The following is a 115,343-nucleotide window of genomic DNA, read 5'->3' as shown; positions in this document are numbered from 1 at the left end:
AGGTGATAAGGTGAAAGCCCTGCACGATGCGCTGAACCCACAGCCGTTTGCGTACAAAGAGGCTAATCTGCCAAACTACGAAAAACGCCCTGGTGCGCAAATGCAGCAATTACCGCTGTCACCCGAAGAGTCGTTGAAGCACATTCAGGTACCAGCCGACTTTACGCTGGAACTGTTTGCACACGAGCCAAACGTGATGCACCCCATTGCCATGACGTGGGATGAGCGCGGTCGGTTGTACATTCTGATTACGAAAGATTATCCGAACGAACGCAAAGAAACAGGCGGTAGCGATTACATTGTGCTTTGCGAAGATACCAATGGCGATGGCAAGGCCGATAAGTTTACTAACTACGCTGAAGGCTTAAGCATCCCGACGGGTATGGTAGCCTACAACGGTGGATTGATCGTTTCGCAGGCACCGCACGTGCTTTATCTGAAAGATACTAACGGCGACGACAAAGCTGACGAGAAGAAGATTCTGTTCACTGGCTTCGGAACGTTTGATACGCACGCGGGACCATCGAACCTGCATTATGGTTTCGATAACTGGATCTGGGGCTCGGTTGGTTATTCAGGCTTCAATGGTAAAGTTGGCGCCGATTCGCTAAAATTTGGTCAGGGACTTTTCCGCTTTAAGCCGGATGGCTCGAAACTGGAATACGTAACCAGCACGTCGAACAACACCTGGGGTATGGCCTTCAACGAAACGGGCGACGTATTTGGCTCAACCGCTAACAACTCGCACGGCTGGTACATGGCCATTCCGCACCGGAATTTCATCTCTATGCCGGGTTTTGACAACGGAAGCCGGAGCACGGATACGCACAAAGACATGCAGCCAATCACGAAAAAAGTACGTCAGGTTGACGTATTTGGCGGATTTACGGCGGCAGCGGGTCATAACTTCTATACCGCACGTTCGTTCCCGAAAGAATACTGGAACAAAGTAGCTTTCGTCTCTGAACCGACGGGGCACATTGTCCACCAGAACGTGATGGAGAAAAAAGGCACGAACTTCGAGGATGCCATGGGCTTCAACTTGTTGGCGGGTGCCGACGAATGGGTTGCTCCGGTTTTTGCCGAAGTTGGCCCAGACGGAGCCGTTTGGATTGCCGACTGGTATAGCTACATCATTCAGCACAACCCAACACCTAGAGGCGCTACGAACGGCTCTGGAAACGCCTACGAAACGCCGCTGCGCGATTTCACGCACGGACGAATCTACCGGGTGGCATACAACAAGGCACCGGCTTACAAGCCAATGAGCCTGAGCAAAGATCGCCCGCAGGAACTGGTAGCTGCTTTGAAAAGCAATAACATGTTCTGGCGTCAGGCTGGCCAGCGTCTACTGGTAGAGCGTGGTCAGAAAGATGTGGTTCCTCAGCTAATTGAACTGGTAAAAAATCAGTCACTGGACGAAATCGGAATCAATCCTGCTGCGATTCATGCGCTATGGACGTTGAAGGGCATTGGTGCCTTGGATGGCGCTGATGCGTCGGCCCTGGAGGCGGCAACGTCGGCCCTGAAACATGCCTGTCCGGGTGTTCGGAAAACGGCTGTGCAGGTACTGCCACGCAACGAAGCCGCAGTTGCTTCGTTATTGCAAGCCAATGTAATGGAAGACAAAGAGCCTTTAGTCGTGCTGAACTCACTGCTGGCGTTCTCGGAAATGCCATTGACGCCTGCGTCGGAGAAAGCCATTCTGGCCCGTTTCGAAAATGCAAAAGAGGTACAGGATCGCTGGATGCCGGAAGCCTTCGCCGTGGTTTTGAACAGCCATGACGGAAAATTGCGGAAAGAATACCTGGCGCAAATACTGAAAAAAGCACCGGCGGTTAAATCCGCAGAATCGATGACTGGTCATGATCACAGCAAAATGACAACAGGATCGGGTTCAATGGCTTCAACAGCGAACACAGCAAGCGTTGCTGCCAGCGGTGACAAACCGGATCTGGTCATTACTGGAATCCGCATGGATCCTGCCCAGCCGTCGCTACGGGAAAACGTTCGGTTCTTCTTCGATATTGAAAACCGGGGAGGTGTTGCTGTTCCAAAAGGAACGATTACTCCGTTGAACATCCGGATTCAGGGTGGTGGCCGGTTGATCAACCTGACCAGCCAGGTGTTTGCCAACGAAATTCCGGCTGGTGGAAAAGTAACCATCGAGCAGGGAAACAACGGTCCGTGGGTAGGAGCCATTACGTTCAATTCCGATCAACCGGGTACGTTCAACGTGGTCGCGGTTGTTGACCGGGACAATGTAATCCCCGAGATGAACGAGAACAACAACACGGCGATGACAAAAGTAACGTACAAAGCACCGGATAATCTGACTGCTTATGCGGTAGAACGGGCTATTCGTACGTTTGTTTCGGTCGCTCCGGTTGATTCGGCTATTGCCATTCTGCGCACAGCCCAGCAGTTAAGCCCTACTTACAGCCAGGCACTGGTGAAAGGGGTGGCCGACGGCTGGAACCCACGCCGGAAAGCAACTGTGAACGAAGCGGATAAGAAATTCCTGGCTAGCCTGAACAATGCAACAATGGCCGATGATACGCGCGAGCGTTTAGGTCGTGTATTGCAGGCCTGGGGCGCTAAGTCTGCGGAGGCAGATGATCCAAATGCCATCGTAATTCGCATCAAAGCGGTTCGGGAAGCCATGCAATTCGACAAGAAAGAATTCACGGTTCTGGCGGGTAAAACAGTTGAGATCGTATTTGAAAACCCGGATGCGATGCAGCATAACCTCGTCATTGGAAAGCCAAAAACAATGGAGGTAATCGGTGCGGCAGCAGATAAGATGATTACGGCAAAAGATGGTGCGGAGAAAAACTACGTGCCTTCCATTCCGCAAATATTGGCGGCTACGCCGCTGGTTAACCCCGACCAGACGTACCGACTTAAATTCACAGCTCCGGCCCAAACGGGTGATTATCCATTCGTTTGTACCTTCCCAGGCCACTGGCGCCTAATGAATGGGGTGATGAAAGTACAGTCTGAAACAGCGAAGAAGGCAGATTCTAAATAAACCCTTCATCGACTCACCTAATGAGCAACCTCTGGAAACGGGGGTTGCTTTTTTATTGCCATAAACCGAATGCGCGCAACATCATATTGGTTTTTCTTAAAAAAGACCCGTATTGTATTATTAATGGTAAAATAATATTAGAACCTGCTAATTTTTAAGGAGCATAAAATAACGCTTTTGGAGATATTTGATAAGCGTCAATAGCGCAGTAAATAACGCTTTTAGTACCTGTAACGCCCGTTACAAACTAGCTCTCGCTGAGCCTGAAACCTGCTTTTCAATAAAGCAGTGTACGGAGCGATAGTGCCTATACTATTCCAAACTCTAACTACGTCAATCTGTGAAAGAACCCTGCCTTCCGTTAAGAGTGCCTTAATTCTGGTAAGCCAGAATAGACGATTTATTCAGTTCTGAAAACTCCCTGTTTTTCAGCAGGCATCTTTTTGCCCAAAATTTGACCATAGCCTCGATCGCATTAACCTTTATCTTTACTTAATCACCATGAGAAAACTACTACGAAAGCACCTGTTCGGCAAGCAAGTTTGCCTGATCGCAGGCTTGCTAATGGTGGATACGTGTTTACCTGGGCACTTAAACAGCGTAATTGCAAAACCCATCCGGTCCGATGTGCGGGTAAGCGGAAAAGTAACCTCCGATGATGGCGAAGCTTTGCCAGGTGTGAGCATTATCATTAAAGGCACAACTACCGGAACGGTAACCGGCAGCGACGGCTCTTACCAATTGTCGGTGCCCGACGGCGGTGTGCTGAAATTTAGCTTTATTGGGTATACAACGCAGGAAATCACCGTTGGCCGTCAGACACTTGTGAATGTGGTGCTGGCCCGTGACCAGAAGCAGCTGGACGAAGTCGTAGTAGTTGGATACGGTACACAACGGCGGGGCGACGTAACCAGCTCCATTGCCAGCGTTAAATCCGAAGACTTTATCAAAGGCTTCGCCCGCGACCCGGCTCAGCTCATTCAGGGTAAAGTGGCGGGGCTATCCATTTCGACGCCCAGCGGTAACCCAACGGCCAATACCCAAATCAGTTTGCGCGGCATTACTTCCCTAAAAGGCTCGACCACACCGCTGATTCTGATCGATGGTATTCCCGGTAACCTCAACACCGTTGCGCCTGAAGATATTGAATCCATTGATATTCTGAAAGATGGGTCGGCAGCAGCCATTTACGGAACGCGGGGAACAAACGGGGTTATTCTGATTACCACGAAAAAGAATCGCGGCGCTTCCCGGTCAACCATTGACTACAATGGGTATCTGAGCGTACAAAGCATTGCCCGCCGACCTGAATTCCTGACGGGTGACGATTACCGCCGCCTGATCGGTGAAGGCGTTAATTTCGTAAACTACGGAGGGTCAACCGACTGGTTCAAGGAAATTACCCGGACGCCGGTTAGCCATGTGCATAACCTGACCTTCCAGGGTGGCAATTCAACAACGAATTTTACGGCTTCGCTCAACTACCGCGATTTGCAGGGAATTTTCCTGAAGTCAGATAACAAGCAGGTAACGGGTCGCGTCGATGTAAACCACTCCATGTTCGACGGTCGGTTGCGGGCTAACCTGAGCGCCATCAGCCGATCGCGAAACTACTGGACAGGCGGCGACGGCAGCAGTTTTAATAACTACGTATATAGACAAGCGGTAATTCGTAATCCAACGGATAGCGTGCGAAATGCACGGGGCTGGATTGAGCGCGATGGTTATTTTTACGACAATCCGGTGGCCTATATCAATGAGTCTTCGGGGGAGAACAAAGACCGCGAATTGCGTTTAAACGGAAGCCTGACCTGGTCGCCGATTGATAACCTGAACATCAAACTACTCGTTTCGGGCAACAAATTCACGCAAATCAGAGGGTACGCCGAATCGAAGCGGCACGTATCGACGGTAAAAAATGGCCGTAATGGCTACGCCTCACGCGGCACGGATGCCTGGAACGACAACCTGACGGAATTTACAACAGACTATTCCAAAACCTTTGGTAATCACCGAATTTCGGCCCTTGGCGGGTATAGCTACCAGGATTATGACGTGGAAAGCTTCTACATGCAAAACTGGGATTTTCCGACGGATTTGTACTCGTATAACCGGATGCAAAGCGGCAATGCGCTGTCCAGAGGGGAAGCGGTGATGAACAGCGGCAAAAGCTCCTGGAAACTGATCGGTTTCTTCGGTCGGGTCAATTACAACTGGGCCAATAAGTACATGCTGATGGCCAGCGTACGACGCGAAGGCTCTTCGAAATTCGGGGCAAACCACAAATGGGGCTGGTTCCCGGCCATATCGGCGGGCTGGCGCATCAACCAGGAAGAGTTTATGAAAGGGGTAACGCTGTTCAACGATTTGAAACTGCGGGGTGGTTTCGGGATAACGGGTGTCATTCCTGACAACTCGTACCAGTCGCTGACGAGCCTTAACTACGGCTCACGTTTCCTGTCGAATGGCGTCTGGATTCAGGGTCTATCACCCGTGCGGAACCCCAATCCGGATCTGCGCTGGGAGCGGAAAGAAGAGTTTAACGTCGGTCTTGATTTTGCGTTGCTCGACAGCCGGATCAGCGGTAGCATCGATGTATACCAACGCACCACCAAAGATGCACTTTGGGACTACCAGGTTCCCGTACCGCCTTATCTGTTCAACTCCATCCAGGCCAACGTGGGTGTGATTCAGAACAAAGGATTTGAGGCTTTGGTAAACATCGTACCGTTCAAAAATAGCGCCATACAGTGGAATACAAACGTAACGTACTCCACAAACAGCAACCGGCTGGTATCGCTCTCGAACGACCAGTTCAGAACAACCAACAACTTCTTCCTGACGGGTGGGACAGGCGAGCCCGTGCAGGAATCGACCCACCGCGTGGAGATTGGCGGACCTATCGGTAATTTCTTTGGGTATAAAGTGGTAGACATCGACGCGGATGGCCGCTGGCTGGTTGAAAGTGCCAAAGGCGAAATTATTCCGATTAAAAATGCCAAACCCGACGACAAGAAAATTCTGGGAAATGGCTTGCCAAAGCACATTCTGGCCTGGAACAACTCGGTTCAGTATAAGAGCTTCGATTTGAACGTGACGATGCGGGGCGCTTTTGGCTTCCAGATTCTGAACTTCCAACGCATGTTCTACGAAAACCCGAAAGTGGTGCAATACAACATGCTCAAATCGGCTTTCGATCCTGTCTTCGGCAAAACCCGCCTGAACAATGACTTGGCGTACGTGGACTACTACGTTGAGAATGGCGATTACTGGAAAATTGACAACGTGACGCTGGGCTACACACCAAAAATAGCCAAAACGAAATGGTTGCGCGGTGCTCGCTTTTACGTATCTGGATTGAACTTGCTGACCATAACGGGTTACAAAGGTATTGACCCCGAAGGAGTTAACCGCTCAGGTTTGAGTCCGGGTAATGACGAACGCGATAAATACCCGACAACCCGTACGTTCACGGCGGGGGTTAATCTCGGTTTCTAAGCATACTCATCTAGTTTTTAAAACGGTCATGGTTAAACAAATGCACTCCAGCCATGAACATTCCCCGCTTCTTGCGAAGCGGGGCCAGGGGTGAGCCATTTTAGATGAAAACAATCATTAAACCCTATATTTTCGCGGCTACGTTGAGTGTCGCAGCATTGGTAAGTTCCTGTACGGATTTGGGCGAAGAAGTGTTTTCCGAGGTAGTTGAGTCAAACTTCCTTCCGACAGCGAACGACTTGCCATCGGTTATTGCGCCGGTTTATTCAAATTTACGGCCCATGATGGCGGGCTGGCAGGGCTATTTTGACGTGCAGGAAGAACCGGCGGATATCATTGTAACCCCTGCCCGGCCCAACGGCTGGTACGATGGCGGAACCTACCAGCGGATGCACCGCCACGAGTGGACCTCCCTGCAAAGCCAGCCGAATGTCCTTTGGGGGAATTGCTATACCGGCATCAATACCGTTAACCGGGTTATCTTTCAGATTGAATCCGGCAATATTCCGGTGACGGTTGGCAAAGAAGCGATCCTGGCTGAGCTGAAAGTGGCCCGGGCTTTCTATTACTCCATCCTGCTCGACAACCACGGAAATGTTCCGATTGTCACCGACTTCAAAGCGACGGAGTTACCCAAGCAGAGCAGCCGGAAAGAAGTGTATGATTTCGTGATCAAGGAGGTGACCGAAAACATGGGTCTGCTCAGCGAAAACGTTGATAAAACGACTTATGGCCGGTTCAACAAGTGGGCGGCGGGAGCCATACTAGCCCGTACCTATCTCAATGCCGAGGTATACGTAGGAACGCCGGAATGGGACAAATGCATCGCCGCCTGCAACGCCATCATCAACAAAGGCGTTTATGTCCTTGAACCCAAATACCGGGACATCTTCAAAACAGCTAATGAGGCTTCTAAAGAACTAATCTTTGCGGTTCCTTACGACGAAATTCTCGCGGCAGAAAACACAATTCACATGAAAACGCTGGACCCTAGCCACCAGCGCGTACTGAGCATGATTGCGCAACCGTGGGGCGGAAATTGCGCCGTGCCGCAGTTTATCGATACATACGATGCGGCAGATACGCGCCTGAAAGATACCTGGATTGCCGGGAAGCAATATGACCCCGCCGGTGCTCTGGTGATCGACTACGTTAATTTTGTGCAGGGAATTGAGAAAACGGAGAAAAACGAAGGTTACCGCATCGGAAAATACGAAATCAAGCAAGGGGCCAGAAGTGCTCTCGGCAACGATTTTCCAATTTTCCGGTATGCCGATATTTTGATGATGAAAGCCGAATGTCTGTTGCGCAAAGGACAGGCCGACGAGGCCGCCAAACTGGTGACGCAGGTTCGGCAGCGGGCTTTCGAAACGACGACTCCGGCTAAAGCAGCAGTAACGGGCGCTGATTTAACCAAAGGCAGCGTTTATAAGTACGGCTATGTGCAGGCCGGGAAAGTAACGGAGCCACAAGGCGGGGATGACATTAAATACGGTCGTTTTCTGGATGAACTGGGCTGGGAGTTTGCTGCCGAAGCGCACCGTCGGATGGATCTGATCCGGTTCGGGGTGTTTGATACCAAAACCTGGTTCCAGCACCGACCTAATGGTAGCTTCCGCAAGTTGTTCCCCATTCCGGATGCGGAGATGAATAAAAATTCAAACCTAAAGCAAAATACAGGTTATTAAGTCCTATCTTGGACAAGCTGCTTAGACAGTTATAGCCTGAAAAAGCGTATTTACAGACCGAGTAGCTTGCTGGGGTTAATCGCTCCGCCCTGGCAGGCTACTCTACTTCATAAATCAAACCGGAGCAAATTCAGTATTACTCAAGGTAGATCTATATACCCTAAAAGAGTCATTAAGAAAACGAATAACCTATGAAATCAATCCGTTGGCTGGAATTGAAACAGCAGCAGACCAAAGCACAGTTTGGCCGAAAAGTTGCTGTTGCGGGGCTGGTAATGGCCGCTTTACTACCCATCGCTGAACCACTTCTGGCTCAGGGCAAGCTGGAAGATTACCAGCGGTCGGCGGCCTTGAAAGACAAGCTGAAAGACAAAATCTACAACACACCGGGAACCATAAACTGGACGCCCAGCAGCCAACGTTGCTGGTATACGGTGCAAACGAGTCGGGGGAAAGAATTTGTGGTGGTTGATCCCAAAAACAAGACCCGGAAGCTGGCTTTCGATCACGAGCAATTGGCCAATAAACTCGGTGAAGCAACAGGCAAAAAGATACAGCCGTACAGTCTGCCTTTCACGACGCTTACGTTTGGGAAAGACGACCAGGAGGTGGAGTTTGAAGCCGAAGGCTCTGTTTGGCAGTATGTGCTAGGAACGTTTGCATTTAGTAAAAAAGGACCCTTCCGGGCGGAGCCAACCGACCGGCGTTATTGGGGCGCGGGCCGGGATGAACGCAGTGGCAAACCCGTCGCTTCGCCCGATAGCAACTGGACGGCTTTCGTGAAAAACAACAACGTTTACCTGCATTCGCGGAAGACGGGCGAAGACACGCAACTTAGTTTTGATGGCTCTGAAGGGGATTATTATTCGGGTTATATCCAATGGTCGCCCGATTCTAAAAAGTTAATTACCAACAAAGTTCGTCCCAACGAAAAACACCTGATTTACTTTGTTCGCTCGTCGCCGGATGATCAGTTGCAACCTAAACTGGAAAATAGAGAGTATCTGAAACCCGGTGATGCCCTGCCCGTTCGTCGCCCGCAGCTCTTTCTGGTGGATACGAAGCAGCAGATTCCGGTAGACGATGCGTTGTTTAATCACCAGTTTAGCCTGTCGCGCATCGAGTGGCGGAAAGACAGCCGCGCGGCCACCTTTGAATACAACCAGCGGGGTCATCAGGTTTACCGGATTCTGGAAATAAACGCCACCAACGGGGCGGTGCGGCCACTGGTCGATGAGCAGAACAAAACCTTCATCGACTACAGCGGAAAGCGCTACCGTTACGACGTGGCCGACGGGAAAGAAATCATCTGGGCCTCGGAGCGGGACGGCTGGAATCACCTGTATCTGTACGATGGTGTAACCGGAAAAGTTAAAAAGCAAATTACTAAAGGCGACTGGGTTGTTCGGAATGTGGTGAAGGTGGACGAAGAAAAACGGACCATTCTCTTTGCCGCCAGTGGTAAAAATCCCGGACAGGACCCCTATTTGATTCACTATTACAAAGTCGGCTTTGATGGCAACAACTTAACGGCGCTCACTACGGAAGACGCCAACCACACCGCTACGTTTTCGCCCGATTATCAGTACTTTGTCGATACCTACTCCCGCGTTGATCTGCCGCCGGTAACGGTGCTGCGCAATACGTCAACGGGCGCGGTGATCATGGACCTGGAAAAAGCCGACATTACGGAATGGAACAAAGCAGGCTGGAAAACGCCCGAAGTGTTTACGGCCAAAGGGCGCGATGGAAAAACGGATATTTGGGGCGTTATCATTCGCCCGACCAATTACGATCCGACTAAAAAATACCCGGTTATTGAAAATATCTACGCAGGTCCGCAAGGCTCATTTACGCCTAAAACGTTCCTGACGAACAACCGTTCTATGCACGAACTGGCCGAACTGGGCTTTATTGTGGTGCAAATGGATGGTATGGGTACTTCGAACCGCTCGAAGGCGTTCCACGATGTCTGCTGGAAAAACCTGAAAGACGCGGGCTTCCCCGACCGGATTCTGTGGATGCAGGCGGCGGCCAAAAAATACCCTGCGCTGGATATTAGCCGGGTGGGCGTTTACGGTACCTCGGCGGGTGGACAAAGCTCGGCGGGCGCGCTGCTTTTTTACCCGGAATTCTACAAAGTGGCCGTGTCATCCTGTGGTTGCCACGACAACCGCATGGACAAAATGTGGTGGAACGAGCAATGGATGGGCTATCCGATTGGACCGCAGTACGCCGAATGTTCTAACGTAACCAATGCGCACAAACTGGAAGGCAAGCTCATGCTGATGGTGGGCGAGGTTGACGATAACGTGGACCCGGCTTCGACCTATCAGGTGGCGGATGCGTTGATCAAGGCCAACAAAGATTTTGAACTGGTGACGTTGCCCGGCGTTGGGCATTCGTCTGGTGGCGATTTCGGCGAACGCAAGCGGCGGGATTTCTTTGTCCGTCATTTGCTCAATACCGAGCCGCCGTCCTGGACCGCGCTGCTCAAAGAAACAAAAGGAACGATCAGCGCCAAATAAGTACCGAGTGCAAGGCCCTTAACCTGAGTCAGAATGTGAAATGGACCACCTAACATTGTGAAAAAACACTTCATCAACATGTCTTATTTAAAAACGTCGGCCTTTGGTCTGCTTGTCTTTTTGGCAGGAACAACGTCGGAAGTGGCGGCCCAGCCCGCTTCGATTAGCCCGCTGTATCTGCAAACCAGCGAAGTACACAACCTCATGACGCAGTACAACGCGGACCGGGGAAGCCTCACGCGTTTCTACACCGTCGAGAATTCGCCCGAACGTCGCGAACGGTTCAAGAAGCTGGACAACGAGTACATGCAGCAGTTGAAAAGCGTGGATTTCGACAAGTTGCCAGTAGACAGTCAGGTGGATTACGTGCTGTTTCAGCGGACACTCCAGATGGACTTACGCGAGTTGGATATCGAAGCGGCGGAGGTGGCCAAAACCCAAGCCTGGTTTCCCTTTGCGGAACGTATGTACGCTCTCGAAAAGCAGCGTCGGCGCGGCATTGCCATGAACGGCGAGCAGGTAGCTGCCGACCTAGCCAAGCTGACCAAAGAAGTTGCCGAGGCCCAGAAAACCGTTGAAAAGTTAGAAAAAATAGATCCGATTATTGCCCAGCGCGCCGAAGGGACCGCCAATGGACTCAAGTCGGCCTTGAAAAGTGTCTATGAATTTTACAATGGCTACGACCCAATGTTTACGTGGTGGGTGCCGGAGCCGTACCGAAAACTGGACGAAGCCTTGGGCGCTTATGCGGCGTTATTTGCAAAAAAAGGAAAGCCAGCGGCACCCGCTAAAGATGATGGCAGCGGCATTGTAGGCGTTTCAGTAGGGCGGGATGAATTAATTCGGCAGCTAGAATTCGAGTACATTTCGTATACGCCCGAAGAGCTCATCGACATTGCCAACCGCGAATTTGCCTGGTGCGACCGCGAATTGCTGAAAGCAACGCGGGAAATGGGTTTTGGCGATAACTGGAAAGCAGCTCAGGAAAAAGTCAAAAATACGATTGTCCCCGCCGGCAAGCAGCCCGAACTGATTCTGCGTTTGTACAATGAATCTGTGGCGTTTCTGAAAGAAAAAGACCTGATCACGATTCCGCCGATTGCCGAAGAAACCTGGCGGATGATTATGATGACGCCCGAGCGCCAGTTGGTCAATCCGTTCTTTACGGGTGGCGAAGCCATCAGTATTTCGTATCCGACCAACACCATGTCGGCAGAGGACAAGCTGATGAGTATGCGCGGAAATAACCCGCATTTTTCGCGGGCAACGGTGCACCACGAACTGATTGCGGGGCACCACCTGCAAGGCTACATGAACAACCGGTACAAAACCTACCGCCGCTTCCGAACCCCGTTCTGGACTGAAGGCTGGTCGTTGTATTGGGAAATGATTTTGTGGGACATGAAATTTCCCCAATCGCCCGAAGATCGGATTGGAATGCTGTTCTGGCGGATGCACCGCTGCGCGCGAATTATCTTTTCCCTGAACTATCACCTCGGCAAGTGGACGCCTCAGCAATGCATTGATTTTCTGGTGGATCGGGTAGGACACGAACGAGCCAATGCCGAAGGCGAGGTGCGTCGTTCGTTCGCGGGGCGGTACGAGCCGCTCTACCAGCTGGCGTACATGACCGGCGGGTTTCAGTTTTATTCGCTAAAAAAAGAGCTGGTTGACAGTGGAAAAATGACCTACAAGCAATTCCACGATAGCATCATGCAGCAGAATTCCCTGCCGGTAGAAATGATTCGGGCGGTGATGACGAACCAAAAACTAAAGCGCGATTACAAGGCGAACTGGCGGTTTTACGTACCGTCGGGAACGGCATCGCGTTAAGGGCTAAAAGGGGAAGGCTGGGGTAAATGGATTACTTCAGCCTTCTTAAAACAGCCTACCTAAAGAGTAGAAGATAAATTATAAGTTGCTCGTTTTCAGGTATTCTTTGGGTGTCATACCCGTGATGACTTTAAACTGCCGGTTGAAGTTGGACAAGTTCGTATAGCCACAGGCAAAAGCAATCTGGCTAATGCTCTGGCCGGATTGGTGCAGGAGCCGACAGGCGTGTTCTACCCGAACTTCGTTCAGCAAATGCGAGAATGTTTTGCGGGTGTGAATCTTGAAAAAGCGACAGAAAGCGCTGGGAGTCAGGTTGGCAACGTCGGCTACATCCTCGAGCGTAATGGGTGAATCGTAATGTTGCAGGATATAATTGAAAATCTGGTCGAGGCGCTGGTGGTCGTCCGGGCGGCGGGGCTGCTCGTAGGCCATCGTAGACAAAATTTCGCGGGAAGAATTCGAGGCTAACTCGTCGAGCACGAGTAAAAAGCTGACAATCTGTTCGAAAGGGCGCAGGTGCGGCAAACTCTCGAAGCGTTCGGTCAGGGATGTTGAGCCGCCGCAGCGCAGGCGAACACCGTGGCGGGCTTCGCGAAGCAAGTGGTTGAGCGGAGCCAGTTCGGGCAGGCTAAAAAGGCTGTTGCTGAGCGTCTCGGCCCGAAAAAAGATTGACCACGAAACCGAACGAAGATGGCTATTGGGCTGAAAGTATTCCGGGTCGCTCCGAAAGACGTGCGGAAGGTTATCGCCCAACAGCAACATGTCGTAAGGGCGAAAGCGGTCAATTTTGTCACCAACAACCTGCGTTCCCTGTCCTTCAAGGATAAGCGTTAACTGAATCTCAGGATGAAAATGAAGGCGGTCATAAAAGTGAAATTCATTATCTTCCTGGACGCGAAAGGAGCGGTCATCGACGGTCGGCACTCGAAACAACAGTGGTTTCATTAATACATTATTGTTGGATGTTGATGATGTTTGAGGGAATTTAGGTAAAAATAGTATTAAAATGCATCAATAGTTGATGAAAATTTCTGGGGTTTATTTCTGAATTTTGATTCCGAGACAATTAATAAAAAATAAAATGGCAACTACCGTAAATTGGGAGGGCGTCTATCCAGCTCTTCTGACTCCTTTCACCGCTGACGACCAGCTTGATCTATCACTATTTAAACTCAACTTACAGGCGCAAATAGACGCTGGCGTGCAGGGTGTAATCCTGGGCGGATCGTTGGGAGAGGCGAGTACAATTACGCCAGAAGAAAAACTTCAGTTACTGCAAGCTGCCCTTGATGTTACCGACGGACAGATTCCAGTAATCGTAAACATCGCCGAGGCCGTAACCAGCGTCGCTGTCAAAGCGGCTCAGGATGCCGAAAAAGCGGGTGCTGATGGCTTGATGTTGCTGCCTCCCATGCGGTATTACTCAGATCCGCGCGAAACCGTCGAGTTTTTCACGACGGTGGCCAAGGCAACCTCATTGCCAATCATGATTTACAACAATCCGGTGGATTACAAAATCATGACGAGCATCGCCATGTTTGAAGAATTAGCGAAGTACCCCAATATTCAATCCGTTAAAGAATCAACCCGTGATTTGACGAACATTATCCGCATGCGCAACGCGTTTGGCGATCGTTTCAAAATCATGGGCGGTGTCGATACGCTGATCATGGAATCGGTGGTTCTTGGTGCCGATGGTCTGGTGGGTGGTCTGGTCGATGCATTCCCGGAAGAAACAATGGCCGTTTACAACCTGACGAAAGCGGGACAAATTGCCGAAGCCCGGGAAATTTACCAGTGGTTTATGCCGTTATTAGAACTGGACATCCATCCTAAACTGGTGCAATACATCAAGCTGGCGGCTACGGCCACCGGAATTGGCTCAGAATACGTGCGTGCGCCGCGTCTGGCCGTCATTGGCGAAGAGCGGGAACGCGTTCTAAACATTATCCAAACTGCGCTGGCAAAGCGCCCTGAATTAACTTCTGTTCGTTAATTGATGTCAGCTTACCACTTTTTTTGTATCGATGCTCACACCTGCGGCAATCCGGTTCGGGTGGTAACAGGTGGGAGCATTCCGTTCCTGCACGGGACGTCAATGAGCGAAAAACGGCAGCATTTCCTGCGCGAATACGACTGGATTCGGAAAGGGCTGATGTTTGAGCCGCGCGGCCACGACATGATGTCGGGCAGCATTCTGTATCCGCCCATCGACCCGGCCAACGACGCCGGGGTGCTGTTCATCGAAACATCGGGCTGTTTGCCGATGTGCGGTCACGGCACCATCGGGACGGTTACGGTGGCTATCGAACAAAATCTGATTCGGCCCAAAACGCCGGGTGTGCTGAATCTGGAAGTGCCCGCCGGACTGGTTCGGGCGGAGTATGTGCAGGAAGGCCAGAAAGTAAAATCGGTCAAGATCACCAACATAAAATCGTATCTCGCCGCCGAAAAGCTGACGGTTGAGTGTCCTGATTTGGGTGAACTAACCGTGGATGTCGCCTACGGCGGTAATTTTTACGCCATCGTCGATCCGCAAGCCAATTTTCCGGGTTTGCAGCATTACAAAGCCGAGCAGCTCATTGGCTGGGCGCGGGAGATGCGGCAACGGATGAACGAAAAATACACGTTTGTGCATCCCGAAAATCCGACCATCAACGGACTGAGCCACATCCTCTGGACGGGCGAACCCCTGAAAGAAACGTCTACGGCGCGTAACGCGGTGTTCTACGGCGACAAAGCCATTGACCGCTCGCCCTGCGGCACCGGCACGTCGGCGCGGCTGGCCCAGTGGTACACCAAAGGCTGGCTGAAACCGGGCGAGGATTTTGTTCACGAAAGCATCATCGGCTCGATTTTTACGGGACGAATCGAAGCTGAAACCGAATTAGCCGGAAAACCAGCTATTGTTCCCAGCATTGAAGGCTGGGCGAGAATTCACGGTTACAATCACATCATTCTTGACGAAGATGATCCGTACGTACACGGATTCCAGGTAATATGACACACGTTGGTATCGTTGGCGGAGGAATTAGCGGACTTAGTTCGGCCTACTATCTGCACAAGGCGGGACACCGCGTTACCGTTTTCGATCGCGCTCCGATTACGGATGGTTGCTCGTTCGGCAATGCAGGCATGATCGTTCCCAGCCACATCATTCCGTTGGCGCAACCCGGGATGATGGCGAAAGGAATGCGCTGGATGCTGCGCTCGACCAGCCCATTTTACGTGAAGCCGCGTCTGAACATCGATCTGATGCGCTGGGGTTGGCTGTTCTACCGCCATTCCACGGAGGCGCACGTCCAGCGGTCTATTCCAGCCTTGCGGGATATTAGTTTGCTGAGTAAAAAGCTGTATCAGGATATGGCCTCAAATGGCGATCTGGATTTTGGCTGGCAGGAACTCGGTTTACTAATGCTCTATAAAACCCCTTCCGCTGAGCATGAAATGGCCGAAGAAGCGGACGTGGCCAACAAGTCGGGCATCGAAGCACAGGTATTGAATGGTCAGCAGGTGCAGGACTTAGAGCCAAAGACGCAGGTTGATGTACGCGGAGCCGTTTATTATCCCGGTGATGCGCACCTGAATCCGGGACAGTTGATTCGTTCGATGGTGGCTTATCTGCGTAAAGAAGGCGTGGAGATTCTGGAAAACCACGAAGTAACCGGCTTTACGACCTCCGGCTCGCGGATTACGGCGGTACAGACGGCGCAGGGCGCTCACCCCGTCGATGAGCTGGTTATTGCCGGCGGTGCGTGGTCGCCCCAACTAACGCAGCAATTGGGTTTTTCTCTGTCGTTGCAGGGTGGCAAAGGCTATAGCTTCATGGTGCGTAACGTAACGAACAACGTTCGGGTGCCGGCCATCATGCTCGAAGCGCGGGCTACGGCTACACCCATCGGGCAGGATTTACGCTTTGCCGGGACACTCGAAGTTGCCGGGGTTGATTTGAGCGTCAACATGAACCGCGTAAAAGGAATTGTGCAATCGATTAATCAGTATTACCCTGATATTCAGGTCGATTTACCGCAGGTCGATAAAGTGTGGAGTGGGTTGCGGCCCTGTTCGCCGGATGGCTTGCCGTACATTGGCCGAACTCAACGTTATGAAAACCTGATTCTTGCCACCGGGCACGGCATGATGGGCGTTAGCCTGGGACCTGCTACGGGTAAATTAGTGGCCGAAGTAGTGGCTAATCAGTCATCCAGCATGGATATCAGCGCCTTCCGTTCAGAACGCTTTTCCTGAAAAAGCATGTAGCGTTACTAGCTTATTAACAAATTGAAGTAAAAAGTCCGGACAAGGGAGAAGATAAGCCCTGGTTCGGACTTTCTTCTTATATTTACGCGATATAATACAAGCCTTTTTTTAACCTATTTTACCTTATGAATACTCGTCGAGTGCGTGTATTTCCGCGTATGTCACGGCGGGCTGTTATCCTTTCGGCAGCCGGTTTGCTTGCTGGTAGCACGTTGATTAGCGCTTACCAAAATACAGATCTCAACCGGGCCTCAAAATCCTACCTGACCAGTCTTTTTTCGCAACTAAACGAAGACGATAAGCATGATCCGAAATATGCCGTAGCGGCTTTGGACGTGGCGCCGGGTCTGGAAGCAACGCTTTTTGCCGCCGAGCCCATGCTGATCAATCCAACCAACATCGATGTAGACGCGCGGGGGCGGGTTTGGGTTTGTGAAGCGTATAACTACCGTCCGGCGATCAACGGAAACCCAACGCACGCAGAGGGGGATCGAATTGTCATTCTGGAAGATACAAGCGGCGATGGCAAGGCGGATGTCAATAAAGTTTTTTACCAGGGGCCTGAACTCGAATCGCCGCTTGGCGTTTGGGTACAGGGCAATAAAGTAATTGTCTCAAATAGTCCCCACATCTACGTATTTACGGATGAGAATGGGGATGATAAAGCCGACAAAAAAGAAATTCTGTTCACGGGCGTAAGTGGCGAACAGCACGACCACGGCATGCACACATTTGTGTTTGGACCGGACGGCAAGTGGTATTTCAATTTTGGAAACGAAGGCAAGCAGATTCGGGATAAAGACGGAAAACCAATCTTCGACCGAACCACAGGCTTAGCGATTGACGCCAAAAGCTACCGCCAGGGCATGATTTTTCGCTGCAATCCCGACGGCAGTGAGATGGAAGTAATGGGCGATAATTTCCGGAATAATTACGAAGTCGCGCTCGATTCGTACGGGACCATGTGGCAGTCGGATAATGACGACGATGGCAACAAAGGCGTGCGGATTAACTACGTAATGGAGTACGGCAATTACGGCTATACGGATGAGATGACGGGCGCTGGCTGGCAGGTCAGCCGAACCAATATGGAGCCGGATGTTCCGAGTCGCCACTGGCATTTGAATGATCCCGGCGTTGTGCCCAACCTGCTGCAAACGGGTGCGGGTTCGCCAACCGGCATCATTGTGTACGAGGGCAAGCTGTTGCCGGCTCAGTTCCAAAATCAGGTGATTCACTGCGATGCGGGACCCAATGTTGTTCGGGCATACCCGGTGCAGCCAGACGGGGCGGGCTACAAAGCCGAAATTGTGAATATTGTGCACGGTGCGCGTGATCAATGGTTCCGGCCTTCGGATGTCTGCGTGGCGCCGGATGGCTCGCTGATTGTATCTGATTGGTACGACCCGGGCGTTGGCGGTCACCAGGCGGGCGATCAGGCGCGGGGACGGATTTTCCGCATTGCCCCGCCAAATACCCCTTACAAAATGCCCAAAGTGGACGTAACCACGACCGCCGGGGCAATCGAAGCGTTGCAAAGTCCCAATATGGGCGTTCGCTATGCGGGATGGAACGCCTTAAGAGCGTTGGGTGACAAAGCCGAAAAAGACCTGGCGAAGTTCTACAAAACGTCGGCGGAACCCCGCATGAAAGCCCGGGCGCTCTGGCTCCTGAGTAAATTGGACGGTAAAAAAGGAAAGAAATACGTAGAACAAGGGCTCAAAGAAACCGATCCTAATCTGCGCATAACCGCCCTGCGTGCCGCCCGCGAGATGAAGATGGATCTTATCCCTTATCTGAAAAAGCTCGTTAATGACCCAAGTGCGCAGGTGCGTCGCGAGTGTGCTATTGCGCTGCGCCGGAATACGTCTTCTCAGGCTCCTGAACTTTGGGCGCAGTTAGCCATGCAGCACGATGGCAAAGATCGCTGGTATCTGGAAGCCCTCGGCATTGGCGCTGATGGACAATGGGACTCGTTTTATACGGCCTGGCTCAAGCGGGCGGGCGTTAATCCAATCGGTACGGCAGCCGGAAAAGACATTGTGTGGCGTTCGAGAACGAAAGAAGCTGTTCCGATGCTGGCGCGTTTGGCCGCCGATCAACAAACGGACATGAGCCAGCGGCTGCGCTATTTCCGGGCATTCGATTTTAATCCCGGTGGTACGGAAAAATCCAATGCTCTGCTGACAATCATTAAGAATAATCCGGGTAATACCGAAATCAATAAGCTGGCACTCCGCCATTTAGATCCTTCTTTTGTTAAGCAGTCTCCTGACGCAGGAGCGGCCTTAGCCAAACTGATGGATGAGGTGTACGGCACGAAAGAATACATGGATCTGGTTTCCCGGTATGAGCCGAAAGCCGAAAACAAACGCCTGTTGCAACTAGCAACCCAAAATGCCATGACGGGCATGGGCCGGGATGCTTCGCGGCAACTGCTGAAACAGGAGGGTAGCCCCCTGATCTGGGAAGTGGTTAACGGCAGCAATACAGACGCGGTAACGCAGATGCTACTGGCGCTTCGCATGGTTGGTACGAAAGAATCCATCGATATTCTGAAAACAGTAGCTCTGGATGAGAAACGTCCGGCGAGCTTGCGCATGGATGCCACGCGGGCATTAGGTGGTAGCATGAACGGAGCCGATGAGGTGCTGGTGTTGCTAAAAGGCAAACAGATCAAAGGAGATTACAAAAAAGCCGCCGTGCAGGGCGTAAGCAATGATTGGCGGAAGGGCGTTCGGCAGGAAGTGGCTTCGTACCTGGATGGGGCGACTGGAGCTGAAGGGAAAAAACTACCCGGTATTCCCGAACTACTGGCCATGAACGGCGATGCAAGCCGGGGCGGAATGATCTTCAAAAACAATTGCTCCGTGTGCCACCAGGTCAACAGCGAGGGCATGGATTTTGGTCCCAAGCTGTCGGAAATTGGCAGTAAGCTAGCCAAGGAAGGACAATATCTGGCCATTTTGTACCCAGATGCCGGTATTAGCTTCGGCTTTGAAGGTTGGGAAGTAAAGTTTAAAGATGGGAGTACCATGGCCGGTATTGTTTCCAGCAAAACCGAAACCGATCTGCAAATGAAATTTCCTGGCGGCATCGTAACCAACTACAAAATGAGCGACGTGGTTTCCATGAAGAAAATGGATAGTTCCATGATGCCCAGCGGCTTGCAGGAAGCTATGTCTACGCAGGAATTAGTAGATCTAGTGGAATATCTGGCCAGTCTAAAGAAAAAGTAAACCCTCAATTGATACCATGCTACAACGACGTGACTTTGTAAAATCTACCTTAGGCCTTGCTGCCGCAGCGATGACAGGAAGTGTTGCCAACGCCGAGAACTGGCATTCTCAACCTGCTTTCGTGGCTAAAAATAAATTTAAGTTAATGTACGCGCCGCACTTCGGCATGTTTTCAAACAGCGCGGGAAAAGACCCGATTGATCAGTTAAAATTCATGGCTGACCAGGGTTTTACGGCTCTGGAAGACAATGGCATGATGGGTCGCTCGCCCGAAGAACAGGAAAAAATCGGGAAAGAGCTGAACCGCCTGGGCATGAAAATGGGCGTATTTGTAGTGGATAAAGGAGGTAATTCTCAAAATTCGCTGGCGGCGGGTAAGAAAGAATACATCGATATTTTCCTGAATGGTTGCAAGCGGGCGGTTGAGGTGGCAAAACGGTGCAATGCCAAATTCATGACGGTGGTGCCGGGCGATTTCGAACGGAACTTGCCGATTGGGATTCAAACGGGCCACGTCATTGATGCGTTGCGTCGGGGCTCCGATATTCTCGCGCCGCACAATCTCACGATGGTATTGGAGCCGTTGAGCGATACGCCTAATCTGTTTTTACGCACGTCCGACCAGACGTACGAAATCTGCCGGGGCGTCAATAGCCCAGCTTGTAAGATTCTGTTTGATGTTTACCACATGCAGAAAAACGAAGGCCACATCATTCCGCACATTGACTGGTGTTGGAGCGAAATCGGTTATTTTCAGATTGGTGATAATCCGGGCCGGAAAGAGCCAACAACGGGCGAAATCAATTACAAGAAAGTTTTCGAGCACGTCTATAAAAAGGCCAAGGCTGAAAACAAGGAGTTTATTTTTGGGATGGAACACGGCAACTCCAAACCGGGCAAAGAAGGGGAAGAAGCCTTGATTAAAGCTTATATAGAATCAGATAGCTTTGTGGTCTAATTAGCTAAAAGACAAAATTTATCAAAAGCCCGGCCATTTGGCTGGGCTTTTGCCTGTAAAAGGCGTAAAAATGTTACAATACAACCACTGAATTTTCGTCTAAAGAGACACCACTGGCTATATATTTGTCCGCTTCCGGATCGTTAATCCAGGTTTCGTCATCCACCAAATAGCGGAATGCATACTCCTGACCGAGTGGCAATTCGAGGGTTATTTTGTATGAGCCATCTTTCTGTGACTTTAGCGGAGAAGCTTCTGGTTTCCAGTCATTAAACGAACCGACAAGAGCAACTTTTTTTGCGCCGTTTACCGCTTCGGCAGGCAACGAAAAGGTTACTTTAGAAATGGTTGGTTTACTTTTGACAGACTTTTTTTCAATAGCCATAAAAGGAAATAGTATTTGGTTTCGATTACGAAGTTATATATTGATTTAATACAATGCAATGTGTATCAGTTTCTTGTAAAGAGTAACTGTAATAAAAGTCCTATTCGCTTACAGGTTTAACTTAAAATATAACAAAAATTACCTCATTTCTTTATGCAAAAAATGAGGTAATGGCTTCATCAGAAAGCCCCTTAAAGTTTTCCTTCAAAGGGAATTACTAACCGGATACTTACGTTTCGTCCCATGCTGTAAACACCCTGACGACCTGTTACCGGATTTGCATCCAGGTATTTCAGGCGGCTCTGGTGACTTTGGTAAGCAACGTCAAACAGGTTGGTAGCGGCCAGATAAATAGAAAATAAGGTATGTTTACTGTTCGACACAATATCTCCGCCAACGCCAAGATTGACAAGTGTATAGCCGGGCGTTTCCGTTTCCGTATTGTAAGCGAGCAGCACTCGATCCTGCCGCTGCGTGATTTCCATATCGGCCGAAAGGTAGATATTGCGCAATCTGTTTTTCCAACTGTCTCGGGTTAATTTGACCTGCGTAATCCAGCGCGGGGCGGGCATAAATGGCAAATAACGGGCAGCAGGCTCTTTGGCCGCTAAATTTCGGGTAAAGACCGATGAATAGCTCTGGGTGAAATTTAACCAGCGGGCACCAACCGGATTCCACGTAAATGTAGCTTCCAGACCCCGCAGGCGGGCATTGCCCTGCGCGTACCGGAAAACAGGAACTCCATTGATGATCGAATCCTGACCGGCAGGACTCAGCACGCGCTCTGAATACGTATAGTTCTGAATGGAATTCTGGAAAATACTGACATCCAGGTAAACGCTTTTTGCCTCGAAGGTAGCCCCTAAATCACCCTGATAAGCCACCTCGGGAAGGGCTTTCAGATTACCAATTTCGTATCGGAACGTACCGGCGTGTTCGCCGTTGGAAGATAGTTCGGGAACGGTTGGCGCGCGAAAACCACGGGAGGCATTGGCGCGGACGGCTAACCTGGAAGTGAGGTTGTAAACGCCACCGGCACTGGCGGAAATATTCTGGTAGGTTCTTTGAAAACCAGGGAAGCGTTCGATGGCACCGGGAACGGGTTGCGCCTGAAAAAGACCTTCGGGATCAATGTATAATTTGTTGATATCCAGATTGCGAATGTCATACCGAACGCCGCCGCTGAGTTTCAAACGGTCGTAACTTTTCTTCGTAAAAACAAAAATACCGTTATCAAACAGGTTGTAGTTTGGATAAAGAGTCTGGCTGCCCCGGTTGTCCAGATTCTGGCGCATTCCATTAGTTCCCAGCGTTGTTTCCCAGCCTTTTCGGGCGGGCAGATTATAACGGGCGTCGTAATACATGGTTTGCAGAAACAGGTACAAATCGGCAACACCAGGCGCAAAAACGTTTCCAAATTCGACCCGGCGATTCTGAGCGTACGACAGATTAACCGATAAAGAAGACTCGCCCAGTTGGAAATAATTGTTGAGTGAAACTTTGTAGTTGCCGAGTCGCTGCGAATTCGAGGGATCGAAGGTGCGGCCATTTAGTTCATTGGCGGGAGCTGGAATAAAGCCGTCGGTGCTGTCGTTCAGCGCAACCGCTTTGGTGAATTGCCCCCGCTCGTTCCGGGTTCCGGTAACGATGCTATAGCGCTGAAATGACCGGACAAAATACAGGCGAGAATAGCCCCATTTCTTATTCAGACCCAGGAATCCGTTAAAGTTAAGTGGCTCCTGAAAATTTGAATTATACACGCGACCATCTACCGGATTGCGGTAATTTTTCGCATCTTTCCGACTCGTCTGAAGGTGCCAGACAAAGCCATTTTTATTACCGGCAACCTGCGCCGACAAGCCAACCATGTTATTGTTCGTCATGTAGTTGGTTAACACGCGACCAACAATTTTACCTTCTTCAACGGGGCGGGGCGACAAAATGGACATGACCCCGCCAAGGCCGTCGGAACCGTACATGAGGCTGCCAGCGCCCCGGATGATTTCGTAGCGGTCAATGGAATATTCGTCGACCTGGATGCTGTGTTCTTCGCCCCATTGGTTGTCTTCCTGCCGCACGCCATCGTGCATGGTAATGACGCGGTTGAATCCCAACCCCCGAATAATGGGCTTGGATAATCCAACACCCGTTGAAATCTGAGACATGCCGGGGAGTTTCGCAACTGCATCGATCAGGTTAGTCGAAGGTGTTTGCAGCCATTGAATTCGAGAGAGCGCCGCAATAGGAATGGGACTTTCCTTGATGATTGTTTTGGTCGATGAACCCGACACAATGACTTCTTCCAGGGAATTGACCGAGTTTTCCATTGTGAAATCCAGCGTCTGAACGCCCGGAAGCGTCACTTTCTGCACAATGGTTTTGTGCGAAATAAAGGACACCTGAATGGTAAAGGTGCCGTTGGGCAGGTTAGCCAGGCGATAGGATCCATTGACATCGGTGGTAGCGCCCGTACGGAGTTCAGGGATGAAAATAGTTGCCCCGATAACGGCCTCGTTGTTTTCCTGGTGCTTTACCTGACCGGATAAGGTATGTTGTGCAAGGGCAGAAGAAAGGGCAAAAAAATACAGGCAGAAGGAAATAATCTTTCGCATAGAAAAGGAAAAATACAATTGAACAACATAGATGTACCTCACTTACCCCAGAAAAGGAGCAAGGAAACGACGGAACTAGTTGCTAATTGCGGGTGGCCCCCGGTGCGAAAAGTGGTAAAAGGAGTAAGAGAGAAGCGTTCGTTTGTATGCAACAAAACGCGCGGATTGGATCAACAGCAGGGCCGCAAAGACAAAAATGGCCACGGCTGGACCTTCGAAGACCAGGTTAGAAACTGTATCAAGCCAGAACAACTCCTGCGTGGTGTGGGTATTAGGCTGATAAGGACTTTTATTGATCGGCCAGTAGGGGTGAGCGTGGATGATTACCCGCCCGCTTGGAAGCTTGTGCGCGTGCCGGAATACAATGCCATTGACCATCATCATGCTGAAGATAATCAGCAGAATGCGGGCAATAAGGCGTCGGTATGCCAGCAGAAGAGTCATTTAGGGGGATGAAGTTTAAGCAACTATTGATCTGTTGCCACTTGCTAAGCCACAAATGTAGGCGAAAATTTAGACGAACCTAAATTTTCCTATATTACGTTATTAAAACTTTATTTTGTACCATTATATACTTCAAAACTTCCAGCGCAAAGCAGTTGGGAGTGACCTAGTTTGCAAGTAAGAGCTCATTAAAAGTGATGTAGAATATTGTCGGGTTGTAAATAGATTTATCCTATATTCACTGACTGACTTCTAAACCACACCATGAAAAAGCTGCTTATTCTCTTCCTATTGACGCATACACTTTACGCGCAAACACCATCGTTTAAAATACAGGTGGTTGACAACCAGATCGATATTGGCTATGGCCTGGCGATTGGCGATGTCGATGGAGATAAAAAGCCGGACATCCTGCTGGCTGATCAGAAAGAAATTGTCTGGTACCAAAATCCTGGGAATCAAACCGGAAACTGGACGCGCCATGTGATGGCTGCCAACCTTACACCACAGGATAATGTTTGCATTGCTGCCCGTGACATTGACGGCGACGGGCGGGTAGAGGTGGCCGTGGGGGCTGGCTGGAACCCCTCCGAAACAGCGGACTCAACGAAATCGGGTGGCGTATTTTACCTAATCCGGCCCCAGGACCCAACGAAAAACTGGGAGCCGGTGCGCCTGCACCACGAAGTAACGACCCACCGCATGCGCTGGGCTAAAGTGGGTCCTAATCGGTATCAGCTTATTGTTGTTCCGCTGCATGGGCTGGGCAATCGAAACGGGGAAGGGCGCGGCGTTCGGATACTGGCTTACGAAAAACCAACTGATCCGCGCAGCCGCTGGACAACGCAACTGGTGGATTCGACGCTGCACATGACGCATAATTTTGAAATCTGGGAAGATGGCGCCGAAACACGGATGCTTCTGGGTGGCAAAGAAGGCAGCAAATTGGTGCGTTTTCTGGCTGGGAAATGGGAGCAGACGGAGCAATGGATCGGTCAGGGCAACGGCATGGGCGAGGTGCGTCGGGGCTTTCAAAACGGCAAGCAAGCGTTGGTGACTTCAATCGAACCCATGCACGGCAACCGGCTGGTGGTATACCGACCCAATCAGAAAGACGGCCAGACCCTGACGGACCGCATGAACCAGGGCCACGCGCTGCTCTGTGGCGACTTTTTAAAAATGGGAAGCGACCAGATTGTGATGGGTTGGCGTAATCCCAATGCGGACAAAAAAGTGGGCGTTCGGCTCTTTGTGCCCGACAAAACCCTGACGACCTGGCAGGAATTTCCGCTCGACGATAGCGTGATGATGGCCTGCGAAGATTTACAGGCTGCCGACCTCGATCAGGATGGCGATTTAGACATTATCGCTTCGGGCCGCGCCACCCTGAACGTGCTGATTTACTGGAATAATACGCCAGCAGGTAAGCGCTAAATCACTGTGGAACAGAAGTATACTTGATGGCCATACCGCCCAGCTTGTATCCATTTACATCGGCTGAAATGTAATATTGGTAGCGAACGTCCATTAACGCATCCGCACCAATCTTCTTAGCTTCCAGCGTTAGTTTAGCCAGCAAAATTTCCTTTTGTTCCTGATTGGTGCCTTTGGACAAGAGCCGTCCGCCCCGCTTCGGTCGTTGTTTATCCGTTAAAGGTGTTTCTTCCGTAAATTCCAGCCATTTTAAATCCGTGTAATGCGCTTCGGGGCGTGTCTGATTGGCATAGAAAACGTCAACCGGGTAGTTTGGCTGTGTATTTAGCGAAATCGCCGGTCGGAAGCAGCCCATTAGCAGACCACCTAAAAAAAGCAGTAGCAATAGAGATTTTTTCATTCGCATTGGGGTAAACGAGCTAAAAAGCCCACTTCATCAATTAATTACGGGTTCAATAAAAGATCAGCAATGACTTTGGGAAAATGCTGATGCTCTAAAACTTGTATTTTTTTGGCCACATCTTCCGGCGTGTCAGTTGGTTCAACAACGCACTTTGCCTGGAAAATAACATCACCTTCGTCGTATTTTTCATTGACGTAATGAATGGTAATGCCGGATTCAGTTTCGCCACCCGCTACCACCGCTTCGTGAACAAAATGGCCATACATGCCTTTACCACCAAATTTAGGTAATAATGCCGGATGAATGTTAATGATGCGACGCTCGAAAGCCTTCACCAGAGAGGGAGGGAGCAACCACAAGAAACCGGCCAGCACAATCAGGTCAATCTGTTGATTTTGGAGCAGTTCCGTGATTTCGTCGGTTTGGTAAAAGGTATGTCGGTCAAACAAAAGAACGGGTATATGCAAGCGCCGGGCCCGGTCGATGACACCCGCTTTTGGGTTGTTTGACAGAATTAATGAGACTTTTACTTCATCATTATTCGTAAAGTATTCCGCAATTTTTTCGGCGTTGGAGCCGGAGCCAGAGGCAAATAAAGCAATTCGTTTCATGCAGTGCGATAACAGACTTTGACAAAGTTCTGAAACTTTACTAAAATGAAATGGCTTTTTTCAGGAATCCTGCTTCTTTTCTTGGCTTGGCATAAATTGATTGCCATCTTGCAGCCAAGAAATGATTATTTTTGGGCTTGCCGATCTGGTACTTATGCTTACTTCTCATCAACTCACGTTTTCGTATTCTCCCGATAAACGCTTCTCATTTCCCGATTTGCACTGCAACGACCGGGAAGCGCTGCTGATACTTGGTCAATCCGGGCGGGGGAAAACAACATTGCTGCATCTTCTGGCCTTGCTGCTCAAACCTGAAAGTGGTTCTATTCAAATCAACAGAACAGATTTAACGCAGCTTAGCCCAGCCGAAACGGCGGCTTTTCGGGCGGCCCACGTAGGAATCGTTTACCAGAAGCCTCACTTTGTTAGTTCGTTGTCGGTGCTCGATAATTTGTTGCTAGCGAATTATTTAGCTGGGAAATCACAGGATAAAAATCGTGCCCGTAAGTTGGCGGAGCAACTGGGTTTTGCGGATCATCTGGCTAAAAAAACGCACCAGTTAAGCCAGGGTGAACAGCAACGGGTAAGCATTGCCCGGGCTATGATGAACCACACAGGTTCGGAAGGATCGGTGATTCTGGCCGATGAACCCACGTCCAGTCTGGACGACGATAACTGCGCCCGCGTGGTAGCGCTGCTGCGGCAACAATCCGAGCAGATTGGCGCGAGTCTCATTGTCGTCACGCACGACCAGCGGCTCAAAGATGAATTCGCCAATCAGGTTCTTCTATAACCTGGGACTATCCTAACAAAGTAACGCTTCGCGACAGAACCGTTTTAAACGTACGACAATGAATCTCCTGAAAATAAGTTGGGCTAACCTGAAAGATAAGCCGCTGAGCAGTTTCTTGAGCGGCTTGCTAATGACCCTGGGTATCAGCATCATCTCGCTGCTTTTATTACTGAATAAACAACTGGAAGAGCAATTTAGCCGGAATATCAAGGGCGTCGATATGGTGGTGGGCGCAAAAGGCAGTCCGTTGCAGTTAATTCTATCGAGCATTTACCAGATCGATGCGCCGACGGGTAATATTCCGTTGGAGGAGGCGGAGAGACTGGCTAAAAACCCAATGGTAAAAACGGCCATTCCGCTGTCAATGGGCGACAATTACCAATCGTTTCGCATTGTTGGAACGGATAAACGATACGTCGATCATTATGGGGCATCGGTTGAGGAAGGAAAGCTATTTAAGAAGGCGCTGGAAGTAACAGTCGGTGCGCGGGTGGCCCAGATTACTGGTTTAAAAATTGGCGATGAGTTTGCCAGCTCCCACGGACTGGATGCGGAAGGGGAAGAGCACGGGGATTCGAAATACAAAGTGGTGGGCATTTTCAAGCCGAGTAATAGCGTAGTTGATCAACTGATTTTGACGGATATTTCGAGTGTGTGGGCCATTCACGACCACCACGAAGAAGGGGAGAAACACGAGGACGAACCCGCCGGGGAAGCAAAGGCTAGCCCTGCTCCGGTAGCAGAACAGCCAGCCGTGGCTAAACGAAGTGGCCGAATGCCGATGTTGGCCGTACCAGGACCGCCGCCTCAGGAAGAAGAGCATCACGAAGAAGGGGAAGAGCACGGCGACCACCGTGAAATCACGAGTATGCTGATTAAATTCCGCAATCCGCTGGGAATGATGCTAATGCGTAGCGTCAATATGAATTCAAAGATGCAGGCTGCTTTGCCCGCTATCGAAATTGATCGGTTGTTTTCCTTGTTAGGTGTAGGCGTAGAGACCCTGCGCGGACTGGCTATTGCCATCATGATCATCTCGGGAATCAGTGTATTTGTGTCGCTTTATAACTCCCTGAAAGAACGCAAGTACGAAATGGCATTGATGCTGTCGATGGGGGCTACCCGGACGCAACTCTTCGGGATGCTCTTACTGGAAGGCTTGGTGCTAGCCTTAATTGGCTTTGTACTGGGACTCGTTGTTAGTCGGGCAGGACTCCTTTTATTCTCGGCGCGGGTAGAGAGCAGTTATCATTATACGTTGGCCAATCTGGCTATTTTGCCCGAAGAGTGGCTGGTGTTGGGCGTGGCGGTAACGGTTGGCATTGTGGCAGCGGCTCTACCGGCCCTAGGTATCTATCGGATGAACATTTCGAGAACCCTCGCAGAAGAATAACTTTAGTGGAGAAATAAATAAAAGCCCCGTAATCAGAGAGTTTACGGGGCTTTTGCTATCTACATTAACGACCAATTGGCCGAATGCCTGATCTTCGCTCATCCGAAAGAGCGATAAAGCGGTAGTGCTGCTCTTTATTCGACACCAAGACTTCTTTCGACTCATTAAATTGACGCTGGGCGCGGGAACGGGCCGTAGCAAACAATTGCCGGGAAGCTTTTATGCGTTTCACTTGCGGTATCTTTTTCAAATCCAGTTCACCAACCATGGAGGTTTCCAGACACGCAAAATCTTTGCGTGCGCCGTCGCGGTAGTACCCTAGAAAACAGTGGTCAGGAAATAAAATAATAACCGGCTCGATGTGAATGGAACGCAATACCGAAGCAAATAAAACCATCGCATCGGCGCAATTGGCCTGACGTAGATCCCAGGTTTGGTCGACCAGCCGAATGCGCTGGCTGTATAAAGTTGGGGAAGTGCCTGTGCTGGAGTTCGTTGAAATCGAGCTGTAGCGAATTCCGTGTTTTTGCATTGCGTACCAGATGGCAAATACCTGATCGTCCACTGCTTTGACATCATCAGACTGGTAGCCATCGAAAGCGGGGACAATGCCTGTTTGCAAGGCCTCGGACAGAATTTTATCCACCACTGGATCGTCTTCGTTGACGTAAGCGGTATACATATAATTCATGTCAATATTTCCTTTTGGATGGCCTTTTTCTTCCCAAAAATACGGGCAGTCATTGATAGAGCGGAGCGTGGCAACCACCGTTTTGTGCCCTACTTTTACTTCATCAACAAAAGTAGTGATGGTAAAATTAATGGGTGTAGGTTGGTTAAGTCGGCGCAGTTTCTCGTAATCCCAGGCGAGTTGCGGCGTAACTTGGTATTGGCGTCCAGCTTCTAGCAGGATGCCTTCGTACGAAGCGGCTTCACTAAATGGCGTTGAGCTAACCTCTACCCGAACGTGGGTATCAGGCGTTGGATTTTGCACAAACACCGCCACCAAACCATCCCCCTCACCAAGCGTATATGCATCATTTTTTTCGGCCAGAGCTGCTGTTGCCAGAATATACGAGGCAAACAGGTGGTTTTCCATGCCGACCTTGACAGACACCTGCGCTGTTGCTCGGTGAATTGGACGATGAGTGGCTACGTGAGCAATGGATTCTGTGGCTACTTCCAGGGGCGCTAATTGAGCATCAATACTGCCACTCAAAAAGCAAAGGCTAGTAAGAAATACAATATCCCGAAAAAAATGCATTTATCGCTAAGAAGTTACGGTACGATCTTCGGTCCTCTATGCGAATAAACGAATTTTTGCCTATGAATACAACAGAATAGGGGGGTTAAATTCTGATTAATAAGGGAATGAAGCATGCTTTACAGGCAAACTTCTCTATGGTTTTAGTGGCTGTGCTTTAGGCGGCAATACCGAATATTGGCAAAATGCGTCACCACCAAGCCCGCTGAGGCCGTATAAGCCAGGTATTCAAAAATAGGAGAAACTTCTTCAAGCACTAGCGCCACGACAAACAGGGATAGAAAACCCCACAGTGCTTTTTTAATCAGCGGAGACGTATTGTGGCGGGTCGCCGAATAAACGGCTATGATATTGATCCCGATAAAAACATAATCCAGACTTAGGTAGCCATCGCGTAAGGCATGGTCATTGGCCAGGGCCGTTGTCATCAATAATACAGGCGTAATCAAACAGTGAATAACGCACAGAACAGAGCCTGTAATACCAACGTAATCTGCTTTTTTCGATAAAAGATCAATCTTCATAATTCTTGAGGCAGTAACCGAATGCAAAAATAGGCGTTACCTTGAAAATATGCAACGCTGTTGCAAGGGATATTTTGACATAAAATGCAGCGTGGCTGCTTTCGGAGTAGTAAACCAGCAATGATGCAATAAAGTTGCATTTATTTTTGCAACAATATTGCAATATGTCTAGTTTTACAGCTAGAAATAGTGTTAACTACCTGATTTAAGAAGCAAGCACATGAACAAATTAAAATCGTCTTGGCTGGGTTTTTTCCTATTGGGAACGGTCCTGGTAACAAGTTGTGACAAAGCAGATAACCCTGAGCCACAGGATGAAAACGAACTGATTACAACGCTCAATTTAAAATTCACAGAGTCGGGAACGTCCAATCAACAAACGTTTACGTTTCGGGATGCCGATGGTGAAGGCGGACAGGCCCCTTCTAAATTTGACAACATTACGCTAAAAGCCAATACGACCTACCGGCTGGATGTTGAGGTACTGGACGAAAGTAAAAACCCGTCGGAAAATATTACGAGCGAGATAGAGGAGAAAAAGGATGAGCACCTTTTTGTCTACACCATTACACCCGCAGGTTTAGGGACGTATACGTACGGGGATAAAGATTCAAAAAATTTGAACGTAGGACTGACTGGCTCCCTGCGAACTGCGGCGGCAGGTACAGGTAAATTCCGGGTGCAGCTGCGCCACCAGTCAGGAACCAAAGATGGAACACCCGCGCCCGGGTCCAACGATATTGAAGTTGAGTTCAATCTGACGGTTAACTAAATAAGTGAAAGCGTGAATGAGCGAAAGAGTAATGAGCTAGTTGCTCGCTCTTTCACTCATTTACTCTTGCGCTCACTCTACGTTAGAGAATTTTGTTCAAAACGGTATAACCGATCAATTTCCCGTTGCGGTAGGTTTCGGATTTCAGGTCAAATAAAACATCGTTAGAACGATAGCTGACGACTTTCATATTCGACCGGATCGGAATGCCCATTGCCCGGTTGTCCATGTTCATATCCGAATTGACTTTGTAGGCTGTATACGTCCCGGCGGGCACCGTCAGGCTTTCCTTCCCTTCGACCTGCCGATTAACAAAGCTCATACTGATTTCCATCATCTTTGTTTCTTTGCTGTACATATCAGCCTCCAGTTTACCATCGGGCAGCTTTAAACCCGGACTAAGGTTGTGGGGATAGATAATCGCGTTCGTCTTCATCCGTAATTCCATATCGCGCATGTTCTGGTTGGCCATTTGCGTCATGCCGGACAAGTCAGCAATAATTTCGTTGCCGTTACAGACGTACTTTATAAGCATCTCCGTACCGCCTTTGTCTTTTTCGTCAAAGGACTGCATACCAATCTCGACGACCGTGGCACCTGCTTCTTTGCGAACGTCTTTGAATTTGTAAACAAGCCGTCCGTTGGGTTTCCCTTTGGCATTGTAGGAGAGCACTTCATAACCCGTTCCAGATTTTAGGTTCATTCCTGCGCACTCCTGCGCCTGTGTTTTAATGCTCAGAACGAGGAGAAAAAAGAAAATTAACTTTTTCATGGTGTTCGGAAATTTGAGAGTCAACTGGCAAGGTAAGTGGTTTTGCAGGGATGCAACGGCCTGATTTAGCCAACGGTTAATTGGTTAATAAATAATTCGTTACGAGTGCAAGCTTACACCCAGGCCATGCTCACTACACCAACCAGCATAATGAGTTTGCAGAGCGAGCTGAGGTACGAAAAATCCCGCTTGGTGTCGGCCATGACAAGCCGATAAATTAACCAGGTAATGGGAATGAGCAAAATAATGAAAATCCAGCCTAGCTGGGGATTGGCCAGCGAATGAGCCATGAGAAACAGCGTCGCAATAAACGTGGCAATAATGCCGTAAAGGAACTGTTTGGTGCGGCGAATGCCCCAGACAATGGGCAATGTCCGGCATCCAAACCGGGCATCACCGCGCACGTCTTCCATGTCTTTGATGATCTCGCGAACCAACGAAATACAAAAGGAAAAAAGAGCGTAAATCAAAAGAAGATCAACCTGTTGGCGGTAGTAAACAGCCAGCACAACGAGCGACATCGCCGTCAGAAAAGAAACGACAAAATTGCCGATAAACGGTTGCCGCTTCAGATTCGCCGAATAAAACCACAGCAATGTTACCGACACGACATCCGCGACAAACACCCATTTATTGAGGTAAAGCCCGATGCCAACCCCAATAATGTTTAGGGCCTGGTGAGCACCCATAGCCACCCGGCGGCGTAAAAAACGACCAATGATTACCCGGTCCGGCTTGTTGATTATATCAATCTTGATGTCAAAATAATCATTGATGATGTAACCGGCAGCAGCAATGCAAACGGTTGACAACGAAAGCAGAAATAAACGGGAGTCCAGAAAGAGGCGCATCCACTGCTCGCGCGGCCCAATGAGGGCTATCCGCGCCAGGTATTGCGTCGCGACAATGATAAGCAGGTTTTGAACCCGTATCAAGCGCAGAAAACCAAGAACAAAAGCTGATTTTGGAAATTTTCGGGTCATAACCGAAAAGTATTTTAGCAACCAAAGATACGCTTTTGGGCTGACAGATGCATATGACTCGTTAATTCATAAATTCTTCATCTGTTTCTGAATTAAATTTTGAACAGAAAGTGTAGGTTTTGCTGTTAATGGGTGAAGAATTTTATTGTACATGAAAATCGGAATCGTTTGCTATCCAACTTTTGGTGGGAGTGGCGTTGTCGCTACCGAACTGGGCAAAGCACTGGCAAAAGCTGGTCACCAAGTTCATTTTATCACCTACCAACAACCTACCCGCCTCGATTTTTTCAACGAAAACGTTTACTATCACGAAGTTAAGATACCAACCTACCCGCTGTTCCAATTCCCGCCTTACGAGACGGCGCTGGCCAGTGAAATGGTAAATGTGGTCCAATACGAAAACCTGGATTTACTGCATGTTCATTACGCCATTCCGCACGCTTCGGCGGCTTACATGGCAAAGATGATCTTAAGGTCCCAGGGTCGTTATATCCCCGTGGTTACGACGTTACACGGAACGGACATTACATTGGTCGGTAAAGATGCTTCTTACGAACCTGTCGTAACGTTTAGCATCAATGAGTCGGACGGCGTGACAGCCGTATCGCATGATTTGCGCAAGGATACGTATCGCCATTTCAAGATAAAGCGGGACATTGAAGTGATTCCCAACTTTGTCGATCTGGACCGGTTTAAGCGCCAGAAAAAAGATCATTTCAAAATGGCCATCTGCCCCAATGGCGAAAAATTAATCGTGCACACGTCGAATTTCCGGCGGGTGAAACGAATTGATGATGCGGTTGCGGTTTTTTACAAGATTCAGCAGGAGATTCCAGCCAAGTTGTTGCTTGTTGGCGATGGCCCGGAGCGGGCGCGCATTGAAAAAATGTGTCGGGATTACGGCATCTACGAAGGGGTGCGGTTTTTGGGCAAACTGGATGCCGTCGAAGAAGTTCTGTCGGTAGCTGACCTTTTCCTGATGCCTTCCGAGAACGAAAGCTTCGGCCTGGCTGCCCTGGAAGCACTGGCCTGCGAAGTGCCGCTTATTACGTCAAATGCGGGTGGTTTGCCCGAACTGAATGTGCAGGGTGTAACGGGTTTCATGAGTGATGTCGGCGATGTGGACGACATGGTGAAAAACGCACTTCATGTTCTTCACGACGATAACCTGCCTACTTTCAAACACAACGCGCTGGAACGGGCGAAGGAATTTGAGCTTTCCAAAATACTGCCTTTGTACGAAGCCCACTACGAGCGCGTGGTTTCTGAAACGCGATTGCAGACGAGTCCGACGCTCATTTCCTGAAAAAGTAGAAACAAATAGGGCGGCTTTGCGCGTTACTATACTAAGAGTCTATGGTTTTTAGCGACTAGCGGCGGTTTAGAGTTGTTCAGGTTGAAGGCTATAGATTTAGTTACTACTTCAACACAACGAGTATGAATCCAAATATTCCACGGACGGATCGTAAGAGGGTTGTTATCGTCGGGGCGGGATTCGGAGGGCTGCAATTGGCCCGTAAGCTGTCGCACCGAAAAGAATTCCAAGTTGTACTGATCAATAAACACAACTACCACGAATTTCAGCCGCTTTATTATCAGGTAGCTACATCCGGCCTGGATGCTAGCTCTATTCTTTTTCCGCTGCGTGCCGTTTTTGGCGGCTGTAAGAGCGTTCATATCCGGGTAACCAATGTTCAGAAAATTAACGTCAACACCAAAACGGTCGAAACGGATTTAGGGCCGATTGATTATGACTATGTAGTCATTGCAACGGGCGCTGATACGAATTATTTCGGCATGCAGAATATCATCGAACGGGCGCTTCCCATGAAGTCGGTTTCGGAGGCTATTGCCTTGAGGAACCGGTTGTTGCAAAATTTCGAAGACGCACTGGCTGTTACCAATGATGATGAGAAACAGGGGTTGATGAACGTTGTCGTTGTAGGTGGTGGACCTACGGGCGTTGAATTATGCGGTACCTTTGCCGAGATGAGACGCACGGTTTTGCCCCGTGATTATCCAGAGCTGGACTTCAACATCATGCAGATTTATCTGATTGAAGGCGGAGCCGAATTGCTGGGCCCAATGTCCGTTGAATCGCAGCAGAAGTCGCAGAAATACTTGGAAGAGCTAGGCGTTAAATTAATTTTTAACACCCGCGTAGTGGATTTTGACGGGCAGACTGTCTTCACAAAAGAAGGAACAACCATTCGAACCAATAACCTGGTCTGGACAGCTGGGGTTAAAGCCAGTCCGTTGAACGGATTACCGACGGAAGCCCTCGGGCGTGGTGGTCGTATTCTAGTCAACCGTTACAGCCAGGTGGAAGGCTTAGCGGATGTGTTTGCCATTGGTGATGTTGCCTTGATGACCGAGGAGGCCTGGCCAAACGGACACCCGCAGATTGCCCAACCAGCGATACAGCAGGGTAAGCATTTGGCTAAAAATATGGTCCACTTGGTCAAAAATGAGCCATTAAAAGAATTTAAATACAAAGATTTGGGTTCAATGGCTACGGTTGGGCGCGGATTGGCCGTGGTAGATTTGCCATTCTGGAAGTTTCAGGGCTTCTTTGCGTGGCTGGTCTGGCTCTTCGTGCACCTAATGGCTATCGTTGGTGTTAAGAATCGATTGCTGATTTTGATCAACTGGATGTGGGGTTATATGACGTATGATCAATCGCTGCGACTCATCATCAAGCCTAAAATACCCAAAGGGAATTTTGACGCCGTGAAGCACAAGGTGGAAGATCAACTTGTGACGCGTTAGTTAATTTTAAGGCGCTGGATAGTCGCCTGATATTCGAATACAACAACTATACACACTTTTATTACAACATGGAAGCAAACGTTGAAAAAGTCCGGCCTAAAAATACCGGCACCCGCCCTCTATTTGACAACCCCATTCTGGAAGCGCTTTCCCGGACCCATATTGCCGTTCCAATTACGATTTATTTAGTGACTGCCACCATTTTAGGTTGGTACGCGTTTACGTATACCGACATGACAGCGGGCTGGATTGGAACCTTATTCCTTTCTGGGATTCTCGTCTTTTCGCTAATTGAGTATGCAACGCACCGGGGTGTTTTCCACATGGAAACCAATACATCGCTGAAAGCTAAGATTCAGTATACTTTCCACGGCATTCACCACGAATATCCGAAAGATAAAACGCGTCTGGCTATGCCTCCTGCTATGGCGGTTTTTGTTGGTTTGGCGCTGTTTAGCGTTACTTTCCTGTTATTAGGGGAGGCTTCCTACGCCTTCTTTCCCGGCTTTTTGGTAGGGTATTCAGGCTACTTGTTTGTTCATTTCATTGTGCACGCTTACAAGCCACCGAAGAATTTTTTCAAGTGGTTGTGGATTAACCACGCCGTGCATCACTACAAAAGCCACGAAAAAAACTACGGCGTTTCGTCGCCACTTTGGGATTACGTTTTTGGCACCTATATGAAATAAATTATTCTCAATCATGAAAAGCCCCGGCCTTAGTTGGGGCTTTTTTTATGGCTGATTTTCAGGTATTTTTTCTTCTTTCGCAGCGAAATAGCTATTTGTCTAAGCCGGAGGGCAATCTTTTCAAACAAACCGATCGGGAAGGTATTTGCTTGAATATAAACGCTGTCTGTCGCGTCTTTGTACCAGATTTCGTACTTATTGTTTTTCATCCAGGCTTCGATTTCTGCCATGAACGGATTGGTGTAAAATTTACCGTGCGTTTCGAGGGAAATCACTTTAGGGCGACTGGTCAGGTATTTAAGCACATACCACTCGCTGCCTTCAATGTCAACGCTCAGTAAATCAATGGTTCCGTCGTCAATTTCTGAAAAGCGTTGGCAGGGGACTTCAACTGTTGTCTCCTGTTTGATCTGGTAGCGATCATTCTCAAGTGCGGGACTGGATTTTAAGGCCGAAACAAACGTCGAGGCGGATGCTTTTGAGAGTGTTAGTAAACCATTATAATCCCAGACGGCTACCGCGTGAACCGTTATGGGATAATTTTTGAAAGATTGCTTGATCTTTTCAACTACCTCCGGATCTGCCTCGACAAGCGTTGCCGGGATACCATCCTGAATAAAGTCGATTATATTAGACGTTTGCGGCAGATAAACACCCACTTCACAAACGTGATAAAAAGAAAGTTGCTTTGCTTTTAGCCTTTTATACAGTTCTGTCATTCCAAACGAACTAGTGACTTCAAATCTAAAAACGGCAATCTATCTTTTTTCTCGAATAAGTCGTTGAATTTCGTCTACTTTGTCGGGTAATGGAGCCTGGCGTTTGATAAATTTGCCATCGCGGCCAAGCAACGCCGCTGAAGGCATATCCAGCGTACGCAGAGCAAGCATAATCTCCGATGCGTTTTCATCGGGTGCAAACACATGTAATCCCCTTGGCTTGTTGCGGGCTACCCATTCCTGCCAAAAAGATTTATTGAGGTCACCGGCACATAGATAAACTACCAGTAAATCATTGCGGAATTGTTCGGCCAGGCTTTGGGCTTGCAGCGCCATATCCTGGGTTTGTTCAATCTGATCCGACCAGGTAATGACGTAAATCAGGCGACCACGTCCCTGCTCCCGAATTTTGTTTGCTACGTCGCGGCCACTCGGAAAAGAGCCATTTGGCAAGGCACTGGCATCCAGTAGAGCAACGCCGGGCATTACCGAAATCGGATTTCCCGGACTAGCCTGTTTTTTAACAAGCTGGTTAACCCCCCGGATGGCAGCACTGTCTTTGATCTGAAGGTTATACAACTCCGAGAAAGAAAGCTTATAGTTCCGGCTACTAACTCGGGGTGTAAAGTGGGCGTATGTCAGGCGAGTTTCGTTGAGAGTCGATTGCAACCAGCTCTGCGCAATAAGCTGACCCGTCAGAAATTCTCCTTCCGTGCTATCAGACGATTTGTCGATTTGAGCGAGCAAGGCTTCGTACGGCACCAGTTTGGACAGCGTATCCGCATTGCGTTCATATACCCGATTGATCAACGGTAAATCTTTGTTCTGAGCGCCCCCTTTCGAGATAATTTCGTTCAGCTTACTTTTCTCCGTGTTCGTTAATCCAGAACCATAACGAAGTAATAATTCTGCCAATCTTTGGATGGCAAGACCATTTTGCGTCGATCGATTGGATGCCTGAACAGGGCGGCGATTCACTTTTTGAACCAGATAGACAGACAGCCGGTCGTAAGCCGTTGCGCGGGCTATCGACATAAACGGATCCTTTGCGGGCCGTAAGCTATCCAAGACAGAAGCGGGCAGGGTTAACTCTTCTGCGGTGTATTTATCAAACAGGTAAGTCGCAGCTTCGTAGCGAATGGTTGACGTTAAAAAATCATTGAGCAGCGGCTGAAGCGTATTTTGGGCTTTGTATTCATTCGAAAGCTTGGAAAACTCTTCTACTAACGTTAGAAAAGTACCGTCGGCTGATTTGCGTTCCAGTCGTTGCTGCAAGCGTCGGTTGTCGGCGGGTTTTCTATTTTTGGCTTCGTAGGCCTTGAAACGGGCCAATTGGTTGTTGACATTAGCCAGATTACCGCCAAAGCGGAAGGGTAATTCTGTCACGTATAACGAATCGGCATCTAGCCCGATCTCAATCGTGCCAGAACTGGCCAGAAAGACACTGGAGACATTGCTGAACCGGAAATACATCTCTTCGTAGGGATAGATCTTAGGCAGCGTCAATTGGAAAGAACCATCAGGTTCAAGCTGCGCCGTGCGGGTCATCTCGCGGCTGGCTTGCAGGATGTTGCTTCGTGAAACCGAAACGGTAGGACTTTGGCGGTAGAGGTCAACGGTCAGGTTCTTGATGCGTCCCTTGATGGTAACCGAGTCCATTTTCTGGGCCAGCGCACAGGAAACCGTAAGAAAGAAGCAAAAAGTTAGTAGCAGGTAACGGGTAAGAGGCATAGCAACGGCAACTTATTTTACGCTAAGATAATGGTTCCGGGTGACACCCACTATAACGCTCAGAACAGGTTTCTGTTTACTTCACGACAATGCCGTGGTAACGCTCCTGTTCCACATAATCTTTACGAAGGGGGTAACCTTCCCAGTCGGCAGGAAGAAGAATCCGGCGCAAATCTGGATGGCCTTCAAAGGAAATGCCAAGCAAATCGTAAGCTTCCCGTTCGTGCCAATCGGCGGTGCGCCAGACCGGAGTAACCGACGGGACCGTAGGAAGCGGTTCTCCTTCGGCATTGCGTGGCACGACAATCTTCAGCATTAAATTTTCCTCGTAAGGAATAGACGTCAGGTTGTAAACGACTTCCATCGTGCCCGTTTTGGGGCCGTTATCGATGGCTGTCATGCAAGCCAAAAAATCAAAGAATAGGCGTTCGTCCTGCTTGAGGAAGTGACAAACCTCAGCAATCTGCGCCGTTTGAATCACCAGAAAAGGTTGCGTATTCTGAGTATTGGCTTGCAAAATGGCTTCCGCACCAAAATGTTCGGTCAGCAGGTCGGTTATTTCAGCGAATGTCATGCGGCAAATTCTGGTTTTTGTTCGCGGGCCAGCGCATTTTCCTGAGCCATTTCCAGCAAAGCGGTTGGTGCGGGCTCATCCGTCAAGCGTTCCCCCCGAATCTTTTCCTGTAATTTAAGAAAACCGCCAATCAAGGCTTCGGGGCGAGGTGGGCAACCAGGGACGTAGACATCAACCGGAATAATCCGATCAACACCTTTGACGACGTGGTAGCCGTGTTGCCAGTAAGGGCCACCGCAGTTGGAGCAGGAGCCCATCGAAACCACGTAGCGCGGCTCAGGCATTTGTTCGTAAAGCCGCCGGATTCGATCGGCCATTTTGAACGTGACAGTACCGGCCACAATCATCACATCCGACTGGCGGGGCGAAGGGCGGGGAAACGTACCAAAACGTTCCATATCGTACCCTGATGCCATGGTTTGCATCATTTCAATGGCGCAGCAGGCAATTCCAAACCCGACTGGCCACAGGGAAGATAGCCGGGCCCAGTTCAGTAAATCTTCGGCCGTAGTGAGCAACATGCCTCCTTCGCCGCTTTTAAATCGTTGATCTAACAGGCCACTCATATAATATTGGCATACAAACAACCAGAAGAGATTAAGTTTTCCGGGCGTTTGTGTTGGCGTATTTCTGGTTAATTTTCTCGTACATAGAGGCCGGAACATTCGAATGAACCACCGGCTTGGCGGGCTGTGGCTTGACCCAATCGAGGTAGCCTTTTACCCAGGCGTAAGCCAGCCCCAGCGATAGCAGTCCGACGAAGATCAGCATCTCTACTAAAGAGAACCAACCCCAGAGCCCATTCGTTTCCTCAATCAGCGTTTCCTGCCCAAAAACAATTGCCCACGGAAAAAGGAACACCAGCTCTACATCAAACAAGACAAAAATCAGCGCAACGACGTAAAACCGGATGTTGAATTGGATATTCGCATTCCCAATGGGCTCTTCGCCCGATTCGTAGGTGCTGAGCTTTTCGATGTTGGGGCGGTCGGGGCGGAGGAGTTTGGCCGCAAACAACATGGCACTTACAAGAACAAGTCCCGTAAGGATGAAAAGCAGGATAATTCCGAAGTCAGAAAGCATTTTTATCTACCTAAATCGGCTCAAGTCGCTATAAATGGAAATTTAAGCCTATCGAGAACCAGATTAAATAAGCCTTTCGGGCAAAATACCTAAATTTAACCTTTAAAACCTATAGTTTCATCCAAACGTAACCTCATGAACTTTATTTGTAGACACGTTTTACTACTGACGGCTCTACTGCCTGGAATTGCTTTGGCCCAGGACAATCAGTCGTACCAAACGCCGCCCAAGGCTATTACAGACCTGGCAACGGCCCCGCCAACGCCTTCGGTTAGTATTTCGCCTAAAAATGACTGGATGCTGATTCTGGAGCGTTCGGACATGCCAACCATTGCTGAATTGGCCGCTCCTGAACTACGAATTGGCGGATTGCGCATTAATCCACTCAATAACGGACAAAGCCGGGCACTTACCTACGTTGGAATGAAAGCAAAAAGCATTGCCAGCCAGCAGGAAAAAGCCATCACAGGGTTGCCCGCCGAGGTGCGAATTGCCGACGTAAGCTGGTCGCCGGATGGCAAGCAAATTGCCTTTACGGTACCCAAACAAAATACCATTGAATTATGGACCGTTGAGGTAGCTGCCGGAACGGCAAAAAAGCTGCTGGAAGGAGTGAACGATGCGATTCCGGGCATACCATATGAGTGGGGAAAAGACAGCCAGTCGCTCATTGTTAAGCTAATTGATGAGGCGCGCCAGCAACCTCCGCAGGCGCCGAGCGTACCAACCGGCCCAACCACGCAGGAAAACCGGGGCGGTAAAGCGCCTTCGCGTACCTACCAGGATTTGCTGAAAAATGTTACCGACGAAGCCTTGTTTGACTACCACATTGCCGGAAAGCTGGTTAAGGTAAGTCTGGCTGGGCAGCAGACGCCTTTGCTATCGGCTCGCATCGTGACCGATTTTAACCTTTCTCCCAATGGGCAGTATTTGCTGACGACTACCGTTAAAAAGCCTTATTCTTACCTGGTGCCCTACTCGTTTTTTCCAAAGACGATAGAAGTGCTGGATCAGGGTGGAAAATCGGTGAAGGTGCTGGCGGAAGTGCCTTTGGCCGAAAACCTGCCGACAGGCTTCGATGCGGTGCCAACGAGCATGCGTTCGGTGAACTGGCGGGCTGATGCACCGGCAACCGTTTACTACGTGCAGGCGCAGGACGGTGGCGATCCGAATAAAGAGGCGGCCATTCGGGATAAAGTATTTCTGATGCCCGCTCCGTTTACCGCCGAAGCGACTGAACTGGCTGCTCTTCCTCTGCGCTATCGGGGTGTTGTCTGGGGAAATGACGAGGTCGCGATGGTGTCGGATGGCTGGTGGAAAACCCGCAAAATTCGGACGCACCAGATTAGCCCGGCCAAACCCGGAAGTCTGAAAACTCTTTTCGACCGCAATACGGAAGATGGGTATGCTAATCCCGGTAGCCCTGCTACGAAAACCAACGAGGCGGGTCGCTCCGTGCTAGTGCTGGCCGACAAAGGCAAGTCCATTTTTCTGATCGGAGCGGGGGCGTCGCCGGAAGGCAACCGGCCATTCGTGCGGAAAATGAACCTGGATACGAAGACAACGAAAGAAGTATTCCGCTCGCAGGCTCCTTACTACGAAGTGCCCGTCGAAATTCTGGACGAAACGAAAAACATCATCATCACGCGTCGGGAATCGGTGGAGATGCCGCCTAATTATTTTGTGCGGAACCTAAGCAAAAAAGGCGACCAGCAACTGACGCAATTAACGTCTTTTCCGCATCCGTATCCGGCGCTGAAGAACATCAAGAAAGAATTGATTCAGTATACGCGTAAAGATGGCGTGAAGCTAACCGCTAAGCTGTACTTGCCCGAAGGTTATACCAAAGAAAAAGGCACGTTGCCGTTGCTGATGTGGGCGTATCCACGGGAGTTTAAGAGCGCTGATGCCGCCGGACAGGTGAAAGATTCGCCTTATGAATTTGTGCGTCTGAGCTGGGGTGGACCGCTGTTCTGGTTAACGCAAGGTTACGCCGTTCTGGACGACCCAGATTTGCCAATTATTGGCGAAGGAACCAACCAACCCAACGATACGTATATCGAGCAATTGGTTTCGGGCGCTGAGGCGGCGGTTGCCGAAGTGGTGCGTCGCGGAGTTGCTGATCCGAAGCGAATTGGGGTTGGTGGGCATTCATACGGTGCTTTTATGACGGCTAACTTACTGGCTCATAGTGATATTTTTGCGGCGGGTATTGCGCGCAGCGGTGCTTACAACCGGACATTAACCCCGTTTGGCTTCCAGTCCGAAGAGCGTACGTTCTGGGAGGCACCGGAAGTATACAGCCGCATGTCGCCCTTCAACCACGCGAATAAGCTAAAAGAACCGATTTTGCTGGTTCACGGCGAAGCCGACAACAACCAGGGCACATTCCCCATCCAGAGCGAACGGTTTTACAACGCACTGAAGGGCCACGGTGGAACGGCCCGACTGGTGATGCTACCGTACGAAAGCCACGGCTACGCCGCTAAAGAGTCCATCCTGCACACACTAGCAGAAATGAATCAGTGGCTTGATAAATACGTAAAAAATCGTCCGACTACGGGGCCACAGGCCAGCAAAGTGAGTACGGGTAAATAGGAATTAGTCGGAACCGCAGCGGATTAATCCGCTGCGGTTCCGTAATTTTGCAGCATGATCACCAAACCATTCATCGTTGGCATTACGGGCGGAAGCGCGTCCGGGAAGACCTCTTTTTTGAAAGGCTTACTTGACGCATTTAGTGAAGATGAAGTTTGCCTTATTTCACAGGATAATTACTACCGGCCACTTAGTGAGATTCCGCTTGATCCCAACGGCATCGAGAATTTTGATTTGCCCGAAACAATTGATCATCATCGGTATGCCCAACACATTGAGCAGCTTCGGGCCGGGCATTTTGTGGAGCAATTAGAATATACATTTAACAATCCGGCGGCTACTCCGCAAATCATTACGCTTAAACCGGCACCCATTATTGTTGTTGAAGGCATTTTTGTCTTTCACTTTAAAGAAATCGCGGACCAGCTGGATCTGAAAGTCTTTGTGGCGGCCAAGAACAAAATCAAGCTTGATCGCCGGATCAGGCGGGATACGGAAGAGCGGGGATATGATCTGGAGCTCATTAAATACCAATGGGAAAACCACGTTCGCCCATCATACCAGAAGTACATCAAGCCCTACAAGGCTGAAGCCGATGTCGTTATTCCCAATAATCAACATTATCAGAAAGGACTGGATGTGGTAATTGGGTATCTGAAAAGCAAGTTATAAAGCTTGCGCACGGAAGCGTAGCTATTTTCTATTCTTTTCGGCGTTCATCTTTTGGTGAACGCCTTTTTTGTGCGCTTAAACTGGGCTTTTCCAGCCGAAAATAGATGTGATTTTGCGCTCTTGGAAAAAGATAAAGCCCGCTCGCAAGGCGAACGGGCTTTAATGTTCATTTACTCAAATGTAGCTATCCCTTTACACACCATTAGTGTATGGCATCAAAGTAACAACATCTATTTCAAACAAAAAATAACTAAGCAATAACACCTAGTTATTTTTAATCTTGTTATTTTAATTGGGATTGATAATCAATCATTTAAAAGAGTAATATTTTTATTTTTTAATTTCGCTAATAAAAAAATCCCAGATTTCTCCGGGATTTATACGTGAATTAAAATGGGTACTTATTATAGCAAGTACTTAAGTCTTACTACTTCCTTTTCGGTAAGGTACCGCCAGTTTCCACGGGGTAAATCTTTCTTATTCAAGCCAGCATAAACCGTACGATCTAATTTGGTAACCTCATACCCGAAATGCTCAAAAATGCGGCGAACAATCCGGTTGCGACCACTGTGAATTTCAATACCAATCACCTGCGCGTCCGGCGTTACCAGACCCAGGTCATCGGGCTTGATCAAACCATCTTCCAGCTCAACGCCTTCCTTGATTTGTTCAAAATGCTCGCTCGTAATAGGCTTGTCAATTTCAACCTGGTATACTTTTTTGATATTATTGGACGGGTGCGTCAGCTTTTCGGCCAATTCACCATCGTTCGTTATCAGCAAAAGCCCGGTTGTGTTGCGGTCAAGACGGCCAACGGGGTAGATGCGGTACGGGGTTGCACTGCTAACCAGATCCATTACCGTATTGCGCTCCTTAGGGTCTTCCGTTGTGGTGATGTAGTCTTTGGGCTTATTCAGCAACACATACATCATTTTTTCTGGATTCAGTGCCTTCGTGCCGTATTTTACCGTATCGCTAGGCTTTACTTTATAGCCCATTTCGGTAACTACGTTTCCATTCACCTTAATCTCACCATTGGCAATAAGGCCATCGGCGTCCCGGCGTGAGCAGATTCCTGAATTAGCGATGTAGCGGTTCAGGCGGATGGTACCGTCGTTCTCTTCTTCGGATTCCGAATTACGGGTTGTTTTCCGGTTGGTAGGAACCTTAGCCTTCAGGCGATCCAGGTCGTAATTGGGGACTTTGCGATTGGAGTCAGCGCGGCGGTCCTCAGACGCAAACCGACGTTCCCGATCAGACGCATCGCTTGAAGGGCGACGTTCCCGGTTATCGCGGCGGTCATCCTTGTTATCATCCCAGCGGAATATTTTACGTTCTGGTTCTTTCCAGGCTGGTTCATCCTGCTTCGTGTTCCGGCGGTCACCGAAAGGGCGACGCTCAGGCCGACTTGGACGGTCGGACGAAGGGCCCCGGCGCTCATCGAATTTACGTTCGTTGCCATACCGGTTGTTGTCATCGCGGCGGAATGGGCGCTCATCTTTTGGCCGCTCGTTCCGGTCGGACGAAGGACCCCGCCGTTCGCCAAAGCTACGTTCGTTGCCATTCCGGTTGTTTTCTTCCCGACGGAACGGACGTTCGCCTCTAGGGCGTTCGTTGCGATCGGAGCTGCGGCGCTCATCGAATGGGCGGCTATTGCCCGTATCCCGACGGTTAAAAGTAGGACGGTCATTGTCATCCCGGCGGAATGGACGCTCACCGCGCTCCGAAGAGCGACGTTCACCGGAAGGCCGGCTATCATTATCGCGGCGGAACGGACGTTCGGGCCGATCAGACGAAGGGCTCCGGCGCTCATTGCGGTCGCCAAAAGGGGGACGTTCGCCTCTAGGGCGTTCGTCGCGGTTCCCAAAAGAAGGACGTTCACCTCTAGGGCGTTCGTTGCGGTCGCCAAAAGATGGCCGTTCACCTCTGGGACGTTCGTTGCGGTCGCCAAAAGCGGGGCGGTCACCTCGGGGGCGTTCATCGCGGTTGCCAAAAGATGGGCGGCTGTCATCACGGCGTTTAAAGTCGCGCCGTTCCGTATTCTCTTTCCGGAATGGTTGTTCACTGCGGGATGAACGATTGCCTTTGGGGCGGTCGTCCTCCCGATTGGATGAGCGGCGTTCAAAACTTGGACGTGAATCGCCAGCTTCATCGGCACGGTTACCGTCGTTTTGACGGGCTACGTTCTTATAAAAAGGAGCTTTGTCACTGTTGGAACGGGTGTCGTTTGTCCTGCCATCACGGCGGTCATTTGCACCGCGGCCATCAAAATTTTCCTCTCTGGAGTCTCTCTTCATGAAGTTGCAGTATCGCTACTGTAGTGTATTTTATTTTTTCTGATTTTCAAGGTTTTTTAATCAGCCTCTAAAAGTGGGCTTCAAAGTTAGCTTATTTTGGGACAACAAATAAAATAGGATTAATGATTAGGGATTCCTGACTAATTTTTCCTGATTTTTGTCCTAGACTGAGAACACATTAGTCTGCTGAATAATTCGTGGATTGCTTGACAAATTTGATTATGACTTCTACACCAACATCGCTGAAACCACTCTGGAAACCTGATCGGAAACTGATTGACCAATCGAATATGAAACGCTATTTCGACTGGCTTTTTGTGAAGAAAGGCTTGTATTTCCGGGATTATCACGATTTATGGGATTGGTCGACCACGGATCTGGAAGTTTTTTGGGAAAGCATCTGGCAATTTTTTGATGTACAGAGCCTTGAAGAATACTACGACGTCATCCAGAAACCGAAAAGTGGCATGATTGGAACGCGCTGGTTTGAAGGCGCCCGAATCAATTATGCTGAACATATTTTCCGCAACAAAACCTACGATTACCCGGCTCTCTTGTTTCAGTCAGAGCGGCAGCCGCTCACGGAAATGTCGTGGGCTGAACTGGAACGGCAGGTAGCGGCGCTGGCCGCTCACTTACGCGCAAAAGGAATTACTCCCGGCGATCGGGTTGTGTCGGTTTTACCGAATATTCCGCAGGCGGTAGTTGCTTTTCTGGCTACCAATGCGGTGGGCGGTGTTTGGTCGAGCTGCTCCCCCGACTTCGGAACGGCTAGTATTATTGATCGTTTTCAACAGGTCGAGGCAAAAATTCTGATCGCCGCTGATGGCTATACGTATAATGGTAAAGCCATTGATAAAACAGAAACCATTCATGAGTTGCGGGCTGCCTTGCCAACCGTCCAACAAATTATCTGGGTGCCTTATCTGAACCGGAATACCAGCCTGCACGAGCTAGACGTAAGGGGTAAACTAGGTGATGTAATTCTTTGGGAGACCATTCTGCGTGCCCCCGTAAGTGAGTTGGTGTTCGAAGCCGTTCCATTTGAGCACCCGATCTGGATCCTGTATTCATCGGGTACCACGGGAAAGCCCAAAGCCATTACGCACAGCGTGGGCGGTTGCCTCCTTGAGCATCTCAAAGCGTTGGCGCTGCACCAGGATGTAAAGCCGGGTGAGCGTTATTTCTGGTATTCGACAACGGGCTGGATGATGTGGAATTATTCCGTGGCGTCTTTGCTGGTCGGTGCGACGTTGGTTATTTACGACGGATCGGCGGCTTACCCTACTCTGGATGTGTTGTGGAACCTGGCCGAAAAAGCTAAAGTCAATCACTTCGGCAGCGGAGCGGCTTATTTTCTGGCTTGCATGCGCTCCGGGAAAAGTGAAGGCGAGGAGGAGACCAGACCGAATAGCAAATGGAAGCTGGACCAGTTACGAACCATTGGTTCTACGGGCTCGCCGCTGCCTGATGAAGGGTTTCGGTGGATTTATGAAGCGGTAAAAAAAGATGTCTGGCTTATATCACTCAGTGGGGGCACCGACGTATGCAGTGGCTTTGTGGGTGGCTCACCAACGCTGCCGGTTTACGAGGGCGAAATCCAGTGCCGAATGCTGGGCTGCAAGCTGGAAGCCTACAGCGAGCAAGGGAAACCTGTACGGAATGAATTAGGCGAAATGGTAATCCTGGAACCCATGCCGTCAATGCCTATTTATTTCTGGAATGATCCCGATAACGAACGCTACCAAAGCAGCTACTTTGAGCATTATGCAGGGGCCTGGCGGCACGGCGACTGGATCAAAATTACGGATCGCAACAGCATTGTTATTTACGGACGTTCGGACGCTACCCTAAACCGCGATGGCGTGCGAATTGGAACCAGTGAAGTGTACAGTGCTGTCGAAAGCTTACCCGAGGTATCTGACAGTTTGGTGGTTTGTCTGGAATTGCCACATGGACGCTTTTTCATGCCTTTATTTGTGGTATTAAGCAACAATAATGGGGAGCCAGAGCAACTAACTGAGGAAATAACGCAACGCATTCGACAGACCTTGCGCACCAAATACAGTCCGCGCCACGTCCCGGACGCTATTTATCAGGTAGCCGAAATTCCGTATACAATTAGTGGTAAAAAAGTGGAAGCTCCTGTCAAAAAGCTGCTGATGGGTGCCTTACCCCAAAATGTAACCAATCCTGATACATTTCGTAATCCGGCGGCCCTGAATGAGTTTGTGCGATTTGCCGAACTCTTTGAGCCGGAAAATTTACCATAAAAAACAGTTTTTGAAAGACTACGTTTTCGGCAAACATTTTGACTGGTTTCAAGCGTTTACTGGTCGTAGTGATACATACCTGAAACAGAACCTAAACCGGCCTTGTCACTAGAAAAAGGATGGTCTTTTAAGCAGTACAATTGTATGGAGGAAAACAGCAAAGATCGGCCAGGACCGAACACGTCAAAACACACGACAACTCCTAAAGCAGGTCAAACAATTCGAAATGACAAAGCAACGGTTCGATTACCTATTCTGTTGGGGTTAACCATGGCTGCGGGTATGCTGATCGGGGCCAATTTCTTCGGTAGTTCAAAAAGCATTGCCAACATCGGTCGGGGGTATTCAAAATTCAAGGAAGTTTTGCAACTGATTGAAAACAACTACGTTGATACGGTAAATACGGAAGAGTTGGTGGATTATTCCATCCAAAAAATGCTTGAGAAGTTAGATCCGCACACATCCTACCTGAATCAAAACGAGGCTGTTGCCGCACGGACCCAACTCGAAGGCGGGTTTGATGGAATCGGGATCGAATACAATATTTATAAAGATACGGTCTACGTAGTTACGCCACTGGCAGGAGGCCCTTCGGAAACGGCGGGGATTCAAAGCGGTGACAAACTGATTAAAGTAGACGAAACGCCTTTAACCGGGACTAAACTAGATAATGGACTGGTTTTTCAGACGTTACGCGGCCAGCGTGGAACGCCCGTTAAACTGGTAATACTACGCAAGGGCGAAAAGAAACCCCTTTCATTCACGGTGACGCGCGACCGAATTCCGACTTATTCGGTGGATGCTGCCTACATGATTGATGACAAAACGGGCTATATCAAAGTAAACCGTTTTTCTGAGACGACTTACGATGAGTTCAAAGCCTCCATGAATACCCTGAAACAGCAGGGGATGACCCAGATGGTGCTAGACTTGCGCAACAATCCAGGTGGTTACATGGATCGCGCAACCAGCCTCGCCGACGAGTTTATTGACGGTGATAAATTGCTGGTGTACACCGACGGAAAAGACAATCGGTATGACCGGCAGGTAAAAGCGCGCATTGCCGGACAGTTTGAAGAAGGGCCGGTAGTGGTTCTGATTGACGAAGGCAGCGCCTCGGCCTCTGAAATTGTAGCGGGGGCTTTGCAGGACCAAGATCGGGCATTGATTGTAGGCCGCCGGTCGTTCGGAAAAGGGCTGGTTCAGATGCCGATTATGCTGGCCGATGGATCAGAGCTGCGTCTGACAATCTCCCGGTATTACACACCAAGCGGCCGTAGTATTCAGAAGCCTTACACCCTGGGTAAGAGCAACGAAGAATATGAGCATGAACTGGAAGCACGGGCTAAGAACGGGGAATACTACATTGCAGACAGCATCAAAAACGATCCTAAATACAAATTCCAGACTTCAGGCGGACGGACCGTCTACGGGGCGGGTGGGATCACGCCTGATGTTTTCGTACCGCGTGATACGCTGTACATGACGGAATATCTGCTGAAGTTATACAACAAAAATATCATTCGCGAAACTGCGCTGGAGTACGCTAACACCAATAAAAAGCGCCTGGAGAAAGACGGATTTACGGCGTTCAGAAAAGATTTTGCGATCTCGGAGCCGATGATGAAAGCCATGATCGACGACGCAACGTCGCAAGGCGTGAAATTCAACGAGAAGGAGTTTAACCGCTCAAAGGATTACATTCGCACGCAACTGAAAGCCTACATTGCCCAGTATGTCTGGAAAGCGGGCAAAAAAGACGGTTTGAACAATGAGTTTTTTCAGGTAATGGCGGAGTCGGATGATACCTTCAAACAGGCAATGACGTTGTTCGACCGGGCACGAATGCTAGCTAAAGGAAACTATACAACCAAGAAATAAGGCCCAAGATGTAGCTGCCTGTCTGACTCATTTCTGAGTTGGACAGGCAGTTTCATTTAAAGCTCCGCTTTCTTTTTTCTGAAGACGTAGGCTACGCCCAGGCGCGAGTAAAAAACGCCGCTCTTAAAGTTGCTTTCCACGGACGGTGACATTTCGAAGGCCGCCTGCAAATTTGGAATGGATTGAATGGGAGACACCCGAACACCAATTTGTAACGAATAACCCTGCAAAAAATCATCGCCCAGAGCTGCATCGACGGGGCTAAAACGAATGCCAGGACCTACATAAAACTGGTAGGTTTCCGTACGCTTGACGTTAATTAACGGGGTAATGGTTGTGTTCAGTTGCCCGAATAACGTATTGGTCTGGAACCGGGCGTCCAGCCAAAGTAGCCGTTGCGGATTGGTGCTAACGGTAAAAAGATTTGCCCAGGGGTAATAAGCAACTGACGCCTGACCAAAGGCGGAAATACTACAGGGAAGAAGGAAAAGTACAAGCCATTTTTTCATTCCGCAAAGGTAGGAACGGTTTTGGCTTTTCCTTTGGCGTAATTTATTAACTTGTTCGTACACTAATCCACAAATTGCCATGAGTTCTACAACCGATAAACCGGCCCATCTGCTGAAAACCCTTGACGGTGTGCTGGACGGACTAATGAGCCGGTACCGTGAGCTTGTCCCAGCCGTTTCAGGAATTATAGATGCGCTACTGGATGAAGGCGTGATCAAAAATGTGGAGGATATTGAAAACGATCACATTGCTTTCCGGACGATGGGTGTTCCTAGTTTAGGAATCAAATCGTTTGAGAAGATCTTTCTGCATTATGGTTACCAAAAGCAGGATCATTACGACTTCAGCGAAAAAAAGCTAAATGCTTACTGGTATAGTCCACCGGAGCCGAAATATCCCCGCATTTTTGTGAGTGAACTACGCGTTCGGGAGTTATCCGATGAGGCGCAGCACATTATTTATAAATACACCGACAACATTGTTTTTGATCCCGTTGATGCGCTGGATCTGGATGACGCCAAAGCCGTAGACGCGTTTTTGCACGAGCCGCTCTGGGACACGCCGACCCGCGAGGAGTACCTGACTTTGCTGAAAGAAAGTGAATATGCCGCCTGGGTAATCTACAACCGATATTACCTGAACCATTTTACTATTAGTGTTCATAATCTCAAAAAAGGCTACAATACCATCCAGGATTTTGTGGCTTTTCTGGAAAAGCGGGGCTTCAAGCTGAACGATGCCGGCGGAAAAATAAAGATCAGCCCGGATGAAGCGTTGTTGCAGGCGTCGACGGTTGCCCAGATGATTGAGGCTGATTTTGCGGAAGGAGAGAAGCAGCGCATTGCCGGTTCATACGTAGAATTTGCCGAGCGGCGCGTTCTGCCCCAGTTTCAGCACCTACCTGCCAGCGAGATTCGGCGGGAGCACCGGCGCGACGGCTTCGAAGCGGGAAATGCCGATAAGATTTTTGAAAGCACGTTTACGTCGCAGACCAACAAATAAATTGCCTGCTCCCGTTATCCCTAACGGGAGCAGAATTTCTACCCTACGTCTGAATAACACCCACGTTGAAAGGCTTCGTGATAGGAGCCTGATTGGCCGCTTCAATTCCCATCGAAATCCAGCGGCGGGTCTCCAGCGGATCAATGATGGCATCGACCCAAAGGTTGGCGGCGGCATAATAAGGCGATAATTGTTGGTTATACTGGTTGGTAATGCGTTGTAAAAGCGCCTGCTCATCTTCGGGCGTGATGGTTTGTCCTTTGGCCTTCAATGAAGCAACCTGAATCTGCAACAGCGTTTTGGCCGCCGAAGCGCCGCTCATGACGGCCATCTGCGCCGTCGGCCAGGCAACAATCAACCGGGGGTCGTAGGCTTTGCCGCACATGGCGTAATTCCCGGCTCCGTACGAATTGCCGACAACAACCGTAAATTTCGGAACGACTGAGTTGGCCATCGCGTTGACCATCTTTGCACCGTCTTTAATAATGCCCCCTTGTTCTGACCGGCTACCTACCATAAAACCCGTTACATCTTGCAAAAAAAGAAGCGGTATTTTCTTCTGGTTGCAATTCATGATAAAACGGGCCGCTTTATCGGCAGAATCCGAATAAATAACGCCACCCATCTGCATTTCGCCCGGTAAGGATTGGCCATTGCTGCCCGTACGGCCCTTCGATTTGACCACTTTGCGCTGGTTAGCAACAATGCCGACCGCCCAGCCGTCGATGCGAGCGTGGCCGCAAAGAATGGTCTGGCCGTAGAGTTCTTTGTATTCCTCGAATTCAGAATTATCCACGAGGCGAGCAATGATTTCCCGCATGTCGTAGGGTTTCACCCGATCGATGGGAAGTATCTGGTAGATTTCCTGCGGATCTTTTGCCGGTGAAGCGGCTTCGACACGGTCGAATCCTGCCTTTTCGGGCTGGCCAATCTTACTGAAAATCTTCCGAATGGCATCCAGACAACTTTTGTCATCCGGGTATTTATTATCGGTAACACCCGAAATTTCACAGTGGGTGCTGGCCCCCCCGAGCGTTTCAGCGTCTACGTCTTCGCCAATGGACGCTTTAACCAGGTAAGGCCCCGCCAGAAAAATAGAACCTGTTCCTTCGACAATCAGGGCTTCGTCGGACATGATGGGTAGGTAAGCGCCCCCCGCCACGCAACTTCCCATGATGGCCGCCACCTGAACAATGCCCATCGACGACATCTGCGCATTGTTTCGAAAAATACGCCCAAAGTGTTCTTTATCGGCAAAAACCTCGTTTTGTAGAGGAAGATAAACACCGGCACTATCGACCAGATAAATGATTGGTAGGCGGTTTTCCATGGCGATTTCCTGCGCCCGGAGGTTTTTCTTGGCCGTAATAGGAAACCAGGCTCCAGCTTTCACTGTCGCATCGTTGGCTACAATGAGGCATTGCCGACCGGATACGTAACCAATTCCTACCACAACGCCACCCGACGGGCAACCGCCGTGTTCGGTATACATGCCTTCGCCAACGAATAAGCCGATTTCGATGAAAGGCGCACCTTCATCCGTTAAGTAAGCAATGCGCTCGCGGGCGGTAAGTTTTCCTTTTTTATGCTGATCGTCTAGGCGCTTCTGGCCACCGCCCAGAAAGGTTTGTTCGGCGCGTTGACGAAGTTCATCCAGTAAAGGTTGCATGGGTATTTCAGTTGAAAGCATCACGATTGGGTTTTGTTGATGTGGACTAGCGAAATATGACAAGATAGCGAAAAAATAAAACCTCGGCTATCAAACCGAGGTTTTGTGTAAAGCAGTAATTAGCTACCAAAAGATAATTATTCCTGATCAACAGGCGCTTGGGTAGTATCTCCTGGTGTTGTAACAGAGCCAGGCACAGGGACTGTCTGGGTCGTTCCGTCTTTCTTTTTCTTGTCCTTCGCGCCAAAGATGGAGAAGTGGACATAACGCTTTGGATTTTCCCGCAGGTCGGTCAGGAGCTTATCCAGGCTGGCGGTGGTACTGGTCATGTTGGCGTACAGTTTCTCGTCGCTTTTCAGTTTTCCCAACGTTCCCTGGCCACGGTTAATGTCGGCCAGCATTTGTTGCAGTGCCCGGATTGTCTGGTTGGTGCTCTCAAGCGTTTGACTCAGGTGCAGGGCATTGAGCGAATCCGTAAATGTACTGGCTTTGGCCAAAATGGGTTTTAGCTCTTTCTCGGTTTGAACAAGGCTTGCCGTCAGGCGGTTAACGTTGCCTAGCATTTCCCGAAGGCTCTGACGGTTTTCAACCAGGGTTGAGTTCAGTGTTCCGGTTGCCAGATCAGCCGAGGCCAGGGTTCTGTTCAGAATTGCTTCGGTTTGGGCAAAGCCTTTTACAATGCCGTTAAGGCCAATCATCAGGGAGTCAAATTTGGCCAGTACGGGCGGTAACTTTTCCTGTACCTGGGCTGAGATTCCTTTTTCTCGGCCACCTACCAGCGTATCTCCACTATCCAGTGGCTGTCCGGCCATGTTCAATTCCAGGCGAACCAGCTTGCCACCCAAAGGACCCGAATCAGCCAGAACAGCTCTGGTTCCCTGCCGTATAATGATTTCTTCGTTGACGTCCAGGGTTACCAGCAATTTGTTGTTTTGCGTCTGTAGAATGTCAATTCGCTCCACACGGCCAATGGCTAATCCATTCAATAAAATAGAGTTAGAAGGGGCAAGGCCGTCGATATTGTCATAAATTACATAAAACTTGTTGGAGCGGGAGAAGACCTCAGAACCTTTCAGGTAATTAAATCCAAAGTAGAGAATCGTCATAGAGACGACAGCCAGGATACCTACTTTTGCTTCTTTAGAAATTTTCATGCGTGTGCAAATCGGTGATTGAGCAGACTGATAATCAGTCAACACTAGAACTGGCCGCGAAGTTAGAAAACTCTCTGATCACTCAGCTGCATCGACTTCCTGTTTGTAAGCTTTAAAAGCCCTAACAATAGAGTCAGAGATTTCGTCCTGGCCTTCTGCCGAAGCCAGATAACGTTCTTCAGTTGGATTCGTCAGGTAGCCGGTTTCGATCAGTACGCTGGGCATCGTGGTGCGCCAAAGTACAATAAAACCAGCCTGTTTTACGCCTCTACTGGTTCGCTCAGCATGTTTCCGGAAGCAGTATTCTACTTTTTGCGCAAAGTTGATACTACTGCTCATGAAAGCGTGCTGATAATTGGCTAGCATAATATGTGCCAGAGGAGAGTTAGGGTCAAAGCCTTTGTATTTTTCCTGATAGTTATCTTCTTTCAGGATAACAGCGTTCTCACGCTTGGCAACGTCCAGGTTCCCATCTGTTTTATGCAACCCCATTGTGTAGGTTTCTGTTCCATATACCTGGCTGGAGCGCGGACTCGCATTGCAATGGATGGAAATAAATAAATCGGCTTTATTGCGGTTGGCAATAGCCGGACGGTCGCCCAATTCAATAAATTTGTCCGTTGTTCGGGTGTAGATCACCCGAACGCCAGGCATTTCTGCTTTTATTTTTCGACCGACTGCCAATGCGAGTTTCAAAACGATGCGCGATTCCCGAGAAATCCGGCCCAAACAGCCGGGATCTTTTCCGCCGTGTCCTGCATCGAGAACTACGGTTCTCAACCGACCCGGAGCTTCCACAGGTTCGCTCACAAAAGGCTCTTCTTCAACGCCTTGTGGCTGAATGTGCGGTTGCTGAGGAAGCTGCTTAACCTGTAAAGTAAGGCTAGGCAGGAAGACAAAACTGAAAAAGGGAATGACAAAAACAGCCATCAGCACAGACGCTCCAAAAGCCTGGCTACTTGATTTAATAATTTTTAACAGCGCAATACGTTTCAAGACAGTGTTGAGATAACAGTTAGCTACTAACTTTGTAAATCGGGTAGACCCTCCGGGGTTAGCTGGCCGCATCAATTAGCAAATGTAATTTTTTTGATAAAACTGAAAAACATATACTTTATTATACGGACAGCGTTCAGCGCGTGGCTGACGTTTTTTTCTTTATTGGTTCTAGCCCAGCAAACTCCTTCCTTACCCCGGCGTTTGCCTACCCCTACGAACCGCCCGACTGGGTCGGGAAATGTAACCCAACCAACCGTTACGCGGCCTGCCTCCCAAACCATCGCGCCGGGAGCCAGACCAGATGCCGTTGCGGCGGGTGATACGGTGGTCAACGATACTACGCAAGTTGACCAGGCTTTCAAAACGACCATAACCGCGACATCGAAAGACTCCTCGTTTTTCGACGCTACTGGTCGAATTTACGAACTGTTTGGTGATGCGGAGGTAACCTACGGCGATATTTCGTTAAAAGCAGCTTATATCCGATTAAATTATGCAACGAACGAGGTGTTCGCGCAGGGACGCTATGACTCAACGTCTAAAAAATGGGTTGGTTTGCCGATTTTTAAGGACGGTGCCGAGCAGTACGATACCAAACAAATTCGCTACAATTTCAAGTCGCGGAAGGGTATTATCCAGAGCGTTGTAACTACGCAGGGCGAAGGCAATATTCGGGGGCCACGGGTGAAGAAAGACGCCGACGACAACGTGTACATTGGCAAAGGAAACGGCGAAACACCGATCTATACAACCTGTAATCTGGCGATACCGCACTTTCACATTGCGGCCACCAAAATTAAGGTTGTTCATAACCGACAGATTATAGCCGGGCCTTTTTATCTGGCTATCAACCAGATTCCGCTGCCGCTGGGACTTCCTTTCGGCTTTTTTCCGATTCCGAAGCAACGGGAAATTGGAACATCGGGCCTGATTTTTCCGCAATATGGAGAAGAACCCAATGGACGAGGTTTCTTTTTGCGTGATGGCGGGTACTACTGGGCGATGAACCAGTATATCAGCATGCAGTTCAAAGGGTCGATTTACGGCAATGGTAGCTGGGGCGCGGGAGTGGAATCGCAATACCTCAAACGCTACCGCTACGGAGGAAACTTTGCGCTTCGTTTCGCCCGTAACCGAACATCCAATATTGTAGACACCACGCAGGGGCCACGGAATGATTTTAGTATCATCTGGTCACATGCGCCCCAGAATCGGGGCGGTCGGTCGTCTTTCTCGGCCAACGTCAACGTAACCAGCAATAGCTATAACCAGCTTAATGCCTATAGTGCGCAGCGTTACATGTCGAACGTAGCGGGCTCGTCGGTGCAGTATAGCCGCCAGGTCGGTCAGTATGTGCGAGGCGGGGTGAATTTCCGGGTAAACCAGAACTTTGGTCAAACCAATCCGACGACTGGCTTACGGGAAAATGGCCAGACGGACGTTTCAACGGATTATAACATCGGGGTAACACAAATTGCGCCCTTTGCGTTGAATGGCGGTTCGGGCCGCTGGTACGAGACTTTCCGGGTGGGGATGGACCTCAGCGGAAGTGCCCTGATCAATAACAAACGCCGGATCATCGATACCACGGGCTTAGGTTTCCCGGTTATTGTGGCCAACAGCGCTGCCATTCGGGAAACGGGCGTTGCGGCATACCTGGATAGTCTGGAACGCGTTCGGCAGGGCGACTATACGGCGATATCGCAGACTTTATTACCCTTTAACTTCCAGACGCTGCCAGAAATCCTGGGCAACATGAGCGTGCAGAACCGGTTTTCGATTCCGATCTCATTGCCGAACTTCAAGCTGGCCCGTTACATTAACTTTACGCCGGGTATCTCGTTTCAGGGCGATTTGTATACGAAGCAGTTAAATTACCGACGACGGGAAGTACCCGGAACCGATCAGCCAACCTACGTTTACCAGATCGATACGCTGGACAAAATATCGGCAACGTACTCGACCTCCTTCAACGCCAGCGTAAACACCCGCGCCTACGGAACGTATTTCATCCGAATGGGGCGTCTGGAAGCAATTCGGCACACGATTGCCCCGTCGGTTTCGTTCAGCTATGTGCCTGATTTATCGAGTAATTTTTCTCAGGAAATTACGGGCTATACGGATGCTTTGGGTCGGCCCCTACGCATGTCACGGTATCGGGGGCTAGGAGGGAGTACGGGTACCGCTGTAGGTAATGCGGCTTCTATCAGTTATAGCATTGTCAACCAGATTGAAATGAAGGTGCGCTCGCGGAGTGACTCGTCGAAGAGTGAGTTTGAAAAAATCTCCCTTTTTGATAACATCAGTTTAACGGGGAGCTACAATATCTACGCCACGCAGTTTAATTTATCGCCCATTAACCTGAGTGCCAATACGCAGATTCTGAAGAAGATCAGCTTTAACTTCAACGCTACATTTGACCCATATGCGTATGAGTACCGACGGCCGGCTACGAATGTTTACTATATTGACGACCGGGGAGCCATTGCCCAGCGCGGTGATAAAGGCGATCTGGTTTTGACGCGCGTTAATACGCTGGCTATCAACAGCAACTTGAAACAAAGTCCGCTGCATCTGCAAAACCTGAATTTCTATTTGAGCACGCGTTTCGCGCCGCCGGGTGCGGATAAGCCCAAGCAAATGCCCAATGCAAATGCGGCGCAAACACCCGCCGAAAACGCTCAAATGCGCGATGTTCAGCTAAATCCAGATGCGTACGTTGATTTCAATATTCCCTGGAGCATTAACGTAAACTATACCTTCAGCTTGAGTAGGTTTACTCCAACGCAAAGCCAAATCGTTCAAGCGCTGCAACTAACGGGCGATTTGAGTCTGACGCCGAAGTGGAAAGTCTCATTGACGTCGGGCTACGATATTGTGGCCAAAGCGCCTTCCCTGACGCAAATTACAGTTCACCGCGATCTGCACTGCTGGGACATGAATTTTAGCTGGACGCCTTTTTCGGGCAGCCGGTTCCGGTCCAACTTCTTTACCTTCGACATCCGGGCGCGTTCCAGCGTCTTGCAGGATTTGAAGCTTACCCGACGTAGCCGAGGCGGTTACAACGTCGGAGCGTACTAAGCAAAAGAGGGATATCCCAAAGTTTGGGGTATTCCTCCCAAAGTTCCCCCTGTTCATCCCACTTCATTTCCGAGCTGAAGGCAATGTGTTTGTTTTGAATCGTTAACCACAACGAAAACAAACACATTATCATGAAATCGACCTTCGCTACCGCCTTTCTTTTTGCTGCTGCTTTTTCATTTGCCGCTTGTACGGACAACACCATTGAGCCGAGCCGCTACACCACGCCAGTAACGCCCGCGCGTACGGTCAGTGATTCTCTTCGGGCAACGTTTCAGGATGTGTACACTGAACTGCCTAACCAGAAAAGAACGCCTGACGATCAGTTGCCCAAACAGCCTCAGGTAACCCCTGTCCCTAAAACGATAGACCTCCCGCAAGCGCCAATTGAATCGATCATTGCCGAACCCATCCAGAAAAAAATCATCGCTGAATAAGCCCATTGAACGCGACTTTCCTAACCAGTCAACGCCTTTCTACCCCAATGAAACCTAGCCGCTCCATTTACACCGACTTTCTGTCTTACGTTAAGAACCCGGGTTACGTGCAGCCCGTCAACGTAGTCGGATTTAGCAAAGTAACCTTGTTCATTCGCTTGTTTTTGACCCAGTGTCCTTTTTGGTTGGGTTCTGGTTTTCTGGCCGCCTTTGTGGTGCTTCAGTTCGAGAAGTGGACCGGCGCTGACCTGAGACAACACCACGCTATTCATGGCTGGAGCTTTTTCGTGGCGGCCGTTCTGATTGTTCCTTTGGTGGAAGAAACCATGTTTCGCTTTAGCCTGCAACTAACCCCCGGGCGATTAGCCAGTGCACTCAGTATAATGCTGCTATTGGTATTGTTTCGTCTTTATAATAACCTGAGCAGCGCAACGCCGCAGTACCTTGTTGTAGGGATATTTGCTATGTGGAGCCTTGCCAGCTATCTGCTGGTGAAGTGGATTCGTCAACCCCGGCTTTTCGGGCGTATCGAAGCCTTTTGGCGGCAGCATTTCCGGGTGATTTATTATCTCTCGGCCTTTTCCTTTGGTTTTTTTCACCTGAGCAACTGTGTTGAGCTTTCCGTATGGCATCTGGCACTAGCTCCTCTGATTACGCTTCCGCAGATTGTGCTGGGCTTCTATCAAGGCTATGTGCGAATGACCTACGGATTCTGGTATGCGGTAGGTTTACACATGCTGGTGAATTTAGGTCCGGTTACCCTCATGATGACCAGTCAATTTAATTAATTTTACCCCCTTACTTGACATGGAAAGGCTAATACTCGTTAAAAATACCATCGAAGCCAAAGCCCTAAAAATCGATACAAACTTGACTCCCTTCATCAGTCAACAAATTCAATCTACATCGCCGGTACTTGCCTTTTTGAAAAAGCACTGGATCTTGCTCGCGCTAGTGGGAAGCCTTGGCTATCTGACTTACTTCTTTTCTGAGCAAAGTTTACCATCACGCATACAGGAAATGCTGACGGATTATGAGGAACGGGGAAAAGTAAACTACCGCAAAAAAGGGCAACCGAGTGTTGAATTGGGACTCGCATCCCCCGAAGACAAGAAAGGGGCAGGCAGCCAGAAAGTAAGAACGCCGCCCGACTCTTACCGCCTGGGTTATTTCCTGGGTCGGGTTGCTGTCGAGTGGAAAGCTGTTTTTGCCGTTTTGCTTTTCGTAATCGCCATTGCCGAATTGAGCTACCGTTATTTATTCCGGCGCTTGTACGAAAAAGACCGAATTGGTCAGGTGGTTTATACACTGATATGGCTGATTGCTTGGTTTGCGCTTAAGATTGCAATCAGTCTCTCTAGTAAAGACCAGGCCGTGAAAGATGCGGAAGCGCTTTTACTCTATCCCCTGATTCCGGCGCTTTACCTGCATAACCTGTTTAAAAGCTGGCGCGATTCGTTCCGGCGGCAGGCAACGTTGCTTCAGGAAAAAACCCAGGCCGAACTAGAAGCCCTCAAAGCGCAGGTGAACCCGCATTTTCTGTTCAATACGCTGAATAACCTGTACGGTACGGCACTGATGGAAAACAGCCCGCGCACCGCCGAAAGCATCCAGCAACTTTCAGGAATTATGCGCTACGTCATGGAAGAGTCTCGGGTGCAGGTAACCGATATCCGGCGCGAGCTGAAGTTCATCAACGATTACATCGAACTACAGGAGATTCGGCTGCCCCGGCTGGATACGATCCGGATTGAGACCGATATTGAGTGGGATGAGCAACCCGTAAAAATTGCCCCGTTGCTGCTAAACCCGTTGATCGAGAATGCCTTTAAGTACGGAATCAGCATTCAGCATTCTTCTTTCGTTCGCATTTTTCTGCGCGTTGAAAAGGGCCAGCTCAACCTAAAAATTGAAAACAGCATTCCGCCACGGACCGATCTGGAAAAAGGCGCGGGATCAGGATTAGCCAACGTCCGGCAGCGGCTGGCACTGGCTTATCCGGGAAAGCATCGCTTACTGGTAGAAGAAAGCCCAAATAATTTTTCAGTAATACTGACCATCAAACTCTAACGATTATGACGCTCAAAAAGAAATTTTTGATTACTTTTCTGATTGCTATTCCCTTAACGTTAGCTGCTGTAAAGTGGATTGGCATCCTCTCCATGACAGTTTTGGCTCCGCTTTATTTTGTATTGGCCAAACGTTATTTCGAAAAACCATAATCTGCTATTATGATCCGTTGTATTGCCGTTGACGACGAACCCATTGCGCTGGATATTATTCGCTCACATGCTTCGAAAGTGCCGTTTCTGGAAATGAAAGCTACTTTTGTGAATGCATTCGAGGCGCTGAACTATCTCAAAACTGAAGCGGTTGACCTGATCTTTCTCGACATCAACATGCCCGACCTGACCGGCCTTGATTTTGCTCAGGTAGTTGGCAATAAGTCGCTGGTTATTTTCACGACGGCCTATCCCGAATATGCCTTACAGGGATTTGAACTCAGTGCGCTGGATTACCTGCTGAAACCCATTGCTTTTGGGCGGTTTTTACAGGCTTGCAATAAAGCCTACGAACGGGTTTCGGGCAATACAAAGAAATCGCCGTATGTCTTTGTCAAAGATGGGTATGATTGGGTGCGGATCAATCTGGAAGAACTGCTTTACATCGCGTCCGAAGGAAATTACCTGACCTTTCAGGAAACAAGCAAGAAAACGCTAACCCGCATGACCATCAGTGAGGCCATGGAAATGCTGTCGGCGGAGGATTTCATGCGGGTACACAAATCGTATATCGTCGCGCTGGACCGCATCGAAAAAATTGAGCGGCACCAGCTAACCATTAACAAGTTGCAGGTGCCGCTCAGTGGCTCTTACCGGGATGAGTTGCTGGAACGGGTCAAATAAACCCGACTCGTCAGGCTTTTACATTATCCAGATTGAAATGCAGGCCCCGGTTATCGCTTCGCGACATCGCGGCTTTGAGAATCAAATAAGCTACCTCAATCATATTGCGCAGTTCGCACACGTGAACCGACACTTTTGACTGTCGGTAGAGTTCTTCGTGTTCGAGGTAAATCAGTTCCAGACGGTCCATGGCCCGCTTCATCCGGCGGTTGGAACGCACAATGCCTACGTAATTGGACATGATCGATTCCAGTTCCCGCTTCATTTCCGTGACCAGAATCAGTTCTTCGGGATGCGTAGTGCCCGCGTCATTCCATTCGGGGAGGTCAGGGGGCGTAACAGCAGCGTTGAGCTCTTCCAGCGTTTTCACGTAGGCCCGGTGCCCGAAAACAACGGCTTCCAGCAGCGAATTAGACGCCAGACGATTGGCGCCGTGCAGACCCGTGCAGGAGCATTCACCGGCGGCGTACAAGAAATTGATGTTGGTTTGTCCCCATTCGTTGACGCGCACGCCCCCGCACATGTAATGCTGGGCCGGAACCACCGGAATGTACTCCTTCTGAATATCAATCCCCAGGTTTTCGCGGCAGTAGGCCGTAATATTTGGGAAATGCTCAACGAATTTTTCGTAATCGCAGTGCGTCACATCCAGATAAACGTGCTGATCCCCCGATTTTTTCATCTCGGAGTCAATGGCCCGAGCGACAATATCACGTGGAGCCAGCGACAAGCGCGAATCGTACTGCTCCATGAACGTTTCTCCCTTCTTGTTACGCAGAATCCCCCCGAAACCACGGACCGCCTCTGAGATCAGGAAGCTCGGTTTTTTGCCGGGTTCATACAAAGCCGTCGGGTGAAACTGGATGAATTCCATGTCCTTACAAATTGCCTTGGCGCGGTATGCCATCGCCATGCCATCACCGGTGGCAATCGTCGGGTTAGTGGTACTTTGGTAGATATTGCCAATACCGCCCGTTGCCAGCAATGTGGTTTTAGCCAGAAAACGCTCAACCTTACCTGTCTGTGTATCTAGCACATACGCTCCAAAACAATGATTGTCCGGGTCGTAGCGGTGCACGGTTTCGCCGAGGTGGTGCCGCGTAATGAGGTCAACGGCGTAATAATGCGTGAAGATCTCGATGGATTTTAGCGACTGCGCCTTTTCCAGCAAAGCCCGCTCAATTTCGGCTCCGGTAATGTCCTTAAAGTGCAAAATCCGATGATCGGAGTGACCGCCTTCTTTGGCCAGATCATAATCCCCATCTTTTTCCCTGTCGAAGCGGGTTCCGTAATCAATGAGTTCCTGAATGCGTTCCGGCGCTTCCCGGATAACGATCTCAACAATCTCGCGGTTGCTCAGAAAATCGCCCGCAATCATGGTGTCTTCGATGTGCTTCTCGAACGAATCATCTTCCGACCAAACCGCTGCGATGCCACCCTGCGCGTACTTGGTGTTGGTTTCGTCGGCGCGAACTTTCGTGATGACAGCAATGCGGACGGGCGTTTGCTGCTCTTCGAAATGAATAGCCAGTTTCGTGGCATACGTCAGTCCGGCAATACCAGAACCGACGACAAGGAAATCATACTGATGGGGCATAGGATATTAAATATTCTTACTCATCTCCAACATGCGCAGAACTGAGGCTTCGGCTTTTACCCGAATGTCTTCTGGAACGGAGATTTCCGGCATTTCATAATAGAGGCAATTATACAACTTTTCGAGCGTGTTCATCTTCATGTAAGGACATTCTGAACAGGCGCAGGTATTATTTTCTGAAGCCGGTGCCGGAATGATCTTTTTGTGCGGAACCGCCTGCTTCATTTTGTGCAGAATGCCCGCTTCGGTGCCCACGATAAACACCTCATCGGGTTGATCGACCACGTATTTCAACAGCGCCGTTGTGGAGCCTACGTAATCAGCCTGGCTCAAAATGTGCTCCTGGCATTCCGGGTGGGCGATGAATTTAGCGCTTGGGTATTTCTGGCGCAGTGCCGTTAGTTTTTCCTGCGAAATATCGATGTGAACAATGCAGGCACCGTCCCAAAGCACCATGTCGCGGCCCGTCTTTTTAGACACAAACCGACCGAGGTTGGCATCCGGGGCAAAGATGATTTTCTGATCAGCCGGCAGGCTTTCGACGATCTTCAGCGCGTTGGAAGACGTAACGATAATGTCGGAAAGCGCCTTGATCTCCGCTGAGCAGTTGATATACGACAAAACGATATGATCGGGGTACTGTGCTTTGAAGTCGGCGAACTTATCTGCCGGGGCCGAATCCGCCAGTGAACAGCCTGCGTTTAAATCAGGGATAACGACTTTCTTGTCCGGGGACAGAATTTTGGCCGTTTCACCCATGAAATGCACCCCGCAGAAGACAATCATCTCGGCATCCGTGGCGGCAGCCTGTTGCGAAAGACCGAGGCTATCGCCAATGTAATCGGCTAAGTCCTGAATGTCGCTGTCGACGTAATAGTGGGCGAGAATCACGGCGTTTTTCTCCTTCTTCATGCGCCGGATTTCATCCATTAAAAAGTCTTTATCTTTTGGCGTTGAGCGGCTAATATAGCCAACCTGCCGTGCTTCTTCTTCTAAAGTAAGTGGGAATGTTGCCATGACCAAAACAAATAGGGGTCGTAAAAATGGGCCGCGAAGGTCAACCCTTGGCGGGTATACTTAGTAAGCTTTCAAACTTAAATCCAGACTCTTCACCTGGTGAGTCAGGGCACCAGACGAGATGTAATCAACGCCTGTTTCGGCGTAATCACGCAGGTTGGTTTCATTGATGCCACCCGACGCTTCCGTAATTAGCCGACCGTCGATAAGCTCAACCATCTGGCGCAGTTCGTCGGGTTTGAAATTATCCAGCATGATTCGGTCAACGTGGCCTACCCGCAGCACCTCTTCCACTTCGGCGCGGTTGCGCGTTTCAACTTCGACAGAGAGAAAACGGTCTGTTTCCTGCAAATACCGAACTGCGTGTTTGATGGCTGCTTCGATTCCACCGGCGTAGTCAATATGATTGTCTTTAATCAGAATCATGTCGTATAAACCAAACCGGTGATTGACGGCTCCGCCGATTTTGGTCGCCATCTTCTCGCAGATGCGGAAGTTTGGCGTGGTCTTGCGCGTATCAAGCAGCTTGGCTTTAGTACCTTCCAGCAGGGCTACCATAGCGCGGGTATGCGTGGCAATGCCGCTCATGCGCTGCATGCAGTTCAGAACCAGGCGTTCCGCTGTCAGGATATGGCGGGCGTTGCCACTAACGGTCAGCACAATGTCGCCGTAGTGAATGGCTTCGCCATCCTGCTGATAAACGTGCACCTGAAGCGCGGGGTCTACCGTCTCAAAAATAGCTTTGGCCACTTCTATGCCTGCCAGAATACCGTCTTGTTTGACCAGCAGCCGGGCCCGACGTTCAGCATCGGCGGGAATGGTTGCGAGCGAAGTATGATCGCCGTCGCCGATATCTTCGGCTAGGGCAAGTTGTATAAATTCCTGTAAATCCATTCTCAATTGTTTGCGGCGAATGTAAGTTGTTTCCTATTTAAACAAAAAATTTGGGCAAGTGGATTCGTATATTTATCAGCTTTTTAAATAAGATTTTTTAATGACAAATTAACCGGAATCTGTCGCTTTAGGGTGCTTATGGCCAAATAAACGTTTGTTTTCCTGCGAATTTGTAACGAAATTCGCAGACTCTTTCGCTTTGGCGATTGATTGATGAGTGCATGAACGTACAACGGCCAACGAACATATCGCGCTTACTGAGTCTCTTCCTGACGGGAATGATGCTGCTTATGGCCGTGGTTGGTCCCAACTGGACTAGCACTCCGGCTGTAGCGAAAGCGCCGGTTGCTACGGAAAAGAAAGCAGGTAAAGCGACTGGCCAGCCGGAAGAAACCGTGATCAAAGCGGCTTCGTTCGAGGCGGTGGTAACGCCCGCTACTTCGTTTGACTTTTCGCAGGCGGTATACCTGCTTCCCCCAACGATACAGCTTACGGTCCGGGATCTGCCTAAAATTCCCCGGTTGTTTGAGGTTCCCTATTTCTATTTTTCCTATTTCCGAAACGTCTTTGGGCATCACATCGCGACCAACGCGCCCTAACTCTATTCGCAGACGCTTCGTCTGTGTTTGTTTACCTTCCCTTTTTTACATTCACTTATTCCATCAAATTTAGAATACACGGGCTGGTGCCCATGCTAATTTTATGCAAAACCGAACCGGTATATTAATCCTGACGGGGGTAATTGCGGCAATATGCCTTTACTTTCTGTCATTTACATTCGTGTCCAGAAGCATCAAGCAGGACGCTGAAAAGTACGCGACTGACGCGCAGGGTCGAGTAGACTTTGCCAAAAAACAGCGTTACCTGGACTCGCTCTGGAAAGAGCCTGTTTATCTGGGAAGTACGTTGCAGGAAGTTACTGAACGCGAGTTAGGTCTGGGTCTGGACTTACAAGGCGGGATGCACGTGGTACTTGAAGTTTCTCCCGCCGACATCCTACGCGGATTGGCCGGTGGAACCCGCGACCCTAAATTCAACGACGCGATTGCCAAAGCCAATCAGGCCGCAAAATCAAGCCAGTCGAGCTACGTTGACCTGTTCATCGACGCTTACAAAGAAACATCGCCAGGTACACGGCTAGCCGATATTTTCGCTAACAGCGGCAACCGGAGCCGGATTAACCGCCAGTCGTCGGACGCTGAAGTTCGTAAGTTGATTAACGAAGAAGTACAGGGCGCCATCGACCGAGCCTTCCAGATCATTCAGGCGCGGGTTGATAAATTTGGGGTATCTAACCCGAACATCCAGCGGTTGCCAGGCAGAAGCCAGATCCTGATTGAGTTACCGGGCGTTGACAACCCAGAGCGGGTACGTCGTCTGTTATCGGGCGCGGCAAAACTGGAATTTACGGAAGTATACCAACTGAACGAAATTGCTCCGGGTCTGGAACAACTTGGCGCTTATATGGTCCAGGAAGCGGCCAACCTGAAAGCAGCAGCGGCTAAAACGGGAACCAGCGCAGCCACTACAGACACAACGAATAAAAGCGGTGCTACCAGCCTGGAAGCACAGCTAGCGCAGAAAAACCAGATTGCGAAAGGTGATTCAGCGAAAAGCGATACGTCGGCTCAGGCGGCTCAAAATGCAGCTCTGACAAATCTGTTTGTACCGATCTCGCAAAACCAACTGGGCGTATTCCTGAAAGATACGGCACGGGCCAACGAAATTCTGGGCCGTCCGGAAGTGAAAGCCCTGTTCCCGGCAGATGCAGCGATCTCGTGGGATCGTAAAACGATGAAAGCCGGTGATAACAAAGAAATTTTACCGCTTTACTTCCTGCGTAAACCAGCGGGTCGTGCGGCTCTGGAAGGTGATGTAATTGTTGACGCTTCCAATGACTATGATGACCGTGGCCGTCCAGAAGTAACCATGCGTATGAACGCCGAAGGTGCCCGTAAATGGCGCTCCCTGACTGCGGCTAACATCAACCGTCCGGTGGCGATTATTCTGGATAACCTGGTTTACACAGCGCCAACGGTACAAAACGAAATTCCAAACGGTAGCTCTAGCATCACGGGTAACTTCACCATCGAAGAAACCAAAGATATGGCGAACGTTCTGAAAGCGGGTAAACTTCCTGCGCCGACCAATATTGTGGAAGAGGCCGTTGTAGGAGCAACCCTAGGTTCAGAAGCCGTTTCGGCGGGTGTGGTTTCATCCCTGATCGGTTTGGCCATTGTCCTTGTTTTCGTGGTGATGTACTACGGAACGGCTGGTTTCATTGCCGACTTAGCCCTGTTTGTTAACCTGTTCTTCCTGTTGGGCGTGATGGCCTCTCTGGGTGCAACGCTGACCATGCCGGGTATTGCCGGTATCGTTTTGACAATCGGTATGGCGGTCGATGCAAACGTACTGATTTACGAACGTATCAAGGAAGAACTGGCGCTGGGTAAGCCGTTTAAGGTGGCTATTTCGGATGGTTTCAAAAATGCGTATTCGTCGATCATTGACTCCAACGTAACGACGCTTTTGACCGGGGTTATCCTGTTTATTTTCGGTACCGGTCTGATTCTGGGTTTTGCCACCACGCTGGTTATCGGTATCATCACTTCCCTGTTCGCGGCGATCTTCATCACGCGTTTGATTCTGGAAGCGTATGTTCGCAACGGTAAAACATTGGCTTTCGGATCAAGCTGGTCGAAAAACCTGTTCAAAGATTCGGCTTTTGACTTCGTATCGCGTCGTAAACTGTACTACACGATTTCGTCGACCATCATCGCTTTAGGTATTGTTTCGGCTGTTTTCAGAGGATTCGGTTTAGGCGTTGACTTTAAAGGTGGTCGTTCGTACGTGGTTCGCTTCGAAAAAGGCGTAAGCACCGACGATGTCCGGGAAGCACTGGAGCAAGAACTGGGCGAAAATACCGCTAACGAGGTAAAAACATATGGTGGTACTGGCGTTGGCGCCAGCAACCAGGTTCGGATTACAACCAGCTACCTGGCCGATGAAACAGCACCTGAGTCCGATAAGAAAGCAGAATCGAAGATCTTGGCCAGCATTGCCAAAATTCAAGGCAACAAAGGCAGCATCGAAAGCTCGCAGAAAGTAGGTCCGACCATTGCCAATGACCTGATTTACTCGGCCCTGTGGTCAATCTTACTCGCTGTCGCCGTTGTGTTTGGTTACATCCTGATCCGATTCAAGAAACTGGCTTTCGGTTACGGTGCGGTGGTTGCCTTGTTCCACGACGTTTTGATTATCCTCGCGATTTTCACCATTGGTAACGGCTTCCTGCCCTTCTCACTGGATATTGACCAGGCTTTCATCGGTGCCTTGTTGACCATTATGGGTTACTCCATGAACGATACAGTCGTTGTATTTGACCGGGTTCGTGAGTATCTGGCTGAGAACAAGAGCAAAAAGGAGAGCATCTCGACCATTATCAATAACGCCTTGAACAGCACCCTAAGCCGTACGGCCGTAACGGGTCTTTCAACCATGCTCGTATTGATCGTGTTGTTCATCTTTGGTGGGGAAACAATCCGTGGCTTCTCGTTCGCCATGTTGCTCGGGGTCATCGTGGGTACATACTCTTCCCTTTTCGTGGCAACACCAATTGTTGTTGATACGCTGACTCGGGATCAGATTGCCGAAACGCCTGCTGTTCCTGAAGTAGTAGGAACCAGCAAAGGTGCCAAACCGGCTAAAGCATAATTTTACAGAAACCGAAAAAGCTGGGCTTATATACTCAGCTTTTTCGGTTTCTGTAAAATAATTTGTAGATTCAGCGACAAATTGCCAAATCCTCTTTCGTTATAATCCAAGATTTACTACTCGTACACTTCCTGCATGGAAACTAAAAGCCAATTTAAAGACAAAAGCGTATGGCGTAAAAAGCCAATGTATCTGTTTGAACAGGATATTCAGAAAAGTGAACTGAAGCGCGTCCTGGGTAAATGGAGCTTAACTGCTATCGGTATTGGAGCTATCATTGGAGGCGGTATTTTTGTATTAACAGGAACAGCAGCGCACTACCACGCCGGTCCTGCGCTGGCGCTTTCTTTCGTAATCGCGGGCATTGGTTGTATTTTTGCGGCCCTTTGCTACGGTGAATTCGCGGCCATGTTACCCGTTGAAGGTTCTGCCTATGCCTATGCGTATGGAACAATCGGCGAATTATTTGCCTGGGCCATTGGCTGGGGACTGATTCTGGAATATGCCATGGGAGCCATGACGGTAGCCGTAAGCTGGTCAGGTTATTTTAATAAACTAGTTCATTTATTTGGGATTGACATTCCGTTCTGGCTCCGAAACGACCCGGTGTCAGCCGCTAACTACGCGCAGCTAAACGGCCTGCCTGACCCCGGTTTTGCCTTGAATCTACCTGCCTTCCTGATTGTCTGGTTGGTGACGTATATTCTAATCAAAGGAATCAAAGAAGCCGCGAATACCAACAACATCATTGTGGTTCTGAAAGTAGCAGCGGTTATTTTCGTGATTCTGGTCGGTGTATTTTATGTTCGGGCAGCCAACTGGGAGCCATTTATCCCGGCTCCAGAACTGATTCCGGGTGAAGATGGCAAACCGCACGAAGCTTATGGCTGGGGTGGTATTGTTAGTGGTGCTTCGGCTATCTTTTTTGCTTATATTGGTTTCGATGCCGTTTCGACGCAAGCTGGCGAAGCAATCAACCCCCGGAAAGACATGCCTTTCGCCATTATTACTTCGCTATTGGTTTGTACCGTTTTGTACATCCTGGTATCGCTGGTATTGACGGGAATGATTAACTACAAAGACATTGTTGGAGACGCACTGAAAGCACCCGTTGCATACGCTTTTGACGCAGTAGGACAAGGCTGGGCGGTGTTCATTATTACCGCAGCGGCAACCGTTGGTTTGATTTCGGTGATGCTGGTAATGATGCTGGGCCAAACGCGGGTATTCCTGGGTATGGCAAAAGATGGTCTGCTACCGGGCTTCTTCCGCGAGATTCACCCAACATTCAAAACACCCTGGAAAAGCACCCTGCTGGTAGGAACGGTAGTGTCAACCATTGCGGCCTTCACACCGATCAGCGTGTTGGGCGATATGACTAGCTTTGGTACTTTGTTCGCTTTTGCGATGGTTTGTCTGGCCGTGTGGATTCTGCGCCGTCGCGATCCAGATCGGGAGCGTCCTTTCCGTGCTCCGGCTCTGAACATCATTGCGCCACTGGGCATCATTGTGAACACCATTCTGATTCTGAATTTGAGCGGCCTGGCCCAGAAACTAGCCTTGGTATGGTTAATTTTGGGAATGGTTGTTTACTTTTTATACGGTCGTCGCCATAGTAAGTTGAATGACTTATAATCGGTAAAGCCTTGACAGTGAGCTAATCAATAACTCACTGTTTCATTAAAAATCCCCTTCAGGAAAGCGCCACCGCCGACTTGAAGGGGATTCTTTTTTAATTTTTGTAATTTTGCGCCATGACAAGTTCGGAACTGCTTGGCTACGGATCAGCAATACTGGTTGGTTTAGTGATTGGGTTAGCCGGGGGCGGAGGCTCCATTTTGACAGTTCCGATTTTCGTCTATCTATTCGGTATGCAACCTATACTAGCCACTTCCTACTCACTTTTTGTCGTAGGAACGACCTCGCTGGTAGGGTCTATTTTTCAATTCTGGAAGGGGCGTATCAATCTGCGGGTAGCGGCGGCCTTCGCTTTACCCTCGTTTATTTCAGTTTATCTGGCTCGCCGCTTGCTGCTTCCGGCGCTCCCTGATCCGATTTTTCAGTACAACTCGGTAGTCATTCCGAAGAACAACGCCATTTTATATTTTTTTGCGATTGTAATGATTCTGGCCGCCCGCGCCATGATTCGCCACCGGCAGCCCGAACCGGCTGAAATCTCCGATCACCTGTCGGGAATTGATCGGCCTCGTTACGTTTCTTTGGCGCTGGATGGGCTGGCCGTTGGCTTGCTAACCGGCACCATAGGGGCAGGCGGCGGCTTTCTGATCGTGCCCATGCTGGTCTTGCTGGCAGGAATGCCCATTCACCGGGCAGTAGCGACTTCGATTTTAATTATTTCCGTGAATTCATTTGTTGGGTTTCTGGGCGATGTCCAACACACCAGGCTTGACTGGAATTTTCTGCTGCCTTTCACACTCTTATCGGTAGTTGGTATTTTTATCGGGCTGGCGCTGGCGCGCTACATTGCACCCGTGAAACTAAAAAAGGGGTTTGGCTGGTTTGTACTGGTAGTTGCATTGGGCATTCTGGGACGTGAGCTGTACAGCGGAATGCCATTCATCAACCGATAAAACACAAGAAATTTTGATACTTCTAGCTGCGTAAGAACATGAAAATTGAACAAATCTATACGGGTTGTCTGGCGCAAGGCGCTTATTACCTCGAAAGCGAAGGCGAAGCAGCCGTGATTGACCCACTGCGGGAAACTGCGCCGTATGTACGCAAAGCTGAGCAGGACAACGCAACCATTAAGTATGTATTTGAGACGCATTTTCATGCCGATTTTGTATCGGGACACCTGGATTTAGCGCACAAAACGGGCGCTACCATTGTCTACGGCCCAAATGCCAAAACGGACTTTGATGCCTACACGGCAACGGACGGTGAAGAATTTTCCATTGGCCGGATAAAGTTAAAAGTGCTGCATACGCCGGGGCATACGATGGAGTCAACAACGTATTTGCTCCTGGATGAAGAGGGAAAACAACGCGCCATTTTTACCGGTGATACGCTCTTTATTGGTGATGTAGGTCGACCGGACTTGGCCATCAAAGGTGACGTAACAGAGCAGGATTTGGCTAGTTTGCTTTACGATAGTTTGCACACGAAAATTATGCCGCTGTCCGATGATCTGATTGTTTATCCGGGGCATGGCGCTGGGTCGGCTTGTGGTAAAAGCATGAGCAAAGAAACCAGCGACACGCTCGGAAACCAGAAGCTATTCAATTATGCCTTGCGGGCAGAAACGAAAGAGAGCTTTATTGAGCAGGTATTGGATGGACTGTCGCAGCCTCCCCAGTACTTTGCTAAAAATGCGATGCTGAACAAAACCGGCTACGATAGCATTGACGAAGTGCTTGAGCGGGGTTCGCACGCCTTAACGCCCGAAGCATTTGAGGCCGCCGTCAATGAAACCGACGCGCTCGTGCTTGATGTGCGGGAAGCAAAGGAATTTGCGCAGGGTTTTATTCCTAATTCGATAAACATCGGTCTCAACGGACAGTTCGCCCCCTGGGTTGGCGCCTTAATTCCCGATTTAAAGCAGCCCATCGCTTTGGTTACTCCGGCTGGAAAAGAAGAAGAGACCGTACTGCGTCTGGCTCGGGTGGGATATGATTACTGCATTGGCTATCTATCGGGCGGTTTTGAAGCCTGGAAAAAGGCGGGCCTGGAAGTAGATGAAATTGAGTCGATTTCCGCCGCCGTTTTTGCTGAAAGGCTGGCGGAGACGCCAACTTTGTCCGTAATCGATGTTCGGCGTCCGGCTGAATACGACCCTGAGCATCTGGCCAATGCCGAAAACGTGCCGCTCGACGACTTAAATAGCCACATGGCGGCTCTCAATCGGAATGAGCCTTTGTATGTTCACTGCGCGGGTGGTTACCGCTCCATGGTAGCTAGCTCCATTCTGAAAGCCCGAGGTTTTGAGAAAGTAGTGGATGTTGCGGGTGGAATAGCCGCCATCAAAGCGGCAGGTTTGCCTTTGGTGAGTAAAACGGCTTTGCCGCTTGAGTAGCTAGTTAGAAAATCATTCAATAATTTTAATAATCCTGCTGGTGGCTTAAGATAAGCGTCTGGCAGGATTACCTTTTTTTGGTGGGTTCCGTAGGTTTCTCGTCAATTCCCATTGTGGTCAGAACCGGATTGAGAATTTGGGGAATAATCCGAATCCGAAAGACCCGGGCACCCGCAACGTCGAAATCACAGTAGTAATTTCCCCGCTGCTTCAGACTTCGATAAACGGCGGTGTAATTGACTTTAATGGGCCATCCGTTCAGGGCCAAGTGGTTAACAATGCTTTCAACTGCTTTTTTCAGATTTGAAAAGTAGACCGTGAACGGCTCGCGCTGCCGGATTGTATTCAGTGAACCAATGTATTGAATCGTAACTTCGTAAATAACCTGGGAATGGCTTCTCATATGTTGACCAAAAGTATATTTTGGTAACCAACTATATTGAAAAATTATGCACTTATTTTTCAATCAATAAACTATAGTCAGCTTTCAGTCGTTTAATATATAAGTTTTTCGGTAAGAGCGCTACAAAGATCCTTTTGTGTAGCGCTCTTATTTTTTTGTGCAAAGTGAAACACAACAACAAAGCAGAACCCCAGGAGCACTTTCCCGGGGTTCTGCTTTTAGGAATATACCTCAATAATTCATTAGACTTGCGCTAGTGATTGAGAGGGCAAAAAGCTTTTATTCTTAAGTTCCTTGCGAGCCTTAATGGATACATGCAGCAGATAGCCAATCAAATACATCTCCATGGCATATTCCAGCATATAAACAGGCTTAGAAAAAATTTCGCCTACGGTTTCGTAGTAAGGTTGTCCGATGCGCCACCAGAATGACGGGTGGACAGCGGCAATTACATTGAAAAGCATCAGCCAGAATACTTCCTGTTTGTTGTGAAAATTAACAAAACGGTAAACCAAAGGAAGCATGAACAGGTAGGCATAGTTGGCTACCGCGTTCTTCTGCACTACAGTCATAATACTGAATGTAGCAATAAAAAACAGCGGAAAATATTTGCTGTAGTCCCGGTTCCGGACCTTCTGAATAATCAGCATACCTACTCCCAAACTAATCAGCAACCCCACGTAATTCCAAACAGATAAACTCGGATTGATAAAGGTTGAGGTCCAGGGATGCAGCAGAGAAGCCCAATTCGGCGCCTTTAAATAAGAGCCCTCTTCAAGGGGCTGTTCAATGAACAATAGACCCGTTTTAAGGTATAGGAAAACAAGGGTTGGTAAGCCCAATGTCGCCAAACCCGCGATAAACGCAATTGGCCGACGCGCCAGCAGCAGGAAGGGGATAACAACGAGAATAAATACCGCCTTGGTGGATAGCAGCCCCAGCGCAAGTATAAGCCCGCATAAGTAATCGCTCCGTTTGCGGATCGTGGCCTGAAGCGCCAGCAAGGCAAAAAGCCAAAGCCAGACATCCTCCTGTCCGCTCATCACCGTGAAAACAAAAGGAACGGGAAGCATCATGTAAAACAAACCCCTGAACAGGCGCTCTCCGCGTGTCTGTTTCCCCTCGTAAAACCGATACGTAAGCCAAACGGCTAACAGCTCAATCAAGGTCAGGTGCAAGATGAGAATTTTGCTGTTATTCCAGAAAAACAGCGGGATTGACATCCAATAACCGAACAAAGGGCCGTAAGGACAGTATACGTCCCGGTACATGACTTTCAGGGTTTTGGCAGCCAAACCTATCGGGTAATAATAAAAGGCTACGTCTGATTCGGGCGTAAACGAGCAAATCAGATAGATGATAACGAAAGGAATTAACCGAAAGATAGCCCAGAAGATGAGTAACCACGGTAGCCTTTTTTGGGTAAGATAGGACTCTACCGCTAGCTGATTACGAACTAGTATCATCAGGCCGCCACTCAGCAACAGAGCAGCACTAGCTTTTGCTAAAATGATAAACATGGACGATATCGAATATGCTTAGAGGTCTTATACGGCAGGCTGCGTTGAATCAACGACGGCGCTGTAGTTTGTGGAATACGCCTGATCAGTCGCCTGGTTGAGCGATTGCAGGTGCGTAAATGTGCGGCGAACCAGCGAAAGCAGTAGAAGCACCTCAACCACCTGAATGGAATAATCCAGGATGCAGGAAGGGGCCGAGAAAACAACAGCCAGACTATCATAATTCTTCATTCCGGCGTAAATAACCCAGATAATGGGCTGCACCACGAGAAGAATATTGAGTAGAATAATTTCGTAACTAAAACGCTTATCGCGACTGCTCATTAATTCAAACAGCACAACAACCATATACGTAAAAATATAATAACCCGGCGCACTGGGCTGAACCAGCATGAAAATACCAAACGTCAGGATAAAGAGGGAAGGGAAAACGCGCTTGTAACCCAGATGGCGGTAACGAATAGCCACGTAGGAGGCCGCGCCCATGGTGATAAATAAACTGATGGTATTCAGGCGGGTCAGGCTAACTTGGTTGTATAAACCGCTCAGCAGGGGACGGGTAACGCTCACGATGTTGGGGGCCATGTGGTAACCCGAATGTTGCAAGGGCATCAGAAAAGCATCCCCCATTAATAAATACAAAATAACTAGCGTAGGCACACCGATAATGGCCAGTCCTAACACGTATTCTACCTTGTTTTTGACCAGGAAGAAAAGCGGTAAAAGCAAGACAATCAACATACTTTTGATGGTGATCATGGCTAAACCCCATAACAACCCAATTTTAAGGCTGCTCGATTGACGGCTGGCGTAAACAAGGGTAATCAGGCCAAATCCCCAGAACCAGATATCTTCCTCGCTACTCAAAATCATGGCCACAAAAGGAAGCGGTAACAGGTAGTAAAGCACGGCCTGTAAGAGCGCATCGGGCTTGGTGGGGCGGTAATACCGGTAGGTAGCCCAGACGATAATGGCTTCAAAAATAGCCATGAAGGGCACCAGCACTTTCGCGTTATTCCAGATAAAAAGCGGCAAACTGATAAAGTAGCCAAACAAAGGTGCGTGGTAGGAAAGGAAATCACGGTAAACCATCTTTCCCTGATACGCAGCAAGGGCTTTGACGTAAAAAAAATCAGTGTCGCTGCGAGGAGCAAAGTTAAGAATCAGGTAAACGACCACGAAAGGAACCAGTCTTAAAAGCACGAAGGCTCCCCAAATGGTCAGATTAGGACGCGCTTCCAGACGACTACGAAAACGATCTGGATAGGTAACCAGTAACCAGCTTGCCAGCGCAAGAGCAAGTGTGATACCCACTTTTACCACCGAGACGGTGTCTAACAGAAAATTCATGTATTTGTTGGTATAATCAGGCGCAAAGTTCGGTAAAGTTATACAATGATAAGCTAGTTACCCCAATAAAAAAACGCCGTCTTTGTAAACGGCGTTTTTCTTATTTAGCGATTATAGAGCGGTACTATTTACGGTATAAAACCGTATCAACAGCCTGAAGTGTGCGTTTTACACTAGGTAAAATAACCTCGATTAGTGTTGGCGCGTAAGGAAGCGGCAAGTCCAGATTGTTAACCCGAACCACCGGTGCATCCAGATAATCAAACGCGTTGCGTTGAATGTTATACGTCAGCTCCGACGAGATCGCCGCCAGTGGCCACGCTTCTTCCACGATGACGCAACGGTTTGTTTTCTTAACGGAGTTAATGATGGTTGCGTAGTCGATTGGACGAACGGTACGCAGGTCAATTACTTCCGCTGAAACCCCGTTTTTCGCTAATTCATCGGCTGCCTGGATGGCAATTTTCATGAATTTCCCGAAAGAGACCAGTGTAACGTCATTGCCTTCCCGAACCACGTTGGCCTTGCCAATCGGAATCAGGTATTCTTCTTCCGGAACCTGTCCTTTATCGCCATACATCAGCTCCGATTCCATGAAAATAACCGGATCATTATCCCGAATAGACGATTTCAGAAGCCCTTTTGCATCGTAAGGATTCGACGGAACCACGACTTTCAGACCGGGCGTGTTGGCAAACCAGTTTTCAAAGTTCTGGGAGTGCTGGGACGACAACATCCCGGCGTTACCGGTGGGACCCCGGAAAACGATAGGGGCCGAATATTGTCCACCTGACATCGACATCACTTTGGCAGCACCGTTAATAATTTGGTCGATAGCTACCAGCGAGAAGTTAAACGTCATGAACTCAATGAGTGGCCGTAGCCCATTCATAGCTGCGCCAACGCCGATTCCGGCAAAACCAAGTTCGGCGATGGGCGTATCGATTACCCGCTCTGGCCCAAACTCATCCAGCATTCCCTGGCTTACTTTGTAAGCGCCGTTGTATTCAGCGACTTCTTCGCCCATCAGGAATACCTTCGAGTCGCGGCGCATCTCTTCCGACATGGCCTCGCGTAGTGCTTCGCGGAATTGTATTTCTCTCATCGTACGTGAGTTGAAAGTTGTCTGATTTCAAAAACGGTCAAAATTAGCTAAAAGGCGCTAAAAGAACAATTGTCCGGAAGGAGAGGCTAACGGAAGTGCGATTCTAATAGGCCTGAGACCCGTGAGGCTCTTAAAGTTATACATGGAACGATAAACAATCTCTTTGGTTCCAATCCTTTCAATTATCTTTGCGGAGAAATTGCCTGTGCAGTAGTACAGGTTTCTGGTTTTCATAGCTCTATGTCCAAGTCAATTCAATCTGCTCTTATTTCCGTTTATTATAAGGACGGTCTTGAACCTCTTGTTCGCCTTTTAAACGAGCACGGCGTGAAGCTGTACTCGACCGGCGGAACGCAAACCTTCATCGAAAGTCTCGGTATTCCGGTGACGGCCGTTGAAGATCTTACTGGTTATCCATCTATTTTCGGGGGGCGGGTAAAAACGCTTCATCCCGCCGTTTTTGGCGGTATTCTGTACCGGCGCAACTTGCCGGAAGACGTGGCCCAGGCCGAGCGGCACAACATCCCCGCTATTGATCTGGTCGTAGTTGATTTATACCCCTTTGAAGAAACGGTAGCTTCGGGAGCCAGCGAAGAAGAGATCATCGAAAAAATTGACATTGGGGGCATCTCGCTGATTCGGGCGGCGGCCAAAAACTTTGCCGATACCCTGATCGTGTCGTCGCGTCATCAGTACGGCGACTTGCTAACGCTTTTAACGGAAAAAGAAGGAAAGACCGACCTGGAAGACCGTCGGCAGTACGCCAAAGCGGCTTTTGCGATGTCTTCGCATTACGATACGGCGATTCATAATTTCTTTGCGGGAGAGACGGCAACCACCAGCGCCGATATTTTCTCCTTCAAAAATTTACCGGCTAATAGCCTTCGTTACGGCGAAAACCCGCACCAGCAGGCTACTTTCTACGGCGAACTGGATGCATTGTTTGATAAACTGCACGGCAAAGAACTTTCGTACAATAATCTGGTCGATGTGGACGCCTGCGTTAGCCTGATCGATGAATTTTCGGATTCATTCGGTACGTCGGCTACATTCGCGATCATCAAGCACACCAACGCCTGCGGCATTGCTACGGCTCCGACGGCAAAAGAAGCTTATTTGAACGCGCTGGCCTGCGATCCGGTTTCGGCTTTCGGCGGCGTTATCAGCACCAACGTAAACGTCGATCTGGCAACGGCGGAAGAATTGAACAAGCTGTTCATGGAAATTCTGATTGCGCCCAGCTACGACGAAGCGGCTCTGGAGCTGTTGAAGTCAAAGAAAAACCGCATTCTGCTTCAGCAAAAACCCGTCGAACTGCCCGCCAAAATGTTCAAAACCATCCTGAATGGGGTGCTGGAACAAGACAAGGACAGCCAGACCGAAACCGGCGAGCAATTCAAAACCGTGACCGAAAAAGCACCGTCTGATTCGGAAGTGCGAGCACTTGAGTTTGCCCTGAAAGTGTGTAAGCATACCAAATCCAATACCATCGTTCTGGCGAAGGAAGGCCAATTGCTGGCGAGTGGCGTGGGCCAGACCAGCCGCGTCGATGCGCTCCGCCAAGCCATTGAAAAAGCAAAATCGTTCGGATTCAGCCTGGAAGGTGCCGTGATGGCTTCGGATGCATTCTTCCCGTTCCCCGACTGCGTTGAGATTGCCAAAGAAGCCGGCATTACGGCGGTGGTTCAACCGGGCGGTTCCATTCGCGACCAGGACAGCATTGACTACTGCAACCAGAATGGCGTAGCGATGGTAACAACGGGCGTACGGCACTTTAAACACTAAAAGATTAACCCGAACCAGGATTTCGATTAAGGCATTTCTAACGAAAAATGAGTGTAACAAAAAAACATAGTGGTCAGCCGCACGGTAGAAACGAGAAGCAATCGAGTCCTGGTTCGGCCCTGTATTCCATTTGGTGTGCATTCTGGTTCATTGCATTTTTTCTGATGCTGTTTCCGTTCACCTTTGTTTTTTTACAACGAAAAGAATGGAAACCGTATGCCCACAAGATCAACTACATCTGGGGGCGGCTCTTTTTCGGAATCATCGGAATGCCCATTGAGATCGATTACCAGTACAAGCCCGATCCGAAAAAGACGTACGTATTTTGTGCCAATCACTTTTCGTACCTGGATATTGCCGTGATGGGCGTCATTATTCGGAATTACTACGCCTTTGTCGGGAAACATGCCGTGAAGCGGGTGCCGCTGTTTGGGTATATGTTTTCTAAACTGCACATTCAGGTAAACCGTGAACAGGCAAACAGCCGGGTTTATTCCCTGACGAAAGCCATCAAAACGCTGGCGTCGGGACGAAGCATCGTTATTTATCCCGAAGGCGGTATAAAGTCTAATCAGCCACCCAAAATGCACCATCCTTTTAAAGACGGTGCGTTTAAAATGGCGGTGCAGCAGCAGGTACCCATTGTACCAATTTCGCTTCTGACTAACCACAAGATTTTGCCCGATACCAAGCCGTTTCGGATGCATCGCCACGCGATGAAGGCCGTTGTACATCAGCCCATTGACACAAAAGGTTTGACAATGGATGATGTTGATCGGTTGAAAGAAGAGACGTTTCGGGTAATTGACGAGGCGTTAATGAGCCAGGAAAAAAGCTTAACGAATGTTTGACGGGCTAAACGGCTTCTGTAAAAATGAAAGTAGATCACGAAACACTCCATAAAATTGCACATCTGGCCCGGCTGGAAGTGAAACCGGAAGAAGAACAGCCGCTAATCAGCAGTCTAAACAACGTGCTGACCTGGATGGAAGAATTAAACGAAATCGATACCACTGGCGTTGAGCCGCTCACGCATATTTCAACCGAACTGAATGTGCTGCGGGAAGACGTGGTGAAAGAACACCTGACCCGCGAAGAAGGCTTGAAAAATGCGCCTGCGAAGGACGAACACTATTTTCGGGTACCTAAAGTAATCGAGTAGTCAGTCCGATAATTGGGTGATTTCTCCCGCATCCCGGCACTCCTCAAGCAGTTGCCGGGATGTTTTTTTTAGGACAGGGTGTTCATAATCCGGCGCAATATCAACCAGCGGAACCAGCACAAAACGCCGATCCTGAATGTAAGGGTGGGGAATGGTTAGCGTAGCTGATTCGTGAATGAGGTCATCAAAAAACAGAATATCAATATCAATTACCCGGCTGCCCCATTTTTCGCGCCGCACCCGCCCCAGACGTTCCTCGATGCGCTGCGTTATCGTCAAGACGGCTTCGGGCAGAAAAGGCGTGAGTACTTTCAAAACCTGATTCACGTAATTGGGTTGGTCGGTAACGCCCCAGGGTGCCGTTTCGTAGCGCCCGGACTGCATCAGAATAGGGCCAATGTCTACCTTGATTTCTTCCTGGGCACGCTGAAGCATTGCCTGCCGGTCGCCCAAATTAGCCCCCAACAATATATAAACGGTGTGAAGCGTCTCAGCCATAATCGTTAAAATCCGATACTTCGTTGGTTTTGCGCCGAGAACTGAACTTCCTCCTCGAGGTGATAAATATCCGAAAGCGTCATCGGGTGATTACTTTGGTGAGTCAAGCCCCGTTCGGCCAGCAGCAGATTGGCTTTTTCGGTGGCTAGTTCCTGAAATTCGTAGCGGGCAATGAGGCGGCCTTTGCGGAGCAGGGCCGGATCAAGTCGGCCAATATCCGTGTTGAAGGTACAGATAACCTGAATTGCCAGACAGTCAGCCAGCAAGCCATCCGTTAAATTCAATAAGTTTGAGACAGCCGAATTGCGCACATCGTTTTCGCGGGAAATCAGCACTTGCTCCGCTTCTTCAATGACGAGTACCGAATTTCGCTGTTCGAGCAGAAAGGGAATGAAGCCCGGCTGCGTCATCACCTCCACGAGTTGCGGAGGCAACACCAGCACCTGCTTCGAAACCTGCGTTGTCAGGTGGCGGATGAGGTTGGTTTTGCCCGTCCCCGGCTTGCCGTGCAGTATAATCAAACCTTTCTCGTTAGCCGTGTTCAGACGAGCGATTAATTTCTCGTAAACCGGTTCCAGATCCTCGTTATAATGCTTGCGAATGTCGAGCGGAAGCAGTTTTAGCTGGGTTTCTTCAACCACCAATTCGTTGTATTGCTGCGTAATTAAACCTACTTTTCCCAGCGAATTATCGGCTTCTGGAACGCGATAGTCAGCCATGCCATCCAGTGCATTCAGCAAGGTTTCCTGCGTGGTGTAATTACCCTGCAACGAGAAGACTTTCATTGACGGAAGGTAATGCAGACGAAGCAAAACACCGTCGGGATGCGCCCAAAACGAATAATCAGTCTGTTTGGAGTGCAACTCCATTCGCTCGTAAACCAATTCAAAATGATGACTGGCCAGATAATCCGTTAATGAGCTTTGGTATTCGCCCCGGCAGTGTAAATGATTCGGGAAAACACCGAACCGGCTGACGAAGTAATGAATATGCGGAAAGTCATCATCGTCGGGTGAAAAATTAAACTGACTAGCGGGTACATTCCAGGACATAGATCGTAGGCGATAAACAGACAAAAATGAGGCTATTTTGCTAAAATAGCCTTACTGAACATGATTCTTTTAGGGAGACTGGTAAATTAATGCCCTTTCTCGGGAGAAAGTTTGCCCGGAAGTCCTGTATACGTGGTATCAGTCCGTGGATTACCCCGCAAAAAGGCAATTAATGCTACCACCGCGGCAATGGCTGCCCCTGCAATCGCTACGTGTGGAACGGAGCCGTTGGGTTGCTGCTCGACGGCAATGGCAATATACGCCCAGGTAAATACCAGCAAATAGGCATAACTCCGAATACGGATAAACGTAAAAAGTCCAATCATTAGCCCGCCTACCATCATGATCTCAGACCAGGTTTGGGTATCCAGCCCCCAGCCGCTCCAGCCGTTCGCTAGCAGCCAGACCGAAACATTCGCGATAGAGGCAACCGTTAACCAACCGAAATAAATTGCAAACGGCACGCGGGCGAGCCATTTCTCCGCCGTTGACACTTCTTTAATCAGGGCCTCGTCCTGGGGCGTTTCCCGGGCGCCGAGTCGCAAACCGAGGTTGATGCCCAGCGCCGTCAGGACCATGCCAAATATAATCAGGACCGATGTGCTGAAATATTCATTCTGGAAAGCCACCAACCACAAACAGTTCAGGATACCGTTGATAATCACCAGTAAACCGGTTGCCCGAAAGCGGGGATTAGTTCGTTGAGAAGGCAGGAGCTGATAAATGGCAAAACAAAATAAGCCCAGATAAATTATGCTCCAGATCGAAAAAGCGTACCCCGCCGGGGTGAAATCGGTATGGAATCGGTCGGATACCTGCCCGTTTGTCTGCCCGCCAATGGGTAGCGTTTGGGACAAGTAGTTCATAATGAGGACAGAGATGATCGTAAAAACGACCAGAAACTGTCTGAGTCTATCGTTTTTCATAACAGAACCAGTTGGCAATGATATATTTAACCAGTTCTGTTTATGAATGTTTGTAAGCTCACAGGAACTGCACAATCGTTTCCAGACCCATGCCCCGCGAGCCTTTGATCAGGATGTGCGTATCAGTAAAAGGATTGTCCATGATCCAGTTATGCAGGGAAAACTTATCCGGGAAATAATACGCCCGCGGCAGCGCTTTCAGCGCGTATTTCATGTCTTTTCCGGCCAGAATGACCGTGTCGAATTTCCCTTTCGCGATGAGTTCACCCAGGGCCGCGTGTTCGGCGGGGCTTTCGTCGCCCAATTCGTACATATCGCCCAGAATCACCACTTTACGGGCGGCATCCCGCTTAATGAAATTCTGGATGGCCGCCTCCATCGAGCTTGGATTGGCATTGTAGGCGTCCATCAATATTGTATTGCTTCCCCGCTGAATGACCTGTGACCGGTTATTGGTTGGGTTATAATCCGCGATGGCGGCGTTGGCTTCCTCCGCCGGAACACCAAAATACTTACCCAGGCACAAAGCCGCCGCGATGTTGTCGAAATTATACTGACCGCTCAGATGCGTAGTTACTTCCTGGTCGTTTTCGTCGCGGTAAATAATCACGGGGGATTCCTGCAAGAGCGTCGCCCGAAAGAAGGCATTATCACCCAGATAGTGCACTACTTCGTTAAACTGCCGTTCGCGCTGCATTTCCTGCAAGGTTGTGTTGGTGCCGTGAACAAAAACGGTCCCGGAATGGGCGGCCAGCCAGTCGAAAAGCTCGCCTTTTCCTTTCCGAACGCCTACTTCACCGCCAAAGCCTTCCAAATGCGCTTTTCCAACATTGGTGATCAGGCCGTGCGTGGGTTGCGCAATGGAGGACAGGAGCTGGATTTCGCCCTGGTGGTTAGCGCCCATCTCGACTACGGCCATCTCAAAATCATCGTTCGGACCATCTGGATTTGGACCATCATTGCGGATCGCCAGCAGCGTCAGCGGAACACCAATGTGATTGTTCAGGTTGCCAAAAGTGGCGTAGGTTCGGTATTTCTTGGACAAGACGGCGGCAATCAGTTCTTTGGTGGTGGTTTTGCCGTTCGAGCCTGTCAGGCCAATTACCGGAATCTGAAGCGTTTGCCGGTGAAAACGAGCGAGTTCCTGCAAGGCCGTCAGTCCATCGGCTACCAGCAAAAACCGCTCGTCCGTAACCAATTCTGGATTGTCGATAACGGCGTAGCGAGCGCCTTGTTCCAGCGCTGTTGCGGCAAATAGATTCCCGTCAAATTTATCGCCTTTTAAAGCTAAAAACAGACAACCTTCGGTTATTTTGCGGGTATCTGTTGAAATGCTGCTGCACTCGCAGAAGCGGTCGTAGAGTTCGTTGATCGAAATGCTCATTTTCCGGTTTGAGCGTAAATGGTAATGGGTGAAGCGTCCGTTATAAGAAGAACTCCCAAAGTTACATGAAAAAGCTTTTTACTGTCCTTTATTTGCTGATACTTCCTGCCGCCCACGCTCAGTTTTCGTTTCAGTACGATACGGGTCCAAGCGTAAAAATCGGTACCCAGACGCTGGTAAATCCCTGGGCGGGTGGCGTTAATGCCGCTCAATACTCGCGGATTCACCTGAATACCGACGCTGTTGAAGACCTGGTTTTATTCGACCGGAAGGCCAACCGCGTGATGACTTTTATCGCCGAACCCTTTGGCGCTAGCTACCGCTGGAAACACGCCCCGCAGTACGAGAGTCAATTTCCCCGCGATCTGCTGTACTGGATGTTATTGGTTGATTATGACCAGGATGGAAAAAAAGATTTATTCACCCACGCACCCTCCGGGCTAAGAATTTTTCGGAATACGTCTGAAAATGGCAAGCTAAGCTGGGTGTCGGTCATCGATCCGGTCTACGGCGAAGGCTTATCCAGCTCCAAGCTAAACCTCTACATTTCATCGCCCGACATACCCGCCATCACGGATGCCGATGGCGATGGAGATATTGACATCATTACGTTTGAACTCAACGGCAACACCACGGAATACTGGCAAAATATGAGTGTTGAGCGGCACGGAAATCCCAAAGGACTGGAGTTTAAAAAGCAGGGGTTATGCTGGGGGAATTTTAAGAAAGAATATTGCAATGACTTTGTTTTCGGGCTCGATTGCAGCGTTCCAAGCGGAGGCCGCATCGGTACTAATCCCAATGCACGGCCCATGCACGTAGGCAATGCCTCGCTGCTGCTGGACTTGAACGGCGACGGAAAAAAAGACATGCTATTTGGCCATATTAGCTGCGACAACGTAGCTGCGCTCATCAACAACGGCGGGAATGGAGCGGCGGCTAACTTTCAGTCCTTCAAGGCTTCGTTCCCGGAGAAAGAACCCATTCTGTTCGATATTTTCCCGGCGATCTATTGGGAAGATGTTGATTTTGATGGCAAAAAAGACTTGCTCGCTTCGCCTAATGTCTACGAAAACGATGGCAATCTGATTGATTTCCGAAACTCTACCTGGTTTTACCACAATGGCGGTACCAATGAGCTGCCCGACTTTGGGCTTGTTCAGAAGAATTTTCTGCAGAACGAAATGATCGAAGTCGGGGAGCGGGCCGTTCCCGCATTTGCGGATCTGGACGGTGACGGCGATCAGGATTTAATCATTGGTAATGCTGGTGTGCGCAACGAACAGGATTTTCGCGCGCGACTTACCTATTTTGAAAATACGGGAACTGCCGCGCAGCCCGTGTTTGAGCGCCGCACAGAGGATTATCTGAATCTGTCCGCTACGTTTAAACTGACCAACCTGCAACCCGCCTTTGTGGATCTGGATGGCAACGGCAGCCTGGATCTGGTTTTTGCCGGAGTAAATGCCAACCGGGGCATGGACATTCGCTACCTGCCCAACCAGGCGGCGCGTGGAGCAGCCATGCAATTTGTGCTCACAAACGTCCAGACAATTGCATCTCCCGACCGGCTGAATGCTGGCGACGTATTAAACTGGGCTGATATTGATTTGGATGGCAAAGTCGATTTGCTGATTGGAAAAACGGGCGGGAGTTTGGAATACCACCGCAATGTCGGGACGGGCAGTGCGCCTCAGTTTGCGCTGCAAAACCAGAATTACGGAAAAATAGGCAATGAATACACCAACAGCAGTGCTTCGGTGGCGTTGGTTGACCTGAATGGCGACGGCATCCGCGAGGTCGTTATCGGCGATTATTCCGGGCTTGTCAAGCTGTACCAGTTACCCGAAAATCCGGACGCAACGATGAAATTGCTGGATTCAACGCTGGTTGTGAACAGTGAAGTGCCCAATTCAAAGGAGGTTCTGGGAGCTAATTTGGCGCTGGTCGCCTCCGATCTCAATGGCGATGAGCTGCCGGATTTGGTGGTTGGCACCCTGGCGGGTGGGCTGCACTTTTTGAAAAATACCTCCGAAAAAGTCATCGTTAGCGGCGAAGAACCCATTAGTGGCCCCTGGGCTTTCCCGAATCCAACGGACCGCTACGTACAGCTTGTGCCGCCCGCCGATGGTTGGGTGGAGGTGCTTAATTTGAACGGGCAAACCGTAGGAAAAAGACAGTCAGTAAAAGAAAAAGTAATCACCTGGCTAGACCTGGGGAACCACGCTACGGGCGTTTACATTCTACGCTTTACGTCGGCTAAGAATCAGGTGCGTACGCAAAAAGTTGTGGTTGCTCGGTAGAAAAAACGGCTATTTTCGCCGCAGTCTGGTTAATGAAGTAAATCGATTTAGAAATTATGCTGCTTTACGTCAATTCACGTTTGGAGGAGGGATCCAAAAAACGCCTTCGCGACCAGGTTCCGGCTGATATTCAAATTGCTTTTCGTCAGGATCTGGCAGAAGGCGAGCAAGCAGAGGTTTTCGCCCAGGCTGATTTTTTGATGGGCAATGCTCCCGCCGACTGGCTAAAAAGCCCGAATAAGCTGCAATGGTGGCAATTGGATTCTGCCGGGTTTGATGCTTACAAAGACATTGAACTCTCAATTCCGGTAACAAACATGGGCGATTTTTTTGCCTGGCCCTGCGCTGAAACCATCGTTGGGGGCGTGTTGGCCTTTTACCGGACGCTGGACGAATTAGCGGTCCTGCAAACGCAGTCGAAGTGGGTGGGAGCGGCTTTGCGTCCGTCGATGTTTCTGCTGCGGAAAAAGTCGGTGATTATTCTGGGATCCGGCGCAATTGGCCAGGTAATCAAGCAAATTTTAACAGGTTTTGAATGTTCGATACGCTTTCTGGCTCGTACCAATCCAGACGCTGAGTTGCATACGGTGGAGGAGCTAAAGGAGGCCTTGCCTGATACCGATATTGTCTTTAACACCTTGCCGGGTTCGGCCAAAGGCTTTTTCTCAGCAGAACTGATTAAGGCCATGAAACCGGGTAGCGTGTTCGCCAACGTAGGGCGGGGAACCACCGTGGATGAGGCCGCTTTGATTGAAAATCTGCAATCTGGCCATTTAGGCGGGGCTGTCCTTGATGTAACCGAAAAGGAGCCTTTACCCGCCGACAGTCCGCTCTGGACCATGCCGAACGTGATATTGACCCAGCACACGGGGGGCGGCATCGCTACGGAGGAATTGGGCAAAATTGACCTGTTTCTGGAAAATTTACGGCGCTTTCAAGAGAAAGAACCCTTGCAGAATGAAGTAAAACTAGAACGGGGCTACTGAGCTGGCAAACTGAAAATTAACCCAAAAAGACCGCGCTTCGTGCCGGTCTTTTTTTTATACACTTGCCTATTTGGTAAAAACGAAATTAACTAATTGTTACCAAAAGGCTGCGATTGATAGCATTTCGTTGACAATGGCTTCATGCTGAGTTCATAGCAGAATAGGAGCTTTGTAACACTTTCGGGTAGTCGTAAATACTTGTACGATTGCGCAAAAGGCGTTTTAATCTCCGTCTTATTTAATCTATGAAGAAAAGCTATTTCAACTCAAAAATTGCCACCCTGGTTGCCTTGGTCGTGGCAGGCTGTAGTACGCTGGATGATCATCGTCCGGGTCCGGGGGCAACGGCTGTTGTCTTGAAGGACTATTCTGTAAATCCCTCGCTAGTGAAAGCATTGCCCGGGTTTGAATACCTGACGATCAACACGTTGATAAGCAGCGATGATAAGCTGGAACAGTCGCCGGAGTTTGTATTTGGTGCGCAACCTGACGGGGCGGGCCTGATGAAAAATCCGAACGGAGAAGGCTTTATCCTGATTGACAACCACGAAATTCACCAGTCAGTTTCCCGGGTTTATCTGGACAAAACGTTTAAGCCGGTAAAAGGTGAATACATCGTTGATTACGTAGGTGGTCAGTGGCGTTTGTGTTCGGCCACGCTGGCGACTCCGGCTGAGCATGGCTTCGGACCGTTGTTCCTGACGGCTGGTGAGAGCGGTGCTGAATCAATGGTTCACGCCATCGATCCTATCGGCGCTATTGATAAGCAAAATAAAAACCGCGTTCTGCCCGCGTTGGGAAAAGCCAGCATGGAAAATGCGGTTCCTCTGCCTAAGGATGCTTTTGTGGGTAAAACCGTAATCATCATTGGCGAAGATGACTCGAACGGCCAATTGCTGGCGTATGTCTCCAACACGGTTGGTGATCTGAACAACGGGAAATTGTACTTCCTGCGTCGCCCTAACCAGGATCCAGTAGAGACAAACATGGTACAGGGACAATCGTACGATGTGGAATTTGTCGAAGTAACTAACCCGAAAGCATCGACAGGAGCGCAGATTGCAGCCCAGTCGGTAGAGAAAAAAGCCATTCAGTTTGCCCGCGTCGAAGACATCGATTACCGCAAAGGCGGTGGTGCCAACAGCCGGGAATTTTACTTCACGGCAACCGGCGTTAGCCAGGCCGACAAAATAACGCCCGTAACGGGGAAAACCATGTGGGGTCGGGTGTACCGCGTGGTACTCGATGCCAACGATCCGTTGAAAGGTAAATTGTCTGTTGTGGCTGATGGTAGCGTTAGCCCGGGCGACAACATTGTGAATCCGGACAACCTTTGCGTGACGGAGAATTTTGTTTATATCCAGGAAGATGGCGATTCGTATTACCTGGAAAATAAGCACGATGGCCGTATCTGGCAATATTCGATGGCTACGCAGGAGGTGAAGCCGATGATGGAAATGAACCACCGTCGTAACGATCCGGCTTTCAATGCCAAATACAACCCCAGCAACAACCAGCAGTTGAGCTCGTGGGAGTACGGTGCCATGTACGATGTGTCTGACCTGACGGGTATTCCGAACACGTTCTTGGTGAACCTGCACCCACACACCTGGCAGGATGCAAAATATGCCAACCCAGACGGAAGTGGCCTGAGCACCAACCGCGAAGGTGGCCAGGTTGTGATTGTTCGGGGCGTTCAGAAATAAGCAGCTTCATTGACGCCAACCCTCCTGCCATTCGGTGGGAGGGTCATTTTTTTAACCGATAACTTCATGAAAAAGAACATCCTGCTGTTTATAGGCACGTTGTTGCTCAGTGTACTCTTGTTTGGCTGGATGGAACAATCGGCTCAGCCCGAACAGGCAGCTACGGAGCGGGCCAAGCAGCAATTCACGCGCGATCTGGAGGCATTTGAGCAGCTTCTGGTTAGCCGGTTGTTGCCACTGGCCGAAAAAGGAACGGACACAAAGGCCTTGCAGCAAACGTTTTTGCTTTGCCGACAGGGGTATAAAAAACTGGAACATTTTACGGAATATTACGCGCCGGGAACCAGCCGCCTGCTCAATGGTGCCCCGTTGGATGAAATTGAAGTTGAAGAAACAAAATCGTTTGAACCGGCGGGTCTTCAGGTAGTCGAAGAACTGGTTTATGCCGAAGAAGGCGAGTTGGACAAAGCAGAGTTAATTCGGCAGATCAAAAACCTGCGGAATCAGGTGGCCCGGATTCGGACGGTCTGGAGTGTAACCGAACTAACGGACGCTCATCTTTTTGATGCTTTGCGGTTGCAGGTTTTTCGAGTTATTACGCTAGGAATCAGCGGCTTTGATACCCCCATTTGCAAGACGGCCATGACCGAAGCCGCTACTTCGCTGGCCAGCCTGCGTACCTACGCCACCTACTACCCCAAAAATGCGGAAACCAATACGCTTAACCAATTATTCGAACAGGCAGAAACGTACTTGACGCAACACGCCGATTTTGATACGTTCGACCGGGCGATCTTCATTCGAACGCTGGCGAATCCGTTGACAACAAAGCTATTGGCTTATCAGAAATCCCTCGATATTCAGCCTTTTAACGAAGCACGGGTGCTGCGTGCGGATGCGGCAACGCTCTTTGACTCAGCGGTTTTTAACCCGGATTTCTACGCGCCCCACGCGGACATGCGCACCAACCGCTGGAAGGTGATGCTGGGCGAAAAGCTGTTTTTCGACCCTATTCTTTCGCATAACAATAGCCGTTCCTGCGCCAGTTGCCACCAGCCTGACCGGGCTTTTACGGATGGATTACCCAAAGCAGCTACGCTAACCGGCAAGGGTGCTGGCTTGCGGAATACGCCAACAATTCTGAATGCGGCCCTGCAAAACGGCCAGTTTTACGACCTACGTTCACAAACGCTCGAAAATCAGTCGCTTGATGTGGTGCATAACATCGACGAAATGCACGGTTCGCTCGACGAAGCCGCGCTGAAATTGCAACGTTTGAAAGAGTACATGAGTCTTTTTCAGCAGGCTTTCCCAAGATTCAAAGGCAATGTAGAACCGGTTCAGATTCAGAATGCATTGGCCGCTTACGAGCGTTCGCTGGTGCGGCTTAATTCCCGCTTCGATCGCTACATGCGGGGCGAGGAGAAGGCCATGACACTGGAAGAAATCAGTGGATTTAACCTGTTTATGGGTAAAGCCAAATGCGGCATTTGCCATTTCATGCCCGTTTTTAACGGAACAATACCCCCTAATTTTGCCAAGACAGAATCGGAAGTTATTGGCGTTCCAGCCAGCTCCAAAGTAAATGCCGCCACGGGTCGGCACGAAATTGATGGCGATTTGGGCCGTTATGCGCTCACCAAACTGGATCCGCTGAAATATGCTTTTAAGACCCCGACGGTTCGCAACACCGAATTAACGGCACCTTACATGCACAATGGGGTCTTTAAAAAATTGGACGAAGTAGTTGATTTTTATGACAAAGGAGGGGGCTCCGGCCTGAAAATTGCGTTAAGTAATCAAACGTTACCGGAGGATAACCTTAACTTGTCGGCACAGGAAAAAGAGGCTATCATTGCATTTATGAAAGCGCTCACGGATGCGCCGGTCCAGCCGTCAAAAGGGGCGTTGGCCAGTTTAACATTTTCTAAATAAGTTGCTCTACTACATATATGCGGTTATGGTGCTTGATTTTGGGTTTTTTCTGGTTCAATGCTCCGTCAATTCTAGCCCAATCTCAGCCAACTAACCCATACCGATTTGAAGTTGAATTAGGCGCTTTCGGCGCAACAACGGATCAGATTCCTTTCTGGCTCCGAACCAATCAATATGGTACAGTGCCGTTGGAGGGCCCAGCCGGTACGGCCCGAATCGGGATTGCCCGGGAGTATCGGGCGGATTCCACGTCACCCAGTCGCCGCGGATTTGATTGGGGAGCGAGCGTGTATGGGGTTGCCAACACCATCATCGACGGAGAAACGAAAGGTCTCTTGCCGGAAGCGTACGTAAAAGCTCGTTTCCGGTGGTTGGAACTCTACGCGGGGCGGCGGCGCGAACTGGTGGGAATTGGCGATTCAACGCTTTCTTCGGGATTTGTTACTTGGTCGGGCAATGCCTTACCCATTCCGAAGATCCAGTTATCGATGCCTGATTTTGTGCCCCTTAAATTCACCAAAAATTTTGTGGCCATTAAAGCCAGCTACGCCCACGGCTGGTTTAATGCACCTTACATTCAGGGTGCTTTCCTGCATCAGAAATACATCTACGCGCGTCTGGGGAAACCCGATAAGCGTTTTTTCTTTTACGTGGGTTTAAACCATCAGGTTCAGTGGGGCGGTCGGGCCGATTATTTGAAAAACAATCCGGTTGCTGTAAACGGAAAATTGACTACTGCTTTTCGGGATTACGTAAATCTGGTTTTAGGGCGCTACCCGGAGGAGATGTATAACGATCAGTACAGCTCGTTTGACGGGGAAAATCGCATTGGGAACCACATTGGGCATTTTGATTTTAGCGCCGAATGGAAAAGCAGGGGCCTGAATACCTTGCTGTATCACCAGCATATCTATGAAGATGCGTCCGGCATTAATTTCTTCAATATCCCGGATGGCTTGTGGGGAATTCGTTTTCGCAACATGAACCCGCTTGATAATCAGGTTTTTCAGCTGAGGAAGGTAGTTGCCGAGTTGCTAACGACCATGAACCAGTCTGGTTCTGTTTTTGATCTGCGCGTCCGTACCCAGGGGCGGGACAATTACTTCAACCACAGCCAATACCGCGAAGGGTGGTCGTATTTTGGGCGTACCATTGGCACCCCGTTTATCATGCCGGTGAGCGATTTGCGGCCGGAAACGCAGCGCATCAGCGGCACGTTTTTTCCTAATAATCGGGTGCAGGTATGGTATCTGGGTCTGGAAGGCGTTTTTATGCAGCAGATCAAGCTAACGGCCAAGTTGTCTTACAGCCGGAATTATGGTACCTACAATCAGGGGTATGTACCGCCCATCAATCAGGTATCATCGCTGGTAGCCGCCCAGGTTCGGCTTCCGCGTTTGGGTGGAATTCTGCTAACAGGAAAATTGGCCACCGACCGGGGTGGATTATTACCCTCCAGCGTTGGCGGATACGCCTGTATATCAAAAATATGGTAAAAAAGAAGCTAACAGGCTATGGAAAGCACTGTTAGCTTGCGAAAGTTTTAAGCGTCGGTTGGTTCAGCGACGGGAGCTGCCTGCGCGTTCATCTCCGGCGATTTTTTAGCTTTTACGCTAAACTTTTTTCCTTTCTTGCCTTCTTTTTTGGAGCTTGTATCTGACTCTTTCTGTTTTTTCTTTTCTTCCTTTTTGAGCGTCTTGATAATCTTTTCAGCTAGCTTTTTAGCTGCTTTGTCAATGGCTTTTTTTACTTTTTTGGACTGATCACCGGCTTCGCTTAATTTTGCTTCGATGGAGTTAGCAATTTCACTAGTCAGTGCTTTCTTTTTAGCTTTCATAGGGGGTATTATTAGCAGCTTTTTTTCAAGATAAAAAATCTACAAACAAATACGAAAAAAACGGTAGAAACAAAAGCCGTATATTAAGTTTTTGTTAAGTTATTTAGCCTAAAAAAGGCCATTTTTAATTAAAAAGCTCATCGATATGCATCGGTGAGCTTTCCTGTTTTCTTAATCTAAACTAAATCCTTTGAAAGCTAGACGGGCTAGATAACGGCACAAACTTACGCTTTAGTTTGGAGAAGCAGCCTCTTTACAGATTATATTACTGTGAAGAAAAATAGCTCGTCAAACTAGTCAAAAGGTCAATGTATACCGCGCTGAAATGGCCCGTCCCGGCAGGTTGTATCCCCGCTTCTCGTAGTAATTTTCGTCCGTCAGGTTGTTGACTTGCAGGGTCAAGCTGTGGCTGCGCGTGAGTTGATACGAAGCAGCAAAATCAAGAACAGCGTAGTTGGGGTATTCGATTTCCGGGCTGGCCACGTCCGTGAAGTCCGTGTCTTTCCGGGGACCAACATACCGCCCTGATAACCGCAGCCGCAGTTTGCGCAGGTTATCGTATTCAATGCCGTAGTTCCCGTTTGTTTTGGCAACGTTGTACACATCGCGCTCGATCCGGGAGGCGTCTGTTCCGACAATTACCTCCGTCGCGTTAAACAGCGAAGTTGCGTTCAGAATAACTTTTAGCGAGTATTTGTACTGACTAAGCGCCCCGAAATCGTAGGTTAGTTCGGTTTCCAGGCCGCTAATTTCGGAGTCGGCCGCATTGACGTAGCTGGTCCGCGAAACAATCACATCCTTATTGGGCAGTACTTCGTTGACCTGACTCACCACGCGGGCGATGCGGTTTTGAACGCGGGTGGAAAAATAAGTCACATTGGCCGAAAGACCTACCTGCGGTTTACTGAAACTCAAGCCTAAATCCCAGCTTAAACTGCTTTCATTGGTTAAGTCCGGATTCCCGGCGATCACCGAAATCTTACCCGCCGAGCTACGCACCTCCGAATAACCGGCTACGCTGAAGGCATCGGGAGTAACAAAAGCGCGACCCACGGTTCCTTTCAGGCGCAGGGCTGGCAGCAGTTCATAGGTCAGGCCGAGGCTGGGGCTGACAAACGGATTGGTTTTTTTGCCGCTTTGGTAGGTGGTCAGCAAAGGGGTGTCTTTCACCTGAAACGTGATGTTGTCGTAGCGAACGCCGGGTTGAACCGTCAGGCGGTCGAAGCGCAGCAGCGCCTGGGCAAAAAACGCGGAAGAAATCAGGGCGTAATCGGGTTGAGACGGTGCACGCTCGGTGGTTGCATCCGACCAGCGACGGCTTTCGGTGGATGCATTCAGGTAATCGTAGCCAACAATCAGCGAGTGATTCCCCAGCCGCCAGACATCCTTGACCTGAATGCCTTGCCAGTTATTGCCGGTGCTGCTCGAACGGTAGGGAATAACCGGTTTGCCGGATGCATTGAGGGTATAAATGCCCGAATTTTCTTCTGCCGTAAACACTTTCAGGCTGGGTTGGTGCTGGCCAATTTGCCCCGTCAGACTTACTTCCCCGGCGGCGCGGTCAACGTCTTTTTTACCGGCTTCTGTAGTGCCGTAGGTAATGTCGCCCGGCGACTCTACGTCGCGGGCCAGAAAACGCTCACCCCGCACATCGACGCGCCAATTGCGGCTAATTTGGTAGCCCAGGCGAAGGGCGCCGGAATAATAATGCATCTGCGTAAATGGGCGGCGCTGGCCATCATCTTTTCGGTCGTCAATGTCCTCGGCGGGCTTGTTGGCGTAGTTCCGCCGTGCGGTTGTAAAATCAAAGCCATCCCGAAACCAGTTATTTTTTCCGATCTTATAATCCTTAGAGCGTTCAAAATAAGCAAATGACAGGTCATAGTCTAGCCTCTTGCTTAGATTGCCACCCGCGTTTAATCCGGCCTGAAGCGTTTGAAAACTACCGTATTCTACAAACGCATTGCCTTTGGTTTCGCCACTGGAGCGCCGGGTGATGACGTTAATGACGCCGCCCATCGCCTGCGAACCATACAGGGAAGAGGCCGGACCTTTCAGGACTTCGATGCGCTCGATGCCGTTCAGGTTAATGAGCGACAGGTTGGTAACACCAGCGGGCCGCCCGTCGATCAGGAGCAGGGTGCGCTGGTTCAGACCCGAAAACTGCGGACGAAAACCCCGAATACCGATACCCGACGAAAGACTAGGATACTGAATAACGTTGACCGCCGCCGTTTTTTTAACGATGTCGGTTAGGTCCAGCGCGGGTGTCAGGGCAATGTCCTGCTGAGTAATGATGTTGATTTTCTGAGGAATAAGCTCTTTTCGTGTTTCATAACGAGTAGCCGTCACCACCACGGGGTCAAGCGCCCGCTCGCGGGTGGAATCCGAAGGGATGGGTTGCGCCTGCGCGGCTGACAGAATAGAGAGAAAAGAAATCGTCAGACCCGCGGAGTGACGAAAAGAATTACTGGAAAAAAATGAAAGGGGCATATAGTAAGAAAAAATCAAGACAGAAGGACTTCGTAGAGCGTATAAAATCCAATAAGGATTGAAAAGCCCCCCACTACGTAGTTGATCATTCGGATGGCGGTCTGCCACTTGCCGATTACTTTGTGGAGCGAAAAAGCCAGTAAACAGCCGTAGACGGTCATGGCAACCACAATTCCGACGCTTTGCAGAATGATGATCCAGACCGCTGTCGAGGCATCGCGGGCGGCCAGCGTCAGCGCGATGGTGCAGGCGCCACCCGTTCCGGCCAGCCCATGAATCATGCCGACCCAAAACGAACGGCTGACGGTTTTAGGCGATGTGTCGGTAGACGACGCGGCAGGTACAAAATTGCGCCGGATGGCAACAAGGCCGAGCCAGATCATCAGTGGCCCTACGACCAGTTCGACCTGCTCGGCAATGTTCAGCGATAACGACGATTTGAGTAATAAGATCAGGCAGGCAAATAAAATCAGCGTAAACGAATGGCCCAGCGCCCAGTGCGAAGAGCGCCAGACAATACGCCAGATTTGAGCACGATTTTTTTTGTCTTTTTCCGAAGCCAGCACCGAAACCGCCGCCATGTGGTCGGGCTCGAAAGAGTGCTGCACACCGAGCAACAGGGAGTCCAGTAAAAGTGGATTAACCATGTGTGTTTTCTGTTATTTTTTACCTTTTAGGCCGGCAGAATACAGGAAAAGACACGAGGAGGTGAAAGACAGGCCAGGGGCTGTCTGAAGATCGACCTCCTGCTTTTATTCCCGAAAGCAGACCGGATATGACAACAAAAGGCAGGTCTTCTGGCTCGTTCAATTCTGACGCCTTCCCGTATGAAATACAGTGGCTTACCTGTCAGAACGCTGTGATGAACTTACAGCAGCGGGTACTGCTCCGGAATTGCACCGGATTCCCTTTTAAGTGCTTCATGGTAGCGAAGCACACCGATTGTTGGGGCAAAGCTACATTATTTTTGGTGGAAACAAGCAAGGCGAAAAAATGAGGCGGCGGATTCGATTGTTTTGGACTTTAGCGGGATTCGTCTAAAAACTTCTATCTTTGCGGCTCAAATGTTCTTTACTTCATTTCTCCAACGGGAGAAGGTTCTGCATACGTGCAGATTAATAGGGAATCGTGTGCAAATCACGAACTGTCGCGCAACTGTAAGTAACGCCCAGGTTTCTACCCACGTTGTCCACTGGCTTTTTGCTGGGAAGGACGGTAGAAATGTTACAAGTCAGGAGACCTGCCTTTTCCACGCTGACCATGCTTTCGCGATCTGAAGCACCGTCAAGTTTGGCTTTGTACAACCGGTAACAGCCCATGCGGGAACCAGTTTCGTGCGTATTTCCCCAAGCCGTTTCCCCTTGTCGTTCTCTCCGATTCGTTCGCGTGGTGAAGTTCAGTGAAGAATTTACACTGATCGTTTAACCCAATTTACTCATGCGAACACAGGCTAACGGCTATCCGCGAACTGATAGCAAGTCCCCAAATGAACACCAAAAGCCCTTTATTACCAAGTTTTTAGCATTATTCTATTTTTTCTTTTTCCATACTTTTCTGCTCCAGGGGCAATCGGGACAGGGAGCGATTAAAGGCCGGATTTTAGCCGAAAACGACGAGGCCTTACCCGGTATCAGTATTCGACTGGAAGGCACAACGCTCGGCACAACCACCCGCAACAATGGCAGCTTTGAACTCAAAAATGTAGCCGCCGGAACCTACACGCTTTCCGTAAGTGGCGTAGGATATACCGCTCAAAAACAAAACATCACCGTCCGAACGAATGAAACAACACTACTGGATTATCAACTAAATAGCCAAACCAATGAACTGTCGGAAGTAACCATATCCTCCGAACGGCGACCCGCCTTCGCGACCATCAACAAAATCGCGGTTCCAATCCGGGATATGCCGTTGACAACCAGTTCGGTATCGGCCCGGACGATTGAACAGCGCGGCGTCGATGATTTGGGCGAGGCGATGAAAAACACCACGGGCGTCCGGGCGAACAATACCTACGGTGGTTTTCAGCATTTTACGGTACGGGGTTTTAATAATTTCGTGCTGCTGGTCGATGGCGTACGGGACGAACGACACAACATTTCTACCAGCGCCCCAAGCACCAACCTGGCGAACGTCGAGCGCATTGAAGTGCTGAAAGGTCCGGCCTCGGTGCTCTTTGGTCATTCGGCGCTGGGCGGCATCATCAATATTATTCGGAAACAGCCGACTGCCGAGTTTAAAGCAGACTTTTCGGCGGCCTACGGCAGCTTCAATACCCGTCGGATGCGGGCCGGTGCGGGCGGTGCCATTAACGACAAACTGCGTTATCGCCTGGATTTTGGCCTGTCGGATACGGAAGGGTATCGCCAGTTTGGGGTCAGTACCAACAACGCCTACCTCGCGCTGGAATATACGCCAACTGCTAAAGACTATTTTTTGCTGTCCATCGGCGCTAACAAAGACAAGTACGATACGGATTCAGGGATTCCGATGCTGCCCGGCAGTAAAATAATTCCCGGTCTGGACATCGATACGCGCTACAACGACCCCGCCGATTTTCTGAAAAACACGCGCTACGATTTTCAGCTCAAGTACGTTCGGCAACTAAGCGATAAGCTGCGTTTGTCGAACCAGTTGTCGTATTACGATGATAACATTGATTATTTCTCCACCGAATCGCTGACGCCCAACGCCACCCTGGATTCCATCAACCGTTCGTATCCTTTTTATTTCAATCACCTGACCAAACCCATTCAGAATCAGCTCGAACTGACGGCGGACTTCAATACAGGGCGGGTAGAGCAAAAAGTATTAGTGGGGTATTCGCTGAGTGTGCTGGACCGCCGAACTTACAACGGGGAGATTTTCGGCCCCGGCCAATTTGCTACGGTAGCGGTGAAAAATCCGATTCTGAATCAGGGCTACATTGATTACCGGGATGTCAATTACCGCGCTACGGAGGAAACCGCCCATGGAATTTACGTGCAGGACTGGCTGCGTTTTTCGGAGAAACTGAAGGCGCTGGTCGGACTGCGCTACGACATTTTCCGGGGGACGTACTACACCGATCTGGTCGATGCGGATCGGAATGTAACCCAGGAAGGGGCGAAGTCAACCATTGCGCGGTCGGCGCTGACCTATCGGCTGGGTCTGGTCTATCAGCCGACTCAGGCCTTGTCATTGTATGGTTCGTATTCTACTTATTTCAAACCGTCGCGCCGGATCGCCCCCAATGGCGAAACGTTTGACCCCGAAACCGGCTATCAGGCCGAAATCGGTAGCCGTCTGGAGCTTTCCAAGCGCTGGTCGGGCAATCTGTCGGTTTATTACATGCGGAAAGACAACCAGGTGGAAGCTTTGCCCGGCGGCGTTTTCAAGCGCATTGGCTCGGCAGAGTCGAAAGGATTCGAAGCCGAAATTCAGGGGAATCCACTGGTGGGTCTGGACGTAACGGCGGGGTACACCTTCACGAAAGCCAAATACCTGCCCCATGCCAACGGCGAGGTTAATGCCGCTGCGGGTAAAAAAGCCGTTTTCGCCCCGGAAAACCTGCTAAACATCTGGCTGAATTACGAACTGCAAACCACCGCCCTGAAAGGGCTAAGTCTGGGGGTTGGGGCTAACTACATGGACCAGACCTTTACCAATAGCGCCAATACGTATGCTTTACCAGCCTATACTGTGGTCGATGCAGCCCTCGGTTACCGCGTCGGTCGGGTTGGCGTTCGGCTGAACCTCAACAACGCCTTGAATGAGCGCTATTTTGCCAACGCCATTTTTGCCAACCAGTTTACACCGGGGCCAACGCGGAATTATCTGGTAACCATTCGCTATAGCCTGTAAGCCCAAAAATCGATGAAGCTTCTGGTTAAATGGACGTTACTGATCCACCGCTACTTAGGTTTTTTGCTTAGCCTGCTGTTTGTTATCTGGTTTTTGTCCGGCTTCGTGATGATGTACGTCGGCTTTCCGACCATGAAGCACCACCAGCGTCTGCAAAAACTGCCCGTTATCGACCTGAGCCAATGCCGCCTCAGTCCCCCGGAAGCCCTCCAAAAAGCGGGCATTGCCGATACGTTACGCACGTTCCGGCTCGGGATGCTGCTGAATCGGCCCGTATACCGGTTCATCACGTTAAAAAACGAGCATCGGGTGGTTTTCGCCGATAATGGGGAAGTCTACGCCGGGGCTGATACAGCGCAGGCCGCCCGGATCGCGACGGCTTTTGTCAAAGGCACAAGCCGCCCCCAGGCTGTGGAAACGCTGACCGAAATTGACCAGTGGATGGCCGCGCATCGGTCGCAGGGTTATTTGCCAAACGTGCATCGCCTGGAAATGGACGACAAGGCCGGTACGTACGTGTACGTATCGGTCGCGTCCGGCGAGGTGGTGCAGATGCTCGACGCCAGCCAGCGCTTCTGGGCGTGGCTAGGGCCCATTCCGCATTGGATTTACCCCACCGTGCTGATCCGCAACCGCCCCGTCTGGAACCAGGTGGTTGTCTGGAGTTCGGGGATTGGAACGCTCATGTGCGTGGCCGGAATCGTGATGGGGTTTGTCCGGTATAAACGTCGGCGAGCTGATTCCTGGGCCTTCAGTCCGTACAAGAAAAAGTGGTTTCGCTGGCATCATTACACGGGTTTTGTCTTTGGTATTTTCGTGTTTACCTGGGTCTTGAGCGGCTTATTTTCGATGAATCCGATTGATTTTGGGCCGTCCATCGACAAGCGGCTGGAAGAAATGCAGTACTGGTCGGGTGGCCCACTGAATCCGGCGCTGGTTAAACTTCGCCCCGAAAAAGCTGCCCAACTGCTTCAACCGGAACTGGCGGTCAAAGAGGTGCACCTTATCCAGTTATTCGGTAAGCCCTATTACTTGGCCTATCAGGACGACCACCATACCCGGCTGCTAGCGGCCGATCAGGAAGAAAGTAAGCCGCTTGAAGCGTTGTCACCGGATTTATTTATCGCGCCTATTCAGACGCTCAATCCAGGATATAAGATTATAGAATCTAATGTTTTGACGGATTATGATGATTACTATTATTCCAAAAAACGAGAGCGGCGCTTGCCCGTTCTGCGCATCAAACTTGACACGCCCGAAAAAACCTGGTACTACATCGACCTGAAAACCGGGCAAATCGTGCTGAAACACGAGCGGGGTAGTCGGCTGGAACGCTGGTTGTACCACGGTCTGCACAGCCTTGATTTCCGATTTCTGCTGTACAAGCGACCACTCTGGGATATCGTCGTCGGAACCCTGATGCTCGGCGGCACGTTGGTTAGCCTGACCGGGCTGGTCTTGACCTGGAAATGGCTCCGGCGCAAATTTCGACGGAAAAGCAAACCGAAGCGTTATAAGAGGCCTGTTCGTTTAGGAATTTAATCGACGTATTTTTGGATAAAAGCCCGGTAACCCAACACGCACGCCAAGGGCGCTAAAGCTCCAAAAACGATTTTTTGAACGGCCCGTGGAGGCTTCGCCAGCCTGAACACATCGGCAAAATAGGGCATCATCAGCGCTACCTGCAACAGACCCGGAATGCCGGAAGCGTTGGTTTTTCCGTCGTTGGCGAGTCCGGTCGTGATTTCGAGCAGGTATTCGGTGTTCATTGCCGGGACGGTTTTCCAGCGGACGATGGTTGGCTGAGCCGATTCATTCCACATGGCATGAACCACGTTTTTGCTGATGTGCAGCTGCCGACCCGGACGAAGGGTAAGCGTCTGGCGTTCACCCTGCAAACGGACGGTAAGCTCACCTTCCAGAACCTCAAAATACTCATCCTGATTAGGATGGTAATGCGGGGCCGGTTCCCTGGAATTTTTGTCGTAGGTCGAAACCATTTCCAGCAGTTGGCCTTTGGTGTCCGCCTTGGTTTGAACAAATCGGATTGTCTGCCCCGTAACGGAGTTGCGGATTTCTTTCCCTTGGTATGCCATCAGTATTTGTTGTTTTTGCGAAAGTAGGGTTTCATTTTTGCATAAAACCAGAGATTATTAGGGAACGGTTGACGAATCAAGGAGAGGTAAGTGATTGATTTTGAATGATTTTAAGTTAAGATTGCTAATTTGTCTTTTCACACAATGGATCAGGCACTTGGGCAAATTATTCGTTGCTTTTACGCTAAAATTGACTAGGCAATTGCCTATATAAATACACAATTTAACGATGGCTGATATCGCGCAATTCTTACTGGCAGCTCCGTCCAGCGGCTCGGGCAAAACCACCATGACGCTGGGCTTGCTTCGGACGCTGGCTAATCGCGGATTGCGGGTGCAGCCGTTCAAGTGTGGCCCGGATTACATCGATACCCTGCACCATACAAGGGCTGCCCAGCAACAAAGCATCAATCTGGACCTGTTCATGTCGTCAGAGCAGCACGTTCTGGATTTGTACGCCCGTTATGCCGGACAAGCCAATGTGGCTGTAACCGAAGGCGTGATGGGGCTTTTCGATGGGTCGGAAAAAATGCAGGGAAGCAGCGCCGCGCTGGCCGAGTTGCTGAATATTCCCGTCATTCTGGTCATCAACGCGAAGGCGATGGCGTATTCGGTGGCTCCGTTGCTGTACGGTTTTAAAAACTTCCGGCCCGGTGTGCGCGTGGTGGGGGCCATTTTCAATTTTGTCAATACGCCGTCGCATTACCGATTTTTGGAGGAGGCTTGTCAGGAGGTGGGCGTCGAAGCGTTGGGGTATCTGCCAGCCAATCCGGCTTTTGCCATACCGTCGCGTCATTTGGGGCTGCACATCTCGGCGGAAACGGATTACGAACGCATCATTCAAACCGTGGCCGACGAAATTCCGAAGACCATCAACTTGGATCGTCTGCTTGAACTGACGCAGGGAAGTTTGTCACCCAGCACAACATTACCCAAACAGTTTCAACCGAAGAACCGAATCCGGCTGGCGGTAGCGCGTGACGAAGCGTTTACGTTTATGTATGCGCAGAACATTGACCAGCTAAAAAGCTTTGGCGACGTATCGTTTTTCAGTCCGTTGCGGGATAAGACCCTTCCCGAAACCGACTTTTTGTATTTGCCGGGGGGCTATCCTGAGTTGTATGCCAAGACGTTGAGCCAGAATGAAACCATGCGCGAAAGCATCCGGGCGTATGCCCAAAATGGCGGGCTAACCTACGTCGAATGTGGCGGTTTAATGTATCTGGGACGTTTTTTGACCGATGCCGCCGGACAGTCTTTTCCGATGGTTGGGGCGCTGGACGTCGATACGACCATGCAAAACAGCAAACTGACGTTGGGCTATCGAATCCTTACCTGGGACAACCTTCGCCTGAAAGGGCACGAATTTCATTATTCGCGCTTGGACGAAGTGGTTCCGCAGTCGTCGGTGGCCGTGGCAACCAACGCGAAAGGCGTGGAAGTGCCGGTCAAACTCTATCGAAAGCACAATACGTTCGGTTCTTATACCCACTTATATTGGGGTGGTCAGCCGGAATTCATTGAACATTTGCTGCGTATTGGTAGGTTTTAGAAGCTATTTTTTAGCCTGCGCAGAATTAAAATAACGGCGTAATAGACAGTTGAATGTAGGGCGTTAAATCATGCGTATTTTATTTTTAGTTCAGAGCGAAGGCCGAGGCCATTTAACGCAGGCATTATCACTGGCGCAGATTATTCAGGAAGCTGGCCATGAGGTAATTGGCGCTTTTGTGGGTATCACGCCTGAACGCGCTGTTCCCACTTTTTTCAGGGATGCTTTTAACGCGCCTATCACGCCTGTTTTTAGTCCGGGGTTGTGCTATGATTCCAAGACGAATGCCTTAAATCCGCTGCGAACGGCGTTGCGGGCGGCGGGGAATTCCCGAGCCTTGTGGCGCAGTCTGCGGCAGGTGCGCAACGCCATTGACCGTCAACGCCCCGATGTGGTGGTTAACTTCTGCGAATTACTGGGTGGACTGACGTATGCGGTAATGCCACCCTCGGTTCCGCTGGTGAGTATCGCGCATCATTATCTGGCGTTTCATCCTAATTTTCAGCATCCAAAGGGGCAGTGGCTCTACCGGCAGGGTTTCAGGCTGGTTTCGCGCCTGACCTGTCTGGGTGCGCGGGAAATCCTGGCGCTTTCGTTCGATCGGCAGGACGATATACCCAGCGAGCGTTTGCGGGTTGTGCCGCCGCTGCTCCGGCAGGAAGTGACCCGCATGGAACCCATAGAGCCTAAACAGACCGACGATTTTCTATTGGCTTACCTGACACAACCCGGCCTGACCGTTGAGTTGGAAAAAGCGCATCGGCAGTACCCGGAATGGCGCATCGACACCTTCCACGCGGGGGCAACAGCGCCTGATCAGGTAGTTGATGAAACACTGACCTACCACGCCATCGATGGCCAGCGGTTTCTAGATTTCATGCGTCGTTGTCGAGCCGTGGTGACAACGGCGGGATTCGAAGCAGTTTGCGAAGCGGCTTACCTAGGAAAACCCGTCCTGATGATTCCCCAACCGAATCATTTTGAACAGGCATGCAATGCGTTGGATGGACAACGGGTTGGCGTTGGTCTGGCTGCTAAAGGGTTTGATCTGAAGCAGTTTATGGCCTATTTGCCTCAGCATGATCCGCAGGTCAGCGTGCGATTTCGGACCTGGCAACAGGAAGGAAAACGCCTGTTTCTGGAAGCGCTGACCCGGGCAGCGGCGGCAGGGAAGCGAGCCAAAACATAGCTCACGAACCAAAAATGATCCGTAAATTTGACTAGAATGCAAACTGTGCCTGATCCACAAAAAGCTTCTTGTCAATAGGTGTGATAAAAATTAAGGAGTTAAGAAACATTAAGTTAGGTTGTTTTAGGGGGTAAAACATTAGAGGTCAGTGTTAGATTCACTCTTTCAATCATTCACTCATTACTGAATGCCATGTCCGAAATAAAACGCCAGCGGGTAATGCGCCCCGACGGAAAAGCCATCAATCTTGTTCAGCGCCGGGGGCATCTGTCGTATTGCTACAATGCCTGTTGCTGCGGTCGCACCGACCGGGGTTTTGCCGCCGTTCCCGTTGATTTATACAAATCGGAGTGGTTACGCCGCAAAATTCGCAACGTCGTCCACATGACCAAAGGCGGCTGCCTTGGTCCCTGCACGCTGGCCAATGTCGTGACGCTGCTTTTTGATGGCAATTCGGTCTGGTTCCATTCGATTAACAGCGATTGGCAGGTCGTGGCCATTTTTGATTACATCGAAAGCATGATTGCCGCCGATGGTTTTCTAACGCCGCCCGCTGAATTGGCAGAAAACGTGTTTCAATTTTATACCTGGAAAGGCTCGGAAGTGGCCACGCGGATCGGCCAGACCGCCACGCCAACCGGTGGTATTGCATTCCTGACGCACGCCGATACGGATCTGTTAACACTCAGTCGAGTACTGCAAACTGTACCGGATGACTTTCCTAAAACGACGGGTATCAGTTTGTTAGCTGTTAAAAGTGAGGCACAAATGGCCCAACTGCTCGACCGGGAGATTGGAGCCGCACAAATTATTATTCTTCGCATCCACGGACGTCCCAGCAGTGTGCCGGGTTTCGGCGAACTGGTGCGTCGGGCCAAGCAGCAGAACCAGCACCTGATTGTCATCAGCGGCACGGGCGATCTGAATCCTGAGTTTGCGGCAGCCTCCACCGTTTCACCCGCGATTCTGCACGAAACGATGGCTTACGTCCAGGCGGGTGGGCACCTCAATCTAACGTCGCTGCTCTATTTTCTGTCGGATCATTTGCTGATGACGGGCTATGGCGCGGAGGCTCCCGTGACCCTGCCCGAACACGGCATCTACCACCCTGAATTACCTGAAAACGCAGAAATGGCCGATTGGCTGAAGCGCTATAATCCCGCGTGGCCAACCATCGGTATCACGTTTTACCGCTCGCACTGGAGCAGCGGCAACACGGCCTTTGTCGATGCGCTGGTTCGCACGCTGGAAGACCAGGAAGTGAATGCGTTGCCAGTATATACGTCCTCACTCAAGACCCTGGATGCCGACACGGGCGCACCCGCCGCCTTCCGCTATTTCAGGCAGGGCACGCGGATTGATGCTTTGATTAATACGGTATCATACGCCATGACGGACGTGAAAGCAAACGGCCCGGACAGCCAGTCGGCGAACGCCCTGCAACAACTGGATGTGCCGATTTTGCAGGCCATCACCAGCGGCATGGGGCGCGGGTCGTGGGAATCGTCCAGCCGGGGGTTAAATCCACTGGATATGGCCATGAACGTTGCCATTCCTGAATTTGACGGACGAATTATTACCGTACCAGTTTCTTTCAAAGAGAAAGATCGGGAGGCCAAAGGATATGTTCCGCTGGAAGACCGGGTTGAGCGCGTGGTCGGTCTGGCGATTCGGCTGGCCCGGCTGCGGCACCTGCCCAATGCACAGAAACGGATCGCTTTCATTTTCACCAACTCCAACACCAAAGCCTCGCAGGTGGGGAATGCCGTCGGCCTCGATGCTCCGGCTTCGCTGATGAACATGCTCTACGCCATGCAGGCCGAAGGCTACCAGATTGACCAACTGCCAGGCAGCGGAACCGAACTGATTCACGAACTAATTGACCGCTGCTCGTACGATCAAAACTATCTGACACCGGAGCAATTAGCAAACGCAGCCGGACGCGTTCCGGTGGAGCAGTACGCCCGTTGGTTCGCTGAATTGCCCGACGCGTTACAGAAAAAAATAACCAAACAGTGGGGGCCACCGCCCGGCGAAACCTACGTCCATAACGGTCATATAGCTTTGGCGGGCCTTGAATTGGGGAATGCGTTTGTGGCTTTGCAACCGCCCCGGGGCTACGGCATGGACCCCGACGCCATTTACCACCAGCCCGATCTACCACCAACGCACCATTATTACGCGCTTTACCGCTGGTTGCGAGACGCTTGGCAGGCCGATGCCATTGTACACGTGGGTAAGCACGGAACGCTGGAATGGTTGCCGGGGAAGGGTGTCGGCTTGTCGGAAAACTGCTTTCCAGATGCGTTTCTGGGCGATTTGCCCTTGTTTTATCCGTTTATTATCAACGATCCCGGCGAAGGATCACAGGCGAAACGGCGGGCGCATGCCGTGGTAATCGATCACCTGACGCCGCCCATGACCTCGGCGGACAGCTACGGCGAACTGGCGCAGTTAACCCAATTGGTAGACGAATATTATCAGGTCGAAACGCTCGATCCCGCCAAGCTGCCCTTGCTGCAACGGCAAATCTGGGAACTCATCAAGCAGACGAATCTGGATGCGGATTTATCGGCCATGCTCAGCCGCGACCACGGCGACCACAAACACGACTGGGACGACGAAATGACGCCCGAAGGCGTGCCGGTGAGCCTAACCGAAATGGACGGCAAAGACATCGCGCACCTGATCGAAGACATCGACGGCTATCTCTGCGAACTCGGCGCGGCGCAGATTCGCAACGGGTTGCACACGCTGGGCGAAATGCCGACGGGGGATGCGCTGGTCGATATGCTGCAATCCCTGACGCGCCTGTCCAACGTGTCGGCGCCGGGTTTGCCGGATGAACTGGCGCGTTTGTTTGAGTTTAACCTTCAGGAATTACACGCGCATAAAGGGCAAAAAATAACCGCCGTGCCCACTCATTTTGTCGAACTGGCAGGCCGACCGGTCGTCACGGCGGCGGATGTGCTGGAAGTCATCGACGAGTTGAGTAGTCACCTGTTGCGGCTCCTGCAACGCAACCGCTTCGACGGACAGGCTATTGATGCCGTATTGTATGAGACATTAGGGTTAAATCCCAAACAGCCACCGTTTGCGGGTATCCGGCAAACGCTCTTGTTCGTCTGCGAACAACTATTGCCTAATCTGGCCCGCACGGATGAAGAAATCTCGAATCTGCTGCATGGGTTATCGGGTGGGTATGTTCCAGCGGGACCCAGCGGCGCTCCGACACGCGGCATGGCGCATATTCTACCAACCGGACGCAATTTCTATGCCGTCGATCCGCGAGCTTTGCCTTCGCAGGCAGCCTGGGAGGTGGGGCAGCAGTTGGCCCGGGAAGTATTGGAACGTCACCGCAAAGAAACCGGACAGTACCCCGAAAGCATCGGCATCAGCATCTGGGGAACAAGCGCCATGCGGACCCACGGCGATGACGTCGCCGAAATTCTGGCCTTGCTGGGCGTGCGTCCGGTCTGGCAGGTAGAAAGTCGGCGGGTGGTGGATGTCGCCGTAATTCCGCTGGAAGAACTGGGGCGGCCCCGCATCGACGTAACAACCCGGATCAGTGGCTTTTTCCGCGATGCGTTCCCGCACCTAATCGAGCTGATGGACGAAGCCGTGCAGCGGGTTTTGGCACTGGATGAGCCAGTAGAACAGAACTTTGTGCGGAAACATTACCTCAACGATCTGGCCGAATTACAGGGGCAGGATATGCCTATTGAAGAGGCGGAGGAACGGGCCAGCTACCGGATTTTTGGGGCCGCTCCGGGCAGTTACGGAGCCGGTATTCTTCCACTAATCAACGAAAAAAACTGGCACGCCGATGCTGATTTTGCGCAGGCTTACGTCAATTGGGGCGGGTATGCCTATTCGAAAAGTGCGCAGGGCGTCGATGCTCGCCGGGAGTTTCAGCAGCGGCTGGCGGGTGTGCAGGTGGCGGTGCATAATCAGGACAACCGCGAACACGATATTTTCGATAGCGATGACTACCTGCAATTTCACGGCGGCATGATCGCCACCATCCGAAGCCTGACGGGGCAGCAACCGAAGCATTATTTTGGCGATTCGCAAAACCCGGCCCAGCCCGTGGTGCGCGATTTAAAGGAAGAAGCCTTGCGGGTATTTCGTTCGCGGGTGGTCAACCCAAAATGGCTCGAAAGCATCCAGCGACACGGCTACAAAGGTGGCCTGGAACTGACGGCCACGGTGGATTACCTGTTCGGCTACGACGCGACCGCCCAGGTCGTTGACGACTGGATGTACCAGAAAGTAAGCGAAACTTACGCCCTCGATCCGGCCATGCAGCAGTTTTTCGCCGAGAACAATCCCTGGGCGCTGAACGCCATTGCGGAGCGTTTACTGGAAGCAGCCCAGCGCGGCATGTGGGCAGAGCCGTTGGCGGAAACGCTGGAAAAGCTCCGGGCGGTTTACCTGCAAAGTGAAAGTATGCTGGAGGTCCGGAGCGAGTGAAAAGCAGCGCGGTCAGGCTAAGGACGGCCTTTTTATGAGGTTGTCCAGCGCCCAGCTATTGTGTTCCAAATGCTGGAATAGAAACATGAAAAACAGGCTGTAAATCATCTGAGAGGTAATCCAGTTCCATTCTTCGACCAGATTAGACCCGAAAAGTAGCGCCAGCAAAAGGAGCATACTCGCCATGATGCTGGCCCGCGTAAACAGGCCGAGAAACAGAAGAGCACCGAGTAGCAACTCAGCGGTAGGAACGAAATAACTGAAACCCCGAACCCACGGAGCGGGTAAGAAAGTTTTGCTGAATAAATCGACCATCCAGTCGCTAAAGCCCTGAAGTTTGGGAAGTCTGACGATACCGTGTCCGATGAAACAGATGGCTACGGTCAGGCGGGCAGTGATAAAAGCAAGTTGTTGATTGTTCATTTTTCTTGTTGTTTAATGGGACAAAATTAAGGTGAGTCAAAGCATTAAAATTGTAAATCGCGGGTAAATGGTTGTAAATTTGGCGTATGATTAAATGCATTCAGCACCGAGCCATCGAGGTTAGTAATTTTTCGGTAAGTAGCTGGTCGTTACCGGAGCATAGCCATAACCATTTCGAGCTGACCTTTATTCACAAAGGCAGCGGAATGCACCGCCTGAATGGAATCAATAGTCCGTATGGTGCGGGCAATCTTTTTTTGCTGGGTCCAACCGATTATCATTTTTTCGAGATCAGGGAAGAGACGGAGTTTACCGTTCTGAAGTTTATCAATGTTTACTTGAAAGGCGTAGCCAGCGTACAGGTCCAAACGGCCTGGAATCACTACATCGACTCGTTTTTATTGCAGGCGGTAACCAAAGACCATTCCATTACGGAGCCTTGCTTTAATAAAGAAACAATGGAGCAACTGATGCGCCTGATAAACCGGGCGTGGAGCGCTTCAAAAAGTGACAATGATGAGTTGATTTTCTTTCTGACGCATGCCGTGTTGTCGCTCATCAAAAAGCAGTTAATGGCTGATAATGCCGATCATTACCAGGAAAAAATAACGGCAATCGTGCATTATATCCACGCCAATATTTACAATCCGTCCAGCATTCAAATCGGCAATCTGGCCGAAAAATTCCACTTGTCGGCTACGTATCTGGGCGATTATTTTCGGGAAAAGATGGGCGTCTCCCTGCGGGATTATATTGCCCGTTATCGCCTTAGCCTGGTTGAAACCCGCCTGACTCACGGCGATTTTACCGTGAAAGAAATTGCTAGTGAACTAGGCTTCTCGGACCTGAGCCACCTGACGAATTTCTTCCAAAAACACAAAGGCATGTCGCCCAGCCTGTACCGAAAGCAAATAAAACTGGGGCAAAAGGACCGAAATACAAATACGCATTAAGTTGATGCGCATCCATCTTTATAGTATTAATTTATGAATTACCCCTTTTCCGCGCTTGTCGCGCAATCCAAACTCAAACAGGCGCTGCTGCTTTGTGCGGTCAATCCGGGCATTGGTGGCGTGCTGATTCGGGGCGAGAAAGGCACGGCGAAAAGTACGGCGGCGCGTGGTCTGGCCGACATCCTGCCGCTCATGCAGCGAGTGGCCGGATCGAGGTTCAATTGCGCACCTGACCAGCCGCTGGACATTTGCGAGGCCTGTCAGCAACCCGACTGGTCCGTGGAAGCGGTGGCGGCTCCGTTCGTAACCCTGCCGCTGGGCGCTACCGAAGACCGCGTACTAGGCAGCCTGGATCTGGAAGGCGTGTTGGTCGAGCGGAAGAAAAAACTGCAACCGGGTCTGCTGGCAACGGCGCACCGGGGCATTTTGTATATCGATGAAGTCAATTTGTTGCCGGATCATTTGGTGGACGTATTGCTGGACGTGGCCGCGATGGGCGTGAACACCGTGCAGCGCGAAGGCCTTTCGGTCAGCCATCCGGCCCGTTTTACGCTCATCGGGACCATGAACCCCGAGGAAGGAAATTTGCGCCCTCAATTTCTGGATCGTTTTGGCTTGATGGTCGACGTGGAGGCCCCACGCGATGTAACCGAACGGACGGAAGTGGTGCGGCGACGCATTGCGTTTGAAACTGATTCGGTAGCTTTTGCGGCAAAATGGGCGCAGGAACAGCAAACCTTGCAGCAGCAAATTCAGAACGCGCGGCAGTTATTGCCCTCGGTAAGCCTATCCGACGGCTTATTGACGCTGATTAGTCAGCTTTGTACGGAACTGAATGTCAGCAGCTTGCGGGCGGATATTGTCCTCTACAAAACAAGCCTGACGCTGGCCGCTTTGGCGGGCCGAACCACCGTAACGGGTGACGATGTGCGGCAGGCTGCCGAGCTGGTATTGGCGCATCGGCAGCGGAAAAAACCGTTTGAAGAAAGTCGTTTACCCGATAACAAGCTGGATGAGCTCATGAATCAGCCCCCGCCACCACCTCCGTCTCAGCGTCAGGAAGAAAGTGCGGAAGCCAATGAACCAGCGGAAAATTCCCCGGGTAACCAAGCCGAAAACGAATCGCCAGACTCGAAAGAAGAAGTTTTTGGCGTAATGCCCGTAACGGAAACGCCCACCATCACGGTGGATACAGACGCCGTTTCGCAACTCGCTCCGCTGGGACGGCGCAGCCAGACCCGGCAGGCGCAGCGGGGAACGGTCATTCGGACAGTGCCCGATGCCGCGCCGACCGACGTGGCCGTCTCGGCGACTATTCAACAATCCCTGTTTCGGGATGCCGATAACTGGCAGATTACGCGCGATGATTTTCACCAGAATATACGTAGCGGGAAAACCGGCAATCTGATTCTGTTTGTGGTCGATGCCTCGGGTTCGATGGCGGCCAGTCGTCGGATGGAGGCGGTCAAAGGAAGCGTGCTGAGCCTGCTGACGGATGCCTACCAGCGTCGGGATGCCGTTGGCGTGATTGCGTTTCGGGGTATCGAAGCGCAGGTGATTCTGGAACCTACCCAAAGCGTTGATCTGGCCGAGCAGGCCATGCGAAGCCTGCCCACGGGTGGTCGGACGCCGTTGCCTCATGCCTTGTGGCTGGCCGCGCAGGCGTTGCAGAAAAATAACCGGGCGGATGCGCGTCAGCCGCTGTTGGTGATTCTCAGCGATGGTAAGGCCAACGTACCGCTGCCAGGCGGTGGGGATGCCTGGCAGCAGACGGTCGAACTGGCGGCGCAGCTCCGAAAAAATGAAATCCCGGCTTTGGTGCTCGATACCGACACTGACTTTTTACGCCTGGGCCGTGCCGCTGAATTAGCTAAAGTGCTAGGCGCTGATTGCTTGTCGCTCGAAGAATTATCGGCGGAAAGCATCACCCGAACGGTATCGGGGCGGGTTCGGGCTTAAACGGGCCACTGGTTGAGCGTGTAGGCATCATTCCAGAAAAGCCACTCCAATCGGCTAGATGTCTGGAACGCTTCGGCCATTTTTTCGCGCTCTGCCGGACTCGCTTCACTGGCCAGTCGGTCGGTGAGGTCAAGCATCTGGGTGACTACTTCGTCAAAGGCTTCGCCTGCGTAGGTATCGATCCAGGCCTGATACGGATTCTGGCGGGCGGCGTGGGCGTAAATATGCTTCCCAACTTCGCGGTATATCCAGAAACAAGGCAAAACCGCCGCCGCCCCAACGGCCAGCGACTGAACCGAAGCCGTGGCCAGCAAAAACTGGGTATAGGCAAAACAGGCTGGTTTTTTCCGGGTATCCGGCTGAATTGCGTACAACGAAAAATACGTCTCGTGCAGCACCCGCTCCACGCGGATGGCGTTCTCAGCAAATTGCGTCAGCAAAAGAATATCGGCGGGCGTATCAGCTTTAACGGCCAGTTGCGCCAGTGCCCGGCTGAAATCAGTCAGGTAAAGCGCATCTTGCTGGATATAGTACTGAAAATGAGTCGCTGGCAGCGTTCCGGCACCGAGATCGCGCACAAAGCCGTGGGCTAGAATTGCTTCGTAAATAGGCTTAATTTGCTGCCAGAGTTGGTCGGTAAAGCGCATTACTAATACAGGTTAATTCCAGGAATTGTAAAAATGATGAACGGGTCCGTGGCCGTGCCCCAGCGTGTAATCGGCTCCTGCTTTCAGGGCAGCAGTCAGGTAAGTTTTGGCGGCATCGACGGCTGCTGGCATGGGTAGTCCTTTAGCCAGTCCGGCGGCGATGGCCGAGGATAAGGTGCAGCCCGTACCGTGGGAGTTGGGCGTTTCGACGCGTTGGGTTGGGTATAGGTATTGCTCCTCCGCCGAGATATACAGCAAATCGGTACTTTTTTCGTCGGCTAGATGACCTCCTTTTACTAAAACCGCTCCCGGAAACAGTTGAGACAAAGCTGCAGCCGCCTCTTCCATGTCGGCAAACGTCTGAATGGGTTGGTTCAGGAGCACGCTGGCTTCCGGAATGTTTGGCGTCAGGAGCGAGGCGAGGGGTAACAGTTCGGTCTTTAGCGCGTCGATGGCTTCGTCCTTCAACAGTTTGTCGCCGCTGGTGGCCACCATCACCGGATCAATAACCAGATTGGTAATTCCGAACTCCGTCACCATGTTGGCCACCACCGAAATGACATCAGGCGAGTGCAGCATTCCAATTTTGACCGCATCGGCCCCGATATCGCTTAACACCGCTTTCAACTGCTCGGCAATGAAGGCGGGCGGCACGGCGTGGATGGCGCTGACGCCCCGGGTGTTCTGCGCCGTCAACGCGGTCAGCACCGAAAGGCCGTAGCAACCCAACGCGGCAAACGTTTTCAGATCGGCCTGAATACCGGCCCCACCGCCGCTGTCGGAGCCGGCAATGGTGAGCACTTTGGTGTATGTTTTCATCGGGATTGTTCTAGTAAAGCAAACAGTTCGCGGGTGGCTTCGTAGGGGCAAGGCTGGCCGCAAATGGCCGACACCACGGCTACACCCGTGACGCCGGTTTGCATAACTTTTTGAATGTTAATGGGGTGGATGCCGCCAATGGCAAAAGTCGGAAAGCGGGTTAGCGCGCAAATTTCTCTTAGTCCTTCGATACCCAGCACACTGGAAGTATCCTGTTTAGTGCCGGTGGGAAAAATAGCCGCAACGCCTAAATAATCAACGTCTAAATCCTGGGCCGCCAGTAATTCAGTCCGGTTGTTAATGGACAGGCCAACGATCTTATTCGGCCCCAGCAGCGAGCGAACCAGATGGTAGGGCATGTCGTCCTGACCGACGTGAACGCCATCGGCATCAACGGCCAGGGCAATGTCCACGCGGTCGTTGATGATGAGTTTGGCGTCGTATTTCTGGGTAATGGCCTTCAACTGAAAACCCAGTTCCAGAAACGCTCGCGTCGAAAGGTTCTTTTCGCGGAGCTGCACCCAGCGAACCCCCGCCCGACAGGCTTCCTCGACCACGAACGGCAGCGTATGACCCGCCTGCTGGCTAATGACGCTGTCCGTTACCAGATAAATCGGACTCACAGAAAATGGAGTTTAAGGGATTCAGAAATATGCCGGAACGGAAGCTGATAAAGCACATCCAGAAAATGGAGTTGCAGGCTACCCGGACCCGACGACCGTTGCGCGGCCAGTTCGCCCGCGATGCCCATGACGGCCATGCCGTGAACCGCCGCCGCAAACGGGTCGCTGTTGACGGCCGAAAAAGCCGCAATGAGGGCAGTGGCGGTGCAGCCCATGCCAGTTACTTTTGTCAGCATCGGGTGGCCATTGTCGATAACGGCTACCTGCTCGCCCGAAACAATGTAGTCGCTGGCGCCGCTGACGACCACCACGCTCCCCGTTGCCTGACTGAGCTGGCGAGCACTGTCTAGCGCTGCCGACGAGCCGTGGGTACTGTCAACGCCCTTGGTTTGGGCGTTCAGGCCAGCCAGCGCCATGATTTCCGAGGCATTGCCCCGAATGATGGTTGGGGAGGCTAGTTCTAACAATTCACGACTGACTTGATTGCGGTAAGTGGTCGCGCCAACGCCAACAGGATCGAACACGATGGGTTTCCCCAGGGATTTAGCTTTCGGCATCGCCCGTTTCATGCCCGCAACAAAATTGGTATCGAGC

At 50.2% G+C, this 115,343-nt stretch carries 87 protein-coding genes and 2 riboswitches (2 of these 89 cut by a window edge); of the genes, 47 read left to right on the top strand and 40 right to left on the bottom strand.

The genetic code is table 11. The features are described from left to right. The 5 genes from L0Y31_RS00715 to L0Y31_RS00695 all read left to right on the top strand — a co-directional run. Nucleotides 1-3,031, top strand: the 3' portion of a protein-coding gene (locus L0Y31_RS00715; RefSeq protein WP_455432033.1) for a PVC-type heme-binding CxxCH protein. Its footprint begins 755 nt before the window's first position; 3,031 of the gene's 3,786 nt are visible here — the last part of the coding sequence; the start codon falls outside the window, past its left edge; its stop codon occupies nt 3,029-3,031. A gap of 501 nt (nt 3,032-3,532) precedes the next feature. Beyond that, on the top strand, nt 3,533-6,529 hold the full coding sequence (locus L0Y31_RS00710; protein WP_234735146.1) for a SusC/RagA family TonB-linked outer membrane protein: 2,997 nt from the start codon (nt 3,533-3,535) through the stop codon (nt 6,527-6,529). A 104-nt stretch (nt 6,530-6,633) separates the two neighbouring features. Continuing rightward, nucleotides 6,634-8,217: a RagB/SusD family nutrient uptake outer membrane protein gene (locus L0Y31_RS00705; RefSeq protein ID WP_234735145.1), complete on the top strand. Its 1,584-nt coding sequence runs from the start codon at nt 6,634-6,636 to the stop codon at nt 8,215-8,217. Nucleotides 8,218-8,492: 275 nt separating this feature from the next. Beyond that, nucleotides 8,493-10,745, top strand: coding sequence for a S9 family peptidase (locus tag L0Y31_RS00700; protein WP_234737088.1), 2,253 nt, complete (start codon nt 8,493-8,495; stop codon nt 10,743-10,745). 78 nt (nt 10,746-10,823) lie between these two features. Beyond that, entirely contained in the window at nt 10,824-12,578 is a 1,755-nt protein-coding gene (locus tag L0Y31_RS00695; protein WP_407084051.1) for a DUF885 family protein, read from the top strand. A 78-nt stretch (nt 12,579-12,656) separates the two neighbouring features. Here the strand turns inward: L0Y31_RS00695 and L0Y31_RS00690 are convergent, their stop codons facing one another. Continuing rightward, entirely contained in the window at nt 12,657-13,523 is an 867-nt protein-coding gene (locus L0Y31_RS00690; protein WP_234735144.1) for a helix-turn-helix domain-containing protein, read from the bottom strand. A 136-nt stretch (nt 13,524-13,659) separates the two neighbouring features. Here L0Y31_RS00690 and L0Y31_RS00685 point away from each other — a divergent pair, with 136 nt between their 5' ends. The 5 genes from L0Y31_RS00685 (at nt 13,660) to L0Y31_RS00665 (ending at nt 21,035) form a co-directional block, all read left to right on the top strand. Further along, nucleotides 13,660-14,574 (top strand): dihydrodipicolinate synthase family protein, encoded by a 915-nt coding sequence (locus tag L0Y31_RS00685; RefSeq protein ID WP_234735143.1) that lies wholly within the window; start codon nt 13,660-13,662, stop codon nt 14,572-14,574. Nucleotides 14,575-14,577: 3 nt separating this feature from the next. Then, nucleotides 14,578-15,582 (top strand): 4-hydroxyproline epimerase, encoded by a 1,005-nt coding sequence (locus L0Y31_RS00680; protein ID WP_234735142.1) that lies wholly within the window; start codon nt 14,578-14,580, stop codon nt 15,580-15,582. Further along, the gene (locus tag L0Y31_RS00675) at nt 15,579-16,826 is read left to right on the top strand and encodes an NAD(P)/FAD-dependent oxidoreductase (protein WP_234735141.1); all 1,248 of its coding nucleotides are present in this window, start codon (nt 15,579-15,581) and stop codon (nt 16,824-16,826) included. The genes L0Y31_RS00680 and L0Y31_RS00675 overlap by 4 nt, the downstream gene beginning before the upstream one ends. A gap of 137 nt (nt 16,827-16,963) precedes the next feature. Beyond that, a complete protein-coding gene (locus L0Y31_RS00670) occupies nt 16,964-20,077 on the top strand; it encodes a PVC-type heme-binding CxxCH protein (protein ID WP_234735140.1) in 3,114 nt (1,037 codons plus the stop codon). Between the two features lie 16 nt (nt 20,078-20,093). Further along, complete coding sequence (locus L0Y31_RS00665; protein ID WP_234735139.1) at nt 20,094-21,035, top strand: TIM barrel protein; 942 nt, start codon at nt 20,094-20,096, stop codon at nt 21,033-21,035. Nucleotides 21,036-21,108: 73 nt separating this feature from the next. Here the strand turns inward: L0Y31_RS00665 and L0Y31_RS00660 are convergent, their stop codons facing one another. The 3 genes from L0Y31_RS00660 to L0Y31_RS00650 all read right to left on the bottom strand — a co-directional run bounded on the left by L0Y31_RS00660 (nt 21,109) and on the right by L0Y31_RS00650 (nt 24,476). Then, nucleotides 21,109-21,420 (bottom strand): isoamylase early set domain-containing protein, encoded by a 312-nt coding sequence (locus tag L0Y31_RS00660; protein WP_234735138.1) that lies wholly within the window; start codon nt 21,418-21,420, stop codon nt 21,109-21,111. A gap of 191 nt (nt 21,421-21,611) precedes the next feature. Next, nucleotides 21,612-24,032, bottom strand: a complete 2,421-nt coding sequence (locus tag L0Y31_RS00655) for a TonB-dependent receptor (RefSeq protein ID WP_234735137.1) — start codon at nt 24,030-24,032, stop codon at nt 21,612-21,614. Between the two features lie 75 nt (nt 24,033-24,107). Continuing rightward, nucleotides 24,108-24,476, bottom strand: coding sequence for a hypothetical protein (locus tag L0Y31_RS00650; protein WP_234735136.1), 369 nt, complete (start codon nt 24,474-24,476; stop codon nt 24,108-24,110). A 264-nt stretch (nt 24,477-24,740) separates the two neighbouring features. Between L0Y31_RS00650 and L0Y31_RS00645 the strand changes: the two genes are divergently transcribed. Continuing rightward, on the top strand, nt 24,741-25,910 hold the full coding sequence (locus L0Y31_RS00645) for an FG-GAP repeat domain-containing protein (protein ID WP_234735135.1): 1,170 nt from the start codon (nt 24,741-24,743) through the stop codon (nt 25,908-25,910). Nucleotide 25,911: 1 nt separating this feature from the next. Here L0Y31_RS00645 and L0Y31_RS00640 read toward each other — a convergent pair whose 3' ends face one another. Further along, nucleotides 25,912-26,310, bottom strand: a complete 399-nt coding sequence (locus L0Y31_RS00640; RefSeq protein ID WP_234735134.1) for a hypothetical protein — start codon at nt 26,308-26,310, stop codon at nt 25,912-25,914. A 44-nt stretch (nt 26,311-26,354) separates the two neighbouring features. Continuing rightward, the gene (purN, locus tag L0Y31_RS00635) at nt 26,355-26,924 is read right to left on the bottom strand and encodes a phosphoribosylglycinamide formyltransferase (protein WP_234735133.1); all 570 of its coding nucleotides are present in this window, start codon (nt 26,922-26,924) and stop codon (nt 26,355-26,357) included. A gap of 154 nt (nt 26,925-27,078) precedes the next feature. Here purN and L0Y31_RS00630 point away from each other — a divergent pair, with 154 nt between their 5' ends. Next, a complete protein-coding gene (locus tag L0Y31_RS00630; protein WP_234735132.1) occupies nt 27,079-27,717 on the top strand; it encodes an ABC transporter ATP-binding protein in 639 nt (212 codons plus the stop codon). A gap of 58 nt (nt 27,718-27,775) precedes the next feature. Then, nucleotides 27,776-29,110 (top strand): ABC transporter permease, encoded by a 1,335-nt coding sequence (locus L0Y31_RS00625; RefSeq protein WP_234735131.1) that lies wholly within the window; start codon nt 27,776-27,778, stop codon nt 29,108-29,110. A gap of 64 nt (nt 29,111-29,174) precedes the next feature. Here the strand turns inward: L0Y31_RS00625 and L0Y31_RS00620 are convergent, their stop codons facing one another. Further along, entirely contained in the window at nt 29,175-30,329 is a 1,155-nt protein-coding gene (locus L0Y31_RS00620) for a hypothetical protein (RefSeq protein ID WP_234735130.1), read from the bottom strand. Nucleotides 30,330-30,517: 188 nt separating this feature from the next. Further along, on the bottom strand, nt 30,518-30,898 hold the full coding sequence (locus L0Y31_RS00615) for a MerC domain-containing protein (protein WP_234735129.1): 381 nt from the start codon (nt 30,896-30,898) through the stop codon (nt 30,518-30,520). Nucleotides 30,899-31,118: 220 nt separating this feature from the next. On the opposite strand from L0Y31_RS00615, the gene L0Y31_RS00610 reads away from it, so the two are divergent. Beyond that, nucleotides 31,119-31,670, top strand: a complete 552-nt coding sequence (locus L0Y31_RS00610; RefSeq protein WP_234735128.1) for a hypothetical protein — start codon at nt 31,119-31,121, stop codon at nt 31,668-31,670. Nucleotides 31,671-31,752: 82 nt separating this feature from the next. Here the strand turns inward: L0Y31_RS00610 and L0Y31_RS00605 are convergent, their stop codons facing one another. Both L0Y31_RS00605 and L0Y31_RS00600 read right to left on the bottom strand, forming a co-directional pair. Beyond that, entirely contained in the window at nt 31,753-32,442 is a 690-nt protein-coding gene (locus tag L0Y31_RS00605; RefSeq protein ID WP_234735127.1) for a TapB family protein, read from the bottom strand. A gap of 113 nt (nt 32,443-32,555) precedes the next feature. After that, nucleotides 32,556-33,425 (bottom strand): geranylgeranylglycerol-phosphate geranylgeranyltransferase, encoded by an 870-nt coding sequence (locus tag L0Y31_RS00600; RefSeq protein WP_234735126.1) that lies wholly within the window; start codon nt 33,423-33,425, stop codon nt 32,556-32,558. 151 nt (nt 33,426-33,576) lie between these two features. Between L0Y31_RS00600 and bshA the strand changes: the two genes are divergently transcribed. The 3 genes from bshA (at nt 33,577) to L0Y31_RS00585 (ending at nt 36,883) form a co-directional block, all read left to right on the top strand. Next, nucleotides 33,577-34,731, top strand: a complete 1,155-nt coding sequence (bshA, locus tag L0Y31_RS00595; protein ID WP_234735125.1) for an N-acetyl-alpha-D-glucosaminyl L-malate synthase BshA — start codon at nt 33,577-33,579, stop codon at nt 34,729-34,731. Nucleotides 34,732-34,862: 131 nt separating this feature from the next. Further along, a complete protein-coding gene (locus L0Y31_RS00590) occupies nt 34,863-36,194 on the top strand; it encodes an NAD(P)/FAD-dependent oxidoreductase (RefSeq protein WP_234735124.1) in 1,332 nt (443 codons plus the stop codon). A gap of 68 nt (nt 36,195-36,262) precedes the next feature. Then, the gene (locus L0Y31_RS00585) at nt 36,263-36,883 is read left to right on the top strand and encodes a sterol desaturase family protein (protein WP_234735123.1); all 621 of its coding nucleotides are present in this window, start codon (nt 36,263-36,265) and stop codon (nt 36,881-36,883) included. A gap of 29 nt (nt 36,884-36,912) precedes the next feature. Here the strand turns inward: L0Y31_RS00585 and L0Y31_RS00580 are convergent, their stop codons facing one another. The 5 genes from L0Y31_RS00580 to L0Y31_RS00560 form a co-directional block, all read right to left on the bottom strand. Beyond that, nucleotides 36,913-37,602 carry an FkbM family methyltransferase gene (locus tag L0Y31_RS00580; RefSeq protein ID WP_234735122.1) on the bottom strand — a complete coding sequence of 230 codons (690 nt, stop codon included), beginning with the start codon at nt 37,600-37,602 and terminating at the stop codon, nt 36,913-36,915. Between the two features lie 39 nt (nt 37,603-37,641). After that, the gene (locus L0Y31_RS00575) at nt 37,642-39,333 is read right to left on the bottom strand and encodes a hypothetical protein (RefSeq protein ID WP_234735121.1); all 1,692 of its coding nucleotides are present in this window, start codon (nt 39,331-39,333) and stop codon (nt 37,642-37,644) included. Nucleotides 39,334-39,409: 76 nt separating this feature from the next. Further along, nucleotides 39,410-39,907 carry an NADH-quinone oxidoreductase subunit C gene (locus L0Y31_RS00570; RefSeq protein ID WP_234735120.1) on the bottom strand — a complete coding sequence of 166 codons (498 nt, stop codon included), beginning with the start codon at nt 39,905-39,907 and terminating at the stop codon, nt 39,410-39,412. Next, nucleotides 39,904-40,473, bottom strand: a complete 570-nt coding sequence (locus L0Y31_RS00565; protein ID WP_234735119.1) for an NADH-quinone oxidoreductase subunit B — start codon at nt 40,471-40,473, stop codon at nt 39,904-39,906. The genes L0Y31_RS00570 and L0Y31_RS00565 overlap by 4 nt, the downstream gene beginning before the upstream one ends. 31 nt (nt 40,474-40,504) lie before the next feature. Continuing rightward, nucleotides 40,505-40,990: an NADH-quinone oxidoreductase subunit A gene (locus tag L0Y31_RS00560; RefSeq protein ID WP_234735118.1), complete on the bottom strand. Its 486-nt coding sequence runs from the start codon at nt 40,988-40,990 to the stop codon at nt 40,505-40,507. A gap of 135 nt (nt 40,991-41,125) precedes the next feature. Here L0Y31_RS00560 and L0Y31_RS00555 point away from each other — a divergent pair, with 135 nt between their 5' ends. Continuing rightward, nucleotides 41,126-43,588, top strand: a complete 2,463-nt coding sequence (locus tag L0Y31_RS00555) for an alpha/beta hydrolase family protein (protein WP_234735117.1) — start codon at nt 41,126-41,128, stop codon at nt 43,586-43,588. Nucleotides 43,589-43,642: 54 nt separating this feature from the next. Continuing rightward, on the top strand, nt 43,643-44,260 hold the full coding sequence (gene udk / locus L0Y31_RS00550; protein WP_234735116.1) for a uridine kinase: 618 nt from the start codon (nt 43,643-43,645) through the stop codon (nt 44,258-44,260). A gap of 404 nt (nt 44,261-44,664) precedes the next feature. Here udk and L0Y31_RS00545 read toward each other — a convergent pair whose 3' ends face one another. Next, the gene (locus L0Y31_RS00545; RefSeq protein WP_234735115.1) at nt 44,665-46,557 is read right to left on the bottom strand and encodes a pseudouridine synthase; all 1,893 of its coding nucleotides are present in this window, start codon (nt 46,555-46,557) and stop codon (nt 44,665-44,667) included. Nucleotides 46,558-46,778: 221 nt separating this feature from the next. Here L0Y31_RS00545 and L0Y31_RS00540 point away from each other — a divergent pair, with 221 nt between their 5' ends. Together L0Y31_RS00540 and L0Y31_RS00535 are read left to right on the top strand one after the other, a co-directional pair. After that, on the top strand, nt 46,779-48,830 hold the full coding sequence (locus L0Y31_RS00540) for an acetoacetate--CoA ligase (RefSeq protein ID WP_234735114.1): 2,052 nt from the start codon (nt 46,779-46,781) through the stop codon (nt 48,828-48,830). A gap of 144 nt (nt 48,831-48,974) precedes the next feature. Beyond that, nucleotides 48,975-50,711 carry a S41 family peptidase gene (locus L0Y31_RS00535; protein WP_234735113.1) on the top strand — a complete coding sequence of 579 codons (1,737 nt, stop codon included), beginning with the start codon at nt 48,975-48,977 and terminating at the stop codon, nt 50,709-50,711. Nucleotides 50,712-50,767: 56 nt separating this feature from the next. Here the strand turns inward: L0Y31_RS00535 and L0Y31_RS00530 are convergent, their stop codons facing one another. Next, the gene (locus L0Y31_RS00530) at nt 50,768-51,220 is read right to left on the bottom strand and encodes a hypothetical protein (protein ID WP_234735112.1); all 453 of its coding nucleotides are present in this window, start codon (nt 51,218-51,220) and stop codon (nt 50,768-50,770) included. Between the two features lie 79 nt (nt 51,221-51,299). On the opposite strand from L0Y31_RS00530, the gene L0Y31_RS00525 reads away from it, so the two are divergent. Next, nucleotides 51,300-52,223: a DUF1338 domain-containing protein gene (locus L0Y31_RS00525; protein WP_234735111.1), complete on the top strand. Its 924-nt coding sequence runs from the start codon at nt 51,300-51,302 to the stop codon at nt 52,221-52,223. Between the two features lie 43 nt (nt 52,224-52,266). Here L0Y31_RS00525 and L0Y31_RS00520 read toward each other — a convergent pair whose 3' ends face one another. The 3 genes from L0Y31_RS00520 to L0Y31_RS00510 form a co-directional block, all read right to left on the bottom strand. Further along, nucleotides 52,267-53,892: an acyl-CoA carboxylase subunit beta gene (locus L0Y31_RS00520; RefSeq protein ID WP_234735110.1), complete on the bottom strand. Its 1,626-nt coding sequence runs from the start codon at nt 53,890-53,892 to the stop codon at nt 52,267-52,269. Nucleotides 53,893-54,029: 137 nt separating this feature from the next. Then, nucleotides 54,030-55,046, bottom strand: a complete 1,017-nt coding sequence (locus tag L0Y31_RS00515) for an MlaD family protein (RefSeq protein ID WP_234735109.1) — start codon at nt 55,044-55,046, stop codon at nt 54,030-54,032. 78 nt (nt 55,047-55,124) lie between these two features. Next, the gene (locus L0Y31_RS00510; protein WP_234735108.1) at nt 55,125-56,042 is read right to left on the bottom strand and encodes an N-acetylmuramoyl-L-alanine amidase family protein; all 918 of its coding nucleotides are present in this window, start codon (nt 56,040-56,042) and stop codon (nt 55,125-55,127) included. 204 nt (nt 56,043-56,246) lie between these two features. Between L0Y31_RS00510 and L0Y31_RS00505 the strand changes: the two genes are divergently transcribed. The 5 genes from L0Y31_RS00505 (at nt 56,247) to L0Y31_RS00485 (ending at nt 62,469) form a co-directional block, all read left to right on the top strand. Then, entirely contained in the window at nt 56,247-59,126 is a 2,880-nt protein-coding gene (locus L0Y31_RS00505) for a putative LPS assembly protein LptD (RefSeq protein WP_234735107.1), read from the top strand. Between the two features lie 131 nt (nt 59,127-59,257). After that, nucleotides 59,258-59,563 carry a hypothetical protein gene (locus L0Y31_RS00500; RefSeq protein ID WP_234735106.1) on the top strand — a complete coding sequence of 102 codons (306 nt, stop codon included), beginning with the start codon at nt 59,258-59,260 and terminating at the stop codon, nt 59,561-59,563. A 47-nt stretch (nt 59,564-59,610) separates the two neighbouring features. After that, nucleotides 59,611-60,351, top strand: coding sequence for a CPBP family glutamic-type intramembrane protease (locus L0Y31_RS00495; protein ID WP_234735105.1), 741 nt, complete (start codon nt 59,611-59,613; stop codon nt 60,349-60,351). 19 nt (nt 60,352-60,370) lie between these two features. Next, nucleotides 60,371-61,633, top strand: a complete 1,263-nt coding sequence (locus L0Y31_RS00490; RefSeq protein ID WP_234735104.1) for a sensor histidine kinase — start codon at nt 60,371-60,373, stop codon at nt 61,631-61,633. Nucleotides 61,634-61,794: 161 nt separating this feature from the next. Continuing rightward, on the top strand, nt 61,795-62,469 hold the full coding sequence (locus L0Y31_RS00485; protein ID WP_234735103.1) for a LytR/AlgR family response regulator transcription factor: 675 nt from the start codon (nt 61,795-61,797) through the stop codon (nt 62,467-62,469). Nucleotides 62,470-62,479: 10 nt separating this feature from the next. Here the strand turns inward: L0Y31_RS00485 and nadB are convergent, their stop codons facing one another. From nadB to nadC, 3 genes are read right to left on the bottom strand one after another with little or no spacing between them, the layout of a single operon-like run. Next, nucleotides 62,480-64,066, bottom strand: a complete 1,587-nt coding sequence (nadB, locus tag L0Y31_RS00480; RefSeq protein WP_234735102.1) for an L-aspartate oxidase — start codon at nt 64,064-64,066, stop codon at nt 62,480-62,482. A 6-nt stretch (nt 64,067-64,072) separates the two neighbouring features. Next, on the bottom strand, nt 64,073-65,083 hold the full coding sequence (gene nadA, locus L0Y31_RS00475; protein WP_234735101.1) for a quinolinate synthase NadA: 1,011 nt from the start codon (nt 65,081-65,083) through the stop codon (nt 64,073-64,075). A 60-nt stretch (nt 65,084-65,143) separates the two neighbouring features. Next, nucleotides 65,144-65,977: a carboxylating nicotinate-nucleotide diphosphorylase gene (nadC, locus tag L0Y31_RS00470; RefSeq protein WP_234735100.1), complete on the bottom strand. Its 834-nt coding sequence runs from the start codon at nt 65,975-65,977 to the stop codon at nt 65,144-65,146. A 221-nt stretch (nt 65,978-66,198) separates the two neighbouring features. On the opposite strand from nadC, the gene L0Y31_RS00465 reads away from it, so the two are divergent. From L0Y31_RS00465 to L0Y31_RS00445, 5 genes are all read left to right on the top strand, one after another. Next, on the top strand, nt 66,199-66,576 hold the full coding sequence (locus tag L0Y31_RS00465) for a hypothetical protein (RefSeq protein ID WP_234735099.1): 378 nt from the start codon (nt 66,199-66,201) through the stop codon (nt 66,574-66,576). A gap of 103 nt (nt 66,577-66,679) precedes the next feature. Next, entirely contained in the window at nt 66,680-69,691 is a 3,012-nt protein-coding gene (gene secDF, locus L0Y31_RS00460) for a protein translocase subunit SecDF (protein WP_234735098.1), read from the top strand. Between the two features lie 135 nt (nt 69,692-69,826). Next, nucleotides 69,827-71,326, top strand: coding sequence for an APC family permease (locus L0Y31_RS00455; protein WP_234735097.1), 1,500 nt, complete (start codon nt 69,827-69,829; stop codon nt 71,324-71,326). A 119-nt stretch (nt 71,327-71,445) separates the two neighbouring features. After that, nucleotides 71,446-72,282: a sulfite exporter TauE/SafE family protein gene (locus L0Y31_RS00450; RefSeq protein WP_234735096.1), complete on the top strand. Its 837-nt coding sequence runs from the start codon at nt 71,446-71,448 to the stop codon at nt 72,280-72,282. Between the two features lie 38 nt (nt 72,283-72,320). Beyond that, on the top strand, nt 72,321-73,727 hold the full coding sequence (locus L0Y31_RS00445; RefSeq protein ID WP_234735095.1) for an MBL fold metallo-hydrolase: 1,407 nt from the start codon (nt 72,321-72,323) through the stop codon (nt 73,725-73,727). 67 nt (nt 73,728-73,794) lie between these two features. Here L0Y31_RS00445 and L0Y31_RS00440 read toward each other — a convergent pair whose 3' ends face one another. From L0Y31_RS00440 to L0Y31_RS00425, 4 genes are all read right to left on the bottom strand, one after another. Next, nucleotides 73,795-74,130: a hypothetical protein gene (locus tag L0Y31_RS00440; protein WP_234735094.1), complete on the bottom strand. Its 336-nt coding sequence runs from the start codon at nt 74,128-74,130 to the stop codon at nt 73,795-73,797. A gap of 242 nt (nt 74,131-74,372) precedes the next feature. Continuing rightward, entirely contained in the window at nt 74,373-75,650 is a 1,278-nt protein-coding gene (locus L0Y31_RS00435) for a hypothetical protein (protein WP_234735093.1), read from the bottom strand. A 27-nt stretch (nt 75,651-75,677) separates the two neighbouring features. Beyond that, on the bottom strand, nt 75,678-77,000 hold the full coding sequence (locus L0Y31_RS00430) for a hypothetical protein (RefSeq protein WP_234735092.1): 1,323 nt from the start codon (nt 76,998-77,000) through the stop codon (nt 75,678-75,680). Between the two features lie 124 nt (nt 77,001-77,124). Continuing rightward, nucleotides 77,125-78,105, bottom strand: coding sequence for a pyruvate dehydrogenase complex E1 component subunit beta (locus tag L0Y31_RS00425; protein ID WP_234735091.1), 981 nt, complete (start codon nt 78,103-78,105; stop codon nt 77,125-77,127). Between the two features lie 240 nt (nt 78,106-78,345). Between L0Y31_RS00425 and purH the strand changes: the two genes are divergently transcribed. From purH to gatC, 3 genes are read left to right on the top strand one after another with little or no spacing between them, the layout of a single operon-like run. Then, nucleotides 78,346-79,890, top strand: coding sequence for a bifunctional phosphoribosylaminoimidazolecarboxamide formyltransferase/IMP cyclohydrolase (gene purH, locus L0Y31_RS00420; protein ID WP_234735090.1), 1,545 nt, complete (start codon nt 78,346-78,348; stop codon nt 79,888-79,890). Nucleotides 79,891-79,937: 47 nt separating this feature from the next. Then, complete coding sequence (locus tag L0Y31_RS00415) at nt 79,938-80,741, top strand: lysophospholipid acyltransferase family protein (RefSeq protein ID WP_234735089.1); 804 nt, start codon at nt 79,938-79,940, stop codon at nt 80,739-80,741. Nucleotides 80,742-80,764: 23 nt separating this feature from the next. Then, nucleotides 80,765-81,052, top strand: coding sequence for an Asp-tRNA(Asn)/Glu-tRNA(Gln) amidotransferase subunit GatC (gene gatC / locus L0Y31_RS00410; RefSeq protein WP_234735088.1), 288 nt, complete (start codon nt 80,765-80,767; stop codon nt 81,050-81,052). Here gatC and folK read toward each other — a convergent pair whose 3' ends face one another. The 4 genes from folK to L0Y31_RS00390 all read right to left on the bottom strand — a co-directional run bounded on the left by folK (nt 81,053) and on the right by L0Y31_RS00390 (nt 84,912). Then, a complete protein-coding gene (gene folK, locus L0Y31_RS00405; RefSeq protein WP_234735087.1) occupies nt 81,053-81,550 on the bottom strand; it encodes a 2-amino-4-hydroxy-6-hydroxymethyldihydropteridine diphosphokinase in 498 nt (165 codons plus the stop codon). Nucleotides 81,551-81,555: 5 nt separating this feature from the next. Continuing rightward, the gene (locus tag L0Y31_RS00400) at nt 81,556-82,602 is read right to left on the bottom strand and encodes an AAA family ATPase (protein WP_234735086.1); all 1,047 of its coding nucleotides are present in this window, start codon (nt 82,600-82,602) and stop codon (nt 81,556-81,558) included. 86 nt (nt 82,603-82,688) lie between these two features. Further along, the gene (locus L0Y31_RS00395; protein ID WP_234735085.1) at nt 82,689-83,528 is read right to left on the bottom strand and encodes a tryptophan-rich sensory protein; all 840 of its coding nucleotides are present in this window, start codon (nt 83,526-83,528) and stop codon (nt 82,689-82,691) included. A 58-nt stretch (nt 83,529-83,586) separates the two neighbouring features. Further along, the gene (locus L0Y31_RS00390; RefSeq protein WP_234735084.1) at nt 83,587-84,912 is read right to left on the bottom strand and encodes a UDP-N-acetylmuramoyl-tripeptide--D-alanyl-D-alanine ligase; all 1,326 of its coding nucleotides are present in this window, start codon (nt 84,910-84,912) and stop codon (nt 83,587-83,589) included. 65 nt (nt 84,913-84,977) lie between these two features. On the opposite strand from L0Y31_RS00390, the gene L0Y31_RS00385 reads away from it, so the two are divergent. The 5 genes from L0Y31_RS00385 to L0Y31_RS00365 all read left to right on the top strand — a co-directional run bounded on the left by L0Y31_RS00385 (nt 84,978) and on the right by L0Y31_RS00365 (nt 93,338). Further along, nucleotides 84,978-87,215, top strand: coding sequence for a T9SS type A sorting domain-containing protein (locus tag L0Y31_RS00385; RefSeq protein WP_234735083.1), 2,238 nt, complete (start codon nt 84,978-84,980; stop codon nt 87,213-87,215). A gap of 56 nt (nt 87,216-87,271) precedes the next feature. Continuing rightward, nucleotides 87,272-88,201, top strand: coding sequence for a D-2-hydroxyacid dehydrogenase (locus L0Y31_RS00380; protein WP_234735082.1), 930 nt, complete (start codon nt 87,272-87,274; stop codon nt 88,199-88,201). 245 nt (nt 88,202-88,446) lie between these two features. Beyond that, a complete protein-coding gene (locus L0Y31_RS00375; protein ID WP_234735081.1) occupies nt 88,447-89,907 on the top strand; it encodes a PhoX family protein in 1,461 nt (486 codons plus the stop codon). A gap of 66 nt (nt 89,908-89,973) precedes the next feature. Then, nucleotides 89,974-91,842 carry a cytochrome-c peroxidase gene (locus L0Y31_RS00370; protein WP_234735080.1) on the top strand — a complete coding sequence of 623 codons (1,869 nt, stop codon included), beginning with the start codon at nt 89,974-89,976 and terminating at the stop codon, nt 91,840-91,842. 17 nt (nt 91,843-91,859) lie between these two features. Next, on the top strand, nt 91,860-93,338 hold the full coding sequence (locus L0Y31_RS00365; protein ID WP_234735079.1) for a capsule assembly Wzi family protein: 1,479 nt from the start codon (nt 91,860-91,862) through the stop codon (nt 93,336-93,338). Between the two features lie 47 nt (nt 93,339-93,385). On the opposite strand, the gene L0Y31_RS00360 is transcribed toward L0Y31_RS00365, so the two are convergent. The 3 genes from L0Y31_RS00360 to L0Y31_RS00350 all read right to left on the bottom strand — a co-directional run bounded on the left by L0Y31_RS00360 (nt 93,386) and on the right by L0Y31_RS00350 (nt 96,819). Further along, a complete protein-coding gene (locus L0Y31_RS00360) occupies nt 93,386-93,679 on the bottom strand; it encodes a hypothetical protein (RefSeq protein ID WP_234735078.1) in 294 nt (97 codons plus the stop codon). Between the two features lie 297 nt (nt 93,680-93,976). Then, a complete protein-coding gene (locus L0Y31_RS00355; RefSeq protein ID WP_234735077.1) occupies nt 93,977-96,172 on the bottom strand; it encodes a TonB-dependent receptor in 2,196 nt (731 codons plus the stop codon). Nucleotides 96,173-96,186: 14 nt separating this feature from the next. Continuing rightward, nucleotides 96,187-96,819, bottom strand: coding sequence for a cytochrome c biogenesis protein CcdA (locus tag L0Y31_RS00350; protein ID WP_234735076.1), 633 nt, complete (start codon nt 96,817-96,819; stop codon nt 96,187-96,189). A gap of 123 nt (nt 96,820-96,942) precedes the next feature. Next, nucleotides 96,943-97,130, bottom strand: a riboswitch (cobalamin riboswitch). 120 nt (nt 97,131-97,250) lie between these two features. Beyond that, nucleotides 97,251-97,434, top strand: a riboswitch (cobalamin riboswitch). A gap of 175 nt (nt 97,435-97,609) precedes the next feature. On the opposite strand from L0Y31_RS00350, the gene L0Y31_RS00345 reads away from it, so the two are divergent. Next, nucleotides 97,610-100,015, top strand: a complete 2,406-nt coding sequence (locus L0Y31_RS00345; protein WP_234735075.1) for a TonB-dependent receptor — start codon at nt 97,610-97,612, stop codon at nt 100,013-100,015. A gap of 12 nt (nt 100,016-100,027) precedes the next feature. Next, nucleotides 100,028-101,557, top strand: a complete 1,530-nt coding sequence (locus L0Y31_RS00340) for a PepSY domain-containing protein (protein ID WP_234735074.1) — start codon at nt 100,028-100,030, stop codon at nt 101,555-101,557. Here L0Y31_RS00340 and L0Y31_RS00335 read toward each other — a convergent pair. After that, nucleotides 101,554-102,111 carry a cupin domain-containing protein gene (locus L0Y31_RS00335; RefSeq protein ID WP_234735073.1) on the bottom strand — a complete coding sequence of 186 codons (558 nt, stop codon included), beginning with the start codon at nt 102,109-102,111 and terminating at the stop codon, nt 101,554-101,556. The two genes, L0Y31_RS00340 and L0Y31_RS00335, sit on opposite strands and share 4 nt — an antisense overlap. A gap of 229 nt (nt 102,112-102,340) precedes the next feature. Between L0Y31_RS00335 and L0Y31_RS00330 the strand changes: the two genes are divergently transcribed. The 3 genes from L0Y31_RS00330 to cobN all read left to right on the top strand — a co-directional run bounded on the left by L0Y31_RS00330 (nt 102,341) and on the right by cobN (nt 109,325). Further along, nucleotides 102,341-103,663 carry a cobyrinate a,c-diamide synthase gene (locus L0Y31_RS00330; protein ID WP_234735072.1) on the top strand — a complete coding sequence of 441 codons (1,323 nt, stop codon included), beginning with the start codon at nt 102,341-102,343 and terminating at the stop codon, nt 103,661-103,663. A 70-nt stretch (nt 103,664-103,733) separates the two neighbouring features. Further along, entirely contained in the window at nt 103,734-104,852 is a 1,119-nt protein-coding gene (locus tag L0Y31_RS00325; RefSeq protein ID WP_234735071.1) for a glycosyltransferase family protein, read from the top strand. 192 nt (nt 104,853-105,044) lie between these two features. After that, nucleotides 105,045-109,325, top strand: coding sequence for a cobaltochelatase subunit CobN (cobN, locus tag L0Y31_RS00320; RefSeq protein ID WP_234735070.1), 4,281 nt, complete (start codon nt 105,045-105,047; stop codon nt 109,323-109,325). Between the two features lie 12 nt (nt 109,326-109,337). On the opposite strand, the gene L0Y31_RS00315 is transcribed toward cobN, so the two are convergent. Next, entirely contained in the window at nt 109,338-109,748 is a 411-nt protein-coding gene (locus L0Y31_RS00315) for a DoxX family membrane protein (RefSeq protein WP_234735069.1), read from the bottom strand. Nucleotides 109,749-109,834: 86 nt separating this feature from the next. On the opposite strand from L0Y31_RS00315, the gene L0Y31_RS00310 reads away from it, so the two are divergent. Both L0Y31_RS00310 and L0Y31_RS00305 read left to right on the top strand, forming a co-directional pair. Next, entirely contained in the window at nt 109,835-110,701 is an 867-nt protein-coding gene (locus L0Y31_RS00310; protein WP_234735068.1) for a helix-turn-helix domain-containing protein, read from the top strand. A gap of 33 nt (nt 110,702-110,734) precedes the next feature. Next, on the top strand, nt 110,735-112,660 hold the full coding sequence (locus L0Y31_RS00305) for a putative cobaltochelatase (protein ID WP_234735067.1): 1,926 nt from the start codon (nt 110,735-110,737) through the stop codon (nt 112,658-112,660). Here L0Y31_RS00305 and tenA read toward each other — a convergent pair. The 4 genes in view from tenA to thiM are tightly spaced (at most 12 nt apart) and all read right to left on the bottom strand, a layout consistent with a single transcriptional unit that may run on beyond the window. Continuing rightward, entirely contained in the window at nt 112,657-113,307 is a 651-nt protein-coding gene (tenA, locus tag L0Y31_RS00300; protein ID WP_234735066.1) for a thiaminase II, read from the bottom strand. The genes L0Y31_RS00305 and tenA overlap by 4 nt on opposite strands. Nucleotides 113,308-113,319: 12 nt before the next feature. Continuing rightward, nucleotides 113,320-114,126, bottom strand: a complete 807-nt coding sequence (gene thiD / locus L0Y31_RS00295) for a bifunctional hydroxymethylpyrimidine kinase/phosphomethylpyrimidine kinase (RefSeq protein WP_234735065.1) — start codon at nt 114,124-114,126, stop codon at nt 113,320-113,322. Next, nucleotides 114,123-114,749, bottom strand: coding sequence for a thiamine phosphate synthase (gene thiE / locus L0Y31_RS00290; RefSeq protein ID WP_234735064.1), 627 nt, complete (start codon nt 114,747-114,749; stop codon nt 114,123-114,125). The genes thiD and thiE overlap by 4 nt, the downstream gene beginning before the upstream one ends. Beyond that, a protein-coding gene (gene thiM, locus L0Y31_RS00285) for a hydroxyethylthiazole kinase (protein ID WP_234735063.1) crosses the window boundary here: on the bottom strand, nt 114,746-115,343 show its 3' portion. It continues 209 nt past the right edge of the window; 598 of the gene's 807 nt are visible here — the last part of the coding sequence; the start codon falls outside the window, past its right edge; it ends in the stop codon at nt 114,746-114,748. The genes thiE and thiM overlap by 4 nt, the downstream gene beginning before the upstream one ends.

The organism is Tellurirhabdus bombi (genome assembly GCF_021484805.1).
Classification (GTDB): domain Bacteria; phylum Bacteroidota; class Bacteroidia; order Cytophagales; family Spirosomataceae; genus Tellurirhabdus; species Tellurirhabdus bombi.
Note: the sequence above shows the minus strand (reverse complement) of the source record. Positions and strands in the feature narration are given on the sequence as shown.

Coding starts and splice junctions, on each gene's coding strand:
- L0Y31_RS00710 (WP_234735146.1), top strand. CDS start 3,533: ATGAGAAAACTACTACGAAAGCACCTGTTCGGCAAGCAAGTTTGCCTG.
- L0Y31_RS00705 (WP_234735145.1), top strand. CDS start 6,634: ATGAAAACAATCATTAAACCCTATATTTTCGCGGCTACGTTGAGTGTC.
- L0Y31_RS00700 (WP_234737088.1), top strand. CDS start 8,493: ATGGCCGCTTTACTACCCATCGCTGAACCACTTCTGGCTCAGGGCAAG.
- L0Y31_RS00695 (WP_407084051.1), top strand. CDS start 10,824: ATGTCTTATTTAAAAACGTCGGCCTTTGGTCTGCTTGTCTTTTTGGCA.
- L0Y31_RS00690 (WP_234735144.1), bottom strand. CDS start 13,523: ATGAAACCACTGTTGTTTCGAGTGCCGACCGTCGATGACCGCTCCTTT.
- L0Y31_RS00685 (WP_234735143.1), top strand. CDS start 13,660: ATGGCAACTACCGTAAATTGGGAGGGCGTCTATCCAGCTCTTCTGACT.
- L0Y31_RS00680 (WP_234735142.1), top strand. CDS start 14,578: ATGTCAGCTTACCACTTTTTTTGTATCGATGCTCACACCTGCGGCAAT.
- L0Y31_RS00675 (WP_234735141.1), top strand. CDS start 15,579: ATGACACACGTTGGTATCGTTGGCGGAGGAATTAGCGGACTTAGTTCG.
- L0Y31_RS00670 (WP_234735140.1), top strand. CDS start 16,964: ATGAATACTCGTCGAGTGCGTGTATTTCCGCGTATGTCACGGCGGGCT.
- L0Y31_RS00665 (WP_234735139.1), top strand. CDS start 20,094: ATGCTACAACGACGTGACTTTGTAAAATCTACCTTAGGCCTTGCTGCC.
- L0Y31_RS00660 (WP_234735138.1), bottom strand. CDS start 21,420: ATGGCTATTGAAAAAAAGTCTGTCAAAAGTAAACCAACCATTTCTAAA.
- L0Y31_RS00655 (WP_234735137.1), bottom strand. CDS start 24,032: ATGCGAAAGATTATTTCCTTCTGCCTGTATTTTTTTGCCCTTTCTTCT.
- L0Y31_RS00650 (WP_234735136.1), bottom strand. CDS start 24,476: ATGACTCTTCTGCTGGCATACCGACGCCTTATTGCCCGCATTCTGCTG.
- L0Y31_RS00645 (WP_234735135.1), top strand. CDS start 24,741: ATGAAAAAGCTGCTTATTCTCTTCCTATTGACGCATACACTTTACGCG.
- L0Y31_RS00640 (WP_234735134.1), bottom strand. CDS start 26,310: ATGAAAAAATCTCTATTGCTACTGCTTTTTTTAGGTGGTCTGCTAATG.
- purN (WP_234735133.1), bottom strand. CDS start 26,924: ATGAAACGAATTGCTTTATTTGCCTCTGGCTCCGGCTCCAACGCCGAA.
- L0Y31_RS00630 (WP_234735132.1), top strand. CDS start 27,079: ATGCTTACTTCTCATCAACTCACGTTTTCGTATTCTCCCGATAAACGC.
- L0Y31_RS00625 (WP_234735131.1), top strand. CDS start 27,776: ATGAATCTCCTGAAAATAAGTTGGGCTAACCTGAAAGATAAGCCGCTG.
- L0Y31_RS00615 (WP_234735129.1), bottom strand. CDS start 30,898: ATGAAGATTGATCTTTTATCGAAAAAAGCAGATTACGTTGGTATTACA.
- L0Y31_RS00610 (WP_234735128.1), top strand. CDS start 31,119: ATGAACAAATTAAAATCGTCTTGGCTGGGTTTTTTCCTATTGGGAACG.
- L0Y31_RS00605 (WP_234735127.1), bottom strand. CDS start 32,442: ATGAAAAAGTTAATTTTCTTTTTTCTCCTCGTTCTGAGCATTAAAACA.
- L0Y31_RS00600 (WP_234735126.1), bottom strand. CDS start 33,425: ATGACCCGAAAATTTCCAAAATCAGCTTTTGTTCTTGGTTTTCTGCGC.
- bshA (WP_234735125.1), top strand. CDS start 33,577: ATGAAAATCGGAATCGTTTGCTATCCAACTTTTGGTGGGAGTGGCGTT.
- L0Y31_RS00590 (WP_234735124.1), top strand. CDS start 34,863: ATGAATCCAAATATTCCACGGACGGATCGTAAGAGGGTTGTTATCGTC.
- L0Y31_RS00585 (WP_234735123.1), top strand. CDS start 36,263: ATGGAAGCAAACGTTGAAAAAGTCCGGCCTAAAAATACCGGCACCCGC.
- L0Y31_RS00580 (WP_234735122.1), bottom strand. CDS start 37,602: ATGACAGAACTGTATAAAAGGCTAAAAGCAAAGCAACTTTCTTTTTAT.
- L0Y31_RS00575 (WP_234735121.1), bottom strand. CDS start 39,333: ATGCCTCTTACCCGTTACCTGCTACTAACTTTTTGCTTCTTTCTTACG.
- L0Y31_RS00570 (WP_234735120.1), bottom strand. CDS start 39,907: ATGACATTCGCTGAAATAACCGACCTGCTGACCGAACATTTTGGTGCG.
- L0Y31_RS00565 (WP_234735119.1), bottom strand. CDS start 40,473: ATGAGTGGCCTGTTAGATCAACGATTTAAAAGCGGCGAAGGAGGCATG.
- L0Y31_RS00560 (WP_234735118.1), bottom strand. CDS start 40,990: ATGCTTTCTGACTTCGGAATTATCCTGCTTTTCATCCTTACGGGACTT.
- L0Y31_RS00555 (WP_234735117.1), top strand. CDS start 41,126: ATGAACTTTATTTGTAGACACGTTTTACTACTGACGGCTCTACTGCCT.
- udk (WP_234735116.1), top strand. CDS start 43,643: ATGATCACCAAACCATTCATCGTTGGCATTACGGGCGGAAGCGCGTCC.
- L0Y31_RS00545 (WP_234735115.1), bottom strand. CDS start 46,557: ATGAAGAGAGACTCCAGAGAGGAAAATTTTGATGGCCGCGGTGCAAAT.
- L0Y31_RS00540 (WP_234735114.1), top strand. CDS start 46,779: ATGACTTCTACACCAACATCGCTGAAACCACTCTGGAAACCTGATCGG.
- L0Y31_RS00535 (WP_234735113.1), top strand. CDS start 48,975: ATGGAGGAAAACAGCAAAGATCGGCCAGGACCGAACACGTCAAAACAC.
- L0Y31_RS00530 (WP_234735112.1), bottom strand. CDS start 51,220: ATGAAAAAATGGCTTGTACTTTTCCTTCTTCCCTGTAGTATTTCCGCC.
- L0Y31_RS00525 (WP_234735111.1), top strand. CDS start 51,300: ATGAGTTCTACAACCGATAAACCGGCCCATCTGCTGAAAACCCTTGAC.
- L0Y31_RS00520 (WP_234735110.1), bottom strand. CDS start 53,892: ATGCAACCTTTACTGGATGAACTTCGTCAACGCGCCGAACAAACCTTT.
- L0Y31_RS00515 (WP_234735109.1), bottom strand. CDS start 55,046: ATGAAAATTTCTAAAGAAGCAAAAGTAGGTATCCTGGCTGTCGTCTCT.
- L0Y31_RS00500 (WP_234735106.1), top strand. CDS start 59,258: ATGAAATCGACCTTCGCTACCGCCTTTCTTTTTGCTGCTGCTTTTTCA.
- L0Y31_RS00495 (WP_234735105.1), top strand. CDS start 59,611: ATGAAACCTAGCCGCTCCATTTACACCGACTTTCTGTCTTACGTTAAG.
- L0Y31_RS00490 (WP_234735104.1), top strand. CDS start 60,371: ATGGAAAGGCTAATACTCGTTAAAAATACCATCGAAGCCAAAGCCCTA.
- L0Y31_RS00485 (WP_234735103.1), top strand. CDS start 61,795: ATGATCCGTTGTATTGCCGTTGACGACGAACCCATTGCGCTGGATATT.
- nadB (WP_234735102.1), bottom strand. CDS start 64,066: ATGCCCCATCAGTATGATTTCCTTGTCGTCGGTTCTGGTATTGCCGGA.
- nadA (WP_234735101.1), bottom strand. CDS start 65,083: ATGGCAACATTCCCACTTACTTTAGAAGAAGAAGCACGGCAGGTTGGC.
- nadC (WP_234735100.1), bottom strand. CDS start 65,977: ATGGATTTACAGGAATTTATACAACTTGCCCTAGCCGAAGATATCGGC.
- L0Y31_RS00465 (WP_234735099.1), top strand. CDS start 66,199: ATGAACGTACAACGGCCAACGAACATATCGCGCTTACTGAGTCTCTTC.
- secDF (WP_234735098.1), top strand. CDS start 66,680: ATGCAAAACCGAACCGGTATATTAATCCTGACGGGGGTAATTGCGGCA.
- L0Y31_RS00455 (WP_234735097.1), top strand. CDS start 69,827: ATGGAAACTAAAAGCCAATTTAAAGACAAAAGCGTATGGCGTAAAAAG.
- L0Y31_RS00450 (WP_234735096.1), top strand. CDS start 71,446: ATGACAAGTTCGGAACTGCTTGGCTACGGATCAGCAATACTGGTTGGT.
- L0Y31_RS00445 (WP_234735095.1), top strand. CDS start 72,321: ATGAAAATTGAACAAATCTATACGGGTTGTCTGGCGCAAGGCGCTTAT.
- L0Y31_RS00440 (WP_234735094.1), bottom strand. CDS start 74,130: ATGAGAAGCCATTCCCAGGTTATTTACGAAGTTACGATTCAATACATT.
- L0Y31_RS00435 (WP_234735093.1), bottom strand. CDS start 75,650: ATGTTTATCATTTTAGCAAAAGCTAGTGCTGCTCTGTTGCTGAGTGGC.
- L0Y31_RS00430 (WP_234735092.1), bottom strand. CDS start 77,000: ATGAATTTTCTGTTAGACACCGTCTCGGTGGTAAAAGTGGGTATCACA.
- L0Y31_RS00425 (WP_234735091.1), bottom strand. CDS start 78,105: ATGAGAGAAATACAATTCCGCGAAGCACTACGCGAGGCCATGTCGGAA.
- purH (WP_234735090.1), top strand. CDS start 78,346: ATGTCCAAGTCAATTCAATCTGCTCTTATTTCCGTTTATTATAAGGAC.
- L0Y31_RS00415 (WP_234735089.1), top strand. CDS start 79,938: ATGAGTGTAACAAAAAAACATAGTGGTCAGCCGCACGGTAGAAACGAG.
- gatC (WP_234735088.1), top strand. CDS start 80,765: ATGAAAGTAGATCACGAAACACTCCATAAAATTGCACATCTGGCCCGG.
- folK (WP_234735087.1), bottom strand. CDS start 81,550: ATGGCTGAGACGCTTCACACCGTTTATATATTGTTGGGGGCTAATTTG.
- L0Y31_RS00400 (WP_234735086.1), bottom strand. CDS start 82,602: ATGTCCTGGAATGTACCCGCTAGTCAGTTTAATTTTTCACCCGACGAT.
- L0Y31_RS00395 (WP_234735085.1), bottom strand. CDS start 83,528: ATGAAAAACGATAGACTCAGACAGTTTCTGGTCGTTTTTACGATCATC.
- L0Y31_RS00390 (WP_234735084.1), bottom strand. CDS start 84,912: ATGAGCATTTCGATCAACGAACTCTACGACCGCTTCTGCGAGTGCAGC.
- L0Y31_RS00385 (WP_234735083.1), top strand. CDS start 84,978: ATGAAAAAGCTTTTTACTGTCCTTTATTTGCTGATACTTCCTGCCGCC.
- L0Y31_RS00380 (WP_234735082.1), top strand. CDS start 87,272: ATGCTGCTTTACGTCAATTCACGTTTGGAGGAGGGATCCAAAAAACGC.
- L0Y31_RS00375 (WP_234735081.1), top strand. CDS start 88,447: ATGAAGAAAAGCTATTTCAACTCAAAAATTGCCACCCTGGTTGCCTTG.
- L0Y31_RS00370 (WP_234735080.1), top strand. CDS start 89,974: ATGAAAAAGAACATCCTGCTGTTTATAGGCACGTTGTTGCTCAGTGTA.
- L0Y31_RS00365 (WP_234735079.1), top strand. CDS start 91,860: ATGCGGTTATGGTGCTTGATTTTGGGTTTTTTCTGGTTCAATGCTCCG.
- L0Y31_RS00360 (WP_234735078.1), bottom strand. CDS start 93,679: ATGAAAGCTAAAAAGAAAGCACTGACTAGTGAAATTGCTAACTCCATC.
- L0Y31_RS00355 (WP_234735077.1), bottom strand. CDS start 96,172: ATGCCCCTTTCATTTTTTTCCAGTAATTCTTTTCGTCACTCCGCGGGT.
- L0Y31_RS00350 (WP_234735076.1), bottom strand. CDS start 96,819: ATGGTTAATCCACTTTTACTGGACTCCCTGTTGCTCGGTGTGCAGCAC.
- L0Y31_RS00345 (WP_234735075.1), top strand. CDS start 97,610: ATGCGAACACAGGCTAACGGCTATCCGCGAACTGATAGCAAGTCCCCA.
- L0Y31_RS00340 (WP_234735074.1), top strand. CDS start 100,028: ATGAAGCTTCTGGTTAAATGGACGTTACTGATCCACCGCTACTTAGGT.
- L0Y31_RS00335 (WP_234735073.1), bottom strand. CDS start 102,111: ATGGCATACCAAGGGAAAGAAATCCGCAACTCCGTTACGGGGCAGACA.
- L0Y31_RS00330 (WP_234735072.1), top strand. CDS start 102,341: ATGGCTGATATCGCGCAATTCTTACTGGCAGCTCCGTCCAGCGGCTCG.
- L0Y31_RS00325 (WP_234735071.1), top strand. CDS start 103,734: ATGCGTATTTTATTTTTAGTTCAGAGCGAAGGCCGAGGCCATTTAACG.
- cobN (WP_234735070.1), top strand. CDS start 105,045: ATGTCCGAAATAAAACGCCAGCGGGTAATGCGCCCCGACGGAAAAGCC.
- L0Y31_RS00315 (WP_234735069.1), bottom strand. CDS start 109,748: ATGAACAATCAACAACTTGCTTTTATCACTGCCCGCCTGACCGTAGCC.
- L0Y31_RS00310 (WP_234735068.1), top strand. CDS start 109,835: ATGATTAAATGCATTCAGCACCGAGCCATCGAGGTTAGTAATTTTTCG.
- L0Y31_RS00305 (WP_234735067.1), top strand. CDS start 110,735: ATGAATTACCCCTTTTCCGCGCTTGTCGCGCAATCCAAACTCAAACAG.
- tenA (WP_234735066.1), bottom strand. CDS start 113,307: ATGCGCTTTACCGACCAACTCTGGCAGCAAATTAAGCCTATTTACGAA.
- thiD (WP_234735065.1), bottom strand. CDS start 114,126: ATGAAAACATACACCAAAGTGCTCACCATTGCCGGCTCCGACAGCGGC.